General features: G+C 45.1%; 99 protein-coding genes, 1 tRNA gene and 1 pseudogene (2 of these 101 running past the window's edge). 31 read left to right on the top strand and 70 right to left on the bottom strand.

Going from position 1 to position 115,343, the window contains the following annotated elements; all coding sequences use genetic code 11:
* Nucleotides 1–1,469: the 5' portion of a 5-methyltetrahydropteroyltriglutamate--homocysteine S-methyltransferase gene (metE, locus tag CCZ37_RS07915; protein WP_094500244.1), read on the bottom strand. Its footprint begins 826 nt before the window's first position; the window shows 1,469 of its 2,295 coding nt (coding positions 1–1,469); its start codon is at nt 1,467–1,469; its stop codon lies off the left edge, out of view.
* Nucleotides 1,470–1,780: 311 nt separating this feature from the next.
* Between metE and metR the strand changes: the two genes are divergently transcribed.
* Nucleotides 1,781–2,692 carry an HTH-type transcriptional regulator MetR gene (metR, locus tag CCZ37_RS07920; RefSeq protein WP_094500810.1) on the top strand — a complete coding sequence of 304 codons (912 nt, stop codon included), beginning with the start codon at nt 1,781–1,783 and terminating at the stop codon, nt 2,690–2,692.
* A gap of 73 nt (nt 2,693–2,765) precedes the next feature.
* On the opposite strand, the gene CCZ37_RS07925 is transcribed toward metR, so the two are convergent.
* From CCZ37_RS07925 to CCZ37_RS07935, 3 genes are all read right to left on the bottom strand, one after another.
* The gene (locus tag CCZ37_RS07925; RefSeq protein WP_010316942.1) at nt 2,766–2,966 is read right to left on the bottom strand and encodes a DUF4250 domain-containing protein; all 201 of its coding nucleotides are present in this window, start codon (nt 2,964–2,966) and stop codon (nt 2,766–2,768) included.
* Between the two features lie 69 nt (nt 2,967–3,035).
* Nucleotides 3,036–3,716 carry a hypothetical protein gene (locus CCZ37_RS07930; protein ID WP_010316944.1) on the bottom strand — a complete coding sequence of 227 codons (681 nt, stop codon included), beginning with the start codon at nt 3,714–3,716 and terminating at the stop codon, nt 3,036–3,038.
* Between the two features lie 96 nt (nt 3,717–3,812).
* Entirely contained in the window at nt 3,813–6,287 is a 2,475-nt protein-coding gene (locus CCZ37_RS07935; protein ID WP_094500245.1) for a sensor domain-containing phosphodiesterase, read from the bottom strand.
* 525 nt (nt 6,288–6,812) lie between these two features.
* Between CCZ37_RS07935 and CCZ37_RS07940 the strand changes: the two genes are divergently transcribed.
* Both CCZ37_RS07940 and CCZ37_RS07945 read left to right on the top strand, forming a co-directional pair.
* Complete coding sequence (locus tag CCZ37_RS07940; protein WP_094500812.1) at nt 6,813–8,312, top strand: S1 family peptidase; 1,500 nt, start codon at nt 6,813–6,815, stop codon at nt 8,310–8,312.
* 213 nt (nt 8,313–8,525) lie between these two features.
* Complete coding sequence (locus tag CCZ37_RS07945; RefSeq protein WP_094500814.1) at nt 8,526–10,820, top strand: YgiQ family radical SAM protein; 2,295 nt, start codon at nt 8,526–8,528, stop codon at nt 10,818–10,820.
* 43 nt (nt 10,821–10,863) lie between these two features.
* Here CCZ37_RS07945 and CCZ37_RS07950 read toward each other — a convergent pair whose 3' ends face one another.
* The 9 genes from CCZ37_RS07950 to htpX form a co-directional block, all read right to left on the bottom strand.
* Entirely contained in the window at nt 10,864–11,391 is a 528-nt protein-coding gene (locus CCZ37_RS07950) for a DUF3833 domain-containing protein (protein WP_094500246.1), read from the bottom strand.
* Nucleotides 11,388–11,963 carry a chalcone isomerase family protein gene (locus CCZ37_RS07955; RefSeq protein WP_094500247.1) on the bottom strand — a complete coding sequence of 192 codons (576 nt, stop codon included), beginning with the start codon at nt 11,961–11,963 and terminating at the stop codon, nt 11,388–11,390. The genes CCZ37_RS07950 and CCZ37_RS07955 overlap by 4 nt, the downstream gene beginning before the upstream one ends.
* On the bottom strand, nt 11,941–12,438 hold the full coding sequence (locus tag CCZ37_RS07960; protein ID WP_094500248.1) for a DUF2878 domain-containing protein: 498 nt from the start codon (nt 12,436–12,438) through the stop codon (nt 11,941–11,943). The genes CCZ37_RS07955 and CCZ37_RS07960 overlap by 23 nt, the downstream gene beginning before the upstream one ends.
* Nucleotides 12,438–13,685, bottom strand: coding sequence for an SAM-dependent methyltransferase (locus CCZ37_RS07965; RefSeq protein ID WP_088728773.1), 1,248 nt, complete (start codon nt 13,683–13,685; stop codon nt 12,438–12,440). The genes CCZ37_RS07960 and CCZ37_RS07965 overlap by 1 nt, the downstream gene beginning before the upstream one ends.
* A 51-nt stretch (nt 13,686–13,736) precedes the next feature.
* Nucleotides 13,737–14,477 carry a DUF1365 domain-containing protein gene (locus CCZ37_RS07970; RefSeq protein WP_094500249.1) on the bottom strand — a complete coding sequence of 247 codons (741 nt, stop codon included), beginning with the start codon at nt 14,475–14,477 and terminating at the stop codon, nt 13,737–13,739.
* Nucleotides 14,477–15,751 carry an NAD(P)/FAD-dependent oxidoreductase gene (locus CCZ37_RS07975; protein WP_167372398.1) on the bottom strand — a complete coding sequence of 425 codons (1,275 nt, stop codon included), beginning with the start codon at nt 15,749–15,751 and terminating at the stop codon, nt 14,477–14,479. Before CCZ37_RS07975 ends, CCZ37_RS07970 begins: the two co-directional genes overlap by 1 nt.
* 30 nt (nt 15,752–15,781) lie before the next feature.
* Entirely contained in the window at nt 15,782–16,504 is a 723-nt protein-coding gene (locus CCZ37_RS07980) for an SDR family NAD(P)-dependent oxidoreductase (protein ID WP_094500251.1), read from the bottom strand.
* On the bottom strand, nt 16,501–16,920 hold the full coding sequence (locus CCZ37_RS07985) for a nuclear transport factor 2 family protein (RefSeq protein WP_167372399.1): 420 nt from the start codon (nt 16,918–16,920) through the stop codon (nt 16,501–16,503). The genes CCZ37_RS07980 and CCZ37_RS07985 overlap by 4 nt, the downstream gene beginning before the upstream one ends.
* A gap of 222 nt (nt 16,921–17,142) precedes the next feature.
* Complete coding sequence (gene htpX / locus CCZ37_RS07990) at nt 17,143–18,006, bottom strand: protease HtpX (protein ID WP_094500253.1); 864 nt, start codon at nt 18,004–18,006, stop codon at nt 17,143–17,145.
* Between the two features lie 307 nt (nt 18,007–18,313).
* Here htpX and CCZ37_RS19030 point away from each other — a divergent pair, with 307 nt between their 5' ends.
* Complete coding sequence (locus CCZ37_RS19030; protein ID WP_010317436.1) at nt 18,314–18,481, top strand: hypothetical protein; 168 nt, start codon at nt 18,314–18,316, stop codon at nt 18,479–18,481.
* Between the two features lie 105 nt (nt 18,482–18,586).
* Here the strand turns inward: CCZ37_RS19030 and CCZ37_RS08000 are convergent, their stop codons facing one another.
* Both CCZ37_RS08000 and lrp read right to left on the bottom strand, forming a co-directional pair.
* Entirely contained in the window at nt 18,587–21,463 is a 2,877-nt protein-coding gene (locus CCZ37_RS08000) for a DNA translocase FtsK (protein WP_094500254.1), read from the bottom strand.
* 201 nt (nt 21,464–21,664) lie between these two features.
* Complete coding sequence (lrp, locus tag CCZ37_RS08005) at nt 21,665–22,159, bottom strand: leucine-responsive transcriptional regulator Lrp (protein ID WP_010317439.1); 495 nt, start codon at nt 22,157–22,159, stop codon at nt 21,665–21,667.
* A 156-nt stretch (nt 22,160–22,315) separates the two neighbouring features.
* Between lrp and ald the strand changes: the two genes are divergently transcribed.
* On the top strand, nt 22,316–23,440 hold the full coding sequence (ald, locus tag CCZ37_RS08010; RefSeq protein ID WP_010317442.1) for an alanine dehydrogenase: 1,125 nt from the start codon (nt 22,316–22,318) through the stop codon (nt 23,438–23,440).
* Nucleotides 23,441–23,499: 59 nt separating this feature from the next.
* Here the strand turns inward: ald and CCZ37_RS08015 are convergent, their stop codons facing one another.
* Nucleotides 23,500–24,696 (bottom strand): methyltransferase, encoded by a 1,197-nt coding sequence (locus tag CCZ37_RS08015; protein ID WP_094500255.1) that lies wholly within the window; start codon nt 24,694–24,696, stop codon nt 23,500–23,502.
* A gap of 79 nt (nt 24,697–24,775) precedes the next feature.
* Nucleotides 24,776–25,750 (bottom strand): HTH-type transcriptional regulator CysB, encoded by a 975-nt coding sequence (gene cysB / locus CCZ37_RS08020; RefSeq protein WP_010317444.1) that lies wholly within the window; start codon nt 25,748–25,750, stop codon nt 24,776–24,778.
* A 299-nt stretch (nt 25,751–26,049) separates the two neighbouring features.
* Between cysB and CCZ37_RS08025 the strand changes: the two genes are divergently transcribed.
* Nucleotides 26,050–26,814: a DNA repair protein gene (locus tag CCZ37_RS08025; protein WP_094500256.1), complete on the top strand. Its 765-nt coding sequence runs from the start codon at nt 26,050–26,052 to the stop codon at nt 26,812–26,814.
* An 83-nt stretch (nt 26,815–26,897) separates the two neighbouring features.
* On the opposite strand, the gene pyrF is transcribed toward CCZ37_RS08025, so the two are convergent.
* From pyrF to CCZ37_RS08110, 15 genes are all read right to left on the bottom strand, one after another.
* Nucleotides 26,898–27,593, bottom strand: coding sequence for an orotidine-5'-phosphate decarboxylase (pyrF, locus tag CCZ37_RS08030; RefSeq protein ID WP_010317446.1), 696 nt, complete (start codon nt 27,591–27,593; stop codon nt 26,898–26,900).
* An 85-nt stretch (nt 27,594–27,678) separates the two neighbouring features.
* The gene (gene lapB, locus CCZ37_RS08035; RefSeq protein WP_094500257.1) at nt 27,679–28,848 is read right to left on the bottom strand and encodes a lipopolysaccharide assembly protein LapB; all 1,170 of its coding nucleotides are present in this window, start codon (nt 28,846–28,848) and stop codon (nt 27,679–27,681) included.
* A gap of 19 nt (nt 28,849–28,867) precedes the next feature.
* A complete protein-coding gene (locus CCZ37_RS08040) occupies nt 28,868–29,143 on the bottom strand; it encodes a LapA family protein (RefSeq protein WP_010317448.1) in 276 nt (91 codons plus the stop codon).
* A 141-nt stretch (nt 29,144–29,284) separates the two neighbouring features.
* On the bottom strand, nt 29,285–29,569 hold the full coding sequence (gene ihfB, locus CCZ37_RS08045) for an integration host factor subunit beta (RefSeq protein WP_010317449.1): 285 nt from the start codon (nt 29,567–29,569) through the stop codon (nt 29,285–29,287).
* Between the two features lie 76 nt (nt 29,570–29,645).
* Nucleotides 29,646–31,316: a 30S ribosomal protein S1 gene (rpsA, locus tag CCZ37_RS08050; protein WP_010317450.1), complete on the bottom strand. Its 1,671-nt coding sequence runs from the start codon at nt 31,314–31,316 to the stop codon at nt 29,646–29,648.
* Between the two features lie 103 nt (nt 31,317–31,419).
* A complete protein-coding gene (gene cmk, locus CCZ37_RS08055; protein WP_017041991.1) occupies nt 31,420–32,100 on the bottom strand; it encodes a (d)CMP kinase in 681 nt (226 codons plus the stop codon).
* A 164-nt stretch (nt 32,101–32,264) separates the two neighbouring features.
* Nucleotides 32,265–32,564, bottom strand: a complete 300-nt coding sequence (locus tag CCZ37_RS08060) for a ComEA family DNA-binding protein (protein ID WP_094500258.1) — start codon at nt 32,562–32,564, stop codon at nt 32,265–32,267.
* 136 nt (nt 32,565–32,700) lie between these two features.
* Nucleotides 32,701–34,560, bottom strand: a complete 1,860-nt coding sequence (gene ppiD, locus CCZ37_RS08065; RefSeq protein WP_094500259.1) for a peptidylprolyl isomerase — start codon at nt 34,558–34,560, stop codon at nt 32,701–32,703.
* A 157-nt stretch (nt 34,561–34,717) separates the two neighbouring features.
* On the bottom strand, nt 34,718–34,990 hold the full coding sequence (locus CCZ37_RS08070; RefSeq protein WP_005382341.1) for an HU family DNA-binding protein: 273 nt from the start codon (nt 34,988–34,990) through the stop codon (nt 34,718–34,720).
* 194 nt (nt 34,991–35,184) lie between these two features.
* Nucleotides 35,185–37,536, bottom strand: coding sequence for an endopeptidase La (lon, locus tag CCZ37_RS08075; RefSeq protein ID WP_094500260.1), 2,352 nt, complete (start codon nt 37,534–37,536; stop codon nt 35,185–35,187).
* Nucleotides 37,537–37,656: 120 nt separating this feature from the next.
* On the bottom strand, nt 37,657–38,937 hold the full coding sequence (gene clpX, locus CCZ37_RS08080) for an ATP-dependent protease ATP-binding subunit ClpX (RefSeq protein WP_010317459.1): 1,281 nt from the start codon (nt 38,935–38,937) through the stop codon (nt 37,657–37,659).
* A gap of 83 nt (nt 38,938–39,020) precedes the next feature.
* Nucleotides 39,021–39,647: an ATP-dependent Clp endopeptidase proteolytic subunit ClpP gene (gene clpP / locus CCZ37_RS08085; RefSeq protein ID WP_010317461.1), complete on the bottom strand. Its 627-nt coding sequence runs from the start codon at nt 39,645–39,647 to the stop codon at nt 39,021–39,023.
* 105 nt (nt 39,648–39,752) lie between these two features.
* Nucleotides 39,753–41,054, bottom strand: coding sequence for a trigger factor (tig, locus tag CCZ37_RS08090; RefSeq protein WP_010317463.1), 1,302 nt, complete (start codon nt 41,052–41,054; stop codon nt 39,753–39,755).
* A gap of 683 nt (nt 41,055–41,737) precedes the next feature.
* The gene (locus CCZ37_RS08105; protein WP_094500261.1) at nt 41,738–42,991 is read right to left on the bottom strand and encodes an ABC transporter substrate-binding protein; all 1,254 of its coding nucleotides are present in this window, start codon (nt 42,989–42,991) and stop codon (nt 41,738–41,740) included.
* Between the two features lie 347 nt (nt 42,992–43,338).
* Nucleotides 43,339–44,808: a protein adenylyltransferase SelO gene (locus CCZ37_RS08110; protein ID WP_094500262.1), complete on the bottom strand. Its 1,470-nt coding sequence runs from the start codon at nt 44,806–44,808 to the stop codon at nt 43,339–43,341.
* A gap of 123 nt (nt 44,809–44,931) precedes the next feature.
* On the opposite strand from CCZ37_RS08110, the gene CCZ37_RS08115 reads away from it, so the two are divergent.
* Nucleotides 44,932–46,299 (top strand): L-serine ammonia-lyase, encoded by a 1,368-nt coding sequence (locus tag CCZ37_RS08115; RefSeq protein WP_094500263.1) that lies wholly within the window; start codon nt 44,932–44,934, stop codon nt 46,297–46,299.
* A gap of 47 nt (nt 46,300–46,346) precedes the next feature.
* Here CCZ37_RS08115 and CCZ37_RS08120 read toward each other — a convergent pair whose 3' ends face one another.
* On the bottom strand, nt 46,347–47,120 hold the full coding sequence (locus CCZ37_RS08120; RefSeq protein WP_094500264.1) for a hypothetical protein: 774 nt from the start codon (nt 47,118–47,120) through the stop codon (nt 46,347–46,349).
* A 325-nt stretch (nt 47,121–47,445) separates the two neighbouring features.
* Here CCZ37_RS08120 and CCZ37_RS08125 point away from each other — a divergent pair, with 325 nt between their 5' ends.
* Together CCZ37_RS08125 and CCZ37_RS08130 are read left to right on the top strand one after the other, a co-directional pair.
* Nucleotides 47,446–48,684, top strand: coding sequence for a DEAD/DEAH box helicase (locus CCZ37_RS08125; RefSeq protein ID WP_010318100.1), 1,239 nt, complete (start codon nt 47,446–47,448; stop codon nt 48,682–48,684).
* 197 nt (nt 48,685–48,881) lie between these two features.
* Nucleotides 48,882–50,663 carry an alpha-amylase family protein gene (locus tag CCZ37_RS08130; protein ID WP_094500265.1) on the top strand — a complete coding sequence of 594 codons (1,782 nt, stop codon included), beginning with the start codon at nt 48,882–48,884 and terminating at the stop codon, nt 50,661–50,663.
* Between the two features lie 121 nt (nt 50,664–50,784).
* On the opposite strand, the gene CCZ37_RS08135 is transcribed toward CCZ37_RS08130, so the two are convergent.
* From CCZ37_RS08135 to CCZ37_RS08145, 3 genes are all read right to left on the bottom strand, one after another.
* Entirely contained in the window at nt 50,785–52,320 is a 1,536-nt protein-coding gene (locus CCZ37_RS08135; RefSeq protein WP_094500266.1) for a BCCT family transporter, read from the bottom strand.
* Nucleotides 52,307–53,206 (bottom strand): homocysteine S-methyltransferase family protein, encoded by a 900-nt coding sequence (locus CCZ37_RS08140; protein ID WP_094500267.1) that lies wholly within the window; start codon nt 53,204–53,206, stop codon nt 52,307–52,309. Before CCZ37_RS08140 ends, CCZ37_RS08135 begins: the two co-directional genes overlap by 14 nt.
* A 214-nt stretch (nt 53,207–53,420) precedes the next feature.
* Nucleotides 53,421–54,752 (bottom strand): ferredoxin reductase family protein, encoded by a 1,332-nt coding sequence (locus tag CCZ37_RS08145; protein WP_208613909.1) that lies wholly within the window; start codon nt 54,750–54,752, stop codon nt 53,421–53,423.
* 331 nt (nt 54,753–55,083) lie between these two features.
* On the opposite strand from CCZ37_RS08145, the gene CCZ37_RS08150 reads away from it, so the two are divergent.
* The gene (locus tag CCZ37_RS08150) at nt 55,084–55,497 is read left to right on the top strand and encodes a VF530 family protein (RefSeq protein ID WP_013857204.1); all 414 of its coding nucleotides are present in this window, start codon (nt 55,084–55,086) and stop codon (nt 55,495–55,497) included.
* Nucleotides 55,498–56,021: 524 nt separating this feature from the next.
* Here the strand turns inward: CCZ37_RS08150 and CCZ37_RS08155 are convergent.
* The 5 genes from CCZ37_RS08155 to CCZ37_RS08175 form a co-directional block, all read right to left on the bottom strand.
* Nucleotides 56,022–59,267 carry a type I restriction endonuclease subunit R gene (locus CCZ37_RS08155; protein ID WP_094500268.1) on the bottom strand — a complete coding sequence of 1,082 codons (3,246 nt, stop codon included), beginning with the start codon at nt 59,265–59,267 and terminating at the stop codon, nt 56,022–56,024.
* Entirely contained in the window at nt 59,264–60,463 is a 1,200-nt protein-coding gene (locus CCZ37_RS08160) for an SIR2 family protein (protein ID WP_094500269.1), read from the bottom strand. The genes CCZ37_RS08155 and CCZ37_RS08160 overlap by 4 nt, the downstream gene beginning before the upstream one ends.
* A complete protein-coding gene (locus CCZ37_RS08165; protein ID WP_094500270.1) occupies nt 60,456–61,673 on the bottom strand; it encodes a restriction endonuclease subunit S in 1,218 nt (405 codons plus the stop codon). Before CCZ37_RS08165 ends, CCZ37_RS08160 begins: the two co-directional genes overlap by 8 nt.
* Nucleotides 61,663–63,381, bottom strand: coding sequence for a class I SAM-dependent DNA methyltransferase (locus CCZ37_RS08170; RefSeq protein ID WP_094500271.1), 1,719 nt, complete (start codon nt 63,379–63,381; stop codon nt 61,663–61,665). Before CCZ37_RS08170 ends, CCZ37_RS08165 begins: the two co-directional genes overlap by 11 nt.
* A 207-nt stretch (nt 63,382–63,588) precedes the next feature.
* Nucleotides 63,589–63,665, bottom strand: a tRNA-Arg gene (locus CCZ37_RS08175).
* A gap of 201 nt (nt 63,666–63,866) precedes the next feature.
* Here CCZ37_RS08175 and folD point away from each other — a divergent pair.
* A complete protein-coding gene (gene folD / locus CCZ37_RS08180) occupies nt 63,867–64,727 on the top strand; it encodes a bifunctional methylenetetrahydrofolate dehydrogenase/methenyltetrahydrofolate cyclohydrolase FolD (RefSeq protein WP_010317168.1) in 861 nt (286 codons plus the stop codon).
* 161 nt (nt 64,728–64,888) lie between these two features.
* On the opposite strand, the gene CCZ37_RS08185 is transcribed toward folD, so the two are convergent.
* The 4 genes from CCZ37_RS08185 to CCZ37_RS08200 form a co-directional block, all read right to left on the bottom strand.
* On the bottom strand, nt 64,889–66,094 hold the full coding sequence (locus CCZ37_RS08185) for a NupC/NupG family nucleoside CNT transporter (protein ID WP_010317169.1): 1,206 nt from the start codon (nt 66,092–66,094) through the stop codon (nt 64,889–64,891).
* Between the two features lie 218 nt (nt 66,095–66,312).
* A complete protein-coding gene (locus tag CCZ37_RS08190; protein ID WP_010317170.1) occupies nt 66,313–67,260 on the bottom strand; it encodes a LysR family transcriptional regulator in 948 nt (315 codons plus the stop codon).
* A 61-nt stretch (nt 67,261–67,321) separates the two neighbouring features.
* Entirely contained in the window at nt 67,322–68,290 is a 969-nt protein-coding gene (locus tag CCZ37_RS08195) for a lytic murein transglycosylase (protein ID WP_094500272.1), read from the bottom strand.
* A gap of 23 nt (nt 68,291–68,313) precedes the next feature.
* Nucleotides 68,314–68,595 (bottom strand): YcgL domain-containing protein, encoded by a 282-nt coding sequence (locus tag CCZ37_RS08200; protein WP_010317172.1) that lies wholly within the window; start codon nt 68,593–68,595, stop codon nt 68,314–68,316.
* Between the two features lie 199 nt (nt 68,596–68,794).
* Here CCZ37_RS08200 and minC point away from each other — a divergent pair, with 199 nt between their 5' ends.
* From minC to minE, 3 genes are read left to right on the top strand one after another with little or no spacing between them, the layout of a single operon-like run.
* Complete coding sequence (gene minC, locus CCZ37_RS08205; RefSeq protein WP_010317173.1) at nt 68,795–69,457, top strand: septum site-determining protein MinC; 663 nt, start codon at nt 68,795–68,797, stop codon at nt 69,455–69,457.
* 19 nt (nt 69,458–69,476) lie between these two features.
* Nucleotides 69,477–70,289: a septum site-determining protein MinD gene (minD, locus tag CCZ37_RS08210; protein ID WP_094500273.1), complete on the top strand. Its 813-nt coding sequence runs from the start codon at nt 69,477–69,479 to the stop codon at nt 70,287–70,289.
* A 4-nt stretch (nt 70,290–70,293) separates the two neighbouring features.
* A complete protein-coding gene (gene minE / locus CCZ37_RS08215; RefSeq protein ID WP_010317176.1) occupies nt 70,294–70,560 on the top strand; it encodes a cell division topological specificity factor MinE in 267 nt (88 codons plus the stop codon).
* A gap of 60 nt (nt 70,561–70,620) precedes the next feature.
* Here the strand turns inward: minE and rnd are convergent, their stop codons facing one another.
* The 8 genes from rnd to CCZ37_RS08255 form a co-directional block, all read right to left on the bottom strand.
* The gene (rnd, locus tag CCZ37_RS08220) at nt 70,621–71,736 is read right to left on the bottom strand and encodes a ribonuclease D (protein ID WP_094500274.1); all 1,116 of its coding nucleotides are present in this window, start codon (nt 71,734–71,736) and stop codon (nt 70,621–70,623) included.
* 97 nt (nt 71,737–71,833) lie between these two features.
* Nucleotides 71,834–73,528 (bottom strand): long-chain-fatty-acid--CoA ligase FadD, encoded by a 1,695-nt coding sequence (gene fadD / locus CCZ37_RS08225; RefSeq protein WP_094500275.1) that lies wholly within the window; start codon nt 73,526–73,528, stop codon nt 71,834–71,836.
* 102 nt (nt 73,529–73,630) lie between these two features.
* A complete protein-coding gene (locus CCZ37_RS08230) occupies nt 73,631–74,485 on the bottom strand; it encodes an alpha/beta fold hydrolase (protein ID WP_094500276.1) in 855 nt (284 codons plus the stop codon).
* Between the two features lie 2 nt (nt 74,486–74,487).
* Nucleotides 74,488–75,051: a Slp family lipoprotein gene (locus CCZ37_RS08235; protein WP_029626776.1), complete on the bottom strand. Its 564-nt coding sequence runs from the start codon at nt 75,049–75,051 to the stop codon at nt 74,488–74,490.
* 15 nt (nt 75,052–75,066) lie between these two features.
* Nucleotides 75,067–75,372, bottom strand: coding sequence for a hypothetical protein (locus CCZ37_RS08240; RefSeq protein WP_010317186.1), 306 nt, complete (start codon nt 75,370–75,372; stop codon nt 75,067–75,069).
* 53 nt (nt 75,373–75,425) lie between these two features.
* Nucleotides 75,426–76,127: a tRNA (adenosine(37)-N6)-threonylcarbamoyltransferase complex dimerization subunit type 1 TsaB gene (gene tsaB, locus CCZ37_RS08245; RefSeq protein ID WP_017047797.1), complete on the bottom strand. Its 702-nt coding sequence runs from the start codon at nt 76,125–76,127 to the stop codon at nt 75,426–75,428.
* Between the two features lie 8 nt (nt 76,128–76,135).
* The gene (yoaA, locus tag CCZ37_RS08250; RefSeq protein ID WP_010317190.1) at nt 76,136–78,079 is read right to left on the bottom strand and encodes a DNA repair helicase YoaA; all 1,944 of its coding nucleotides are present in this window, start codon (nt 78,077–78,079) and stop codon (nt 76,136–76,138) included.
* Between the two features lie 94 nt (nt 78,080–78,173).
* Nucleotides 78,174–78,374 (bottom strand): hypothetical protein, encoded by a 201-nt coding sequence (locus CCZ37_RS08255; RefSeq protein WP_010317192.1) that lies wholly within the window; start codon nt 78,372–78,374, stop codon nt 78,174–78,176.
* A gap of 187 nt (nt 78,375–78,561) precedes the next feature.
* Here CCZ37_RS08255 and purU point away from each other — a divergent pair, with 187 nt between their 5' ends.
* Complete coding sequence (gene purU, locus CCZ37_RS08260; RefSeq protein WP_064624890.1) at nt 78,562–79,395, top strand: formyltetrahydrofolate deformylase; 834 nt, start codon at nt 78,562–78,564, stop codon at nt 79,393–79,395.
* Nucleotides 79,396–79,520: 125 nt separating this feature from the next.
* Here purU and CCZ37_RS08265 read toward each other — a convergent pair whose 3' ends face one another.
* Nucleotides 79,521–81,524 carry an NADPH-dependent 2,4-dienoyl-CoA reductase gene (locus CCZ37_RS08265; RefSeq protein ID WP_094500278.1) on the bottom strand — a complete coding sequence of 668 codons (2,004 nt, stop codon included), beginning with the start codon at nt 81,522–81,524 and terminating at the stop codon, nt 79,521–79,523.
* A 212-nt stretch (nt 81,525–81,736) separates the two neighbouring features.
* Between CCZ37_RS08265 and sppA the strand changes: the two genes are divergently transcribed.
* Both sppA and ansA read left to right on the top strand, forming a co-directional pair.
* A complete protein-coding gene (gene sppA, locus CCZ37_RS08270) occupies nt 81,737–83,587 on the top strand; it encodes a signal peptide peptidase SppA (RefSeq protein WP_094500279.1) in 1,851 nt (616 codons plus the stop codon).
* Between the two features lie 121 nt (nt 83,588–83,708).
* Nucleotides 83,709–84,722, top strand: a complete 1,014-nt coding sequence (gene ansA, locus CCZ37_RS08275; protein WP_094500280.1) for an asparaginase — start codon at nt 83,709–83,711, stop codon at nt 84,720–84,722.
* Between the two features lie 92 nt (nt 84,723–84,814).
* Here ansA and CCZ37_RS08280 read toward each other — a convergent pair whose 3' ends face one another.
* Nucleotides 84,815–85,099, bottom strand: a complete 285-nt coding sequence (locus tag CCZ37_RS08280) for a YeaC family protein (protein WP_094500281.1) — start codon at nt 85,097–85,099, stop codon at nt 84,815–84,817.
* A gap of 101 nt (nt 85,100–85,200) precedes the next feature.
* On the opposite strand from CCZ37_RS08280, the gene CCZ37_RS08285 reads away from it, so the two are divergent.
* On the top strand, nt 85,201–86,025 hold the full coding sequence (locus CCZ37_RS08285; protein ID WP_010317211.1) for a DUF2989 domain-containing protein: 825 nt from the start codon (nt 85,201–85,203) through the stop codon (nt 86,023–86,025).
* 47 nt (nt 86,026–86,072) lie between these two features.
* Here the strand turns inward: CCZ37_RS08285 and msrB are convergent, their stop codons facing one another.
* Nucleotides 86,073–86,477, bottom strand: a complete 405-nt coding sequence (gene msrB / locus CCZ37_RS08290; RefSeq protein WP_010317214.1) for a peptide-methionine (R)-S-oxide reductase MsrB — start codon at nt 86,475–86,477, stop codon at nt 86,073–86,075.
* 339 nt (nt 86,478–86,816) lie between these two features.
* Here msrB and gap point away from each other — a divergent pair, with 339 nt between their 5' ends.
* The 5 genes from gap (at nt 86,817) to CCZ37_RS08315 (ending at nt 91,289) form a co-directional block, all read left to right on the top strand.
* Nucleotides 86,817–87,812 carry a type I glyceraldehyde-3-phosphate dehydrogenase gene (gene gap, locus CCZ37_RS08295; RefSeq protein ID WP_010317219.1) on the top strand — a complete coding sequence of 332 codons (996 nt, stop codon included), beginning with the start codon at nt 86,817–86,819 and terminating at the stop codon, nt 87,810–87,812.
* Nucleotides 87,813–87,968: 156 nt separating this feature from the next.
* A complete protein-coding gene (locus tag CCZ37_RS08300) occupies nt 87,969–88,853 on the top strand; it encodes a D-hexose-6-phosphate mutarotase (RefSeq protein WP_094500282.1) in 885 nt (294 codons plus the stop codon).
* Between the two features lie 119 nt (nt 88,854–88,972).
* Nucleotides 88,973–89,794, top strand: a complete 822-nt coding sequence (gene rlmA / locus CCZ37_RS08305) for a 23S rRNA (guanine(745)-N(1))-methyltransferase (protein ID WP_010317223.1) — start codon at nt 88,973–88,975, stop codon at nt 89,792–89,794.
* Nucleotides 89,795–89,852: 58 nt separating this feature from the next.
* Nucleotides 89,853–90,788 carry a ChaN family lipoprotein gene (locus tag CCZ37_RS08310; RefSeq protein WP_094500283.1) on the top strand — a complete coding sequence of 312 codons (936 nt, stop codon included), beginning with the start codon at nt 89,853–89,855 and terminating at the stop codon, nt 90,786–90,788.
* Between the two features lie 150 nt (nt 90,789–90,938).
* Complete coding sequence (locus CCZ37_RS08315; RefSeq protein ID WP_094500284.1) at nt 90,939–91,289, top strand: hypothetical protein; 351 nt, start codon at nt 90,939–90,941, stop codon at nt 91,287–91,289.
* Nucleotides 91,290–91,311: 22 nt separating this feature from the next.
* Here CCZ37_RS08315 and CCZ37_RS08320 read toward each other — a convergent pair whose 3' ends face one another.
* Entirely contained in the window at nt 91,312–91,752 is a 441-nt protein-coding gene (locus tag CCZ37_RS08320) for a YcgN family cysteine cluster protein (RefSeq protein WP_010317229.1), read from the bottom strand.
* Between the two features lie 158 nt (nt 91,753–91,910).
* Between CCZ37_RS08320 and CCZ37_RS08325 the strand changes: the two genes are divergently transcribed.
* Nucleotides 91,911–92,162, top strand: a complete 252-nt coding sequence (locus tag CCZ37_RS08325) for a YkgJ family cysteine cluster protein (protein WP_094500285.1) — start codon at nt 91,911–91,913, stop codon at nt 92,160–92,162.
* Between the two features lie 74 nt (nt 92,163–92,236).
* Here the strand turns inward: CCZ37_RS08325 and CCZ37_RS08330 are convergent, their stop codons facing one another.
* From CCZ37_RS08330 to CCZ37_RS08365, 7 genes are all read right to left on the bottom strand, one after another.
* A complete protein-coding gene (locus tag CCZ37_RS08330; RefSeq protein ID WP_244187261.1) occupies nt 92,237–93,607 on the bottom strand; it encodes a transporter substrate-binding domain-containing diguanylate cyclase in 1,371 nt (456 codons plus the stop codon).
* A gap of 142 nt (nt 93,608–93,749) precedes the next feature.
* Nucleotides 93,750–94,361, bottom strand: coding sequence for a recombination mediator RecR (gene recR / locus CCZ37_RS08335; RefSeq protein ID WP_010318663.1), 612 nt, complete (start codon nt 94,359–94,361; stop codon nt 93,750–93,752).
* A 51-nt stretch (nt 94,362–94,412) separates the two neighbouring features.
* Nucleotides 94,413–94,742, bottom strand: coding sequence for a YbaB/EbfC family nucleoid-associated protein (locus CCZ37_RS08340; RefSeq protein ID WP_013857237.1), 330 nt, complete (start codon nt 94,740–94,742; stop codon nt 94,413–94,415).
* An 82-nt stretch (nt 94,743–94,824) separates the two neighbouring features.
* On the bottom strand, nt 94,825–96,969 hold the full coding sequence (dnaX, locus tag CCZ37_RS08345) for a DNA polymerase III subunit gamma/tau (RefSeq protein WP_094500286.1): 2,145 nt from the start codon (nt 96,967–96,969) through the stop codon (nt 94,825–94,827).
* Between the two features lie 21 nt (nt 96,970–96,990).
* A complete protein-coding gene (apt, locus tag CCZ37_RS08350) occupies nt 96,991–97,536 on the bottom strand; it encodes an adenine phosphoribosyltransferase (protein ID WP_010318660.1) in 546 nt (181 codons plus the stop codon).
* 157 nt (nt 97,537–97,693) lie between these two features.
* Nucleotides 97,694–98,086, bottom strand: coding sequence for a YbaN family protein (locus CCZ37_RS08355; protein WP_029626930.1), 393 nt, complete (start codon nt 98,084–98,086; stop codon nt 97,694–97,696).
* Between the two features lie 306 nt (nt 98,087–98,392).
* Nucleotides 98,393–99,511, bottom strand: coding sequence for a response regulator (locus CCZ37_RS08365; protein WP_094500287.1), 1,119 nt, complete (start codon nt 99,509–99,511; stop codon nt 98,393–98,395).
* A gap of 265 nt (nt 99,512–99,776) precedes the next feature.
* Here CCZ37_RS08365 and CCZ37_RS08370 point away from each other — a divergent pair, with 265 nt between their 5' ends.
* A complete protein-coding gene (locus CCZ37_RS08370; protein WP_010318657.1) occupies nt 99,777–100,652 on the top strand; it encodes a LysR family transcriptional regulator in 876 nt (291 codons plus the stop codon).
* A gap of 61 nt (nt 100,653–100,713) precedes the next feature.
* Here the strand turns inward: CCZ37_RS08370 and CCZ37_RS08375 are convergent.
* The 3 genes and pseudogenes from CCZ37_RS08375 to fadI all read right to left on the bottom strand — a co-directional run bounded on the left by CCZ37_RS08375 (nt 100,714) and on the right by fadI (nt 104,845).
* A pseudogene (locus CCZ37_RS08375) lies at nt 100,714–101,263 on the bottom strand (NAD(P)H nitroreductase).
* Nucleotides 101,264–101,414: 151 nt separating this feature from the next.
* Nucleotides 101,415–103,538, bottom strand: a complete 2,124-nt coding sequence (gene fadJ / locus CCZ37_RS08380; RefSeq protein WP_094500288.1) for a fatty acid oxidation complex subunit alpha FadJ — start codon at nt 103,536–103,538, stop codon at nt 101,415–101,417.
* Nucleotides 103,538–104,845: an acetyl-CoA C-acyltransferase FadI gene (gene fadI, locus CCZ37_RS08385; RefSeq protein WP_094500289.1), complete on the bottom strand. Its 1,308-nt coding sequence runs from the start codon at nt 104,843–104,845 to the stop codon at nt 103,538–103,540. The genes fadJ and fadI overlap by 1 nt, the downstream gene beginning before the upstream one ends.
* A gap of 687 nt (nt 104,846–105,532) precedes the next feature.
* Between fadI and CCZ37_RS08400 the strand changes: the two genes are divergently transcribed.
* From CCZ37_RS08400 to cobO, 5 genes are all read left to right on the top strand, one after another.
* Nucleotides 105,533–106,081, top strand: coding sequence for a sigma-70 family RNA polymerase sigma factor (locus CCZ37_RS08400; protein ID WP_010318652.1), 549 nt, complete (start codon nt 105,533–105,535; stop codon nt 106,079–106,081).
* Nucleotides 106,074–106,799, top strand: coding sequence for a DUF3379 domain-containing protein (locus CCZ37_RS08405; RefSeq protein WP_094500291.1), 726 nt, complete (start codon nt 106,074–106,076; stop codon nt 106,797–106,799). The genes CCZ37_RS08400 and CCZ37_RS08405 overlap by 8 nt, the downstream gene beginning before the upstream one ends.
* 247 nt (nt 106,800–107,046) lie before the next feature.
* Nucleotides 107,047–108,297 carry an outer membrane protein transport protein gene (locus CCZ37_RS08410; RefSeq protein WP_019283105.1) on the top strand — a complete coding sequence of 417 codons (1,251 nt, stop codon included), beginning with the start codon at nt 107,047–107,049 and terminating at the stop codon, nt 108,295–108,297.
* 301 nt (nt 108,298–108,598) lie between these two features.
* Nucleotides 108,599–109,870, top strand: coding sequence for an outer membrane protein transport protein (locus CCZ37_RS08415; RefSeq protein ID WP_094132908.1), 1,272 nt, complete (start codon nt 108,599–108,601; stop codon nt 109,868–109,870).
* 129 nt (nt 109,871–109,999) lie between these two features.
* Nucleotides 110,000–110,605 carry a cob(I)yrinic acid a,c-diamide adenosyltransferase gene (gene cobO / locus CCZ37_RS08420; protein ID WP_026028813.1) on the top strand — a complete coding sequence of 202 codons (606 nt, stop codon included), beginning with the start codon at nt 110,000–110,002 and terminating at the stop codon, nt 110,603–110,605.
* An 81-nt stretch (nt 110,606–110,686) separates the two neighbouring features.
* Here cobO and CCZ37_RS08425 read toward each other — a convergent pair whose 3' ends face one another.
* The 3 genes from CCZ37_RS08425 to apbC form a co-directional block, all read right to left on the bottom strand.
* Nucleotides 110,687–112,813: an AsmA family protein gene (locus CCZ37_RS08425; protein ID WP_094500292.1), complete on the bottom strand. Its 2,127-nt coding sequence runs from the start codon at nt 112,811–112,813 to the stop codon at nt 110,687–110,689.
* Nucleotides 112,814–112,894: 81 nt separating this feature from the next.
* Entirely contained in the window at nt 112,895–113,536 is a 642-nt protein-coding gene (gene udk, locus CCZ37_RS08430; protein ID WP_010320672.1) for a uridine kinase, read from the bottom strand.
* A gap of 192 nt (nt 113,537–113,728) precedes the next feature.
* The gene (apbC, locus tag CCZ37_RS08435) at nt 113,729–114,805 is read right to left on the bottom strand and encodes an iron-sulfur cluster carrier protein ApbC (protein WP_094165723.1); all 1,077 of its coding nucleotides are present in this window, start codon (nt 114,803–114,805) and stop codon (nt 113,729–113,731) included.
* Between the two features lie 155 nt (nt 114,806–114,960).
* Here apbC and metG point away from each other — a divergent pair, with 155 nt between their 5' ends.
* On the top strand, nt 114,961–115,343 hold the 5' end (the start) of the coding sequence (gene metG / locus CCZ37_RS08440) for a methionine--tRNA ligase (RefSeq protein ID WP_094500293.1). The gene runs 1,684 nt beyond the window's last position; the window shows 383 of its 2,067 coding nt (coding positions 1–383); the start codon lies at nt 114,961–114,963; the stop codon falls past the right edge of the window.

Consider the following 115,343-nt stretch of genomic DNA (forward strand, 5'->3'; position numbering starts at 1 on the left):
GCTTCACCGTGCACTAACACGTCGAGATCAAGTGCCTCTTGACGTTTTACTGCATCGGCAATATGCCCTTTCAATGCATTGATATAATCAGCGTGCGCCAGTTTACCTTGACGGTAAGCACTGCGCTGATGACGGATCTCACTCGTTTGAGGGAATGAGCCTATGGTTGTCGTTGGCAAAAATGGCAACCCTAACACTTCAGCTTGGTGATGAGCGCGCTCTGAATAAGGTGCACTGCGCTCAGAGAGTGCCGCCGTTATGCTGTTGACTCTCGCCTGTACATGCGGTTTATTAACGTGAGTTGCCGTTTTACGTGCAAGTATCGGTTGGCTATAAGTTTCACAGGCCAGAATCGCCGCGTCATCACCGTCCAGTGCCTTACCAAGTAAAGCAACTTCTGTCACTTTTTGTTTGGCAAATGCAAACCAACTTTGTACTTCATCACTGAGCTGCTGCTCAAGATCTAAATCAACCGGGCTATGCAGCAGTGAACACGAACTCGCAATCCACAGACGATCCCCCAATTGCTGCTTCACTGGCTGTAAACGAGCCAATAACGTCGCAAGATCGGCGCGCCACACATTGCGTCCATTGACCACACCTGCCGAAAGTACCCAATTTTTTGGCAATTTCTCTAGTACCGCGTTCAATTGATCGGCAGAAGCGGAGAGATCGATGTGCAATCCATTCACTGGTAGCTCAATGATTTTATCGAGCGTATCAAGCACCGAATCAAAATAAGTAGTGAGTAACAGTTTTACATCACCAGCGATCACTTGATAAGCCAACTTAAATGCATCTTGCCACTTTGGTTCTAGCTCTAACGCTAAAATAGGCTCATCGATTTGTACCCATTCCACTCCTTGTTTAGCAAGCTTAGCTAAAATTGCTTGATAAGCGGTCAATAAACGAGGCAGTAAGGTCAGGCGATCAAATCCCTCTTCGACCTCTTTACCCAAGTAGAGGTAGCTCAGCGGGCCAAGCAGTACAGGCTTAACTTGGTGGCCTGCTTTCGACGCTTCATTGACTTCCTCAAACAGTTGAGGCCAGCTGACTTCGAACGTATCGTCTTGGCTGAACTCCGGCACAAGGTAGTGATAATTGGTATTAAACCATTTAGTCATATCAGAAGCGGCACTTCCGCTACAGCCGCAACCCGCTTGTGATTGACCGCGTCCAACGCGAAAGAGTGTATCTAAATCAGGAAAGCCGTTGCTATGACGTTTAGGAACGTGTCCAAGGAGCAATGTGGTTGTGAGTACGTGATCGTACCAAGCGAAATCGCCTACGGTTGAAAAACTCAGACCCGCTTGTTGCTGCTCAGCCCAGTTTTTCTGACGAATATCATGCCCCACTTGCAGTAACTGCGCTTGATCGCTTTCGCCACGCCAATATTTTTCTAACGCAAATTTCAGTTCGCGTTTTTCACCAATACGTGGATAACCTAAGATGTGAGTCGTCGTTGTCATGTCCCTAGTCCTTTTGCTGTTGATCGTGTCTGATTCTTTACTGCATGAGATAAAGATGTCTGGATGGCTAGACTATCCATCTAAACTGACCCACAGACAAGGTGCAATTATTCAACTTGTTTATTAAAAAAATTCATGTTGATCGAAGAGAGCTTTAATTAACATCAAGATAAATAGACGTCTAGATGTTTACAGCTCCATATTAAAAGCGTAACTTAGCTCAGAACAGCAGAATGATCACCGTGTTGATGCGACCCACGATATTGGTATCAACCACCGTTCTCTCAAAGGAATGAAGGAAAATAATGGCAATGATTGAACTTAAGCATCTGAAGACTTTAGTTTCTTTAAGGGACAGCGGCTCACTCACCTCAACAGCTACCGCGCTCCATTTGACGCAATCGGCCCTTTCACATCAGATTAAAGATCTCGAAATACGCATTGGCGGGCCACTGTTTCTACGCAAAACTCGCCCAGTAAAATTTACCTCAGAAGGAGAGATCCTACTGAAACTGGCTGACGAGATCCTGCCAAAGCTGGCCAGAGCTGAAAATGACTTGGCCAGCTTGAAAGAAGACGTCAATGGGCGCTTACACATGGCGATTGAATGCCACTCTTGCTTTCAATGGTTGATGCCAGCGCTGCGCGAATATCAGCTTGCTTGGCCAAGTGTGACGTTAGATTTTTCGTCCGGCTTTGGCTTTGAACCTTTACCCGCATTGCTGGCCGGCGAACTTGATTTGGTCATCACTTCCGATATTTTGCCTCGCTCAGAGGTACATTACGAACCACTCTTTGATTTTGAAATGCGCCTTATCACCTCTACAACTCACCTACTTGCGGGAAAATCGGTGATTGAGCCAGAGGATCTCGCCTCACAAACGATGCTCACTTACCCCGTACAAAAGCAGCGTTTGGATGTGGTGAAACACTTTCTACAACCAGCCGGAGTTGAACCCGCCAAATGGAAACAAGCTGATAACACTTTGATGCTAGTACAAATGGTCTCTGCTGGATTAGGTGTGGCAGCACTGCCAAATTGGGCCATCAGCGAGTTCTCTAGGCAGGGGCTTATTACCAGCAAGCCACTAGGGAAAGGTTTATGGCGTCGACTATTTGCCGCAACACGCCACAGCGAAAAAGATCGCCACTATTTACAAGCTTTTTTTGCCACCGCGCGCCAACAATGCAAAAGCCACCTTGACGGGATCAAGATGGCTTAAACTATTCGTCGTGTCGACATGGCTATTTGAATGACAGTGCGGTTGGTTAACTGTCACTGCACGCTGCTTAGCACTAGCGTTGGTTCGCTTTAAATTGGTTGGTCAGTGGGTCGTATTGGTAGCCTAAAACATCCAGCTTACCGACTACATTTTCTCTATCCATTTCATACATACTGGCAAGCTCTTCGAAGCTGTCACACTCTAAGCGTAGCTTCTCATTGACGATGCCAAGTAATATATTGCTATCAAAACGGCTGACGTTACTCAAATCCATGGCTCACTCCTATAGCAAAGAGACCACTAAAGACTAGCGGTAAAATTCGCACTAAAGAGTGACCCAGATCTAGAGATTAAACAAACCTTGAAAACAAATACTGGCTGCCAAGATCAATAACAAGGCTGCCGTTAATTGAATTTTCTCAGCGCTTTTGGCAAACAGGATATGCCAGCACCACACGATAATACCTGCAATCATGAAACCGAATGTCGTTAGCAACGGCAATGTTGCTTGAGCCAACGTTTCGTCATCTAACCCGTACGCGTGCGGCACAACGCATAAAGCGATCCCCATCGAGCAGAGAATGCCCACAACGGGTAGAACTCGATGGAAAGCTTGTAAACGCGAGCGCGCTATCGTTAGTAGAAGGTGCGAGAAACTCGCGCCCAACAAACCGACCAACAGCAACATGGCGATAGAAGCTGGCCAGTGGCCCTGCTCTGATATCTGAATCGCGACATAAGACAAGGCAAGACCATTCGCTAAATACAGTGCCCATAACGGACCTTGATCTCGAGTTTTCTTGGTTTGAACTTGTGAATAGAAATAGAAGATGGAAAATACAACCAAAAAGGCTTCAATTTTCAGTGAAGCCACAGCCAACCAAAGCACACCAATGGCTGGCAAGACGCGATGAATACGGCCACGTTGCCCAGGGCAAATATCTCCTTTGACCAATATTAGTGTCAGTAGCATTTGCGCACCGAGCAGCATGGGTGAAAAAACAGAAAGTAAGGTTTGAATCATAATCGAAACATCATCTGGAAACATCTGGGCGCGATAATAGCAAAGAATAATAGCAAAGAATAATAGCAAAGAGTAAGCGCGAATGCCCAGAGAAGGTTACCGACTTTCGGCCAAGTACCTCAGCACGTCTCCTTGAGTCAATAAGCCTTTGTAACGACTGTTATCGACCAATACCCATGGAAAATCATGTCCTTTTTCGATCAAATTCACCACTTGATTTAGCTCGGTGTACGCGTCAAGCTGAGTGAAATGAAACTTCATGATCTGATTGACGGGCTTACGCCATACGGCCGCTTCACGCGTGGTTTCAAGATCAGTTCCCATATTCGGTGTAAGATGTAAATTGAGTGAAGCAATATCAACGATGCCGACACATGCACCTTGGTTCACCACAGGTAACGAATCAACTTTAGTTGCTTTAAAATATTGATGAACGAGAGAAAGCGGATCGCTAGGATCCAAATGAGGTTTCCCTCCTTTAAACAAGTTGAATAAGCAGTTGGGTTGTTGCTCTGGTTCCGCTTTTGGTCGTGAATACGCAAAACGGCTGTGATACTCCTTTGCATGGATTAACTCTTTCAAAGGCCGGGGTTTTGAAAAAATATAGCCCTGCATGTAATCAATACCTAATGACTTAAGCACCCAAACCTCATGCTCCGTTTCCACCCCTTCAGCAACCACTTTCACGCCGAGTGTGTGCGACAGCTCAGTGATCATTTTAACAATACTGTATTTATTGCTGTTGACCTGAATGTCCGTGACAAACTCGCGATCTATTTTTAAATAATCAAAATTGCAATCGCTGAGGTAGGTAAAAGAGGAATAACCCGTACCAAAATCATCAATTGCAACCGTTACGCCACGCGATCGAAGAGCATTGAGGGCATCAACCTGATGAGATTGGCTATCAAAATAGGCGCTTTCGGTTAGCTCAATGGTGACTGACTGAGGCGTATCCGTGTAGCGATCAATGATCTCCATGGTATTGGCTAAAATCTGCGTCGCATCCATTTTGGTATTGAAAGAGCGGTTGATTGTTACCCCAACACCTTGGCCAAACAAGGTTTTTATCTTGGGTAAATCTTGCAAAGACAAAATACTGACACAACGATCAAGCTCGGCAATCAAATCTAACTCTTCCGCTATATTAATCATTTCTTGCGTGGTAAAAGGTAAATCGGGCACAGGCTTAAAACGGCATAACGCTTCAAATTTTGCAATGTTCCATGTTTTAGTATCAACTATCGGTTGGTAGTGTATCTCTAAATCTTTCTCAGCAATTGCTTTGGTGACTAGCTCTTCCAAATTTTTCCTGCGCTTAACCTGCTGGTGTATTTCACTGTGATAGAAACTGATGTTACGCGCTTCTCCTGCATGCTGCTCAAGCATTGCTTGCATCGCATGCGTCACCATCCGAGCTGGTGTTTTTGCATCGAACCCTAAAACAGACACACCAATTCGGCCATTAATGACAGCAAGGTGTGAGCTGGATTCGTTCTTTAACTCTTTCATAAAGCGGCGAATCGCATGCTGAATAAGGTTAAAATCGGTGTTTTTTTTACACTCAGAACAACTCAAGCTCACTAAATAGATATCTTTGCCCGCATAGCCCACCAACTTTGCTTCTTTACTACGTGCTAAAAAGCTAGAGAGCATCAAGGTTGCGGTGTGATGCCGCTCAGATTCAAAATTAGGCTGAAAAGCGAGTACTATATGTGTTCGATCTTGTGAATGTTCCGTGCAGTAGGTATTAAGTAGGGTTTTAAATTTTTGTTCAGTGAACAGTTGAGTTAAAAGATCGATGTCACCAAGCGCAGTATCAGCGACCCGATGAAGATTATCGGCTAAATCAAGCGTCATCCCAACAAAGAACACTCGGCCATCTTGCAGTGCGATTTTTTGGATAGTTAATTCTTGTGGTGCGACCAGCCCAGATGCCCGCCTATTGAGAATGACACCGCTCCAATGATCTTTAGTGTTGATGTCATGCCACATCGATTGGAAAAACTCTTTGGAATGCTTGCCTGCATTAAATATATTGGCTTGTAACCCAAGTAACTCATTTTGTTTGAAACCTGAATGCTGCTCAAAATAGTGGTTACAGGCCAAAATCCGCGTTTGATCGTCGGTTAGGATCAAACCATGATGTGTATTCTCAAACACTCCTTCAAAAAGCTTGGCCACCTCTTGCAATGATTCCAGTTTGAGCAGCGGTCGAATCGTACCTTGCAACTGCGTGAGAGAGGTACGCTCGATAAAAATCTCCACATAGGTTAACGCTTGGTTCGGAATGACGAGGTTGCAATTTAAGGCATAGCTTTTGCCACTTTCAATCACATACTTGAAGCAGCGCTTCATCTCTGCGGCTTTACTCGGCGTCATATAACGCAATAATTCTTGGATATTGGCTATCGAAACACTGGAATCAAGCAAGGTATTCGGCGCTTTTAAATCGCAAATAAACTCTGAGGTCGTCAGGTTCAACGACCAATCAATCGCATCATATCGAGCCACTGGCGGTTCTCGGAGCACTGTCTTTTCTCGTGGCTCTTGAGACGTTACCTGCGTCATATTCACTCCAACTTATTCAAATTATTTACTATTGACCTTTACAGCATAGAGTAAAACTTAACCGCAAGTCGTGAGTTAGCACTAATGATGTAAGTGCAGTTGCCTATTTATTATTTTAGCCCAGACAAACCATATAACAACGCCGTACATCAATACACCTCAAAAGAAATGACCTTGACTTTTTGTTACAAAAAGAAATGCGAATAAAAAACAACCACAATACTCAATAAACAACCTACTGAGAATTATCATTTTACCCACCTTGATTAATATATCTTGTCGATATGATAGTTATAATTAATTGACGAGATTCATTAGCGGCTATATGGTACCATTCCCAAACCCAAGAGGTGCAAGAGGTGTTGGGAAAACTAATCCGAGGTACTTATGAACAAACCCCTTTTTTCAGTCGCGCTAGGAGCGCTTCTGTTTACATCTTTTCAGTTCAGTGCTTCTGGAACGGAATCCGGAATATCAACTAGAATCATCAATGGCACTCCTGCTGACGCGGGTAACTTTCCCTTTATGGTTGCCTTACACTATTCAACTCTTCAAAGCTCTTTTTGTGGTGGCAGCTACTTGGGTGATAAGTATGTACTTACCGCTGCTCACTGCGTAACAGGAAAAAATCCGCTCAATGCAGAGGATATTGAAGTGACGGTTGGAGCGTATGACTTACGTACTAATGCCGGTCGTCGGGTGAAAGTCAAACAAATCTATTATCATGAAGCTTATGATGATGAAACTCATGCTGACTATAACGAAAGATTCAACGACATCGCGATCCTTGAATTAGAAACGTCATTACCAATACAAGCAGTCACTCGACCTAATACTGGTGCTCTTGATGCACTAGGTGCTGGCACGGTTCTAGAGACCATTGGCTTTGGTACAACGAGTTACAATCAACTGTTGAATAAATCGAGCAATCCTTCTCAAGTATTACGTAAAGCAGAAATATCGTTAATGGATACTGCAACGTGTCAAGCTTTAGGTGGTAGTAACTACCCTCGTATAAGAAATGACGCTTTTTGTGCAACCAGTTACCCGCAAGATACCTGTCAAGGTGATAGCGGTGGCCCCGTTTTTATCAATGACGGCGGTAATTTTATTCAATATGGTGTCGTTAGTTGGGGGCGTGGTTGCGGCTTACAAGACGCGGCTGGCGTTTATGCCAAAGTCGACCATTTTAATAATTGGCTGACTCAAAGAACATCAAAGGTTTCTTTCCGACAATCTCAACACAAAAACGAGATTAAATATGGGCTTCATACCCATCGCTTTCATTTTGTAAACGGCTCTGATGAGGTTATTACCGCAAACAACGTCACACTGTCTCCAGCTTCTGCAAATATCACAGCCGAAAACTGCTCACAAGGCTTGGCTCCGAGTAGCCAATGTTATGTTGATGTTTCTTATGCCATTGATTCAATGACACCTGCTGATGTGCGCTTAGAGATTGACACTAACAGCCCACTAAATTTAGGTACCGTCACCTCATCACTAAAGCTCAATACGGTTCTACAACCTGCTGCAAAATCACTAGAGGGGTTAATTACCATACCCAATAGCAGTATTAGTGTGAATGTAAACCCTTGGCTAGAAGAAGGTGGTTGGCTACGTTCTGCCATTATGAACGATAAAGCGAGATCGGTTTTGTTTCTTGAAAACGTCCCCAGAGGAAAAGTAAGCTTTGATTTCCAAGTCTCCTCTACTTTTCTTTATGATTCCTTAATTGTGAAAGTGAACGGTAGCACTTACATAATCGAAGATGGTGAACGTAGTGGCAACAGAACGTTATATTTGAATGATGAAGTCAACGATATACGCTTTGAATACGTAAAGACATCAAATACAGCAACTGGCAATGATGCGGCTTATATCAAAAATTTGAAATATGAAAAGCCTTACTCCTTTACCTTACCCCCAGTTTCAGGAGGTTCAGGCGGCGGTAGCACTGGTGGAATGACTTTATTGTCAATGCTGTCAGCCTTATTGATTCGACGTCGTTACATGAGCCACTAACTCTTGTCTAAAGGTCAACCCGTTTTATTACTGGTTGACCTTTTTACTATTGCTGCATCCTTCTTATCACATATCACTTAGTATCTCTCCGACACACTTACCACTCACTTTATTAATAATTTTCTTTATAAATAGAACGCAAAGCCAATGTTCCGCTAGATACTACCAGTGCAAGTCGTTATAATGCGCGGCTCATTAATCAGAGGTCAAAATATGCACAGCAACGTCACTCCTATTCATCAATATAAAAAATACTGGGCAGAGTGCTTTGGAACCGCACCTTTCCTGCCAACCAGTAAAAAGGAGATGGATGCCCTAGGATGGGACAGCTGTGACATCGTGATCGTCACGGGTGACGCTTATGTGGATCACCCCAGTTTTGGTATGGCGATCATTGGCCGTTTACTCGAAGCGCAAGGCTTTCGCGTTGGGATCATTGCCCAGCCGCAATGGCAAAATAAAGACGCTTTCATGACGCTGGGAAAACCCAACCTGTTTTTTGGCATCACGGCCGGCAACATGGATTCGATGATCAACCGCTACACCTCTGACAAAAAATTACGTCATGATGATGCTTACACACCCAATAATGAAGGTGGCAAACGTCCAGATCGCGCCACACTTGTCTATTCACAGCGTTGTCGTGAGGCTTATAAAGATGTGCCACTGGTGCTCGGTGGTATCGAAGCCAGTTTACGCCGCGTTGCCCATTATGACTATTGGTCAGACAAAGTGCGCCGTTCTGTGCTGTTTGATGCTAAAGCCGACATACTGCTGTTTGGTAACGCAGAGCGCGCATTGGTTGAAGTAGCGCACCGCTTAGCCAATGGCGATAACATCGCTGATATGACTAATATTCGCGGCACGGCCGTGAACCTAGCCGCTGAGCCTGAGCATTACACCATCATTGACTCATCACGCATTGAGAAACCCGGTAAAGCGTTTGTTCCCGTGAACCCTTACGCGGTGGAAACGCAGTGTGAAACTAATCAAGAAAAAGAAGCCGAAGCAAAGCCAATCACCATTCGTCCTTCTCGCCATGATGCCGCTACAACAGCGGTTCGTTTGCCTGCTTTTGAAAAGCTCAATAATGACCGGATTTTATACGCGCATGCAAGCCGTGTACTGCATTTAGAAACCAACCCCTACTCTGGTCGGGCGCTGATTCAGCGTCATGGCGACCGTGAATTGTGGGTCAACCAAGCTCCGATTCCACTCACCACAGAAGAGATGGATTACGTGTTTGGCCTGAGCTACGCACGCGTGCCTCACCCTATGTATGGCAAAAGTAAAATTCCGGCTTACGACATGATCAAAACCTCGGTTAATATCATGCGCGGCTGCTTTGGTGGTTGTTCATTCTGCTCGATTACCGAACATGAAGGGCGCATTATCCAAAACCGTTCAAAAGAGTCGATTTTGAATGAGATGGAAGAGATCCGCGATAAAGTTCCCGGCTTTACTGGAACCATTTCGGATTTGGGTGGGCCAACGGCGAACATGTACCGTTTAGGTTGTAGTGATCCTAAAGCTGAGATGAACTGCCGCCGCCCATCGTGTGTTTTCCCCGGAATTTGCCATAAGCTCAATACCGACCACAAACATACGATTGATCTCTATCGTGAAGCGCGCAAAGTCAAAGGCATTAAAAAAGTGATGATCGCCTCTGGTGTGCGTTATGACTTGGCGATTGAATCTCCTGAATATGTACGTGAATTGGTCACGCATCACGTAGGAGGCTATCTCAAGATCGCCCCAGAACATACCGAGAAGAATCCGCTTGATCTGATGATGAAACCGGGTATGGGCACCTATAATCGCTTCAAAGAGATGTTTGAGAAGTACAGCGCTGAAGCAGGTAAGAAACAGTACCTCATCCCCTATTTTATTTCCGCGCATCCCGGTACGGAAGATGAAGATATGCTCAATTTGGCACTGTGGCTAAAAGCAAACAATTTTGAGTGTGATCAGGTGCAGAACTTCTATCCATCGCCAATGTGTAATGCAACCGCGATGTATTACTCAGAGACTAACCCGCTCAAACGGGTGAAATACAAAAAACGTGAAGAAGTGACTGTCGCAAAGGGAGAGCGTCAACGCAGGCTGCACAAAGCGCTGCTACGCTATCATGACCCATTAAACTGGCCAATTATCCGTGAAGCCTTGATCAACATGGGTAAAAAGCATTTGATTGGTGATAAACCTAACTGCTTAGTGCCTGCGAATGATGTGGATGCACTCACGCCTGCGCAGCGTCGTAAGTCGGGACGTCACGGAGCGAACCGTTTTGCGACCAAACACACCAAAACTCAGCCGGGTTTTGATGCTCTTAACCCGCGTAAAGAGAACGCTACTTCACCAAGCAAATCACGCGCTAGCAGCGCGACAGACAACAGTAAGAAAAACCAAGGTGGCGCATCTAAACCTGCACACTCTCGCCCGACAAGTAAAGGCAAACCGTTTGCTCAAACCTCTAAACCAAGAGCGCCACGTGCAGAACAGAGATAACATTACATTCATAAGCTAAAACAATAAGGCTCCGTAAGGAGCCTTATTGTTTTTCAAAGAACAGCGTTAGTTTACCGACCTCGATACCAAATTTTTTAATTTTAGTCAGGTTAAACACCCGCTTTTCATCTTGCCGGTAAAGCCAGTCGTCAAAGGTAACGGTTAGCGCAGAATCACCATAAGGTAAGGAAAAATCATATTGCCAACGCAAAGCGTTACCCACTTCTTCACCTTGGGCTTGGCCTAATACATCATCCGCTTGGCCGATATATTTTCCATCGGCAAAGCGTTCAATCACCCATACCCTTTGACTCTTTTCACCATCATCAAAGTTGAAATCTTCGACCAAAGTGAGTTTATTGCCCTCAGCTGTTCCGTCAATGACAACCTCGAAACGACGCGTTTGCATCCCCGTATAATCTTGCACCATGCCCCATGCTAACGTTCGACCAGAGAAGTATTCAAATAGATCAAACTTAGGTTGCGTGGATTGGTATTGAGTGAGATCAGCGCTGCACCCCACTAACCAAAGTAGAAGTAACAGATAACTGCGTCTGGCTATCGCTTTCATGGTTGCATTCCTATCAATTGCTTGCGTAAGTGTGGGTATTGCGTCTGTGGCGACAGCCATATCGCGAGAAAGGCTTCATTTAACGCTTCGTCGACTACTGTACCAACCTGCGCTTGAACACCGTTCTTAGGATGAAAAATAAAAGCGCCCTGCTGTCCATCGGAGGTGTAAATCAAGCGGTCACCCTCAGTAACGCTGGGGAAAATGGACGATAGATGCACCAGCCACGGCGCAACTTGTTGCTCGGTTAATTTGAGTTTTTGCCACTGCTCTGCGGTCGATTCCACCAGCTGTTTACTACTGATGTCACGCTGATATTCAATTTCCAGTGCTAAGGGATGAGGTGATAAATCACTTCCTTGCTCGTACTGCCCTGAAGGAGTACGCAGCTGCGAGGAATAAATATCTAGCCATAACCAGCTTAAATTCGCTTGGCCAATCACTGGCCAAGTTTGCCACTCGGTCAGTTTGTCTTCTACCATTGAGGCAAAAGCGCTATTTGCAAAGCTGTAAAGAACAATCACTACCAGTAAATGCCGTATTTTTAGCCTATTTCTCTTTGCCAACATCATCGCTAAATACCCTAAGTATCAATGCACCGATCATCACCCACTGCAGCCACAAGATGGCCATAGTCAAGCCCAATGGCCAACCAAAATGTACAGCGCCTAAACGTTCTGCCGCCCAATAACTTAAACTGCCTAACACGCCGACCATCAAACAAATGAGTTTGGATGGATAACGTTTTAGCAGTACCACTAAATAGGAGGCATACCAAGAAAAAGCGCCCCATAACACCATTAACCAAATGGGAAAATCATTGGTCGCAAAACGGAATAGTCCGAAATACTGGTTAAGGGCATCGATAATAATACCCACCATGGTTAACGCGATCACTCTTTCCAAAGGATAGGAAAAGTGCCGTAAGGAGAACATAAATGCGGCTAATACCATGCCCAATGCCACCCACTGCAAATGTTCTGTCCCCAACACAGCAACAAACCAGATCGCTTGAAACCAAAGAGAGACAGCAAACAGCATTTTCATTACATCGGCCTTTGCAAGGTCATATGTACGGTGCTGATGGATTTTGCTAAAAAACCACCCTCGCAGTAGCAGAAATAGTAACGCCACATACGCGTGAATCGCTCATCATACCCGAGTTGTGAAACTTGATGTTTTGCGACCTCAAAACGGTGACGCCAATGGGCAAGGGTATGCGCATAGTCAGGACCAAGATCAAACAGGTTGCGAACCACTAAATCGCTGTGCTGTGTCGCCGCTGTGGTCAATGCGGTAATTGAGGGTAAAAAACCGCCGGGGAAAATGTATTTTTGAATGAAATCGACACTATTGCTGTAATAGTCATAACGTTGATCAGCGATGGTAATGGCTTGAATCGCCATCAAACCGTTGGGTTTTAGTAGTGACTGGCACTTTTCAATATAAGAGGAAAGGTACTCTTTACCGACCGCTTCGATCATCTCTATCGAAACTAATTTATCGTACTGACCTTGTAGCAGGCGGTAATCTTGCTTGAGCAAGGTGATTTGACTCCCCAGCCCCTGCCGCTCTATTTGCTGCGCGGTATAGTAATGCTGCTCTTCAGAAATAGTGGTCGTCGTAACCTGACAGCCGTAAGTTTTGGCCATGTAAATCGCCATTGCGCCCCAACCAGTGCCAATCTCAATCACGTGATCGCTTGCTTTGAGTTGCAACTGCTGGCACAAACGTTCCATTTTATTGATTTGCGCCTGCTCTAACGTTTCGTCCGGATGCAGAAACAACGCGCTGGAATAGAGCATATTACTGTCTAAAAAGGTGTGGTAGAGATCATTGCCTAGATCGTAATGGGCGTGAATATTCTCTTTGGCTTTATCAATTGAATTTCGATTGAGCCAGTGGCTGACTTTATAGAAAAGCTTGGTCAACACACTGCTGCGCGCTTCAATGCCATCTAATGCACTGACATTACGAGCCATCAGTTCCATTAGGCTGGTCAAATTTGGGCTATCCCACCAACCATCCATATAGGCCTCACCCGCGGCAATACTCCCCCCTTTTAATAAACGAGCGTAAAAATGAGGGTGATGTATTTCAATAGTTGCATGGGGTTGATGCTCTTTCAGTTCGCCAAAAGTCTCCTGACTGGACGCACCTTCATTGGAAAAGGTTTCAATGATGGTTAAAGTACCGACGTCTAAACGCTGTAGACAGCGAAAAATGAAGCTTCTTGCACTCTTTTGCAACCCTGTCAGTTGCTTGGGCAACGCGAGAGTTTGTGAATTAAGCATTGAGCGTTCTCCTTGTTATTTAGACACTGTCTCTGTGTAGATTTTGCGTATTTATGAATGTGGATTGGAGTAGAAAGGTGCTCCTTTAAGCCACAGTTTTAAAGCATGCCAGTATATACCTATCGTCACTTTTACGGCCATCACGGGTGTTTTGATCAATAACTTAAGCAAATTTTTTGAGTTAAATGGTTGTGCCTTCATCGATAAAGTCGCATCGAAAACTTTACCTTCTTTATGGCATTCCAAATGTACACTCAGTGACGAACCAAGCGGCTTCAACTTCCAATGATATTGCTGATCAAGAGGATTGAATGGAGAAACATGAAACGCCTTTTGGTGACGCCACTGTTGCTGCTCTTCTCCCGCTTGTGCTTTTACCGCGTAGTAGTGCCGTTGATTCCAAGGTGTATTACTTACTTCCGCCAACAAGTATTGCCATTCACCTTGCTGATCATAAAGATAGTAGAAATTAACCGGGCTGAAATAGATTCCTAAATAACGAAGATGACATACCGCCATCACCTTTCCAGAGCAGCGGTCGCCCGTCAGCTCATGAACTTTATCTTGTATGCACTGTTTTAAATCCCCTTCACCAAGATAATCGGCTCGCTGAAAACGCGCCCAGTGCCACCATTTTTCGCCAAACCCCCAAACTGAATCACTCAGTTGCTCCAGTTCATCGAGATCAATACACGGCATAAACAATGGATAATTGAGTGCATGTTCAATCGGTGTAAAGCGTCGATGACGTACCATGCCAACCATCAAACAACTGTTGGACTCAGTCTCCATCACGCCGCGCCTTTTAACTGCTGCGCTTGCGCTTCAAGTTGTGTCACAACATCCAGCGCACTGGTCACGCCATCTTCATGAAAACCATTGCGCCAATAAGCGCCACAGTACCAAGTGTTATTCACACCGTTGACTTCAGGCTTGCGTTGCTGAGCCGCGATAGATTGCGTGGTGAATACCGGGTGGTGATAAGTAAACTGTCGTAACACTTTCTCATCAGCAATGCGGTCACCGCTGTTGAGCGATACACAAAAAGTATGAGCGCCTTTAATATGCTGCAAGATATTCATATTGTAGGTCAGCGCTGGTAAACGCGATTCTTGCTCTGGACTGCCATCAAGCCAATAGTTCCAAGCCGCCCAAGCGGCTTTTCGCTTAGGCAGCAGTGATGTGTCGGTATGTAAAGTGACTTCATTGGCTTGATAGTGCATTACGCCGAGCACTTCTTGCTCAGCCTCTGTCGGTTGCTCTAACATACCTAATGCCTGATCGCTGTGACATGCAAAAATTACATGATCAAAGTGGTGTGATTGCCCATTAACAACGAGCTCGACACCTGCCGAGCCGCGTTTGACTTGTGTAACTGGGCTATCAAGATGAATCTTATCTTTAAAACCTTGCGTCAAGGGTTCGATGTACGCGCGCGATCCGCCTTCAACCACATACCATTGTGGTCGGTTAGTGATCTCTAGCAGGCCATGGTTGAGGAAGAAACGCAAAAAGAAACTTAACGGAAAAACCCGCATATCAGCCAAGGAAGATGACCAGATAGCCGCTCCCATCGGTAAGATATAATTTTCACAAAAATAGTCAGAAAATTGGTGCTCAAGTAAGAAATCACCTAAGGTTTGCATTGATTGATGCACTTGTTCTGCTTGCTGTTTCGCTAGCCGATTGAAGCGAATGATTTCAAAAATAAAGCGGTAAAAGACGGGATTTAGCCAATTCCGTTTTTGTGCAAACAGTGTAGTTGCGGTATGTCCATTATATTCCAACCCATTCGCATCGTTACGCACACTGAAACTCATTTGAGTCGGAATGCCTTTCACGCCAATCTCATTCATCATGGCGATAAAATTTGGGTAGGTCCGGTCGTTGTATACGATAAAACCAGTATCAACCGCGTGATTTTGGCCATCAAGCTCAATGTCCACCGTGGCAGTATGCCCACCGATGTAATGATTAGCTTCAAACACGGTGACATCATGGTGTTTATGCAAATAATAGCCGCATGTTAAACCGGAAATACCACTACCAATAATGGCGATTTTCATACTCAAGTCCTTTAATTACAAAACAGCTCGTTATTTAAGTAATGCCGCAACTAATCTGCCTTGCCATGCATAGGGCAAGCTGCCAATCAAACGTAACAGGCTCGTAAAACGGGCCGGAAAATAGAGGGTGGTTTTGCCTTTTTCCAACCCACGGCGAATCGCCTGTGATGCATAATCGGCACTGACCATCATTGGCATCGCAAAACTATTTTTATCAGTCAAAGGCGTAGCAACAAACCCCGGATAAATCATAGTCACTGCAACGCCTTGCGCTCGCCAATCTTGCATAAGTGAGCGTGCTAGGTAGCTAACCGCCGCTTTAGAAGCGCCGTAGGCTTCGGCTCTTGGCAGCGCTATTTCACTGGCGATGGAACCGACGATCGCCACACGCTGGTTAGCGACAAAGTGATGTTGTATCGCCTCAATGCAATGAGCTAAGCCCAACACATTGACGTCAAACACTCGCTTTAACCGAAGAGAGTCCATTTGGCCATGATCGATGTATTCACAATCGCCAGCGTTAAGAAGCCATAGTGCCGGAACAAAAGGCAGCTCAAATAACGCAGCTTTGGTCTCTTCTAACTGAGTAATATCAAATGCAATACCGTAGATCTGCGGATACTCTTGGTGCATTTGATTAAGCTTGTCTTGGTTACGCCCACAAGCAATCACTTGCCAACCCGTTTTTGCATAATCGACAGCTAACTGATAACCAATACCAGAAGTGGCTCCGGTGATGAGTACACTCTTCATTGCCCTAACCCTTGTTTAATCGAACGGATAACACTTCCCAGCAGCGGTATTTGTTCGTAGAGCATTTCTCCCAAGTCAAAATAATCACGGTGATAAATGACTTGGTTATCTTGAAACTTGAGATGGCTCATCCCTTGTACTTGTATAAGCTTTCCACGAGCTAACCGAGGATGCTGCAGAGACATAGTCCATGTGAGAAAGCCGCCGTCACCGACTTGTTGATGATCATGGATAGTAAAATCGCAACGCTGTACGTTTTGATATAAACGAGCAAAATAGTCTGATAGTGCTATCCAACCTTCAATACGATGTGCTGCATCTTCAAAAAGGACATTGTCGTGATAAACCTGACGTAATAAAGGTAAGTTCTCTTTGTTGAGTTTACGGTAAACCTCAGCAACCGATTCGACATCCATTGTACGTTTCCATAAGTTATACAAAAACTTCACATGTACAAAATAGTACAAGTCACTTAGTTATACAAAATATTTCTTGTATAACTTTATATCTTTTCGGTTCATACGTGGTTAAGAGAAATTAAGATCAAAAAAAGCAAATAAAGACCCAGATTTCAATAGTTACGGTGATCAAAAAGGCCAGCGTAATTCGCTGGCCTTCTCTTTTTTAGTTAGCTTAGATTAACTATTGCGCAAAGCGGCGATGCGTTTATCAAGCGGTGGATGACTCATCAATAATTCCGTCATTGAACGTTTACCGTTGATACCAAAAGCCATCATTGAACCTTCCAATTGAGATTCTTGCCCCACTTTTAAACGCTCTAACGCCGCAATCATCTTGTGTTTACCCACCAGCTTTGCTGCACCAGCATCAGCATGGAATTCGCGATGACGGCTATACCACATCGTAATAAAGCTTGCTAGGAAGCCAAATACCAATTCCAGCACCATAGAGATACCAAAGTAGACCATCATATTGCTGCCGCCACCCTCTTCTGAATCACGAGATGACACAATGTTTGCGATAAAGCGCGATAAGAAAATAACGAAGGTATTAACCACACCCTGCATTAAGGTCATCGTAACCATATCGCCATTGGCAATATGGCTCACTTCATGCGCCAATACCGCTTCCGCCTCGTCTCGTGTCATGCTGTGCAATAACCCTGTTGAAACAGCGACGAGGGAATCATCACGCTTAGCGCCAGTTGCAAAAGCGTTGATGTCCGGTGAATCATAAATTGCCACCGTTGGCATACCAATGCCGGCTTGCTGAGCTTGACGGTTCACAGTTTGCAGTAACCAGTGTTCTGTTTCGTTACGTGGACTTTCAATCACCATTCCACCAACCGAGCGCAGAGCCATACTCTTTGACATCAATAATGAAATAAATGAACCGCCAAAGCCAAACAACGCGGCCATGACTAGCAAGCCAGATAAACTGCCGGGCTGCATCCCCGTCACAGCATAAACAATATTTAATACAAGGCTAAGAACCAGAACCACCGCAAGGTTGGTTGCTAGAAATAACATGACTCGTTTCATTACTTATCTCCGAATGAAAATCTTATTATGAGTGTAGGCTGCGAGCGACGCTAGCATGAACCCACACAATTTTTCATATACATATAGTCTAAGATTTGAAAAACAAGGTTAAGCGATAAATTGAAACATTTAATGTCTGCAGCAGAGCGATATGTAAAATCTTTCGCGAAATAATCAGATTAGAGCTATTCGCTCATCAATCGCATAAGAACAGAGACACATAAGACTTTGGTCGTATTGAGGCACCCGTTTAAAACGACTACATTGCGTTAGAAATAGACATTCTCGAAAGACAAAGGACAACATCATGGCTGAAACGAGCAACTATCAAATGGCGATTGATTTACTGTGTTGCCACTTAGGTCTCTCTGAAGATGAAGCGAAACAGCAATTGGGAATTGGCAGTACACCTGCCGCACAGCAGCAAATATCTGACACGCAACAAGCTCTTATGGGGCTAATGCAAGAAAAATAGCCGTTAGCAAGACTGGTAACAGTTTATGCTAGCTAAATTGAAACAGCGCCGCTCATGGCATCATGGGTGGCGCTGTTTTGTTTGTGTTGCCTACAATGACCGTGATTAATCTCGCGGCGGCGCTGGTGATAATACTTCGCGATTGCCATTATGGCCGGGAGCACTCACGATACCTTGTGCTTCAAGTTGCTCTACAATTCTTGCAGCGCGGTTGTAACCGATTTTAAATCGGCGTTGTACACCTGAAACTGAACCTCGACGCGTTTCCACTACATGTTCAACCACTTGATCAAATAGCGGATCCACTTCTTCATCACTTTCCATCTTCTCACCGGGTAGCAAGGCTTCTGGTCCTTGGTCACCATAAGTGATCTCTTCTATGTAGTTCGGCTTACCACGTGCTTTCCAGTTGTTTACCACCGCATGCACATCTTCATCCGAGGCAAACGCACCGTGAACCCGGATCGTGTGGCTAGAACCCGGTGGTAGATAGAGCATATCGCCCATACCGAGCAGTGATTCTGCACCACTTTGGTCCAAAATAGTTCTTGAGTCGGTTTTAGTCGACACGGTAAACGCAACGCGGGTCGGAATATTCGCTTTGATTAAACCGGTGATCACATCAACCGATGGGCGCTGAGTGGCCAAAATAAGGTGAATACCCGCAGCACGAGCCTTTTGTGCCAAACGCGCGATCAACTCTTCTACTTTTTTACCCACCACCATCATCAGATCAGCAAATTCATCAACAACCACGACAATGTAAGGCAGTTTTTCCAGCAGTGGCGGTTCGCTCTCCATACTGTCCCCTTCTCTCCACAAAGGATCGTGGATGGGGTGACCAGCAGCAGCGGCCATTTTTAGCTTATCATTGAAGCCTTTGATGTTACGCACACCAAGCACAGACATTAATTTATAACGACGTTCCATTTCACCCACACACCAACGTAAAGCATTTGATGCGTCTTTCATGTCAGTCACGACTTCAGCTAACAGGTGAGGAATGCCCTCGTAGATCGATAGCTCTAACATTTTCGGGTCAATCATAATAAAACGAACGTCTTCTGGGCTCGCTTTATAAAGCATGCTGAGGATCATCACGTTGACCCCAACTGACTTACCTGAACCTGTTGTACCAGCCACCAACACGTGCGGCATTTTGGCTAAATCCGCGACCAGTGCTTCACCTGCAATGTCTTGCCCTAAAACGATGGTCGTCGGTGATTTTGCTTCTTGGAATTGACGACTTTTTATAACATCTGACAAATAGACGGTTTGACGACTCATGTTTGGCAGTTCAAGGCCAACATAAGGTTTGCCAGGGATCACTTCAACCACCCTCACCGCCATCGCCGACAAAGAACGCGCCAAATCCATCGATAGGCTAGAAATACGGCTCACTTTTACGCCTGGAGCTAAATCTAGTTCAAAACGAGTGATAACCGGCCCCGGAAAGATATCAACCACTTGCGCTTGGATTTTGTAATCCGCGAGTTTAGATTCAACCAAACGAGCAACCTCCTCTAATGCCTCTCGGTCAATAAAGTGTTCACGCTTTTCTGGGTGATACAGAAGCTCTAACGTCGGTAGTGGCTCCGTCGGTTTTGGCAGGTTAGTTTCTTTTTGCATTAAAAATGGGTTTTGCTTGGCCGCCATATTCGCCTGAGCCGAAGACACCATGTTCTGAAAAGCCGTCACATCACTGTCTTGCTGGCCTAACGGTGGCTCGTCATCTTCTGACATCACATCAAGATCAGCAGCCAACGCTTGATCTGATTCATCTTCATCCAGCACATCCAAGTTGGAAATAACGGGTTCAACACGCGACACATCAAGATCAACTTCTGTCATATTGAGCGACGGAGCACTCACCTCTTCGTCCTCTACCCATGCATATTGCTGAGCCTCTTGACTGGCATCAAGGTCGGCATTGGCTAATGCTTGATGCTCATTAGCTCGCTCATCTACCCAGTTAGCCGATGAAAGTGCAAGGTCATCTTCTTCCAACGCAACAGATTCTAACTCTTCAATCGTTGCGCTAAGCTGCTTGCTGCGATCAAATGGCGCTTCATCCGAGTGAGTTTCACTACATGTAGACGAAGTGTCAGCCTGAGTTTTGACCTTTGGCATATGAATATTAAAACGTCTTGGCGAGTGAGTCTGTTCCTGTTCGACATCTACAGCTGGCGGATGCTCAGCATCAAACGCATCGAGAGTAGGTTTGACATACTCTTGATCTGACGACCTAGACTCAACAACAGCTAAGTCTGGGGATGATGATTCAAGCGGCAACAGTTCCATGGGCGACAAAACGGGCGCAATATCTTCATCTTTCTCACCTCGTAGGCGATTGATCAACGCAATGCCAAGAGAAATACTCATCGTCCCTAACCATTCCACGATGCTTAGCCAAGAGATACCCGTTAGCAGCGTAAAACCAGCGCCCCATAAAAAGAGCAATACTAAGGTTGAACCTAATAAATTAAGCGTTGGCAACGCCAAACTGGTTAAGACATCCCCAATCACACCACCAGATGAAAAATACCAAATATCATCAAAGTTAATATCCGCAAGGCCACAACTAGTCAAAATCAAGATAGTTAAGCCAAGTAAACGCGTTCCCCACAACACAAAATCAAGGGGTTCATTCGCGTCTCTTTTACGCAGAAAGACCCATGCTAATACGGTTATAATGAACGGAATTGGGTAGGCCAAAGATCCAAAAACAAAGAATAAGGTATCGGCAATCCAGGCTCCAATAATACCGCCTGCATTTTCAATATCGCCTCCCCACGCGGTTTGCGACCATGAAGGATCGGCGGGGCTAAATGTCAATAAAGCGATGGAAAGAAGCACAGAGGCAAGAACGGCGACAATAAGCCCACACTCTTTCAGGCGTTGCAATCCATTGAGGCGTGAAGACTGAGGCTCTTCACTGGTCTTAATAATGGTCTCAACTTTATTTTGGTTCTCTTTGAACATAAACCTAGATTCTGATTAACGCCAACACTCAAGGTTTATTGCGCTTGATGCGTTGGTTGGGGTGAAAACAGTTTGGGTGAAAACAGTCCGAGCGGCAAAAGCCGCTCGGTTTGTTGTGCGATTTAACCACATCAAGGTCAAAAACCCAATTGGCGAACGTCAGAATGTGGAAAGAAGTACCACTATTCAGACAATCTAGCATTATCGAGTTTTGATAACCAGTTGGTTACTTTGCTTCACTTCTTCCATCACAACATAAGTACGAGTGTCATTGACTCCAGGCAAACGCAATAGAGTGTCACCCAGCAATTTACGATACGCGCCCATGTCTGAGACTCGAGTTTTGAGAAGATAGTCAAAATCACCCGAGACAAGATGGCATTCTTGAATGTCATCCAGTTTTTGAACCGCGGTATTAAACTGTTCAAACACATCAGGTGCACCACGATTCAGTGTAATTTCCACAAATACCAACAGCGAAGCATCAAGATATTGTGGATTCAACAACGCGGTATAACCGGTAATGAAACCTTGACGCTCTAAACGACGTACACGCTCTAAACAGGGGGTTGGAGATAAACCCACTCGTTTTGATAATTCTACATTCGAAATACGACCATCTTTCTGCAATTCATTCAAAATATTGCGATCGATACGGTCTAAATCCTTGGACGGCCTTTTATAGTTGTCTGCCATTTTTTATTCCACCTTATTACTTCCTTGCAAAAATATATACTACAACTTTTTAATATTCAGTATCAAATTTTACACATTCACATCTATACTAGTCACAAATTCGAAACAACAACCCTACATATAGTTATAACAACCAAAAAAACCTAAGGAGTCAGGATGATCATTGGAGTTCCTAAAGAAATCAAAAACCACGAATATCGTGTGGGCATGATTCCCGCAAGCGTGCGCGAACTTGTCTCACACGGTCACCAAGTTTATGTTGAAACAAATGCCGGTTCCGGCATCGGCTTTTCAGACGATGATTACATCGCTGTAGGCGCATCCATTCTTCCTACTGCTTCTGACATTTTTGCGAAAGCAGAAATGATTGTTAAGGTCAAAGAACCTCAGGCTGCTGAACGAGCAATGCTCCGCGAAGGCCAAATTTTATTTACCTATTTACATCTAGCTCCAGATTTTCCACAAACTGAGGAGCTAATCAAGAGCAAAGCTGTCTGTATAGCCTACGAGACTGTAACAGATAATATGGGTCGCTTGCCACTATTAGCACCAATGTCTGAAGTCGCTGGTCGAATGTCTATTCAATCAGGTGCGCAGTGTTTAGAAAAATCACACGCAGGCTGCGGTTTATTACTAGGTGGTGTACCTGGAGTCGCACCAGCGAAAGTGGTGGTGATTGGTGGCGGTGTAGTCGGTGCCAACGCAGCCAGAATTGCGGTCGGAATGCGTGCTGATGTGACAATTCTCGACCGAAGTGTTGATATGCTGCGTAAACTCGATGAAGAATTCCAAGGCCAGGCTAAAGTGGTATATTCAACAAAGGATGCAATTGAAAAATACGTCCTCGAAGCCGATTTAGTAATAGGCGCAGTACTGATCCCCGGAGCAGCAGCTCCTAAACTCGTTACTAAAGATCTGATTTCTAGAATGAAACCTGGCTCTGCGGTCGTTGATGTGGCAATTGACCAAGGCGGCTGCTTTGAGACCTCACATGCTACCACTCATGATGACCCGACCTATATCGTTGATGACGTCGTTCATTACTGCGTCGCAAACATGCCAGGCGCTGTGGCTCGCACATCAACTTTCGCCTTGAATAACGCAACGTTGCCTTACATTGTTAAACTGGCCAATAAAGGTTATCAACGTGCATTATTAGAGGATAAAGGATTCCTAGAAGGTTTAAACGTGATACACGGTAAAGTCACCTGCAAAGAGGTCGCCGAGAGTTTCAACCTTGAATATCTTGAGCCATCTGAAGCTATCGCTCTGTTTAACTAACGATAACAATTTGCGGTAAGGCTCTCAATTCTTAGCCAAGTGCGTCATGCGCTTGGCTTTCATTTTTTATAAGCGTGAACCAATATATTGCGTGGCGTTACTTTTTTAGCGCAAAACTGTTCAACCTGCACCTCATAACCTTGCTCTTGAAGATAAAGTGCCTTATCCAACACCAACCAAAGTTCAATTATGCGGCGAAATGCCTGCTGCACTAGCCCTATCCTTTCCATCTGCCAAAAACGCTGCTCACCTTTATGTTCATAAGCAGGCCAATCAACTTCTGGTAATGCAATGCTTTTTTGTGCTGCCGCCCAATGACAAAAAGCTAAAAACCCTTCGGCTAGTTGTGATTTTTTGAGACTCGGAATTGGGCAATATTGATGGTGCCCAAGTTCAGATCTTAGCAATAAATCAAAGCCCAAACGAAACGTCATTTCTTGCAAACGATGACGGCGAACCCGCTCTCCCCCCGTAACGGTTTCTTGCAGCGGAATACGCAGCTCTTGTTTGGATAAGGAAAGAGAAGAAGTACGACCGTAGCTGGATATGGGTTGGTAGCTATCGGCTTTGATTAAATGGTAGCAACATGGTGAAAACGTAATCGCAGGCAAGCGATGAGCAACGGAATATTCAAGTAGGCGAACATGGAGATCACCACAGGCATGTAAAGCGACGGCATGCTGATTGGTATTGAAAACGCCAAACGCTTGCGGCTCAAAAGCGTCTCCTTGAATAAATTGCATCGGAAGATCATGTTCATCGGCGCAAGCTTGCCCTGCATGACAGAGCTGCGACTGATATTCAAAACTAGTGACTTTTTGTTTTGACTGGGCTGCGATAATTCGACCTAAAAAACCTTTACCCGCACACCACTCTAGCCATTCCGTTCCAGAATGCCTACAGAGGAGTGATTCGCTCATTAAACGAATTTGTTCTAGCTTTCTGCCAGGGATCCCCTGCACTAAGTAAGGGCTGAGTGCTTGCTGAGTAGTACGAGGGGCATCTTGAAGCCTAATCATGATATCGGCTTCTTTTAACCCCTCGACATACGGATAAAGTTGCTCAATGAGCGTTTGCGGCGATGACTTTAAGCTATCGATACTGTCCAAAGATAGCGTTTGCAACCACTGATCCAGCCTATGATCTGAATGTTTCCAAGGTGAACTTTCTAAGCCACTATGATGAAAGGGCTCAAATCGCCAAAAACGTTGGTTTTCAATTAAAAAAGCATCGATATGTTTGAAAAGCGCGCGCATACATCCCCCCTAGAAAGGCCAATTCTAGGAGGTGATGGTTTAATTAGAAAGTGTTTCGTTTTAAATGATCAAAATTAGCTTAACGAACTGGCAATTCAATGTCTTTAAACATCTCTTCTATTTCGATATTCGATTTTAACGAGGTAGCCCGTTCGACCACAGGGCGAGTAAGATGAGGCGCGAAACGTTCCATAAAGTCAAACATATAAGAACGCAGGAATGTGCCTCGGCGAAAACCAATGCTAGTCGTGCTCGCACCAAAAAGATGGCTGGCATCAATCGCGATAAGATCGGTGTCGCGTGATTTATCTATCGCCATACTTGCGATAACACCCACCCCAATTCCCATCCGGACATAAGTTTTTATCACATCCGCATCGGTGGCGGTAAAGACAACTCGCGGCGTTAACCCTACGCGATTAAATGCAGTGTCTAACTCTGAACGGCCAGTAAAACCAAACACGTAAGTGACCAATGGATACGCGGCTAAATCCTCAATCGTTACCCGTTCTTTTTTTGCAAGAGCATGATCTTTAGGCACGACAATAGAACGGTTCCAATGATAACAAGGTAGCATGATGGCATCTTGGTACAGATGAAGCGCTTCTGTTGCTATCGCAAAATTAGCGGTGCCTTTTGCGACCGCTTCCGACATCTGACTTGGAGTGCCTTGATGCATATGTAACGACACTTTCGGATAACGCGCAGTAAATCCTTTGATTACATCAGGTAACGCGTAGCGAGCTTGTGTGTGAGTCGTTGAAATATTCAGCGTACCCATCTCAGGGTGCGTATGCTCCCCTGCCACGGCCTTAATGCTTTCCACACGTGAAAGGATCTCTTGTGAGATACGAATAATATCTTCACCTGCACCCGTGACTTGTGTCAGGTGTTTACCGCTACGCTCAAAAATTTGAATACCCAATTCATCTTCAAGTAAACGAACCTGTTTACTAATGCCTGGCTGAGAGGTATAAAGGCTTTCCGCAGTTGCTGAGACATTCAGGTTGTGATTAACCACTTCAACAATATATTTTAACTGCTGTAACTTCATTATTGGCCTCGTAATCCATTATCAAAGATCCAGATTTTTCAATCATAGTTTATAATTATTAGTTATAACGCTTAACACTCTCAATTCAAAGCTCGATGATTCAAGAGCGAAGAAAAAAGTAAGTATTTTGCGTAGCTGACTAAATTTTTGCCAACTATCGCCCAATCTAAGCAATAAAAGGCAGTTTTTAGAGGTTAAAACAGAAATAATAAAAATAGTCAATTTGAAGGTGTAGTGATAACTAAGGATCGTGTATTCTTAATTGCGAGCCACTGAATTCTAATAAAGATACGGATTATATGAATATAGGTTTACTCATTGCTCTTGTAGCAGTATTGCTGGTGTTAGTCCTTGGTTATAACATCATGCTCCAATATAAAGTAAAGGTCGAGTCAGCTAAAAAGCAGGAATCGACACGCTATATCGCCATTATTGATGCGACAGAAGATCTTATCGGCAATGCTCATCACATGCCTTTTAGTAAAGAGCTCTTAGTCTGCCTGAATACTCGGATTCTAGACGCGCTCATCAGTATGTATGAGTTAGATCCGAAAAATAAGCAGTTGGCACAGCGTATTGAGCATATGAAGGGGCAAATTAGACATTTACAAGAAAACCATCCCGGCGGTGATAGTACCGCGTTTAAAGTACCTAGCAGCGATAAACAAGCGCTTGTTATGCTTAAGTTAGTAAAACGCCTGAGAGACACGATTCGTAGTGAACATAATAAGGGACGCTTTGAAACACAATCTTACGTCGCTGAAAATGCCCGTTTGGAAATGATACAAATTCGCATCAACATTGAAAATGTCATCAAACGAGCTAATGATTCAATTGTTCGTGGTCAACCAGGAACAGCCGTACAACTGCTGCGCAAAGGAATTGATGTATTAAGCTCTAAAAATGATGCATATTCGAGCCAAGCTCGAGAAAAACTACAGTCAATGTACGATGACTTAGAAAAAAGACGCCAGACAAAAAGTGCAACCGATCTTCAACAAATTGAAGATAGCGAGAGAAATAGTGATATGGATGCACTGTTTGGCGAAAAGAAGAAGTGGTAACTCATTTTCTTTTTCTATGCTTAACAATAACTTTAAGGTCGCATAAGCGACCTTTTTCATAAAGCGATACAAAAAATATTTGCTTACATTAACGTATCGTTTATCGCTTTTAGGACTTCATCCGGTCTTATTGCCTGAGTAATTGGGCGTCCTATGACTAGATAATCTGAACCAGCTTTTATGGCCTCACTTGGAGTCATTATACGTCTTTGGTCTCCTGTTTCAGAACCAATAGGACGAATCCCTGGCGTAACCAATTTGAACTCTTGGCCAAGATAGCTCTTAAGCATGCGCGCTTCTTGAGCTGAGCATACCACTCCATCTAACCCTGCATTTTGAGTTAGGCTAGCCAGACGCATTACATGCTCTTTAGGCGCAACATCGACGCCAATACCACGAAGATCAGAGTGTTCCATACTGGTTAGTACCGTGACAGCAATAAGTAGTGGTCGATCGTTACCATAAGGTTCAAGAATCTGACGAGACGCCGACATCATTCTCTCCCCACCACTGGCATGAACATTCACCATCCACACACCAAGCTCAGCGGCTGCACGTACGGCTTTAGAGCACGTGTTGGGAATATCATGAAACTTTAGGTCTAAGAATACCGAAAAACCTCTGTTGTGTAGCTCACGCACAAAATCGGGACCAAACAGGGTAAACATCTCTTTGCCCACTTTTAATCGACAGCTGTTGGGGTCAATTTTATCAACAAAAGCTAACGCTTCCGCTTGTTGCTCATAATCCAACGCGACAATTACTCTCTGGTCTTTCATTTTCACTCCTAAAATAATTAAGCTAAAAAAATGCAGCTTTCATAAGCTGCAGTTTTCGAGTCGATCAGTAACCAGTACATGAACTCTATTCACCATCCAAACCACGGATAGGTTTAATTGAACCCCAATTCTTACATGATGGGCAGTGCCAGTAGAGAGAATGGGTTGAGAAACCACACTTTCTGCATCGATAGTGAGGTTTTACTTTTAGTTGCTCACCTACCAATTTTTGCAAGGTTGACAAACTCTCTTTCGCTCGACCTTCCTCTGCTTCAATGAGATGGTAGTCAATTAAACGATAGAAGCCCTTCATGGTTGGATTTTTAACCAATTGCCGTGTCAAAAGTTCCTGTGCAGCTCCAGCACCATCATGTTGTGCCACCAACTGTGCGAGCATCAGCTCAGCTGACACACCAGCTTCATTGATAATGCATTCCCGCAAGAACTCAACAAGCTCACTCTCTTTACCAATATGGTGATAGCATTCAGCAAGCGTAGGTAATACCTCACCGATGAAATCAATGTCCTGCTCCAAGACCATCTGCATATACTGGATTGTTTGACGGTAGTCATCATTTTCAAGATACAGCTTACCTAAAGAGATCGTTGCACGCACACACTTAGGATCTTCAGACAGCGCTTTTTTAAGATATTGAATCGCTTTGCTATCGCGTCCTTCAGCCTTCTCTTGCACCGCAAGTTCACACCAAAAATGGGCTATAACACTGTGCACTCTTTTTCTACCTAATTTCACCAGCGCATAAGCGTAATCAATAGCTTTATGCCACTCTCGAGTCTGCTGGTAAATAGAAACCAATTGTTGCAACGCCGCTTCTTTGTGTTCAGGCTCTTCGATCAGTTGTTCAAATATTTTTTCGGCGCGATCGAGAAATCCAGCCACCATATAGTCTTTTGCTAATTGTTGTAAGGCGAGGTTTTTTTGGTCAATAGTAAGGCTTGAACGGGATATAAGATTTTGATGGATGCGGATAGCACGATCGACCTCTCCTCTTGAACGGAATAAGTTACCCAGCGCTAAGTGGGTATCAATCGTTTCATTGTCTACTTGAAGTAGCTCAATAAAATGATCAACGGCCTTATCTGATTGATCAGAAAGCAGTAAGTTAAGGCCCGTCACATACTGACGAGAAATTTGGTGAGAATGTTTCTGCTTATCTTGCTGAGCACTACGATTTCCCATATACCAACCATAGGCGGCGGCAATCGGTAGTAGCAAGAAGAGAATTTCTAACATCAAGTCAGCCTTTATTTCACTACGCTTTACTTGTTACAGCGCTGTTCTCTGCCGTTTGCTTTTTCAGTTGCTTATTCAACTTTCTAACTTGCAACTGAGACTTAAAGTAGAAGCTACTGCCGAGCAAACAAGCGAGTAAAAAACCAGAGACAAAAACAGTACCAAGTAAAGTAGACAAGTGAAATTCGCCTTGAGCGATCAAATAGTTAAACGTCACAACTGCTTGATTTTGAGCCCCTAATGCTAAAGCAATCAAAAAAAGTGCAAGAATTAAAACGATTTTTATAATTTTCATATGCCACTACCTATCCAGTATTGATCTGGTCTGATTATGCAGGAAAATGGCGTTACAAACCACGTCTATTATGGATTCCTTTCTTAAAAAAACGGCATACTTAAACTGTATGCCGTTTTTTAGAATACTCTCTAAATCGCTTTAGATATTCTCATTAACTCGCTCACGTAACTCTTTACCTGGCTTGAAATGAGGGACGAACTTGCCATCCAACACCACTTTATCACCGGTTTTAGGATTACGGCCCACTCTAGGCTCACGATAGTGCAAAGAGAAACTACCAAATCCGCGAATTTCGATTCGCTCTCCGCTTTCTAAAGTTGATGCCATATGTTCAAGAATATCTTTCACAGCGTCTTCAATTTCTTTAGCAGATAGGTGCGTTTTCTCAGCACAGAGTCTTTCTATCAATTCAGACTTAGTCATAGTTTCCCTCATTACTTATCAAAGTAGGCACTAACTGAAAAAAAAGGAGCCTTACGGCCCCTTTTAGCGAGTTAGATTATTCGCCTTTAGCAGCCTTGAATGCATCAGCCATAGCATTACCAAACGCACCTTCATCAGATTTGTTTAGAGTAGCCATTGCTTCTTGCTCATCAGCTTCATCTTTAGCTTTGATAGATAGGTTGATTACGCGGTTTTTACGGTCTACACCAGTAAATTTCGCTTCAACGCTGTCACCAACGCTTAGGACTAGAGACGCATCTTCAATACGGTCACGAGATGCTTCAGAAGCACGGATGTAACCTTCAACGCCGTCTACAAGTTCAATTGTAGCACCTTTCGCGTCAACTGCAGTAACAGTACCGTTAACTAGAGTACCTTTTTTGTTATCAGCAACATATGCGTTGAACGGGTCGTTTTCCATTTGCTTAACGCCAAGAGAAATACGCTCACGCTCTGCATCTACTGCTAGAACAACTGCAGAGATTTCATCGCCTTTCTTGTAATCACGTACCGCTTCTTCTCCAGGAACGTTCCAAGAGATATCAGATAGGTGAACTAGACCGTCGATGCCGCCGTCTAGACCGATGAAGATACCGAAGTCAGTGATAGACTTGATCTTACCAGTAACTTTGTCGCCTTTAGCTTGCGCTTCAGCGAATGACTGCCATGGGTTAGCTTTACACTGTTTAAGACCTAGAGAGATACGACGACGCTCTTCGTCGATATCAAGAACCATAACCTCAACTTCGTCGCCAACATTAACAACTTTAGATGGGTGGATGTTCTTGTTAGTCCAATCCATTTCAGAAACGTGTACTAGACCTTCAACGCCTTCTTCGATTTCAACGAAGCAGCCGTAGTCAGTTAGATTTGTTACACGGCCAGATAGTTTATGACCTTCTGGGTAACGCTTAGCGATAGCTACCCATGGATCTTCGCCAAGTTGCTTAAGACCTAGTGATACGCGAGTACGATCACGATCAAACTTAAGAACTTTAACTAGGATTTCGTCACCAACGTTAACGATTTCTGATGGGTGTTTAACGCGTTTCCAAGCCATATCTGTGATATGTAGAAGACCATCAACACCACCAAGGTCAACGAATGCGCCGTAGTCAGTAAGGTTCTTAACGATACCTTTAACTTCAGTACCTTCTTGTAGAGTTTCAAGAAGTTCGTCACGTTCAACGCTGCTTTCTGATTCAATAACAGCACGACGAGAAACAACAACGTTGTTACGTTTCTGGTCTAGTTTGATAACTTTGAACTCTAGCTCTTTGTTTTCTAGGTGAGTAGTGTCACGGATAGGACGCACGTCAACAAGAGAGCCTGGAAGGAAAGCACGGATACCGTTTAGTTCAACAGTGAAGCCACCTTTAACTTTACCATTGATAATACCAATAACAGTTTCAGCTTCTTCGTAAGCTTTCTCAAGAACGATCCAAGCTTCATGACGCTTAGCTTTCTCACGAGAAAGTTGAGTTTCACCGAAACCATCTTCAACAGCGTCTAGAGCAACGTCTACTTCAGAACCAACTTCAACTTCAAGTTCGCCAGCAGCGTTCTTGAACTGTTCAGCAGGGATAGCAGACTCAGACTTAAGACCAGCGTCAACAAGAACGAAACCATTCTCGATAGCGACTACAGTACCTTTAACGATTGTACCTTGTTGAAATTGTGTTTCGTTTAAAAACTCTTCAAAGAGTTGAGCAAAAGATTCAGTCATTTATTTAATCTTCAATAAGTAAACTTCCATGGGTATCCTACCGCATGGGGTTATTAAATTCGCCAGTCATCATCCTTGCGACCGACGCTCTTACCTAGCAGAACTACTCTGCCAGCTTAGATTCTACATATTGTAATGCTTCTTCTACAACTTCGTCGATAGACATTGAGGTTGAGTCAAGCAATAGCGCATCCTCTGCAGGGCGTAATGGGGCCACTGGGCGGTTACGATCTCGGTCGTCACGCTCTTGGATCTCGCTTAAAAGGGCGTCAAATTTAACATCTAGCCCTTTGAGTTGCAACTGCTTAAAGCGACGTTGGGCTCGCTCTTGCGCGCTGGCATCTAGGAATATTTTCACTTCTGCTTGAGGAAACACAACTGTGCCCATATCACGTCCATCAGCAACCAGTCCCTGCTCTTTCGCAAAGGCCCGTTGGCGACGTAATAATGCCTCGCGCACTCTAGGCAGCGCCGCTACCTTTGATGCTGCCATTCCTGTCTCTTCTTTGCGTAATTCTTTCGATACATCCTCACCTTCAAGAATCACTCTGACCAAGTCACCTTCTGCGATAAATTGGACATCCAAATGTGTCGCTAGAGGAACAAGCGCTTCTTCCGATTCCGTATCCACACCGTGGTGAATCGCCGCCAATGCAAGAACGCGGTAAATAGCTCCAGAATCGAGCAAATGAAAGCCTAATTTCTTAGCCAACAACATACAAAGAGTGCCTTTACCAGCACCACTTGGGCCATCTACGGTAATTACCGGAGTGTGAGAGGACATGATTTACTCCACTTAGTTTTTATGCGGCTTGTTTGCTCGCTTTTGTCGGCGACAAATTATAGTGCTTATCCATTACAGGCGCTAGGAAGGAATGGTGATATGACTGAAATTTCACAGTGATACAAGCGTCGCTTTCAGGGATGCGACGCTTTTGATAGAGACTTTTATAAAATAATACGCTCGGCATTTTGCTTAACAGTGGCGGCACCAATGCCTTTCACCAAGCTCAGATCTTCTTTGGTTTTAAAAGCGCCATTTTGTTGACGATATTCAACAATCGCTTGTGCTTTTTTAAGTCCAATACCTTTCAATAGAGTGGCAATTTCCTCAGCAGAGGCCTGATTGATATTAACTGTAATTTCAATGCCTTGGTGCGTTTCTACCACCTTTTCTTCTGCTAATGCCGGTGAAAGAGGCAATACGATACTTAGAAGTAGCAACCCGAGTTTTGTTTTCAATTTCATATGAACATTTCCTTGTTTATTAGTGGGTATCAATATTAATTGAGCTTGGAAATCAGAGGGAATCAAAAAGGTAGAAATTGAAATGGGCTGCATAAGCAGCCCATTTTGAGTTTCACATCAATTACATTACTAGCCTTTATTGGCTCACAACATAATATTCAATGTCTGTATTTTTACGCAAAGTTGTAAGTATCGCAGCCAAATCACGTTGGCTACCAATGCGATCTAACTGAGCCGTAATTTGATCATTGTACTCAGGTGTGACTTTAGCCTCGACCTTATGTAGTTCAACAAGAACAATATCACCATTCATTGCTTTCGCTTGACCGTAAACCACACTATCTGCTGCTGGTTTAGGGAGAGAAAACACTGAACTCGCCAATGAAGAGCTACGATCAATCATTTCCAACTCAGCAAATTTTAACCCACGCTGTTCCAATAAGGATTGGTCACCTTGCTTTAGGGTATCAATCAATTTTGTGGCTAACTCAATCGCTTGTTGTTCGCCTTTGACTTTAGAAAGCTGGGCAACCACTTGCTCTTTCACTTCAGCCAAAGGAAGAACTATTTGTTCCCGAGCATCATCAACACGAACAACGATAACGTGTTCTGGGGCAACTTCTAATACCTCAGAATTGAGCCTATCTTCTTTTACCTCTGGGCTTAGAATCGCTTGAAGAACCGCTGGATTTTTAAGAATTTCAGGTGCATCTTGCTGAGAAATAAAATCGGTTTTCTGAATCTTAGCTGAGATGGCTTTTGCTGCTTCATCCAGAGAGTCAGGTGATTCAAATGCCACTTTTTCTAGCTTGGTCTGCAACTCATAAAACTGATCAGCGGCTTTTTGGTCTAACATTTCAGCTTTGATTTCAGAGGCAACCTGTGCGTAGGGCTGTGCGATAGGGGCTTTAACATCATCAAGACGGATAATGTGATAGCCAAATTCAGATTTGACCAACCCTGTGATATCCCCTATCTGTTCGATAGCAAAGGCTGCTTGTTCAAAAGCTGGGTCCATCACATCATGTTCAATCCAACCTAGTGACCCCCCCTCTTCTGCGCTTCCTACGTCTTCTGATTTTTCTTTCGCTAAGGTCGCGAAATCAGCGCCAGCATTCAGTTCATCGAGAATCGCCTGCGCTTTAGCTTTATCATCACCTTGAACCAAAATATGGCTTACTTTACGCTGTGCTTGAGTGGAGTATTTGTCTAAATGCTCTTGGTAGTACTGCTCGGCCTGTTCATCAGACACTACCATTTGGTCTTTCAATTGTTGGGCAGAAAGCTCAATATAAGCCACTTTAACCTGCTCTGGACGGGTATAGCGCTCTGCATTTTGTTGATAATATTGAGTAATTTCTTCATCACTCAACTCAACATTTTTAGCAAACTCGCTGAGTGACAATGTGAGCGCACGGATATCGCGGGTTTGAGAGATCAGTTCACTTTGCTGATTAACCTCACCCTGCAACGTAAATTCACTACCTTGAATAGCACTAAGCAACTGGTTACGAATAAGATCACGACGCAGATATTCTGCAAAGCTTTCAGCAGAGAAACCCGCACGGCGAAGAGCCGCTTGATAGATTTCTTGGTCAAACTTACCGCCGGTCTGGAATTGAGGCATGTCTAAAATCATTTTACGAACCTGATCATCGCTCACTCGTAAACCTAGTGATTGTGCATGCTGCTCCAACAATAAATCGTTAACCATACGATCAAGAACTGACTTACGAAATGACTCGACATACTGAGGATCAGCGAGCAAGTTAGCAAAATAATCCCCTAATTGGGATTGCATGCGATTGCGCTCGTTCTGGTACGCTTGTTCAAATTCACCACGGCCAATCTCACTATTGCCAACTTTAGCCGCAGCATTACTGCCACCGCTGACCAAGTAGCTACCGACACCTGCGAATACGAATGATAAGATAATCATTCCTAGAATAATTTTCACCGCGATGCTGTTCACGCCTTCGCGTAATCGATCCATCATAATCTAACTGCTCTCCGGATAAGAAGCTTCACACTTCAGCCTAAAAATTGAATAGCGCGATAATATCAGAAAAAGAAATGCGCATCAGTAGGATGCGCATAATTTCAAAAGGTTCGAATTAATTTTGCGCTTAAGCAGCAAAAAATAACGATTTTGATTAGTTGCAAGCGTCTTTAAGCGCTTTGCCTGCTTTGAAAGCAGGTACTTTTGCTTCTGCGATTTGGATCTCTTCACCCGTTTTAGGGTTACGACCCGTGCGCGCTGCACGAGTGCGAACGCTAAATGTACCAAAGCCAACAAGCGCCACTTGATCGCCAGATTGAAGAGTGCCACTCACCGCTTCGATAAATGCATCCAAAGCACGGCCTGCCGATGCTTTAGAGATGTCAGCGTTTTCTGCGATTTGTTCTACTAATTGTGTTTTATTCACTGTGATTCCCCTTTGCGTCACCCATTATTATTTTTAACGGTGACTTTTCGTTCCATTAAGTTCCCAAACTAGCTTGAAGCCTTATTACATCTGGGCTGCAAGCTATAGGGGCTTACGTTAGCGTCCAAAAAAAACGCTGACAAGCCTTTTTAAGCCTATCAGCGTAATCTTTTACTTATTTTTGCTGCACATCACTATTTTTTAGCTTCAAATTCAACCCCAGAAGGGTCTCGTTCAAGTGCGATCTTCAAAACTTCATCAATCCATTGAACGGGGATGACTTTTAGGTCAGCAATCACATTTGCAGGGATCTCTTCCAAATCACGCTCATTCTCTTTGGGGATCAATACAGTGGTGATACCACCACGATGTGCTGCGAGCAGTTTTTCTTTCAAACCGCCGATAGGTAATACTTCACCACGCAAGGTTATCTCACCCGTCATCGCGACTTCCGCTTTCACAGGATTACCCGTCAAGCTAGAGACAAGCGCCGTACACATAGCAATACCCGCGCTTGGACCATCTTTTGGTGTTGCGCCTTCTGGCACGTGAACGTGAATGTCACGCTTTTCATAGAAATCAGCGTTAATCCCTAATTTCTCGGCGCGTGCGCGAACCACCGTCATCGCAGCTTGAATGGATTCTTGCATCACCTCGCCCAGAGAACCAGTTTGCGTCAACTTGCCTTTGCCAGGCATTGATTCGGTTTCAATAGTCAGCAAATCACCGCCTACTTCTGTCCATGCTAAACCCGTAACTTGGCCAATTTGGTTACTGTCGTCGGCTTTGCCAAAATCGCAACGTTGCACACCTAGAAACTCTTTTAAATTCTCTTGGTTGGCTACCACGGTTTTTACATCTTTATTCAACAAGATTTTCTTAACCGCTTTACGGCAAATTTTTGAAATCTCTCGCTCTAAGCTTCGTACACCCGCCTCACGCGTGTAATAACGGATAATACCTATGATGGCTGAATCTTCGATAACAATTTCATGAGGCTTCAAACCGTTCCGCTCAACTTGCTTAGTCACTAGATGGCGTTTCGCAATATTCAGCTTTTCGTCTTCTGTGTATCCAGAAAGGCGGATAACTTCCATACGGTCAAGCAGCGGGCCTGGGATGTTCATTGAGTTTGATGTCGCAACAAACATGACATCAGACAAGTCATAATCCACCTCTAAATAGTGATCGTTAAAGGTGCTATTTTGTTCAGGATCAAGAACTTCCAACAATGCGGAAGATGGGTCACCACGCATATCTGAAGACATTTTGTCGATTTCATCAAGCAGGAAAAGTGGGTTTTTCACGCCAACCTTTGCCATTTTTTGAATCAATTTACCCGGCAGAGAACCGATGTAAGTACGGCGGTGACCACGAATTTCTGCTTCATCACGCACTCCACCTAACGCCATACGGGTATACTGTCTGCCTGTTGCCGCCGCTATCGAGCGGCCAAGCGACGTTTTACCCACGCCCGGGGGACCAACAAGACACAAAATGGGCCCTTTCAGCTTGTTGATACGACTTTGTACCGCAAGATATTCTAAAATACGCTCTTTGACACGATCTAAACCGTAGTGATCGGCATTTAAAATCTCTTCAGCTTTTGCCAAATCTTTCTTAACTTTTGAACGTTTTGCCCAAGGAACATTGACCATCCAATCAATATAGCTACGCACAACGGTTGCTTCTGCAGACATTGGAGACATCATCTTCAATTTCTGCAGCTCTTGTTCCGTTTTTTTGCGCGCTTCCTGCGGCATTTTGGAATCGTCAATTTTCTTTTTCAGGATTTCAAATTCATCAGGTGCGTCATCCATCTCACCTAATTCTTTCTGAATCGCTTTCATCTGCTCGTTGAGGTAATACTCACGCTGAGATTTTTCCATCTGCTTTTTAACGCGACCACGAATTCGTTTTTCAACCTGTAATAGGTCGATCTCCGCTTCCATTTGTCCCATTAAAAATTCCAAACGTTCACTGACATCAACAATTTCGAGAACTTTTTGTTTTTCAATCAATTTCAATGGCATGTGAGCGGCGATGGTATCAGCCAAACGCGCGGCTTCATCAATCCCATTTAACGACGTTAATACTTCAGGCGGGATTTTCTTGTTGAGTTTGATAAAACCATCAAATTGGTTGATTGCACTGCGAACGACGACTTCCTGCTCTTTATCATCCAGCTCAGGAGTGACAAGATACTGCGCTTCTGCAGAGAAAAATTCACGCTCGATGAAGCGATCAATTTTCGCTCGCTGTTGGCCTTCAACCAGCACTTTCACGGTGCCGTCAGGTAATTTCAGAAGTTGTAAAATCGTTGCGACCGTGCCGACTTCAAAAAGATCTTCAATTTTCGGCTCGTCGGTTTCCGCTTGCTTTTGTGCCACAAGTAACACTTGCTTGTTGTTATCCATTGCCGCTTCGAGGCATTGGATTGATTTTTCTCTGCCAACAAACAAAGGAATGACCATGTGAGGATAAACCACCACGTCACGTAGAGGTAGTACGGGGATCTCGATACGCTCGGAACGTTCCAAGTTCATATTATTCTCTCTTCCGCTTCAACTGATTACCGAGTATATGGGGGCTAACTGACTGGATTCAATAACAGAATAAAAAAAAGGAGGTATTTGCTACCTCCTTTAAATATTTCTGATTGAGATTTACTCTGCACCAGCCGCTTGGCTCTCATTTCCGCTATAAATTAGTAGCGGTTGTGATTCACCGTTAATGACTGATTCATCGATAACCACTTTGCTAACATCGTTTACCGACGGCAGTTCATACATGGTTTCGAGTAGTACGCCTTCCAATATAGAGCGTAAACCACGTGCGCCCGTTTTGCGGTTCATTGCTTTTTTTGCAATGGCGCGCAATGCGTCTTCACGAAACTCTAGGTCAACGTCCTCTAACTCAAACAAGGCTGCGTACTGTTTCGTCAGCGCGTTTTTCGGCTCACACAAGATTTGAATCAGTGCTTCTTCATCCAGCTCTGTCAAGGTAGCCGTTACGGGAAGACGACCGATAAATTCAGGGATCAACCCATATTTTACCAAATCTTCAGGCTCTACTTGATTGAACAGCTCACCGATAGTTTTGGTTTCATCTTTAGAGCGAACTTCTGCACCAAAGCCAATACCTGAGCCTGTCGCAACACGTTGTTCAATCACTTTATCTAGGCCCGCAAATGCACCACCACAGATAAAGAGGATTTTGGATGTGTCTACCTGTAAAAACTCTTGTTGTGGATGCTTACGGCCGCCTTGGGGCGGAACTGAAGCGATAGTGCCTTCCACTAATTTCAACAGCGCTTGCTGAACCCCTTCACCTGAGACATCTCGGGTAATTGAAGGATTTTCTGCTTTACGAGAAATCTTATCAATTTCATCGATGTAGACGATACCACGTTCCGCTTTTGCAACGTCATAATCACATTTTTGCAGCAGCTTTTGGATGATGTTTTCAACATCTTCGCCGACATAGCCTGCTTCAGTTAATGTGGTGGCGTCTGCCATTGTGAAAGGTACGTCTAGGAAACGAGCTAATGTTTCTGCAAGCAGTGTTTTACCACTACCTGTTGGGCCAATAAGAAGAATATTACTCTTACCTAACTCAACCCCATCGCTCGTTTTATCACCGTTTCGTAAACGCTTGTAGTGATTATATACGGCCACTGCGAGCACTTTTTTTGCATGTTCCTGGCCAATCACATAGTCATCAAGATGTTCACGGATCTTATGCGGCGTAGGTAACGCCTCAGATTCCTTTTTTGGCAGAACATCCTTAATCTCTTCACGAATGATGTCGTTACATAAATCAACGCATTCATCACAGATGTAAACAGAAGGACCGGCGATCAGCTTGCGAACTTCGTGCTGGCTTTTGCCACAGAAAGAGCAATACAACAGTTTACTACTACCGCTCTCTTTGCTTTTGTCTGTCATTCGCTAACCTCTTAGCCTTTACTTTTAATCGTCTGAGTGTAACTCAAATTACGCCAAAATGCGTCAAACAATTCTGAGAACTGTTATTCGCCGCGGTGACGCAAGACTGCATCGACTAAACCGTATTCCACAGCTTGGTCAGCAGACATAAAGTTATCACGGTCGGTATCACGCTCAATGACTTCAAGCGGTTGGCCTGTATGCTCAGCAAGCAATTTGTTGAGTTTTTGCTTGATGGTAAGGATCTCTTGAGCATGGATCTGGATATCCGAAGCTTGGCCTTGGAAACCACCTAACGGCTGATGAATCATCACGCGTGAGTTAGGCAACACATAACGTTTCCCCGGAGCGCCACCAGCCAATAGGAATGCTCCCATTGAACAAGCTTGGCCCATACAAACAGTGCTAACATTCGGCTTGATGAACTGCATGGTGTCATAAATTGACATACCAGCAGTCACGCTACCTCCTGGCGAGTTGATGTAGAGGAAAATATCTTTATCAGGGTTTTCCGATTCTAAAAACAACAGCTGCGCTACAACAAGGTTAGCCATGTGATCTTCAACTTGACCCGTTAAGAAAATCACTCGTTCTTTGAGTAGGCGAGAATAAATATCGTATGAGCGCTCACCGCGGGAAGTCTGCTCAACCACCATGGGTACTAGCGCGTCAAAAATTGGCGACATTGCGTTTTTTTCTTGGTAGCTCATATTGTTATGTCCCTAAAATAAATGGCCCGAATGATGGGTATCACACGGACCATTGTTAGCAGAATAGTTAACCTGTAGTCAACCACCTACGCTACATATTGCTTATTAAGCAGGTTGCTGGTTCATTAGCTCATTGAAGCTAACAGCCTTTTCAGAAACCTGTGCTTTAGCAATGATCGCGTCGATTGCTTGCTCTTCTAGAGCAAGGTTACGCATGTTGTTCATCATTTGCTGATTTTGAGCATAGTATGCCATTACTTCAGCTGGATCTTCGTACGCTGTTGCCATCTCTTCGATCAATGCTTTCACTTTATCTTCGTCAGCTTTTAGCTCTTCAGACTTGATCACTTCACCAAGAAGTAGGCCAACCACTACGCGACGTTTTGCTTGTTCTTCGAACAATTCACGTGGTAGTTGAGCGGCCGCTTCTGGGTTACCGCCAAAGCGTTGCGCAGCTTGTTGACGCAGTACGTCGATCTCTTGATCAATCAGTGCAGAAGGAACATTGATATCGTTCTCTTTTACTAGACCTTCAATCGCTTGCTCTTTAATGCGGTTTTTTACTGCTTGCTTAAGTTCACGTTCCATATTCTTGCGAACTTCAGCTTTCAGCGCTTCAACGCCACCTTCAGCGACACCAAATTTGGCAACGAACTCGTCGTTTAACTCTGGTAATTCACGCACTTCAACTTTGTTGATTTTAATTGCGAATTTCGCCGCTTTACCTTTTAGATTTTCCGCGTGGTAATCTTCAGGGAAGTTAACGTCGATTTCAAATTCCATACCTTTGGTTTTGCCAACGATACCGTCTTCAAAACCAGGGATCATGCGACCTGCACCCATTTCTAGAGGGAAGTTGTCAGCTTTACCGCCTTCAAACTCAACGCCATCAATAGAACCAACGAAATCGATCGTCGCACGCGAACCGGCTTCCGCAGCTGCATCTACGTCTTTCCAAGTGGCTTGTTGCTTGCGTAATGTTTCTAGCATTTCAGCAACGTCTTCTTCTTTCACTTCAACCGCTGGTTTTTCAACAGTGATGTTTGTTAGACCTTTTAACTCAACTTCTGGATATACTTCAAAAGTTGCATTGAAAACAAGGTCTTGGCCTTCTTCGATAGAAACTGGTGCGAATGTTGGTGCACCTGCTGGGTTGATTTTCTCTTTTACGATAGCTTCAATGAAGTGGCGTTGCATCACTTCGCCCATGACGTCTTGACGTACCGCTTTACCGTACATTTGCGCAACCATTTTCAAAGGCACTTTACCTTTGCGGAAACCATCGAAACGACGATTCTTAGCGATATTGCGTAGTTCTTTTGTAACTGCATCTTCGATGTTAGCAGCAGGAACAGTAATATTCAGACGGCGCTCTAGGCCTTCTAGCGTTTCAACAGTAACTTGCATTATTTATAAACCTCAAAACTGGCCCAGTATTTCTGAGCAATATGAGCCGCAACTTAGGCGATGCCTTGTGCTTGGCTGCATCCTTGTGTTGTGCTCTATCCGAACACTTCTTTTAAAACCAGCATCAATATTGGTGAAAAAACCCAACATTGGACTAATAAGCGACATCTTTAGTGACTCGAATCTGTCTTAAAGGTGTCTCTGATTAGTCTCAGGACAGAAAATTTAGACGCGACATTCTACCGACCTGAATCCGTGCTGTCGAGCCAATCACCGCAGAGAGATGATTCCATGCCCTAAATTGCTTTCTAAGTGCTAAAAATTCCACCAACGTGAAAAAGCACAGTTTTGAAATGGGGACAATAAAGGCTTTTTCAAGGGAATCGAGGCTTTTTTTACTCCAAAAGCGTAAAAAGAGATCTTGCTCCTGTTTTGCCCCCCACAATTGCGCTCTTTTTAAACATCACCCAAAGGAAAACCAGTAGAATTATGAGCTCCGGAAGGAAGCGCACCCTCCGCCCAAACAGCAAGCCTAGTTTGGGCACTCCCCCCGAGCTCTTTATCAGAGAGTGCGCTAATTGGTTAGAACCGACAGATTATGTTAGTAACACACAGAAAGTGATGTGCTACAAGAAGAGGGTGAGCAGGCAGGCTAAAAAACCTACCCACTCTGGGGGTTAGGGCTACATCGCAGCTTTCACCGCTTTCGCTAGTTTCTGTGCCGCTTGTTTAGGATCCGCTTTCGGATCATTGAAGAAGCTCGTCACGACATCGAAAATCGCGCCTTGGGCATAGCTGGTTGTCGACATACCATGGGCAATACTAGGCACAAGGTTGTTGGACTTAGCCGTCGCTTTAAAGGCCGCCATTGAGTCCAACGCGCACTGGTCAAATTTTGACATGTTCATATCTGTGCGTACTGGGATCGAACCTTTGTTGAGGTTAAATACCTCTTGGAATTTAGGATCTATAATCGTGGCGGCTAACGCTTTTTGCGCCTGTTTATTGTCTGCATCGGTTAGCTCAAAAAAGACAAAGCTATCGACATTATGGATAAATTGATCGGCCGTGCCCGGCGTGGCCACACACAGGTAATCTTTACCCGCAACTTTGCCCGCTGCGGTAAACTCCCCTTTTGCCCAATCGCCCATGATCTGCATTGCCGCTTCACCATTTATCACCATTGAAGTCGCAACGTTCCAATCACGGCCTGGAGAGTTAACATCAATGTAGTCATGAACTTTTTTAAACTGGCTAAACACGTCAACCATTTTGTCACCCGCGAGCACAGCCATATCAAGCTCAACAAACGCTTTAACGTAATCTTGTGAGCCAAGAACGCTCAACGCCACCGTTTCAAAAACCGTCGCGTCTTGCCAAGGTTGACCACCGTGCGCCAGTGGCACATAACCCGCGGCTTTGATCTTATCGCCCGCAACAAAAAACTCATCTAACGTGGTTGGTACTTTAGCATCCACTTTAGCCAATATTGCAGGATTAACCCACAGCCAGTTGACGCGATGCACGTTCACTGGCACGGCCACATATTGACCATTCCACTTCATGACATTAGTGACCATCGGTGGTACGACTTCATCCCAACCGCCCTGTTTAGCTACGTCGTTAAGACTCGTGAGAAAACCAAGCCCTGCCCATTCTTGAATATCGTGTCCTTTAATTTGAGCCGCCGATGGTGGGTTACCCGACACCGCGCGCGTTTTCAATACCGTCATGGCACTTTCACCACCCCCACCCGCGACAGCAAAATCTTTCCAACTATGGCCTTGCTGCTCCAACATTTCGGTGAGCACAGCTATCGACTTGGCTTCACCGCCGGAAGTCCACCAATGGAGTACTTCCACTTCACCAGCGCGTGTCGAAGGGATGAAAGAGATAGAGAGGAAAGATAAAGCAAGCAGAGTGTTATGGAATTTCATCATCATCTTCCTTGTTTTTGATTCGGCCAACCTGATTCGCAAACTTTTATTAACCATAAAGTGCTGATCGTTCACCTAATAGTCTAATCAAAGAAAATTTTTTCGTTGAAACAAACCGTAATTTTAACGTAACGAAAGCGTTACATTGCACCGCCAACCTACGTCAAATAAAGACTTGCGCTTTCAGAATAAAATAAACCGGATTGCATAAAATGGGATCTTCGCCGTAACATTAATCATCACCCGAGCGAGTAACAATCTGAAAAACCAGGCTTCGTCAGGCGGGCATTGTTGATATTTTCGCAAAGTTTGAATTCAATCTAGATAAAGCGCACACAATGCCTCATTTATGAGGAACAACTGATTTCCATTTTTTTCCCCCATTCAGGAGGAAGCTGGGCAAAATGACTCTTTTCCGGCTGCTCGGCATAAGGGTTGGCTAATAATTGTGCTAATTGGTGCACTTGTTGGTAATCACCCTGTTCTGCTTTATCGATCGCTTGTTGAGCCAAATAATTACGCAAAATATATTTCGGATTCACTTTTCTCATCTCTGCGCAGCGCTGCTCAATCGAAATAGCGTTCCCCGAACTGTCGATTTCTCGCTCACAACGAGCCAGATACTGTTCAAGCCAAACTTGCGCAGTGCCTCGGTCAATGAAGAGATCCAATACCAGTTGCTCCCCTTCTCGATCCAAGTTGGATAGTTGCCGGAAAAAGCGAGTGTAGTCGGTGTGATTTTTGGTTAATAACTCAAACATTTGCTCAAACAACACAGAATCACCGGGCAGAGAGGTCAACAACCCCAATTTACGACGCATTTGCTGGCTAAAATAACGGCCGAGCTGTGCTTCAAACTGGGCGAGTGCCGCTTCCAAATCGCTTCTTTCAACTAACGGTGACAATGCATGCGCTAAAGCGGACAGGTTCCACAACGCCACGCGCGGCTGCTGATCAAACGCGTAGCGGCCTTGATAATCGGAGTGATTGCCAATATAAGTCGGTTCATAATCGTCGAGAAAAGCAAAAGGACCGTAGTCAAAGGTTTGACCGAGGATAGACATGTTGTCGGTATTCATTACGCCATGAGCAAATCCAACCGCTTGCCAATCGGCAATCATCTTAGCGGTGCGATCAACCATGTGGCTAAACATGGCGGCATAAGGTTTTTCTTGTGTAAGGCAATCAGGGTAATGCCACTCAATCACTTTATCAGCCAGTTGCTTTTGCTCTGCTAATTGGTTGCTATAGAAAAAATGTTCAAAATGACCAAAACGAATGTGACTCTGTGCAACGCGTACCAGCAGCGCACCTCGCTCTTGTTTTTCTCGATAAACAGGCGTGTCACTGCTCATCATCGCTAATGCTCTTGTGGTCGCAATCCCAAGACCCGCCATCGCCTCACTACACAAGTATTCGCGAATAGTGGAGCGCAGTACGGCGCGGCCATCCCCCATACGCGAATAAGGCGTAAGCCCTGCACCTTTCAAATGCAGATCATACACTTCGCCTGTTTTGCTCTCGATTTCGGCCAGTAGTAAGCCACGGCCATCACCCAAATCAGGGTTATAAATACCAAATTGATGGCCCGCGTATTTCATCGCTAATGGCTTAAATTGCGCGGGAATAACTTGGCCAGACAGGCCGTGCAGTAGCTCATCATTAGGTTGTGCTGGTAAAGACAAATCGCCAGCCAGTGAGGCATTCCAAGCAACCCAACGCACATTGTCTAAAGGCGCTGGGTTCACTGGAGAATAAAAAGCCGAGGGTAATTCACCATAGCGAGTGTGCAGTGTTACTTCATTCCAAATCGACATGCGAAGTCCTCATAATATGGTTTTTGGTTAGACTTTTGCACGTTAGCAAATACTTGAGCTCTAGACTAGGGTATTATTAGGCAAAGTTGTCACCTATTACAGGTCACATTCAAGGTGAAGTCGATGTTATCCATTTTTGATATTTTTAAAATTGGCGTGGGCCCTTCTAGCTCACACACTAATGGGCCAATGATTGCGGGCTATCAATTTAGCCAAATCATTGCTGATTTAACGCAAGTGACAAGAGTGCAGATTGACCTTTACGGTTCATTATCACTTACAGGACGTGGCCACCACACTGATCGCGCCGTGATATTAGGCCTGCTGGGCAATAAGCCTGACACCATCAAAATCACCAGCGCCAATCAAGCGCTAGCGCATGCTATTGAACACGGCGAGCTTAATTTAGCGGGAAAACAGCTCATTCCATTCCAGCTAAAAACAGACCTCCTCTTCCAAAATACTAATCTTCCCTTGCATGAAAATGGCATGACGATTACCGCTTTGGGAACGCAAGGAGAAACGTTAGCCTTTGAAACTTACTACTCAGTGGGAGGCGGCTTTGTTGCTACTGCCAAAGAGTTAGAACACGGTAGTGCAAATGCACACGTGGAGGTCGAATTTCCTTTTACTTCAGCTGATGAATTACTCTTTAAAGCCGAAAAACATGGCTTAAGTTTAGGCAGTCTCGTTTTGCGCAATGAAATAGCGTTTCATGATCTTGAAACGATTAACCACAAAGCCGATCAAATTTGGAAAGTGATGTCGCTCTGTATGCAGCGCGGCTTTGAAACGGAAGGCATTCTCGAAGGTGGGTTGCATGTCACGCGCCGCGCACCAGCACTGCTCAAAAAGCTGGAAGCTAACGCGGCGATTGAAAGTGACCCAATGGAGATCATGGACTGGATTAACCTGTTTGCTTTCGCGGTCAGTGAAGAAAATGCAGCGGGAGGGCAAGTGGTCACCTCACCAACCAATGGCGCGGCAGGAGTGATACCCGCCGTATTAATGTATTACCACCGCTTTATCCGAGAGCTTGACACTAAGCAGTTGAAAGATTTCCTCGCCGTGGCTGGCGCTATTGGTATTTTATACAAAACCAATGCTTCTATTTCGGGGGCCGAAGTAGGCTGTCAAGGGGAGATTGGAGTCTCTTCCTCAATGGCGGCGGCAGGGTTGACAGCGCTAAGAGGTGGCAGCAACGAACAAATTTGCATGGCGGCTGAAATTGCCATGGAGCATTCATTGGGTATGACATGCGACCCAATGGGTGGCTTAGTGCAAGTCCCTTGCATCGAACGCAATGCAATGGGAGCCGTGAAAGCGATTAACGCTTCACGCATGGCCCTAAAACGGACCAGCAAATGTTTAATTTCTCTAGATAAAGTGATTGAGACAATGTACCAGACGGGGAAAGATATGAATCGGAAATATCGTGAAACCTCGTTAGGCGGCTTAGCGTTAATCCACCTATCACCACCTTGTGAATAGTAATACCGTTCCATCCTCATCAAGCCCTGTGTGAATACAGGGCTTGTTTAAGCGGTAAATTCAGGAATGTGTAACTCTTGATTTTGAGTAATCGCTTCTCGCTGCACAATCCACTGAAAGCTGAGCGACAACACACAAATCTCGATGGCGCAAACCGCTAACCAGACAAATGACAGTACCAAGGTCAATGGCAGAAAATGCAGATTAAACAAGGGCTGTAGTAGTGCATTGATGAGCATGGGGATCACACCTATCAACACAAATAGTGCTTTGGCGTGGGGCTTTGACATTTGCCACGCGACACTCAAACCTCTAGGTTGATGATCTAGTGCTGTGGCTGGTAAAACCAATGACCAGCGAGAGATAAGCCAGCCAATAGGCAGTATTACGACATAGATACAAAGCTGAATTAACCACATTGGCATCGTCACTATATTTGCCAGCGAGCCAATGATAAACATGGGCATGATTAGAATGGCAAACAGCATAGTGCCTAACGCAGCCCACCATCCAATAAAGCGTAATTCACGCGAACTTAAGTAGAAAATTGTGCTCAAACGGCAAGATTTTTCAGCCAGCAGCACCAAACGATGCAAGCGCACTGTCGCCATCGCCGCCGTTACCGTATAAAGCATATAAATAATCGCATTCGTTAATGTGAACAACCGTTGTGGGTCATCAAGGTCAATAACGCTAATCGTGAAATAGAGATTCACCACCAAAAAAGGTGAAGATTGCAGCATGAGAGTCAGCCAATTTTTTTGGACTAATTTTAACGCGCTGACCACAATGTATTGGATCGGTAGCTGCTTAGATTTCATGAATCCATTCCCTGGAAAATAAGTAGGGTTAATATATCGAAAATAGACCTCACTTACCCTAAAAGCTCCGTGATGCCAATTCAACTAACCGCACTCATTGATAACAATATTATCGGTATCTCATATTGGTGACTCGGCAACGAGCGCTATTCTGAATAAGTAGAGACAAGCGCTGACACTGAGGTATCTCACCGCATTTGAAGAGTTCATGCTAGAATGCGCCGAATTTGCGATGAGTTGCACTCAAAGTATTAGGGCGTAGCGCCTTACGATGAGAAAGCCATCGCTTGCTAACTGTTTTGACTTTTTAATTCTGAGAGCCCGCATGCCATTTTCCAACCTAGGATTGAGCGATCCAATCTTAAAAGCCGTTCACGAACTCGGCTATTCTGCCCCAACACCAATTCAAGAACAGGCAATCCCTGCCATTTTGACGGGTAAAAATGTCATTGCGGCAGCGCAAACCGGCACGGGTAAAACCGCTAGCTTTGTACTGCCCATTTTGCAGATGCTTAGTCAAGGAACAACTCAGCGCGCCAAACGTGTTCGCGCATTAATTTTAGCGCCCACGCGCGAATTGGCTCTGCAAGTAGAAGAGAACATCACGCAATACGCAAAATATTTGCCCTTAACCTCGCTTGCAATGTATGGCGGTGTCGATTCACAAAAGCAAAAACAACGCTTGATTGAAGGGGTGGATATTTTGATCGCCACGCCGGGGCGCTTGCTTGATATGTATGGCCAACGCGCCGTTCATTTTGATGAGCTTGAAGTGTTGGTGATGGATGAAGCTGACCGCATGCTCGACATGGGTTTCATTGAAGACATCAACAAAATTGTTGATCGCCTGCCACTAAATCGTCAGAACTTGCTGTTTTCGGCGACCCTTTCTCGTCCAGTGCGCGAGTTGGCCAAATCAGCCATTAATGATCCGATTGAAATTGATGTCGCTGGTTACAACCGCACGCCAAATCAAATTGAGCAGTGGATTATCACTGTCGATAAAGATCAAAAATCTGCACTACTGAGCCATTTGATTACTGAAAACCAATGGCAACAAGCGATGATTTTCATCGAAACCAAACACGGTGCGGCAAAGCTAGCAAGCCAACTGGAAAAGCGTGGCATTGCGGCAGAGGCATTTCACAGTGGTCGTAGCCAAGAAGTTCGTGAAAAATTATTAGCTGATTTCAAAGCAGGTAAACTGCAATTTTTGATTGCAACGGGCGTTGCTGCGCGCGGTATTGATATTGATAACTTAGAAAGAGTGGTGAATTACGACTTGCCTTATCCTGCGGAGAACTACATTCACCGTATTGGACGAACCGGTCGTGCTGGTGCAACCGGCGAAGCAATTTCTCTCGTATCACGCGATGATTTTAAAAACTTGTGCATGATTGAAAGCCGCTTAGGACATTTGCTTGTGCGTAAAGAGATTGAAGGTTTCACACCGAAAAAAGACGTGCCTATTTCCATTTTAAATTACCACTTGAAAAAGCGTGATAACGAGCACTCAAGTGCACCGCGTCGTAGCCCTCGTCCTAAACAAGAAAAACGCTCATAAGCATAATGCTGCTTTACAAATCCCACCGCACGGTGGGATTTTGTTGACTAAACCATCCCCGCATCACACTTTTACGCCCTCTTTCTCTCTACGCCCCAAAATCACTACTCAAGGATGATTCTGTCTTCATCAACTTCTATTAGCCTGCAACTCATCTCTTATTTATCGCACCCCATCATCGCTTAGGTTGACACGTTATGGCTTACAACAAATACACTATCTATCAAGTTTTCACGTGCTTATTCGGTAATACAAACCGCTGCAACACTCCTTGGGCAACGAAAGAACAAAATGGCGTCGGTAAATTGAGTGACTTCACTGACGATGCACTCAATGCCATTCATCAACTTGGGATCACTCATATTTGGTATACCGGTGTTTTACATCACGCACTGGTGGGTGATTACCATGCATGGGGAATAGAGAATGATCACCCAAGTGTTGTCAAAGGTAGAGCGGGCTCGCCTTACGCCATTAAAGACTACTATTCGATAAACCCTGATTTAGCCGACGACCCAGCTCAGCGTAATTACGAATTTGAAGCCTTGATTAAGCGTACACAGCAAGCGGGCATGAAAGTCATCATCGACATTGTCCCTAACCACGTGGCGCGCCAATATCAAGGGCTCAATAACCCTGTCGGGGTCAATGATTTTGGTGCAAATGATGATACCAGTGTGCAATACGCCAGGGACAATAACTTCTATTACCTACCCGACACCTGCTTTGAACTGCCAGATATTCCCACCTCATTACTACCGCTGGGCGGCGAATGCCACCCAGATTTAGCCACCCCGTTTTACGAACACCCCGCAAAATGGACAGGCAATGGATCTCGTTTAGCCAAGCCGAACATCGATGATTGGTATGAAACCGTCAAAATAAACTACGGCATCAAGCCTGACGGAAGCAAAGATTTTACCGAACTTCCGCAGCAATACCGTTTCCTATCTCTCTTGGAGCACGCCGTTTTCTGGCAAGACAAAAGCGTTCCAGATTCATGGCGTAAGTTTCGGGATATCGCTCTTTATTGGCTCGATAAAGGCGTCGATGGCTTTCGTTATGATATGGCCGAAATGGTACCGATTGAATTTTGGAGCTATCTCAACTCGGCGATTAAACTACACAACCCCGATGCTTTTTTAATGGCAGAGGTGTATCAGCCAGATTTATACCGCGATTATATCCAGCTCGGCAAAATGGACTATCTGTACGACAAAGTTGACCTTTACGATTGTCTCAAAGCCATCATACAAGGACACGGTTCAACTAAAGAGATTGGGCGTATTGAACATCAACTGCGCGACATTGAGCATCACATGCTGCATTTCTTGGAAAACCATGACGAGCAAAGAATTGCCTCGCCTGAATTTGCAGGGGAAGCACATAAAGCACGCCCAGCCATGTTGATTTCAGCCTGTTTATCCAGCTCACCAACCTTGCTTTATTTTGGGCAAGAAGTGGGCGAACCGGGTGCGGAACATGCCGGCTTTGGCCAGCCTTCGCGCACCTCTATTTTTGACTATATCGGTGTTCCACAACACCAAAAATGGATGAATAACGGTGCATTTGATGGTGGCCAATTAAGTGAGAGCGAGAAGCAGCTGCGCCATTTCTACTCAACATTACTGAATTTAGTCCAACAGAGCCCCGCACTGACCGGTGAATATCATGATCTGTACGCCGCCAATGTTGAACACTTCTCCGACCAACAAGATGGCTTATTTGCCTTTGCTCGCTCTAACCCGTCACAAAAGCTGATCATCGCCGCGAACTTCAGTGCCACAAGTGGCAAAACCGTAAAACTGCATTTACCTAAAGCATTGACCACTTATTGGCAGTTAACCTGTGGTGAGCACACTCTATTCGACCCGCTAAATCAACAAACGCTGACACTCTTCGTCAACGAACAAGAGAGCTATGTGATGATCGACTTCACCCCACTTTCGACCCATTTCATGGTTCTCAATAATATTTAAACCTCAAAGAGAGTCATTGGTCTTCTTTCAATACAACAAGCCAGCATCTTCATCGTGCTGGCTTGTTTTGCTAAACGCTATAGAGCTAAGCGCTCTAAACGCTATAAGGTTAAGGCTTGCTTTAAGTGACTTTCATTAACACGGGTTCTTGATCAGATTCCCGCTCATGCTGATTGGGCAAAATACCTAAAGTATGTAAAAAGGTTTTGAGCATGATGGCGTAAATGAACATCATAGGAAGGCCTGCGACCACACAAAGCGACTTAATGGTTTCAATCCCTCCCCCAGCCAAAAATACACTTAAACTGATCAGCCCAATCGCACAGGCCCAAAGTAATTTTACTCGGTTATCGGGATCACCATTCAAAGCCAATTCATTGGTGGTGAGCATCGCCGTCGCAACACTCGCACTGGACATCGTGGTCAGCATCAATAAAAACTGAATGAGCAGAAATAGCCCAAGCACCCCATTTCCCCCAGGCAAGGTTTTTATCAATGAAACCACTGCGTAGGTTAAGCCACCTTCCGCCATCCAGCCCTGAACGGGTAAACCGCCCAACATTTGAGCCCATACCGCATAGCCACCAAAAATGGAGATAAAAAATGCACAGCCCAAAGCGCCCATCGAGATGGTGTACAAAACCACTTCACGAATCGTTCGTCCACGAGAAATTCGCGTGATGAATAGGCCCATCATAATCAAGTACGCGTAATACCAAAACCAATAGTACTGAGTCCAGCCTTGTGCAAAACCACTTTGCTGAACAGGGTCTGTCCACAATGACATTCTAAAGAAATTATCCAACATCACGCCCAATGAGTCAGTGAAACTATTAAGAATGAAAGAAGGTTGAGTCGCCAATAATACAAACAGGGCAAACAACACCGCCATGCTGACTGTCCAGTTAGAAATCGCGTTGATGCCTTGGTTAAAACCAACCCCCATCACAGCCACTAACGCAGCCACAAAAAGCACAATGATTGCGCCTTGTAAGCCAAGGCTATTCTCAATCTGTAACAGCTCTGCCACACCGGCGCTGACCAAGGTCACAGTTAAGGCCAGCGAGCTAGCAAACGCGGCCAACGTACCAAAAATCGACAATAGATCGATACTTTTTGCCACCAAAGGATGGTCACCCACTACCGAAGAACACAAACTGGAAACTTTTAACGTGCGTTTTTTTTGTACATAAAATGCGTAAGCAAACGGAATCGCTGGAAAGCAGTAAATCGCCCAGCCTGTAATGCCCCAATGAAAAATAGAGTAGGTAACGGCCCATGCCGCAGCAGGATAACTATTGGGCTCAGCAAATAACGGCGGCGATTGTAAGTAATACATCGGTTCACCTATCGCCCAGTAAATGAGTGACGCTCCAACGCCAGCGGTAAAAATCATCCCACCGTAAGAAAAATTACTGTATTCGGTCTTTTCTTCACCTAAACGAATGCGGCCGTATTTCGAACACGCCAGCCACAGTAAAAAAACCACTAACGCCAAACTTGCCATCTGTACTAACCAGCCAAACCAGTGACTCACCCAGCCCATAGCTTGCGCCGCCATCGCTTGAGAGATGGCTGGATAAAGCGCAGACACCGTTAACAAAACAAGCACTAACGCAATCGCAGGAAAAGCCAATCCATAATTAAGATTTTTCAAAACTGCGCCTCCATTCATAAAGTGCTTGAATATGGCGAGGGGTGATGCCGCAACATCCGCCGATCACGGTTGCACCGAGGGCATACCACTGCTTGGCAAATGCGAGATAATCTTCTGCACTAAACTCACGCATGGCTTGTACGGTTTCGTTGGCAGCGTGATCCGATTTAATCGGCGTAAAACTGTTTGCATAAACGCCGATTTCAATCTTTTGCGCTCGGCCTTCCAACACGCTTTTCGCCTGTTGAATGGCATCAGCCATCACCTCGGGTATTGAGCAGTTAAAGAAAATGCCAGCCCCACCCGCAGAGCAGATTTGTTCTGCCGCTTCAGAGACCGACTGCCCAGAACGCAATTGTGCGATATTAGTGTCATCTTTCAGAGTCAGTGCGTAATAGCAAGGCTTGGTTGATGAGGCAAACACCGATTGAATCATGCTCAACTCTTCTAAACTGGCAATCGTCTCCGCCAACCAGACGTCGACATAAGGATCTTGTGCTTGATACAAAGTGAGTGAAATCGCTCGCGCGACTTCGGCTTGAAAGAGATCAGGCCGATAGCTTCCCATCGCCGGTGGCATAGAACCCGCCACTAAAATCGGACGTTCTGACTGTTGTGCTACTTCCGCAGCAATCTGCGCGGCTAAGCTCGCTAACCTTGCACCATCGGTTTGATATAGTGACTCGCCCAAGTGAAAAGGGACACACGCATAGCTATTCACCGTGATGATGTCGGCACCGCTATCAATAAATCCTTGGTGAGCTAAACGAACATGTTGTGGAGATTCAATCAGCGCTTGCGCGCTCCAAAGTGGCTGAGAAAAAGGGGCGCCAATTCTTTTTAATTCACGCCCCATACCACCATCAAGAAGGGTTAATTTGCTCATAATATCGTATCCATAATGCTTTATTGGTCAGTGCCATTGAAACATTCTGTGAGCAAAATCATAGTGAATAACATTGAAGTGCAATATGAATTTTATTCAAGTAAGTAACTTGATTTATCTATTCTTTTTCGCAAGGCTACTATCTGTTATTCATGCTGTTATTCATGCTGTCATTCGTAAAAAACATTGGGCTTGGTCATTTCACAACAAATACTCAACGCATCATAAACAACTCTTCATGGAACTGAGTTTCAACGTCTACATGGTAAGGCTTCAACGCCTGTTTTAAAGTCCGTGAAAAGGCAACAGGGCCACAAAAGAAAAACTCAAAACCGCTTAAATCACCACACTGGCGAGCAATAGTCTCGGCAGACAAATGCGGGTCAATGCTTGAATCAATCACGGTGAGGGAGACACCCGCACGCAATGCTTTCTGCTTAAGCTCATCACACAGGGCTTGCTCTGCATGGTGGCAGCAGAAAAACAGATAAGTAGCCGGATGCACTTTTACCGTGTGTAAATAATCTAACCCAGCCATAAATGGAGCGATGCCGACACCGCCACCAATCCAGACTTGTGGCCTATCACTATAAAACTCAAATCGTCCATATGGGCCTTCGACCTCAATCGGCTCACCCACGGTAATTCTCTTGTGAAGGCCAGTGGTAAAATCGCCGAGCTCTTTGATCAAAAATCGCAGCTCATTAGCCTCATTGTACGAAGCAATAGTAAACGGATGCGGCTCTTCGCCAACAAAACTCAAATAGGCAAACTGCCCTGCTTTGTGTCCGGGCCAAGGTTTCTCCATCTTAATTCTTAAATCTAACGTTTGGCTCGCTGCGCAGTAGTGGCATGCGCTAATCTTCGCTGAATAACGTGCATTTCGGCCCACAAATCCAAGCAAACTGTAGACTGCTGCCGCCGAGCCAAGCGCAATAAACATCAACACTAACCAATAAATCGGCCAGCCCCAATACGCCTTTTTCAACAATAATACCGAATGCCCAGCCAGCAAAAGGTACACCACCGTCATCAAACGGTGCGATAAGCGAAACGGTTTGTATTTAATGGTTAGCCACAGTGATACACCCACCAGCAGCAATAATGAGTAGAACCCCCATTCGCCAATGGCTAACCCAATCGGGCGCATCTCTTTTACCCAAAGCGCAAAACCCGACAAGTTCCCCTGTGGGCCAGAGCCATTGAGCCGATTAGGTTTGGTCAGGAGCTCAAGTGCGATCATCCATTTCGGTATCTGGTAACAAAGCCAGTGAAATAAACCAAGCAACATGGCCGAAATGCCCAGCCATTTGTGTATCCGATAGCCTTTATCGATTCCTTGTGTCCACTGTTCAACAAGGGGCAAACGAAGCGCCAGTACCATAGCCAATGACATCGCCACAATGGCCAAAATGCCTGACCACTGGATAAAAGCCGATCGCCATTGAAACAGGTTTTGAGATACAAAAAACGTTGGCTCGGCCTGTATCCAGAGTACCGAAACCACGGCCATAATCATTAAAACCATTTTGCTTGCTCTGTTCATCACAATAACCACTAAAATAGAAAGGTTATATAAGAGTAACAAGCACAACGTAAAGTAGATGAAGTAACAAGTAAATCTGTGTAAAGACGGCAATCCAAGCTCTTTAAGCGCTTATCCTTTTTATTGAACGAAGAGAGACCGGGCCGAACAAACAGTGTTGATCTTCCGCACGATAATCTTAGGGAGGGTCACTGAATTCTGTTAGAATGCGGCCCCTTCAACTAGCGTGTCGAGAAATGTTGATCCGTAAAAGCACGCGGTTTGAAGATAAAATCAGCGCAAAACATACACCTCAACTGGCCTCAGTGAGCGAACTACTTAGGAACTCGTTATGATGACTGAAGAAGAAAGAATTGAATTACAAAGAAATAACCCATTACACGGTCTTAAGTTGGAAACTTTATTGCAAGAGCTCGTGGATTTTTACGGTTGGGATATTCTCGATACGGCAATGCGTTTTAACTGCTTCCATACCAACCCATCGGTTGCCAGCAGCGTGAAATATCTCAATAAAACCGATTGGGCGAGAGAGAAAGTAGAAAACTTCTACCTCTATCGCTTCAAACGTATGCCACGCGCTTCAGCTGAAGAGTATGATCTGCCACCGCGCGCGCGCACTTTCCCACACGGCCTAAAACCTAAAGAGCCCATGGAGCTGACGGTTGATTCCATTTTAAACTCACAGGCTAAAGCGGCTTCTGCCCATAAAGAGCGTTCCGCACGTAACCGTTCGTTTCGTCGTTAAAAAGCGATATACCCAAACAACTTGGAGTTGTAGGTAGGCGGCAAGTGAGTGAGTCCCCATGAGCATAGGCAAACTATGTGATTGGGGTGAACGAACGTAGCCAACACCACTGCAGCTTCGAGTAGGAAGGGGATAAGTGCAAGGCCACCGAATCTAAGCCCGTGCGCCATAAACGCAAAACCCAACCTTGAACTTAACACTTCAAGCGTTGGGAATTCGTTTTACAGACGGATTAAACGTCAAAATATCAGCATCTTAGAACCAATCTTTACGTCCAGTCACATAGGTTTTCTCAAAGTCTTCATCTGATTTAGGCAGTGCCCCTGCCTTCCATTCATTCATGTTGAGTGGATAGCGAACCCCGTCTTCGCCGGAGATTAACCCAGTTCGATCCAACTCGTTGAAATCGATTATGGTGCCTTTTATTTACTTATACCTCAAATAGTTAAGAGTAGAGTATTGTTGTCAAACAACTAAAATATGCGCAGCATCTGCCACGCGTTGAGTGCTGGACTGGACATTGATTACTGATACCACCCATCTGCCAACACTTCGGCTTGCTCTAGCACCAGCTTAATCGCTTCTTCTGCGGCATCGGGTGGGTACTTCCAGCGGCGTAATAAGCGACGCACTAAGTTACGCATCCGCGCCCGCACGCTTTCACGTTTCTGCCAGTCTACCGTAGCAGAATTACGCAGTTGGTGAGTCAGTTCAATCGCCAGTTTGCGTAAGTTATCATCGCCTAAGGTGCGTACTGAAGCTTCATTAGCGATCAGCGCGCGGTAAAAGGCGATTTCATCCGGAGTGAGATTAAGCTTATCCATCATCTCTGAATCGGCTTGCATCTCTTTCGCCCACTGGATTAGCTCTTCAATCACCTGCGCGGTTTCAATACTGCGGTTATGGTACTTTTGCAGAGTCGACATGATGCGTTCTGAGTATTTCTTCTCTTGCACCACATCGTTTTTCATCCGCGCTTTCACTTCATCACGCAGCAATTTTTCCAGTAACTCCACCGCAAGGTTGCGCTCTTTCATGTGCTTCACATCTTCAAGAAACTCTTCGGAGAGCAAACCTATGTTTGGCTTATCCAGCCCCACGGTTTTAAAAATGTCATCCACGCCATCGGCCACAATCGCGTTATTGAGGATTTGGCGCAGGGCAGAGTTTCGCAGCTCATCACTGCGCTTTTTATCGACCGTCGAGTGCTTCAAAAAAGCGGTTTTGATTGCACCATAGAAGGCGATTTCATGGCGATAGCCATTCACTTCATCCAACGTACTGCACAGCGAGAAGGCTTTCATCATCGCCGCCATCACATCAAGAAAACGGCGTTTACCATCGCGAACTTGCTCACCTTTGCTGTTCCGGTGGCAAAGCCCTGAGATGTGGTTGACTGCCCCCGGCAGCAATTGCAGCGGCCGAGTTTCAAAATCAGGGCGATAGTTAAACACCTCACCATCCACTGGCGTGGCAAACATGCCGCGGATAATATCGATTTTTTCCATGAAGACGGCGAAAGCTTCAGCGGTATCAACGGTCGGTTTGCCTTTGCCTTGGCTATTGGTGTAAGTCTTGAGGGCGTTTTTAAGCTCATTTGCAATGCCAATATAGTCGACCACCAAACCGCCGGGTTTATCCTTAAATACTCGGTTCACCCGGGCAATTGCCTGCATCAGGTTATGACCTTTCATCGGTTTGTCGATATACATGGTATGACAACATGGCGCATCAAAGCCCGTTAGCCACATATCTCGCACAATCACCAATTGCAGTTCGTCATCGGTATTTTTATACCGTTTCTCAAAGAGCTTCTTGGTTTTCTTATCATGAATATGCGGCTGCATTTTGGCCTTATCAGCGGCGCTGCCGGTCATGACAATTTTGATTGCGCCTTTGGCGGGGTCATCGTTATGCCACTCAGGTTTAATTGCCACAATCGCATGGTATAAATCGACGCAAATCTCTCGGCTCATGGCGACAATCATCGCTTTGCCCGGAAAGGTTTCACAGCGAGTGGTAAAGTGCTCAACGAGATCTTTCGCTACCTGTTTGATTCGTGGCTCGGCACCCACCAGTTTTTCCAGTGCTGACCATTGTGATTTTATTTTCTCGCGACTTTCCGTTTCTTCGTCTTCGCCAATTTCTTCCTCAACTTGATCGTTAAGCGCTTCGATTTCATCTTGATTAATATCGAGCTTGGCGAGGCGCGATTCGTAGTAGATAGGCACGGTGGCACCATCATCGACCGCATCTTGAATATCGTAAATGGAAACATAGTCACCAAACACACCGCGAGTATCTTTATCGTCTAGCGATATGGGTGTGCCGGTAAAACCAATAAAGGCCGCATTGGGCAGTGCATCACGCAAGTATTTGGAGTAGCCGTAAACGTAACGCTGGCCTACAACATGGCCATCCTCGTCTTTGACATCGACCAAACGTGCTTTATTGCCATACTGACTGCGGTGCGCCTCATCGGACACCACCACGATATTCGAGCGCTCTGAAAGGATAGGATGCGCCGTTTCGTCATCGAGCAATGCAAACTTTTGTACCGTAGTGAAGATGATGCCACCAGACTGACGGTTGAGCAGTAACTCGCGCAATGCATCACGGTCGGTGGCTTGTTGCGGGATTTGCTTTAAGGTTTCTTGCGCCATAGTAAAGGTGTTAAATAGCTGACCATCTAGGTCGTTACGGTCCGTCACCACCACTAAGGTTGGGTTATTCATCTCCGGCTGTTGCAGTAACTTACTGGCGTAGCAGACCATCGAAATGCTTTTGCCGCTGCCTTGGGTATGCCACACTACGCCCGCTTTTTTGCTTCCGGGTACCACAATATTGGCGTAATTTGCCCGTGGCTCAGTGATTTGGTCAGAAGTTGTAGCCGCAATGACCGTCGCTTTCACCGCAGCACGCACGGCATGGAATTGGTGATAACCGGCGATTTTTTTGATGATAGCGCCTGCGGCCGGGTCGGCATGTCCGCCATCATTTTCGAACAGTACAAAGTAGCGAATGTAATCGAGCAACAATTCTGGCTTAAAGAAGCCACGCACCATGGTCTCTAATTGAAATTCGAGTAACGGCTTATCGTCTTCGTCCTCGATGGTTTTCCATGGTAAAAAGCGCTCTTTGTTCGCGGTCAGCGAACCGACTCGCGCCGTCCAGCCATCAGAAATCACCAGCGCTTCATTGAATGCAAACAGATCGGCGATTTCTTGTTTGTACGTTTGGATTTGGTTATACGCATTCCAAATGTCAGCGTGGTCATCGGCGGGGTTTTTCAGCTCAATCACCGCCATCGGCAAGCCATTGATAAACACCACCACATCGGGGCGACGATTGCCTTTGCTGCCCGTGATGGTGAACTGATTAACCACTAAAAATTCGTTATTCTCGCAGTTGTCAAAATCCATTAATCGAACATGAGTATGCTTGGTCACCCATTGTTCTTGCTCCATCACTGAGTATTCAACCGGCACACCTTCGATTAAATAGTGGTGAAAAGCCTGGTTATTTTTGATCAGGATGGGCGTTGGCGGCGTGGCAACGGTTTTCGCCACTTCGATTAAGGTGTCACTCGGTATATTGGGGTTTAAGGTTTCCAATGCCGACACTAACCGCGCTTGCAGTGTAACTTGCTGATAGTTTTCACGCTCTGGCGTGTCGCCATCCGGCGCGATGTCATAGCCATTTTGGTATTGGTAGCCTTGATCAACAAACCAATTTATACATTGTGCTTCTAATTGCCCTTCAGTGATCACTTGATACCTCCCAAGCTGTATCTTTTACAAGCAACATCCGTTGCCAGTAACAATAGCTTCTCGAGCATCGAATGATCTCCATCTTTTGCTCCGTACCATATGGGCTTTATACTCATACTAAGTAATCTTCCCATTTTTTCAGCTTTGTCTTCTGGTTCAGGCTCTGGAAGAAATGCAAAATGATTCGGAATTTCAAAATGCCCCTCATCTTTCACAGATTTGAACAACTCTAGCGTTCTATCTTGTTCCAATGAACATCCTAAAAACAGTAGAGAATGGCTCACATATATTTGACGTAGTGACCTAGGCAGTTGCTTTGTAAAATCTATGCTGCCAGAACCATATGCTTCTAAATACTGTGATTCAGTAAAAACATATGATTGGGGTTGTTCAGCATCTCCATGCAACTTCATTAAACAATGTTCACCTTTCAATAGCTGGCCTACAAAACCATTCTGTTCTTGTTTACCATACATATAACCTTGAAGAGGCTTTCCTTTTAATAGTTCGAACCGTTTTTCAATCAATCTATCAAAATTTGTTGTAATAATGCATGAGCTTGATATTTGCGGTAATAGATCAATGATAGGAGGAAATATAGGTCTATCATCCTCATGAGCAGGTTTTAATCTAAATTCAGTTTGAACAAAGTTAAGAAAAACATGTTCGTTATGTCTGAATAATTGCTCTGCTAACAATAAGTAATCATAGCTTTCCAGTAGATGCTTAGTCTCTTCAACAACATTTGTCCCCATTGTTCTAGCAAGCGTACTTAGCGCATTCCCCCAATTAGGGTACCCCGCAGGGTGTGATGCTCCTGCGCCAACGAAAGGAGCGACTCTCTGTTTTCGAATAGCATCGACCAGATCCAAGAACAAAGAATACTGATGTGTTTCTTTTAGAAAATTGACCGCATCACTATGCTTTTCTTGCAATTTGACACCGTTCCACTTCGCCAATTCATCAAAATAGGTATCTCGTTCAACCCAATATAGTATGTCACTAACATCGTAACTAAACTCAGTATCAACATCGGTCAAACTCTTCACCCGCACTTTCGGCCCCTGCTCAGATATAACAATAGAAGCGCTATTGTTGATTTCATCGTTGAAATCAGTATTTTCCTCTAACTTACTTTGTAGGTATTGTTCAACACGCTCAATGATGTGATAGCTGTCATGGAATGGCTTATTCACCTTTAGCCTCCTGTGTCTCTAACTCGATTTCGCCGGAAAGCAATTTAGGAAGCAAAGTGTCACGCAGCGTGACTAACTGGTTGCTCTGGAGTCGCAAGTTAAGACCTTGATTGATTAATGGCAGTAAAACTTCATCCATCTTGTCTCTTAATGCTTTTGGAGGGATAGCACACAAAGACTCACTTAAATGGCCTCGTTTTATGTGTCCCATAGTTACCGCTTTATCTTTGGCGATTTGCTGGAATTTCGCGAGATGATGCTTTGTCCAGTATAGGTATAACGGTAGGTTGTATTCCTCACTCGTAACCTTGAAAAGGTGTTGATTTAACGCAGCATTACCACCAGTCCATAGATCAATCATCAAAGTGCCCGACCATGAGAAGATCATGTCACCATCATACACTCTGCAAGATTCTTTAATATCTGAACGAGCCTTCTCCTTTCCGTCACAGTAGCCTTGACGTAACTGAGCAATTTTTAGAACAGGTAGAAAATCATCCTCCTCAGACTCTGATCGGAATTTTTGCAATGCTAACCCATTTTGAAAATGAGCAACCTTGTCTAGAGGTTTTACTTCCCAACCCTCAGGAATCAAACCCAACTCAGACTCAACAAGCTTTTCGGGGAATAGCGAGGCGGTAGCCGCATCCATTCCCTCTGGTTGCTCGCCATTCATCTTGGCTTTGACCGGATCAAAATCGACAAACCATGACTTGAAGATAGATTGAGCCATTTGTTCTAGGGTTTGGTTTGTTTGAATATTAAGTGAGATCTTATCATCGAGAATACCAACAATTCTGACAATATCATCTTGTACATCCCGAATAGGCCATAACACTTCCATTGGATGAACATGGTTTCTGTTTAAAGCTGGATTTGCAGCTCCAACATCCATGCCTTTCAGCTTTTCAGCAATACTCGTAAAGAAGTAGTATACAAAGTGAGGGTTATTACCCTTAAAGTCTTTGACCCAAAGACTAGTATCATGTGGCCAGAAAGGACAATCCAAATAAAAAACAGTACCCAGACTTCCTTTTCGTCCCAAAACAACTCCAGGCCCATCCACCTTGGCTTCATTGTGGTAACTCGCAATGCCTCCAGATGATACCACTGGTATATCTCCCGGAATTTGCTGCTTCTTAGTGATATCAAAACCACGCTGTAGCGTTACTTGGGCGCCTATAGTTGTTTGGAAATAGTTAGATGACATAACCCAACCCCGCCAAGTTCTTCTTAATTTGCGCTTCTAACTTGGCTGATTCAGCAAATTGCCCACTCAGTTTTTCGGTTAAGGTTGCCATCTTTTCTGCAAATGGAACACCATCATCTAGCTCTTCAGTTGCGCCAACATAACGCCCCGGCGTCAATACAAAATCGTGTTTCTTAATCTCTTCCAACGTTGCTGATTTACAAAAACCGGCTTGGTCTTGATACGTCACGCCATTAACCGCTTCACCGGTTTTCCATGCGTGGAAAATATCTGCCACTTTCTGGATATCATCAAAACTGAAATCACGCAGCACGCGGTCTTTCATATAGCCAAGGTTACGCGCATCAATAAACAGCACTTCGCCTTTACGATCACGCAGCTTACGACCCGCTTTATCGGTGCGAGCTTTCTTGTTTTTGGTTAAGAACCAGATACAGGCCGGAATTTGCGTGTTGGTGAACAGTTGCCCGGGCAGCGCGACCATACATTCGATCAAATCGTTCTCAACCAAGGCGGCGCGAATTTCCCCTTCGTTATTGGTGGATGAACTCATCGAACCATTAGCCAGCAGTAAAGCTTGAGAACCATCAGGGGCAAGGTGGTAAAGCATATGCTGCATCCACGCGAAGTTGGCATTACCTGAAGGCGGTGTGCCGTATACCCAGCGCGGATCGTTATCATCAACACCAATGTTCCACTCTTTCATATTGAACGGCGGGTTAGCCATGATGAAGTCCGCACGTAAATCAGGGTGTTGGTCGTTGGTATAGGTACTGGCGGGCTCTTTGCCAAAATCGTAATCCAGCCCACGAATCGCCATGTTCATCGCCGCCAATTGCCAGGTGGTGTAGTTGTATTCTTGCCCGTAAATCGAGATTTTCTGCTTTTGCGTCAGCGGGTCGATCTCTTTTTGGTTAGCATAGCGCTCAATAAATTTATCCGATTGGACAAAGAAGCCGCCGCTGCCCATCGCTGGGTCATAGACACGGCCTTCAAATGGCTCAATCATCTCTACAATTAGGGTTACGATGGAGGCAGGCGTATAAAACTGACCGCCTTTTTTGCCTTCAGCCAGCGCAAACTGACCTAAAAAGTATTCATAGATATGGCCAAGAATGTCTTTGCTGCTGAGCGACTGGTGATTAAACGGAATGGTCGCAATCAGGTTGATCAGTTCATTGAGCTTGGCTTGGTCGATTTTAAGGCCTGAATAGTGTTTGTTGAGTACGCCCTTGAGTTTGGGGTTATCGCGCTCAATCCCTTCCAGTGCGTTATCAATTAAATGGCCGACTGAGGTGATTTTCTTGGTGATTTTTTGTTGGTTTGCGCCCTCAATCACCAGCTCTGCACCGCCAATCACACGCGGTGCGTTATCTTGCAGGAACGACCAACGGGATTCCGGCGGTAGCCAGAACACATTTTGCTCTTGGTAGAAATCGCGCTGCTCTAGCTCTATCGCGATCTCTTCGGCCAGTTCTTCTGGGGTGAAATCTTGCGGGTCTAAATAGTATTCGTGCTCTGGGTTGGTCAATTCAGCTTTGATTTCCTGCTGGCGCAAGGTAAACGCATCCGAAACGTATTTGACGAAAATCAGCCCCAGCACCGCATGTTTGTATTGTGACGCATCCAACGCGGCGCGCAGTTTATCGGCCGCCGTCCAGAGTTTGCTTTCTAGCGCTTTGAGGTATTGTTGTTCTTGTTGGTTCATTGCAGATTTCTTAAGACACGAAAAATTGCCGATATGATACCAGTGGAAGCGCAAAAATCCTCGCTTTATGACTGAGTTAAGTGTGGTTTTATGAGATAGAGAGCGCCTTGTGAGTAATCAAGAACGAATAATCCGTTTGCTTTGCGGCTAGCTATCGCGCAACAAAAAGGGCGCAGCAAGTATTAGCTTGCTGCGCCCTGAAATAGATGGCGCGCCCTGTAGGATTCGAACCTACGACCACATCCTTAGAAGGGACGTGCTCTATCCAGCTGAGCTAAGGGCGCGCTACAGGGACAGGATTATACGAGTTGAACTCCGTAAATCAATCGCTTTCTCTAAGATTCGGTTTCAAATGCCTAAAAAACTGCCATTCGGTAGCCGAGTGTCGAAAAACAGAACAAGGCAAACGTTTGCTTATAGATGTTACTTTAAATATCTGCGACAATGCGCCCAAAAATATTTGCGACCAATGTGTAAGGAAAGCCATGACTGCTCAAAATATTGATGGGACACTCATCTCCCAGACGGTTCGCTCTGAAGTAGCGGCGCGGGTAAAAGCTCGCACTCAAGTGGGCCTTCGCGCTCCGGGGCTGGCGGTGGTGCTGGTGGGAGAAGATCCTGCGTCACAAGTGTATGTCGGCAGCAAACGTCGTGCTTGTGAAGAGGTGGGTTTTGTTTCTAAATCCTATGATCTTCCAGCCACTGCTGGCGAAGAGGAGCTACTGGCGTTAATCGATAAGCTCAATGCCGACCCTGAAATTGACGGCATTTTAGTGCAACTGCCCTTACCTGCCGGGATTGATACAACCCATGTGCTTGAACGCATTGTTCCTGAAAAAGATGTCGATGGTTTTCACCCTTACAATGTGGGCCGTTTAGCCCAGCGCATTCCTAAACTGCGCTCTTGTACGCCCAAAGGGATCATCACTTTGCTTGAGCGCTATAACGTTCAACTGCGTGGTAAACATGCGGTGATTGTGGGCGCATCCAATATTGTCGGCCGACCAATGACATTAGAGCTGCTACTAGCAGGTTGCACCACAACCACATGCCACCGCTTCACGAAAGATTTAGAACACCATGTTCGCCAAGCTGATTTGTTGGTGGTGGCCGTTGGTAAACCCAATTTTATTCCCGGCGCATGGATTAAAGAAGGTGCAGTGGTGATTGATGTGGGCATCAACCGCTTGGAGTCAGGCAAGCTGATTGGCGATGTCGAGTACGATGTAGCGCGCACCAAAGCAAGCTTGATCACCCCGGTTCCGGGTGGTGTCGGGCCAATGACGGTGGCCAGTTTGATTGAAAACACCCTGTTGGCATGCGAGCAATTTCACCCCAACAACTGATCTTGCTCATTACTGCTTACTGCTATTGATTATTGCTATTGGCTATTGGCTATTGATAGCCATGAGCGGCGAGCGAAAAAGAACCCCAGCATTGCGCTGGGGTTTTTTAACGAGCTGATGTTTAACGGGCCAGTTTTTAACGATGAATAGAAACGCTACGTTTATAGCGACAAAATAACCCCAGCAAGCGCAGCACTCATCAAATTAGCCAACACGCCAGCGCTGATCGCTCGAAAACCATATTGAGAGATGAAGCTGCGACGCTCTGGCACCAAACTGCCCAAACCACCGATCAATACTGCCATGGTCGAAATATTGGCAAAGCCGCACAGAGCAAAAGTTACAATCGCTTGAGAATGTTCACTGAGCGAATCTTTTACGTCCATCAATTGGATGAAAGCGACAAACTCGTTCACGACAATTTTATTACCAATCAGTGAGCCTGCCGTCATCGCTTCGCTCCATGGAATGCCCACCAGCCACGCAACTGGAGCAAATAGGTAGCCTAAAATCAACTCAAAACTAAGGGTTAAGCCAAACAGACCGCCCACCCAGCCCAATAGGCCGTTGAGTAGCGCAATCACACTGATAAAGGCCAGTAACGTTGCCCCAACCGCAACCGCGATACGAAGCCCAGACATTGCACCATCAGCCACGGCTTCAACCACATTGGTTGCTTTTGGTATCTCAACCTCTTCATTGGCCACCTGCTGACTTTGCGCTTCGGTTTCCGGCAGCAAAATTTTCGCCATCAACAAACCGGCTGGAGCTGACATAAATGCCGCCGCAATAAGATAGTTAAGGTTAACGCCCAGTGAGGCATAGCCGACTAACGTACCGCCCGCAACCGAGGCTAAGCCACACGTCATCACCGCAAAAAATTGCGAATCACTCATGTGCTTTAAATAGGGCTTAACCACTAACGGCGCTTCAATCATGCCGACAAAAATGTTCGCCGTGGCTGACAGTGACTCTGCGCGCCCCGTACCCAATAATTTTTGCAAACCACCGCCAATCAAGTTAATCACTTTAGGCATCAAACCAATGTGATACAAACCGGAGATCAAAGCAGAGAAGAAAATGATGATGCCAAGCACATTAATCGCAAACACAAAACCAACGCTGCCATTGGCTAAACCGCCAAAGAGAAAGCCAATTCCCTCTTGCCCATAATTGATCAAATTCGATACCGCACCCGTGACACTGTTGAGCACTTCTTTCCCCATGGGGACATACAGAACCAATAGTGCAAAGCCTACTTGCAATAAAAAAGCGAGCGACACGGTTCTAAATTGGATGTTTTTTCTATTGGTAGAAAGTAGCCAAGCCGTAAATAAGATGGCGACGACGCCAAGTAATGAGTTCATTTGCTGTCAATCCAGATAACGGGGATAGGAAAGGCGCGCATTCTATCGTGCGAAAACGAATGCGCAAGTCGCAAATGTTACAGAGGTGTGCTTAACAGTAGCAGCCTTAATCTTCCATTTTCAAGCTGTTGATTTGTAACAAGCTAAACGATTGCCTAGGCTTATATTTTCCATATAGAAAAGATGTTTCTGAGTTGGGAAATAATAAACCGTGCTCATTACGCTTTTGTAAAACGGATGTAAGGCTCTAATTGAGTATCCCAATAGCAAGGTGTACCGATTAAAGCCTTGATAAATTCAATCACGGCTGAGGTTTTCTTCGGCATGTGTTGCCGGCTCGGGTAAACCGCATAAAAAGGCATGCTTTGATTTGCGTGCCAATCTGGCAGCAATTGGATCAGTTTACCGGTTCGAAATTCATCTCGAATTAAATAAGTCGCCAAGTAAGCAACACCCCACCCTGCCACGGCGGCGTCACGCACGGCTTCGGCTAAATCTACCGAATAGTTACCCGACACATTGATGTTGATTTTTTGCTCTGGATTGGCAAACGACCAACGGGTGTAATCTCGCTCCCAACTACGGTAGATAAGACAGTTGTGACCTAACAGATCACCGGGTGTCTGAGGGGTTGAATGGTTTAATAAGTATTCCGGTGACGCGGCAACCACAAACTGGCAATCGGCGAGACGTTGCGCCACGTAACCTTCGGGTAGATGCTCGTTGTTGGTCACCCACAAATCAAGCCCTTCTTCGAGCATATCGACTCGATAATCGAACAAATGCACTTCCACTTGCAGTTTGGGATAGCGCTGACGAAGCGCCTCCAGTGCTGGCAAAATGTGCAAAGAACCAAACGACTGTGAAAGACCAAGCTTAATCAGCCCAGACACCTCATCACGCTGGCTTTCCACTTCAGACTGCGCAGTATCCATCAATCCAACGACCGCAGTACAATGGCGATAAAAAGCCTCTCCAGCCTCAGTTGTGGTGAAGCTGCGCGTGGTTCGCTGAACGAGCTTCACCCCGAGCGAGGCCTCCAGTAAGGCCAACTGCTTACTGACATGCGATACCGATACGCTTAAGCTTTTGGCCGCAGCGGTAAAGCCTTGATGTTTGATTAACGCGGCAAATATCACCATTTGCCCTGCACGTTCAACTAGCACACGTTCTCCAGAAATAGCAAAGGGCTCATGATGAGCCCTTTGCGTTCAATTAAGGTTCAAATCAATAGGTAATTCTATCCGCCAAATGGCTCACCGCGAGCGCAAAATAGTATGAGCGATTCCACTTCATCAACACATTATAGTTGTTGTATACCAAGTAAACGCGGCCATTTTCATCATCTGGCATGATAAGCCAAGCTTGAACCTTGTCTAAATTAGGCAGTGGTTTACCTTCGTAACGGGTAATACCGAGCTTGTTCCACTCTCTCAGTGATTTCCCTTTTTCTGGTTGTCGCCCTTCTAAAGTGCGGTCAAACCCAGGCGGAACTTTAACTTGACGTCCCCAAGTGTATTTGTCATCCCACCCCGATTGGCTGAGATAGTTGGCTGTCGATGCAAATACATCTTCCTTTGTGTGCCAAATGTCTTTTTTGCCATCGCCGTTACCATCGGAAGCGAACGCCAAAAACGAACTCGGCATAAACTGGCATTGGCCCATCGCGCCAGCCCAAGACCCTTTCATCTCATCGGCTTGGATATGACCCTGCTGCAGAATTTGCAACGCGGCCATGGTCTCTTTGCGGAAAAATGCTTCTCGACGACCGTCATAAGCCATGGTCGTCAAAGCATCTATCACACTAAAATTACCGGTAAAAGCACCAAAGTTACTTTCAACACCCCATAACGCAACGATAAAGCGCGGCTGCACGCCATACTGCTCGCCAATGCGGCTAAGCTCGGCATAGTGCTTTTCATACAGCGCCTTTGCTTGCTTGACTTTCCATTCAGGAACCGCACGCGGGATATACTCATCCAGCGTCAGTTTCTTTTCTGGTTGATTGCGATCGGCCGTCACGGCGCGTGGTTTATGTGCCACATTTTTAAACGCATCGGTTAAAATTTGCTCTGAAATGCCTTCACTGCGCGCTTGTTGCTTCAAACCTTCCACATACTGCTCAAAACTAACCTCATTTGCCATCAATGGCGTGGAGAGGCTTAATCCCAATACCACTGACAAGAACTTTTTCAAATCACCCTCCTTGAGCTGAAAACTTAGCTTTCTTTTTGCTGAGCCTTTTGCTGCTTATATTGCTCTAGTAAATTTTGTGGCGGTGGCGGTAACTGCAGGAAAAAACCCTCATTTTTCAGAGATTCTTTCACTTTATCAATGTTAACTTGGGCTAATGTACGCCCTTCCAGTTTCACGACCATGACTAAAGTAGGTTTACCGAACATCGCCATTAGTGTGTCAGGAACCTGTGAAAAGTCATCCTTTTTAGTAACATAGAGATAGGCACCTTCTTTTTTAGCACTTTTATAGATAGAGCAAAGCATGACAAACCTTTTATTGTAATAAACTGGCTTTTCGAGCCAATTAAGTTAGAAACGTTAAACTTTTACCAAATTTGAGATTAAAACAAACATTTGACCGCAAGATAACTTGCTGAGCTAAGTCAGGGAATATAACATGACAACCCTAGTTTCAGGCAACGCCCTTTCTAGTGAAGCCATTAGTTATTGAGGTCAAAATAAGATGTCGAATACTCCTGACCTAAAAGGTAGCAGTTTTACTTTGTCAGTGTTACACCTTTGCGACAGTGAAGTTGCCAATACCGTTGAGTTTCTCAAAGAAAAAGTCGCCCAAGCTCCTGCTTTTTTTGCCTCTGCACCTGTGGTGATCAATATTGCTAAAGTGATTGGCGATATTGATTTTTCGATACTGAAACAGGGCATCACTGAAGCGGGAATGATCCCGGTCGGTGTGACAGGTTGCCGTGATAAACGCAGCCAAAACTTAGCCTCAGAAGCTGGCTTTGCCGTGATGGCGGCAAGCAAATCGCCCTCTCAAGCACCGGCTCAAATAGCGCCTACCAAGGTGATTAGCACGCCCATTCGCTCTGGCCAGCAAGTGTATGCCAAAGATAGTGATTTAGTGATCCTCAATCACGTCAGTGCGGGGGCCGAAGTGATCGCCGATGGCTCGATTCACATTCATGGTTCACTGCGCGGAAGAGCCATTGCCGGTGCCAGCGGCCAAACGGAAGCAAAAATTATTTGCCACGATTTACAAGCAGAGCTGGTCTCCATTGCTGGAAATTATTGGCTTAGCGATCAAATTGAAAGTGAGTTTTGGCAGAAGAAAGTGATGCTGAGCATGGTTGATGATTCACTGCATTTTGAAACGCTTACGATTTAAAATTAACAAGGAAAACATAATGGCACGCATTATTGTTGTAACGTCAGGAAAAGGCGGCGTTGGTAAAACGACCTCAAGCGCAGCAATTGCTTCTGGCTTGGCTTTAAAAGGTAAAAAGACAGCGGTGATCGATTTTGATATCGGTCTGCGTAACCTTGACTTAATCATGGGTTGTGAGCGCCGCGTAGTGTACGACTTTGTTAACGTCATCAACGGTGAGGCAACACTTAACCAAGCGATGATCAAAGACAAACGCACCGAGAACCTATTTATTCTACCCGCTTCACAAACTCGTGATAAAGATGCACTCACTAAAGAGGGCGTAAAACGCGTTTTGGATGAGCTTGATACAATGGGCTTTGATTTCGTCATTTGCGACTCACCAGCAGGTATTGAACAAGGCGCGTTGATGGCTTTGTACTTTGCTGATGAAGCGGTTGTAACGACTAACCCTGAAGTCTCTTCTGTGCGCGACTCGGACCGCATTTTAGGGATTTTGGATTCCAAATCAATGCGCTCAGAGCAAGGGTTAGAACCTGTTAAACAGCACCTTTTATTGACCCGATATAACCCTACTCGTGTGACACAAGGTGAAATGTTGAGCGTGGAAGATGTCGAAGAAATTTTGCATATTTCCTTACTTGGCGTGATCCCAGAAAGCCAAGCTGTGCTTAACGCTTCCAACAAAGGTGTTCCGGTTATTTTTGACGATCAGTCAGATGCAGGCCAAGCTTATTCTGATGCCGTCGAACGATTATTAGGGCAAGAAGTCGAGTTTCGTTTTCTAACGGAGCAGAAAAAGGGCATCTTTAAACGACTTTTTGGGGGTTAATATTATGTCTTTACTTGAGTTTTTCCGACCACAAAAGAAAACGACCTCAGCAAGCCTTGCCAAAGAGCGTTTGCAAATTATCGTCGCCGAACGTCGTAGCGAAAATGACCCTGCGCCGACTTATTTGCCTCAATTGAAAGAAGACATTCTCAAGGTGATCGCTAAGTACGTCGCGGTTGACCCTTCGATGGTTGAAGTCTCTTTTGAGCACAAAGATGATGATATCTCTGTACTGGAATTGAACGTGAAACTGCCAGACGAAGAAAAGTAATCCTTATCATAAAAGAGCCTGCAAAATTGCAGGCTCTTTCTCTTTACTAAACCAACTTTACTAAACCAATTTGTTGAGCCGTTCACCGAGAATAGGTAAACGCCAGCTCTGCATCACATCCGGCAATTGCGCGGGATCCCGCTCTTTCTTCCATACCCAACTCAATAGCTGATTGAGCTGTTTTTTAGAGGCTAAAAATTCAGTCGCTAAACCCGTGGTTTGAGACACTGATTTGACTTCATCTTTCAACCGTTTAAACAGCTGTTTATAGCCGGGATAGTCCATCAAAGGGTCGATTTTAGGTGGGTATTGATCAGCCGGAGTCTGCTGGCCCGCTTTCACCAATGCAATGATTTTGGCACTGTGACGTTGAATCGATCTCGGATCGGCCCCTTCATCAATCATACGGCTTGCACTCGTCAATCCCAAACGAGCGATAGTCAGCAAATCTGTCTCTTTGACCACAAAATTGAGCGCCAAATCACGGCGTACCGCCTCTTCGTAGCGCCAAGTAGCTAAGGGTTTGAGAATCGCTAATTCTTGCGGTGTTAGTTGCCATGCCCCTTTAATATCCAAATAGGCCAAATCCGGATGAGTCTGTTTAATGCGTTTGACGCTCAATAGTTCAGATTCTTGCTGCGCCGCTTGCCACCAGCCCGCCTGCGTCACTTTATCGAGTAACTGCTCGTAAATCGGCAGCAAATAAAACACATCGGCGGCAGCGTAATCCAACTGCTTTTGCGATAAAGGCCTTGCTAACCAATCGGTGCGCGATTCACTTTTATCAATTTCAATCCCTAAGAATTCATTGACCAAGGCGGCAAACCCGGTAGACAGTCCATGGCCGAGAAAAGCCGCCATCACTTGTGTATCAACCATTGGAAACGGTACGCAACCAAATGCGTTATGAAACACTTCGAGATCCTCACCACACGCATGCAGCACTTTGAGCACGGAGGTGTCTTGCAGTAGCTCAACAAAAGGCGCCATGTCATCAAAAGCAAGTGGGTCGATTAAAGAGAGGTTTTCACCATCATAAAGCTGGATCAATCCGAGCTGTGGGTAAAAGGTACGCACTCGGACAAACTCGGTATCGAGCATCACCACATCAGCATCTCGCGCGGCAAGACACGCACGTTGTAGGTCGTTAGGTTGGGTAATTATTTGATAGTTCACTAATGGCTCACTTTGGGCAGCCCTACGAGAGGGGACATAAAAATGCCGACGGTTCGAGTCGGCATTCTAACACTATTTTTTCATACTGACTTGATGCTTAGGCACGTTTTGCTTGCTCAATGGCGGCATCATTTTCTTCACGAAGTACGCGGCGTAAAATTTTACCCACGTTACTCTTTGGTAAATCTTCCCTAAACTCAATCAACTTAGGCACTTTATAGCCAGTCAAATGTTTGCGGCAATGGGTAATGATCTCATCTTTGGTTAAGCTTGGGTCGCGTTTAACCACATAAATTTTGACCATTTCACCAGACACGTCATGAGGCTGGCCGATAGCGGCCACTTCTAATACTTTGCCATGCAGTGCAACCACATCTTCAATCTCATTAGGATAGACGTTGAATCCAGAGACTAAAATCATATCTTTCTTGCGATCGACAATATAAACCATGCCTTGCTCATCAAACTTGACGATATCGCCTGTAGAGAGCCAACCATCGGCATCAATCACTTCTTTCGTCGCTTCCGGTCTTTGCCAATAACCTTGCATCACCTGTGGGCCACGCACTTGCAACTCACCGACTTGATCATACGCCAGCACTTTGCCTTCATCATCAATAATTCGCACTTCGGTTGAAGGAACGGGTAAACCAATGGCTCCCGAATAATCACTTAAATCATAAGGATTACCTGTCACCAATGGCGCACATTCAGTCAAACCGTAACCTTCAAGCAGGTGGATACCCGTCACTTTTTTCCACTGTTCAGCCACCGCGCGCTGCACCGCCATACCACCACCAACAGAAAGCTTAAGATTTTTGAAATCAAGCTCATGGAAATCTTCGTTGTTGACCAAGGCATTAAACAGCGTGTTCACCCCCGTAATGGCGGTAAATGGGTACTTTTGCAGCTCTTTGACAAAGCCCGGAATATCGCGTGGATTGGTGATAAGTAAGTTACGCCCGCCCATTTCAATAAATAGTAAGCAGTTTACGGTCAGCGCAAAGACGTGATAAAGCGGCAATGCCGTGACGACCAATTCACGTCCTTCGGCCAATACTGGGCCATATGCCCCTTTCGCTTGGAGCACATTCGCAATCATGTTGCGGTGGGTCAGAATTGCCCCTTTTGCCACACCGGTTGTACCTCCGGTATATTGCAAAAAGGCAATGTCGTCGCCAGACATAAAAGGCTTCACATACTGTAAACGGCGACCTTTGTGCAATGCCTTACGCATCGAAATGGCACCAGGTAAGTCATATTTTGGCACCATCCCTTTGACATATTTCACAACGAAATCAACCAACGTCCCTTTTGCTCTAGGTAACATCTGTCCAAGGCTGGTCAATACCACATGTTTGACTGACGTATTTTCAACAATTTGCTCTAAGGTATTGGCAAAATTCGAGACGATGACGATCGCCTTTGCATCGGCGTCATTGAGTTGATGTTCCAGCTCTCGCGGGGTGTACAACGGGTTAACATTCACGGCGATCAACCCTGCTCGTAATACGCCAAATAACGCGACTGGATACTGCAGCAGGTTAGGCATCATTAAGGCAACACGATCACCTTTTTTCAGCTTCAGCTCATTTTGCAAATAGGCGGCAAATGCTCGGCTGCGCTCTTCCAGTTTGCGAAATGTCATGACCGAACCCATATTCATAAAGGCTGGCTGATCGGCGTATTTATGAACCGATTGCTCAAACATTTCGACTAAAGAGAGGTACTGATCAGGGTTGATGAGTTCAGGTACGTCAGTTGGATAGCGTGAAAGCCAAGGTTTATCCACGGTAATACTCCTCGTTATTGGCGGCTGCTCTACGGCGATATTTTAATGCTCGCTATTACAGCACAGCCAAAGCGCTTGAGCACGAAACACTCAAACACTTGTTTAAATTTTGTTAACTAAGCCAAAAATTAGTTCGGCGACTTGTGAAGGTTGCTCAAGATGGCAATGATGACCACCAGCAAGAGTGAATATCTCTTGCCGATCATCGGCTAAATCACCTTGAGCAGTTCGTAACTCAGAAAAACCGTGTGTACCGAGAATCACACGTTGTGGGCACTGGATGTGCGCCATGATGTGCTGAGCATGTTCATAGGACATGCGATACAAGGAATCGCTGTTTAACTGTGGGTCATGACGCCAATACCACTCATCATTGCGCAGCTCAACCCCTCGAATAACGATGGGTTGGATCAAGGCTGCTTCTAACTGGTTGACTTCGGCTCGGCGAGCAACAGCGTATTCTAAGTTCGGTAACCTACGACGAGGCTTACGCCGGATCCGCTGTCGGCTGAGCACCCCATTACGCAGCCTGGCAACGCTTTTGAGTGGCGATTCAGCCAATGGAGCAACCCCTTCAATTTGAACTAATCCTGCGACTTGCTCAGGAAAGGCGGCACTATAGCAACTTGCGATTAAAGCACCAAGCGAATGCCCTACGATCACTAACCTGTTTGGCGATAAGTTGAGCAAAAATGAGTAAATATCATCAATATAGTCATGAAATGGGTAAAAATGACCGTCGGCTTTATGGCTTGAAAGGCCATGTCCCGGCAAATCGATTGCGCAAAGGTGTAACTGTGGATTAAGGTGACTTAACGCTTTGATAACGGTAAGAAAACTGGATGAATTATCTAACCAACCATGTAAAAAAACGACCGATAAGTCGGCCGTTTGCGCGTTTCCCACCTCTTGAGTCGCAATCATTCCTTGCGCAAGAGAGTACTGTTTTTGTTGCATCGCTATTTCACTTCTTGTACCACGCGCCCTTCACGAGCACCAATGTACATTTGACGGCAATATAAGCTGTGGCAAGGGTACATATAGGTACCGAGATCATTCACGACCACTCTTTCTTCAACTCGCCACAAATGTAGCCCTTTTACGGCCATGGTTGGGAAAGTGTATTCAAACTCACCTACTTTGGCTTTTTCTGGAGCGAGGCTGGTTCCCACTAGCGTCACCAAACGATCTTTCGCATAAGCCACTGGGTCAACAAACCCGTCAACATAGCCAACAAAACGCCCTTGCGGCTCGCGGTCGATATCCGGTCGGCCTGATGAGCTAATCGGCAAATTGACTATTTCAATCCGTGTTTTATCCGCCAAATTAGTCACACTGGCGATGACGCCGCCCAGCCGGACTTCATCTTGCTCATTGGTTGGCGTATTGACCCAAGTGGCGTAATCGGTGATCACGGCCTCACTACTGGCACGAAGATCATCCGGTAAGCTTGAGCACGCACCAAGCAACAATGTGGACGATAGAAGCAGTAGCGTTTTAGAAGTGGAAAAAGATCGCATCATAATGACCTTGTTGGATTAGATGTAGATATCGACCCCAAGCAGTTGAGCAAGTTCCTCTTTTTTTGCTTGGTTCATCACGTCCATGTACTCTTCCATCGCCTTTCTTGCTCGGCCTTCTGGAAGATCGTATTCCAGATTAGCCCGATGAATCTCTGATGGATCGACATGACGAATTGAATGAGAAACAGCATTCGCCACCTTAGTAGGTTGGCCTACTCCGGTTTTGGCATCGCTTTTCTTTACCCCATTGTTCTTATTTGCGCGATTAGCCCTATTGCTACCGGGCACTATCGCAGGAGGTAAACCGTTAATTGAAACCATACTGTTCCTATTCAATTAGAGCAAGACGAATGCAACGCCTTGCCTTTCACTGATTATTCTCGGCCCGGTAACTTCTTCCAAGCCACGTTATCACGCAGGTAAACAGGGCTCGACTCTTCCACTGTTAGCGTGTTTCCTTTGGCAAACTCATACTGAGCAAGAAACACCATATCCTGTGCATCTGGGTACAATACTTCACCCATTTGACATGAGATAGGCAACGTATCTAACTCTTCTTTATAAGCCGCCCAACCGGTTCCAGCGCAGCCCCAAGTGATGCTGTCAGCTTTGATTTGCTCAGCAAGAGTATTAGGAGCAATGACGCACTCTGCATCTATCTCTTGCCAAGAGCCATCTTCTTGACGTGTATAACGACCCCAGTAAATCTCACTCATTCTGGCGTCAATTGCACACGCCACCTGCTGGTAACCCTGTAAACGATAGCTGCCTTGCGCCATCGCTGCCAGTGTCGAAATACCTATCATAGGTAAATCAGCGCCGAACGCTAAACCTTGTGCAATTCCAATGCCAATCCGTACTCCGGTAAAACTGCCCGGACCACGGCCAAAGGCTAGCGCGTCTAGTTCCTGTAAGGTGATGCCCGCTTCTTTGAGGACGGAATCCACCATGGGTAGAATTTTCTTGGTGTGATCGCGAGGGGCAACTTCACTGCGAACGTACAGTTTGCCGTTCATCATTAAAGCAACAGAACAGTTCTCTGTTGCTGTGTCTAAGGCAAGGATCTTTGCGCTCATTACTGTCTCTAATTGTTGTTAATAGTTACGGGTGTCGTGACTGAAATTTGACTTAAGAAATCTTTTACTTTGTCCAAATCCCGCGTACGTGGAATGGGCGGTAAACTGGCAAGAAATAGCCCACCGTAGTCACGGGTGACTAAACGGTTATCACAAATGATCAGTACACCTTTGTCATGTTTATCGCGGATCAAACGCCCGACCCCTTGTTTCAAGGTGATGACGGCATCGGGTAGTTGTACTTGCGCAAATGGATCGCCACCGCGCATTCGGCAATCTTCAATTCGCGCTTTCAACAGCGGATCATCCGGCGCGGTAAATGGAAGTTTGTCGATAATAACACAGCTTAATGCGTCACCTCTAACATCTATCCCTTCCCAAAACGCCCCTGTCGCGACCAATAAGGCATTACCTAATTCCATAAATTCGGCCAACGTTTTTTGTTTACTCGTCTCCCCTTGCATCAGCACTGGCACGGTTAACACTTCTCGAAAACGTTCACCTAACTCGCGCATCATGCTGTGGGAAGTACATAAAAAGAAGCAGCGGCCTTGGTTTTGCTCAATCACTGGCGACAAAATACGCACCAATTTATCGGCAAGGCCAGGGCTATTGGGTTCGGGTAAATAGCGTGGCACACACAGCCGCGCCTGCTGCTGATAGTCAAACGGGCTTGGTAATGAAAACTGAGCTTGGGGCTTTAGCCCTAAACGCTGAGTGAAATGGCTAAAATCGTCGTTTACAGCCAAAGTTGCGGAGGTGAAAATCCATGCGCCCTGCTTTTGTTGCACCTGTTCGTGAAATTTATCGGCCACCGAAAGTGGGGTGATGTGTAAACTAAAATGGCGCGGCGTGGTGTCATACCAGTAGGAATAACCGGTAATGGAGACATCACACACTCGATCAATTCGTCCTTTAATTAAGTTAGCGCGCTCAAATGCGGTATCCAATAACTGACTGCGACCTAACGCAAGCTTTAACACATCGATAGCAAAATCTAAGCTGTCTCGCAAACGCGCTAATTCTCGCGAAATCGATGGTGAAGCTAACGCCTCACGCCAGTTGCCTCGAAAACTGGGTTCACCCAACACAATGCGTAAATCCATCGCTGACTGCACCAGTTTATCGCCCACTTTCTGCAATTGGCGCATGTCTTTTGCTTCAGTGCGATAGCCGATTTCAATATCTTTCGCCAGCTCTTGAACTTGGCGACTGGAGACTGATTGACCAAAATATTGGCTGGCGATATCCGGCAACTGATGCGCTTCGTCGAAGATAAAGACCTCGGCTTCGGGGATCAACTCACCAAACCCGGTTTCTTTGATCGCCAGATCGGCCAGAAAAAGGTGATGGTTGACCACCACCACATCAGCGTCCATCGCCTTTTTGCGCGCTTTCGAGACAAAACAATCGACGTAACTTGGGCACTCTTTGCCAAGGCAATTGTCGTTGGTCGAGGTAATCGTTGGAATAATGGCACTGTCTTCAGGCAGTTCTTCACATTCGCCTAAATCACCGCTTTTGGTTTCCGATGACCAACGACGCACTTTCACTAATTGAGTCAGCAGCTGTGGATCAGATTGGTTGGTGTGGCTTTCTACCATCTGGCGGCTCAGCCTATCAAGGCACAGATAGTTTGCTCGACCTTTTAATAGCGCGACATTGCCATAGAAACCGAGCGCATCAATCATCAAGGGTAAATCACGATGAAAAAGCTGCTCTTGCAGGTTTTTAGAACCCGTGCTGATAATGACTTTTTTACCACTGAGCAGCGCCGGTACCAGATACGCAAAGGTTTTGCCTGTACCAGTTCCTGCTTCAACCACTAATTGCGATTGCTGGGCAATCGCTTTAGCGACCGCTTCAGCCATGTCAATTTGCGCCTGCCGCGCTTGAAAACCAGCAATGGCTTTACCTAATGCGCCTTGTGAAGAGAAGGTTTTTGCAATCATCAAAAAGTGGGTATCAGTATTCGTTGCGGGGCATTATGTCAGGTTTGATGAGCTGGCGCGAATCCAAGTGCAACCCGCGCCAGTTAGGTGTGTTCTATTTGCGATTGAGGTAACGAGATAACCAAGCTGGCCCTTCGTACCCACTCTCCGTTTGGGTCATTGCTTTTGCCGCCTCGGCGGGTGATGCTCGGCTCTCCCACATGTCTTCCAAAATGATTTCGTCAATTTGATGGTCTCCCATCAATGCACTCACTCTTTCCATATACAGCTTTCGTGCGAGGAGTTCTCTATCCATAAATACCGCCTTAAGACACTCTGTGAGGAAGAAAATTAGCAAAAGCCTAACGGTGAACCCGTTTATATATTGAAACCAACTTAATAATAGATTAATTATAGCCCCTATATTGCGGGGTGCCTCACCGTTTACTCGCTCACGAATTAGTTTTTAGAACGAAAAAAATCATGCACGGAAGTAATTAATAATGGAAAGAAAAACACTGCTCACTCATTGTAGTGATGCGCCCGGACTTATCTCGAAAATCACGAACATCTGTTATAAACATCAACTCAATATTATTCATAACAATGAGTATGTTGATAACATCAGTGGTCACTTTTTTATGCGAACTGAATTGGAAGGCTACTTTAACGACACCACCCTTCTAGCCGACCTTGACCAAGCCTTGCCTGTACACGCAAAGCGTAAACTGATTGATTCTTCGCGCAAACGCATCGTTATTTTGGTGACTAAAGAAGCACATTGCTTGGGCGATATTTTGATTAAGAATTATGATGGCAGCTTGGATGTCGATATTGCTGCAGTGATTGGCAATTACGATACGCTGCAAAATCTGACCGAAAAGTTTGATATCCCCTATCACCATGTTTCGCACGAAGGACTAAACCGCGAGGAACATGAGCAGAAATTGTTGGCAGTACTAGACCAATACCAAGCCGACTATTTGGTCCTCGCCAAATACATGCGGGTACTCACGCCCGGCTTTGTCGATAAGTACCATCACAAAATTATTAATATTCATCACAGTTTTTTACCGGCCTTCATTGGTGCAAAGCCTTACCAGCAAGCGTACGAGCGCGGGGTGAAAATCATTGGTGCGACGGCGCACTTTGTCACCAATGATTTAGATGAAGGCCCGATTATTAAACAAGATGTGATCCCAGTTGATCACACATTCAGCGCGCAAAACATGGCGCAAGCTGGACGGGATGTTGAGAAAAATGTGCTGAGTAAAGCCTTGAACAAAGTCATCAACGATCACGTTTTTGTTTATGGCAACAAAACGGTCATTTTATAGCAAAGCGAAGACTGTTCTTCACGAACGTAGCAAAGACAAAAGGCGCGATTTGCGCCTTTTGTTGTTTTACGATTGCTGGCTGATCACTGCAAGTGATAACACCACCACCTAGCTTGGACCACAGATTATAACTTGATCGCCAGCTCTACCCCCTGACGAATCGCACGCACAGCATCAAGCTCACCAGCATAATCGGCACCACCAATCACATGCATCTTCTCACCCAATGATGCCCATTTATCTTCAAAAGGACGCACTGATTCTTGCCCGGCACAAATCACTATTTTATCGGCGTCTAACAGCAAAGGATTACCATCAAGCGTGATATGTAAACCGTCAGCGGCAATTTTTTCATAACCGACACCACCGAGGAGATTTACTCCACGCTTTTCTAAGGTGCGTTTATGGATCCAACCTGTGGTCTTACCGGGGCCTTTACCTACACGCCCTTTTCTACGCTGTAATAGCCACACCGTTTTCTCACTCATACCATCAGGGAATGGGTATAAACCACCGGGATAAGTAATCTCTTTATCAATGCCCCAATCATGCAGCCAATCATCAAGTGTATGCTCTGTCGGCTCAGTCAGCATAGTGGCGACGTCAACACCAATGCCACCAGCACCAACAATCGCAACTTTTTCGCCAACGGGCGTTTTTTCACGGATCAGCGTTTGGTAATCCAGCACCTTTTCTAGGTTATCAATACCCTCAATTTTGACTTTTCTCGGCTCGACACCCGACGCCATCACCACTTCATCGTACGGTTCGAGCATCTCAAAATTGACGTCAGTATCTAAATGCAGATGTACACCGGTTTGATCAATACGATTTGCAAAGTAGCGAATGGTTTCTCGAAACTCTTCTTTGCCGGGAATTTGCATCGCCAAACGGAACTGACCACCAATGCGATCATTTTTTTCAAACAGATCAACATGATGCCCACGCTCAGCCAAGGTAGTCGCACAAGCAAGCCCCGCCGGACCTGCGCCAATCACCGCCATTTTTTTCGGCTGAGCCGCTGGGCGAATAACCATTTCCGTTTCATAACAGGCCCGCGGATTGACGAGACAACTGGCTCGTTTGCCTTTAAATACGTTATCTAAACAAGCTTGGTTACAGCCGATACATGTATTGATCAGCGCGGCTTTTCCTTGCTCCGCTTTGGCAACAAATTCTGGATCGGCAAGAAACGGACGCGCCATCGACACCATATCCGCTTGACCCGTTGCTAATATTCTTTCTGCTTCTTCTGGAGTGTTGATACGATTACAGGTCACAACGGGTACAGAGAGATGCGGGCGGATTTTTTCCGTTACCCAAGTAAAAGCAGCACGTGGTACTTGAGTCGCTATCGTTGGAACGCGCGCTTCATGCCAACCGATGCCCGTATTGATAATGGTCACGCCAGCTTGTTCAAGTGCCTTCGCGAGTATTAAAACCTCTTCAAAAGTGCTGCCCTCTTCGACTAAATCCAGCATTGAAAGACGGAAAATGATGATGAACTCTTTACCAACCACTGCACGAATCGCTTTCACTATCTCAATGGGTAAACGGATACGATTTTCGTAACTACCGCCCCAATCGTCGTAACGCATGTTGGTACGTTTACAGATGAATTGGTTGATCAAATACCCTTCCGAGCCCATCACTTCCACACCATCGTATCCTGCAAGGTGAGCTAATTCAGCACTACTGGCAAAGGCATCAATGGTTTTTTTTATCTGACGAGCACTCATTTCACTCGGCGCAAAACGCGCAATAGGTGCTTTAATCGCCGAAGCACTTTGGGCAAAAGGGTGCATTGCGTATCGGCCTGCGTGCAGCAGTTGCAAGGCAATCTTTCCACCTTGGCGATGCACAGCTTCAGTCACGACTTGGTGTGCACGCGCATGTTTTGCTTTGCTAAATTCGGCACTGAAAGGGTGAAGTCGACCGCGCAAATTAGGTGAAAACCCGCCCGTCACAATCAGCCCAACCCCACCTTTTGCACGCTCTTCATAAAAAGCGGCCAGCTTATGGAGCCCTTCCTTATGCTCTTCTAATCCCGTATGCATTGATCCCATCAATACACGGTTGCGTAACTGAGTAAATCCTAAATCCAAAGGCTCTAACAGATGTGGGTACATGGCGACTTCACTTTTATAATTATGCGTTATGGTCTGACCAGAATATTATTGCCAACAAAAAAAATCAAACAAGTGTTTACATTTTTGTAACACCGATCAATCTTGCGGTTGTTTGGGTATACTAGATCACGTAGGATGTAAGCCATTAATATCTCAAGGGTAATCCCCTTTATTCATTTAACACGCTTGCGAATAGCCGCAGTGGAGAAACAATGAGATCACTATTTCGATTTATCGGCTTGATATTTAAAGGTTTTTGGAAAATCATTACTTTTATTCGTTTAGCCTTAACCAACCTTTTCTTTTTGCTTAGTATTGCACTGATTTATTTCTTATATGTGCATGCTGATTCTCCTCTACCTACGGTAGAAAAAGAGTCCGCTTTAGTGATGAACTTATCGGGACCGATTGTTGAACAAAGTTCTTACATCAATCCGATGGATTCAGTGACTGGCTCATTTTTTGGCAAAGACTTACCCAAAGAAAATGTATTATTTGATGTAGTAGAGACCATTCGCCACGCGAAAGACGATGCGAAAATCACAGGCCTTGTGCTTGCTCTCGGAGAAATGCCAGAAACCAACCTCACCAAGCTGCGTTATATTGCTAAAGCGCTCAATGAATTTAAAGCCACGGGCAAACCCATCTACGCGGTGGGAGATTTCTATAATCAAAGCCAATACTACTTAGCAAGCTACGCCGATAAAATCTATTTGGCACCGGATGGCGCGGTGATGCTGAAAGGCTACAGTGCCTATTCAATGTACTACAAAACTTTGCTGGAAAAGCTGGATGTCAACACGCACGTTTTCCGGGTCGGTACTTATAAATCAGCCATTGAGCCATTTATTCGTGACGATATGTCCGACGCGGCGAAAGAGTCCGCCTCTCGCTGGTTAACACAGTTGTGGGGGGCATACGTCGATGACGTAGCGACCAACCGTAAGATTGACGAGAAAACGTTAAACCCATCAATGGATGAATTTCTGACCCAATTAAAAGCGACCGAGGGAGATCTCGCCGCTTTATCATTAAAATTAGGGCTAGTGGATGAATTGGCCACTCGCCAACAAATGCGCCGATCGCTCGCCGAAACATTTGGCAGCAATGGAGAAGATAGCTACAACGCTGTAGGTTACTACGAATATCAAGCCACCATTAAGCCACCATTTAACGCTGAAATGGACGATGTGGCGGTGATCATCGCCAGCGGTACCATAATGGATGGATCGCAACCACGCGGTACAGTGGGTGGTGATACCACCGCTGCATTACTTCGCCAAGCGCGTAACGATGATAAAGTCAAAGCCGTCGTATTGCGTGTGGACAGCCCTGGGGGCAGCGCGTTTGCCTCTGAAGTTATCCGTAATGAAATTCAAGCGTTAAAAGACGCAGGCAAACCGGTTGTCGTCTCAATGTCGAGCCTTGCAGCGTCTGGCGGTTATTGGATTTCCATGAGTGCAGATAAAATTGTCGCGCAGCCAACCACGTTAACGGGTTCAATCGGTATTTTTAGTGTCCTCACCACCTTTGAAAAAGGGCTCAACAAACTAGGGGTTTATACCGATGGCGTAGGAACCTCACCTTTTTCAGGTATCGGTGTCACCACGGGGCTAACAAAAGGCGTGGCCGACGCTCTGCAACTGGGCATTAACCATGGTTACCAGCGTTTCATCAGTTTGGTGGGAGAGAACCGTGGCCTTTCATTGGCACAAGTCGATCAGGTCGCGCAAGGCCGCGTATGGACAGGGCAAGATGCGATGGATCATGGCTTAGTCGACCAAATGGGTGACTTTGATGATGCCATTAAGCTCGCCGCTCAACTGGCACAATTAGAGACCTACAATATTTATTGGGTAGAAGAGCCCCTTTCTACCGCAGAGCAGTTCTTGCAAGACATCATGAATCAAGTACAGGCTCGTTTTGGTTTTGATGTCTCAACGCTGGTACCAGCATCGCTACAACCTGTAGCAAAACAATGGGTGCAAGATGCCAGCTTACTCAACCATTTTAATGATCCAAAAGGGCAATATGCGTTCTGCCTAAACTGCCAAGTTCAGTAATAATATCAATCTATAAAAGATAAAAAACCATTGGGGCGCTTTGTGTTGAGCGCCCCTTTTTATATTAAGTGAATACGCTATAATCCCCCGCTCTGTTCCCCTACACGAGTGATTTCTAGCTATGGCAAGAAAACATATCTACATCGCCTACACTGGCGGTACTATCGGCATGCTAAAATCCGACCATGGTTATGTCCCTATTGCGGGCTTCATGGAGAAACAACTCGCAGGCATGCCTGAGTTTCACCGCCCTGAAATGCCTGAGTTCACCATTCATGAATATGACCCTCTGATTGACTCCTCGGATATGACGCCTGAAGATTGGCAACAAATCGCCAACGATATTCGAGATAATTATGATAAATACGATGGCTTTGTGATTTTACATGGTACGGATACCATGGCTTACACCGCATCGGCACTCTCTTTCATGTTGGAAAACTTAGGTAAACCCGTCATCGTGACAGGCTCACAAATTCCGTTGGCCGAATTGCGCTCTGACGGACAAGCGAATTTACTTAATGCATTACACATCGCCGCTAATTACCCCATCAATGAAGTGACGTTATTCTTCAATAACCAGTTGATGCGGGGTAACCGCAGTGTCAAGTCACACGCCGATGGTTTTAATGCGTTTACCTCGCCGAACCTTCCTCCGCTGTTAGAAGCTGGGATCAATATTCAAATCAGCAGTAACGTTAAAGTTGGTGAACAGCCGCAAGGAGCCTTCCGAGTCCATAGCATTACACCACAACCGATTGGTGTGATTACTATGTACCCTGGCATCTCTCACGAAGTGATCCGCAATACCTTATTACAGCCAGTCAACGCGATGATTTTGCTAACTTTTGGTGTAGGCAATGCACCTCAAAATGCACAACTATTAGCGCATTTAAAAGAAGCTTCAGAACGTGGCGTAATCGTCATGAACTTAACTCAGTGCTTAGCAGGTAAGGTTAACATGGGCGGTTACGCGACCGGTTGTGCACTTGCAGAAGCAGGCGTGATCAGCGGCTACGACATGACACCAGAAGCCGCTTTAGCCAAGCTTCACTATTTACTGAGCCAGAATCTTTCTTATGAAGAAGTGAAGCAGAAAATGCAGGAAGTGTTACGTGGTGAAATGAGCTTATAGCTTTAAGCACCCACAATGTGTTTCCCCTCATTAACAAAATCCCCAACTCAATGAATTGGGGATTTTCGTATTCTGTATAAGTCAAAATAGACTCATTCGTGGTTTGGATTAACTCGAACAATATCGTCTTGTCCGTTTTGAAAGCGCTTTTTCAGCTCACTTTTTGACTTAAAACTGATTTCTCCACCAGCGGCAACTGTCATATGGTCCGCTTCTACATTATGCTTAGATTGATACAACATCACAGCTTGCATGCATGAATCTCGCTGTGTTTGTGAAAGTGGTGTACCTTCAGGCCACTTACCCGTTTCAACAGCGTGCATTAATCGCTTGTAAGCTTCGGGGGTGATGGCGTTAATGAGTTGATCGGCATCCATGGTCTATCCTTAATTAACGAATTCGTCACAAACATAACTTGCCATGATATTGAGTCAAGGCAAGCCCAATAAATAAGTGTATTTGATCACAAGCTAATATTATGAATTTGATAAAAGTGCCCATGATTCTCAGCCTATCACTTCTTATAAGTGGCTGCTTTGAGAATAACAGAGATACCGACAAGCTATGTGCTGATAATCCTAATTTGCGCTGTGAAAGGCTCAATATAAATGATGGGCAATGTAGAGTTCCACGCACGGACCTTATCTGGCATCGATTTGAAGTGCTTAAAAATCCAAGCGATAGCAACAAGATTAAAGAATACGGATTAGTTCAAGCTTATCGAAAATGTCTTGAGCTCGCTTCACAAATTCAAGCGATTGATCAAACAGAACTGAAACAACGTCGATTTTCAGCACTCATCAATACAGGGAAAGATTTAGAGCAGATTGAACAAGAGCTTCAGTCATCCAGCTCCGCGGAAACCTTATACTTTCTCTGGAGTCAGATTGGTGATAAAAGAGCACAAAGGGAATTCTTACAACGTGAAGGTAAACCCGAGCTAGATACAGCAGAAATGCAATACGCTCTCGCTACTTTTTATGTTCAACGGGATCGAGAAAAAGCAATCTATTTGCTCCATCGAACCTTAGAACTCAGCCCAAAAGGCAGTATCAACCTTGATGCTATCAAATCTCTTGCCAGTACCAACCAAATACTTAAGCAAAGTGAAAAAGCTTATATCTGGGCAATGGTAGGGAAAACATTCAATATACCGGTCGCTTCAGAAACTGAACTCAAATTATTATATGGTTTTGATCAAAATAAATTTGATGCACTGGACGACATCGCAGAAAAAATCGTCACTGCACTCAAAAAGGGGCAATTTACACCGGCCCTCATTCCCATCGAATTTACAGACTAACAAAGTGTAACCATAAAACGAAGAGCGGTGATAAGTTCACCGCTTTTTCACTTTTTGTTGAAAATTAACGACACTGAATTGACACAAAATCGTTCGCCTGTTGTTTGAGGCCCATCAGGAAAGACATGCCCTAGATGGCTATCACATACCGCACAACGGATCTCAGTTCGAATCATTCCATGCGTTAAATCTTCAAGATAGCGGATCGCAGTATCCTTGATCGGTGCATCAAAGCTTGGCCAGCCACACCCTGAATCATACTTATTGTTGGAGACAAATAACGGGCTACTGCAACAGGTACACGCGTATACGCCTGTGTCACGATTGTGTAATAACTTGCCACTAAACGGGGCTTCTGTACCGCGTTGACGACAAACATAAAACTCATCATCTGTTAGCCTTTCACGCCAGTATTCATCAGGCTTAACGCTATTTTCAACCTTTGATTTCACTTACAAAACTTCCCTTCTTCTCAATGTTGCTATGGTACTTTTTATGCCAAAGACTTGCGCACCCTAGCCTTTGTAGCACATACTTTCTCACCATGAAATGGGCAGTATGTAATTTCTGAACGGCTTTAGGAAGGCCAAAGTATTTTACGCAAACTGAGAGTAAACAGAAACGGTATTAAGTTTAAAATTTAATCACTTGCGACTAATTGTGAAAAAAAGCGTCGCTTTTTTTTGACTTTAAACAAGTTAAGTCCGATTATCTGTTGCAGACATTTACTGGGTTCTGTAATTTTACTACCAGTTATCTTTAATCAGAAATTAAGTTGTGGAGCAACTATAATGACTATCAAAGTAGGTATTAACGGTTTTGGCCGTATCGGTCGTTTCGTATTCCGTGCAGCGCAAGAGCGCAACGACATCGAAGTTGTAGGTATTAACGACCTTATCGACGTAGATTATATGGCATACATGTTAAAGTATGACTCAACTCACGGTCGTTTCAACGGCACTGTTGAAGTTGAAGCTGGCAACCTAGTTGTAAACGGCAAAACTGTACGTGTAACAGCTGAGCGTAACCCAGAAGATCTAAAATGGGATGCAATCGGTGTTGACGTGGTTGCTGAAGCAACAGGTCTATTCCTAGACGACGCAACCGCTCGTAAGCACATCACTGCTGGCGCGAAAAAAGTTGTTCTAACTGGTCCTTCAAAAGACGCGACTCCAATGTTCGTAATGGGTGTTAACCACGCTTCTTACGCTGGTCAAGACATCGTTTCTAACGCTTCTTGTACTACAAACTGCCTAGCACCTATCGCTAAAGTTCTTAATGACAAGTGGGGCATCGAGTCTGGTCTTATGACTACTGTTCACGCAACGACAGCGACTCAAAAAACTGTAGATGGTCCTTCTGCGAAAGACTGGCGTGGTGGTCGTGGTGCTTCTCAAAACATCATCCCATCTTCAACTGGCGCAGCTAAAGCAGTTGGCGTTGTAATCCCAGAACTAAACGGCAAACTGACTGGTATGGCTTTCCGCGTACCTACAGCGAACGTTTCTGTAGTTGACCTAACTGTTAACCTACAAAACCCAGCATCTTACGCAGAAATTTGTGCTGAAATGAAGCGCGCTTCTGAAAACGAATTCGCTGGCGTTCTAGGCTACACTGAAGATGCCGTTGTTTCTCAAGACTTCATCGGCGAAATCAACACATCTGTATTCGATGCTAAAGCTGGTATCGCACTGACTGACAAATTCGTTAAAGTTGTATCTTGGTACGACAACGAAATCGGTTACTCAAACAAAGTTCTAGACCTAATCGCTCACGTTTCTAAATAATCGTAGTGTTTAGCGAAGAAATTCGTTGAGAACAAAAAGGCGGCCATTGTGTCGCCTTTTTAGTATCTGTCCCTTTCCTTATGTGGGACTGCGTTAGACAATCCGAGCCGTTCCTCACTTATTTATCCGGTAGGAATGGCATGAGGTATCGAATTTATGGATCTGCAATCTCTCCCTACCCTGACTTATCTTTCTGACAACGTCACTATCGTTGAGAAAGAGGGCGTTAAAATTGTTCGCGTTATTCATGACAAAGCGACCGCAGGAATTACACTGCATGGCGGCCATGTCATCTCATTCACTCCTAAAGGACAAGATGAGCTCATTTGGATGAGTGACACGGCCATTTTTGACGGTAAAACCGCTCTAAGAGGCGGGATCCCTGTTTGTTGGCCGTGGTTTGGCCGTATTGCTGCACCAGCCCATGGTTTCGCACGCACCAGTGAATGGGCATTGATTGAACATAGAGAAAACGATCAGGGCGTCATTATCGTGTTAGGGCTCAACCATTCGCCCCAAACACTGGCTATTTGGCCATTTCAATTCCAAACTCGTCTTTATGTTGAAATCGGTGACAAGTTAAAAGTCACTTTAGAAACGACCAATACGGATGAGAAAGCATGGACGTTTTCTGCAGCGCTGCACAGCTACCTCAAGGTTGGTAATATTACCCAGACCACTACTACAGGTATGGGCGTTGAATATATAGACAGCTTACAAGATGCAAAAATGTGTCAAGGTGGTTCAACACTCATCCTCACCGATACGATTGATCGCGTCTATACCGCGCCTGAAGCACAAATTCAGGTCCAAGATCCTGTTTTGAATCGCACGTTAGTGGTTGAAAACTCTGGACACAACTCTGCCGTCTTGTGGAATCCATGGGCTCAAGGCGCTCAATCAATGGCAGATATGCCTGACGATGGTTATCAAACGATGCTTTGTGTTGAATCTACACTGCATGCCCCTTGCTTATCCGCTGGAAAAACCTTGCAACCAGGTGGAAGCCATCAGCTCGTCACGACGGTTTTTTCCAACTAAGCTTTTTTGGCGAATTTTCCATCATCGTACTCATCCTGAGGGCAGTGAAATCACGCTGTCCTTTTTATTTCTAGCCGCAGACGCTAAACTGGCGCCTTTGTTTTTCAAGCGAGATCTTCATGGCGTATCTGTGCCCCCTTTGCCTGCAACCTCTGTTGCAACAGCAGCAAATATTGAAATGTGAAAATAATCATCAATTTGATATAGCCAAAGAGGGCTACGTCAATTTGATGCCTGCTCATCATAAACGCTCAAAAGATCCGGGTGATAATAAAGAGATGATGCAGGCTCGTCGCCGTTTTCTTGAAGGTGGACATTACGATCTGATGCGTCAGACGGTCGCTCAGTTGTGCAGTAAGTATCTGCAAGATTCTTCTTATCAGTTTTTAGACATCGGCTGCGGCGAAGGTTACTACACCCAATTTGTCGCTCAAACGCTTGCACAACACTCGATACAATCGGTCACCTATGGGTTAGATATCTCTAAAATCGCCGTCCGTTATGCAGCAAAGCGCTACCCTATGGTCAACTTTGTCGTTGCCTCCAGCCACCGCTTGCCCTTTGACGATGCTTCCCTAGCCGGTATATTACGAATTTATGCGCCCTGTAAAGCGCAAGAGCTTTACCGCTGCATTCAAAACCAAGGAGTGGTGATTACCGTTACACCAGCGGCAAGGCACCTCTATCAGTTAAAAGAAGGGATCTATCCTAATGTTCAACTGCACGATGAAACCGCAGAAGAGATAGCTGGGTTTACATTAGTAGAGCAACAAAAACTGCACTACACCATGGCATTAAGCGGTAACGATGCTTTTGATTTATTACAGATGACGCCGTTTGCATGGCGGGCCAGTGATGAGCTACGAGCGCAATTAAAGCAAGCTGAGCAATTTAATTGTGAGGCCGATTTTATGATCAGCGTTTACCGTAAAGTTATTTGATAATAATTCTCATTATATTGCAAATCGACCGTGTCTCCATTATTATGCCAAATTCACAATGGAGACCCTCATGCGCTTAGTTACTTCTCTGGCTCTACTATTACCACTTTTTGGCTGTGCTTCGCACCAGCCGAAGCCCATTGCTCACTTTTATGACTACCAATTATCCACCCCTAGCGGCAAACCATTGAATCTCAATTCGCTGCCGAATGAGATAAAAAATGCCGATATCATTTTAGTCGGTGAGTGGCATACACACCCAGCCATTCATCGCTTCCAAACCGAGCTATTGGCACAACTCAGCCGAGAAAACACCCATGTAGCCTTGTCTATGGAACAATTTTCACGCGATGAACAAGAGATACTGAACCGCTATCTAGCAGGAGAAATCGGCGAACAATACCTTATTTCTCAGACCAGAGCGTGGCCAAACTACCAAAGTGACTACCGCCCACTGGTTGAATTTGCAAAATCACAGCAGTTGGATGTCATTGCCGCTAATGCGCCTAAACCTTTCGTACGTTGTATCGGCAAAGTAGGGATCAAATACCTTGATAAATTAACGCCAGTAGAGCGGGCTCAGGTTGCAAACCAAATTGACACCTCAGCCTCTCCCTACAAAGCGAAGTTCATGGCATCAATGCATCACGGCTCAAAAGATCAAACAGAAAAACAGTACGCAGCTCAGGTCACTTGGGATGAAACGATGGCAGAAAGCATGGTGGATTATTTACAAAACCACCCGACAGCTCAGGTGATGCACATCGCAGGCAAGTTCCACACCGAGCACGGTTTAGGCACGGCGCATTCTATCCTTCGTCGAAATCCTGATTTAAAGGTTGCCATCATCACGCCCGTAGAGGATACCCAGACGTCGTATCCTGATTTCCAACTCACTGTACTGCCAATTCCCACTGCCTATGTTCAAGCAGAGCATCGCATGCAAGCCTATCAACAGATAAAGAATCGCAACACAGATCTCACTTGCGACTGATAAACCACAACCAATGCGCCTTTTTATTCTTTTTAGACAAAATCGGCGTGTTTTTTGCTTGCATACATTTCATACAAAATGCGAATATTTTGCACAAGTTTTCCATCAATCTGCCGATAAATTAACTGATGGCATTTATAGGAGAGAAGTATGACACCAGTAGGAACAAGCTCAGCGCAACTGCATTCACTCCAACAAGTTAAAGCTCAAGCTAATTCTACAGCGGCATCCACCCCCTCTGCCCCGCTCAAAGTGGAGCAGAATAGCGTCACTTTGTCTGATGAAGGCAAAGCCTTGCTCGCAGCGCTGCAACAACTCGACAAAGAGAGTAAGTTAGAAAACAAAGAGAAAACCGTGACAGGTAAAGTGGAGTCGTTTGCTCATGGTGCTTTGGGGTTAGATCATCCAGATAAAAAACCAGAAGAAGACGACAGCTCCTATTCTGCAGGGAAATATTTTTCCGCCGCGGCAACAATAGGTGGTTTGTTACTGCTTCTCTAGTCTTTTAGATTTCTATTAGATACTAATTACGGTTTGGATGATTGATAATATGGTCCTCCCAGTCGATAACATCAATCTCATAAACGACTTTGTTGCGAACACTTTCTTGCGCGGCGTGCATCGCCTCTTTGGAGCCGGTAATCAAAGGATGCCATTGCGGCAATGTTTTGCCTTCTGACAGTACACGATAGGCGCACGTATCCGGCAACCAGTTAAATTCATCAATTTTATCACGCGTCAGTTTTAAGCACTCCTCACCAGAATTGAAACGGTTTGGATAATCCTTACATGAGCAGGTATCGCTGTTTAACCAACTGCAAGCGACATTGGTGTAATAGACCTCATCACTATCTTCATCCATTAACTTGTGTAAGCAACACTTACCGCATCCATCACAAAGCGACTCCCACTCCGATTCCGTCATTTGTTCTAATTTCTTATTTTGCCAGAATGGTGTGCTCATGAGTCTTTATCTTACTTAACGAATGGGGTGCGTGTTATACCTCCACACCATCCAAAGTTCAAGGATAAAAACGGCTTGTTAATTTAGGAAGCTATTGCTGTACACTTCGGTCACATCTGCTAGGATCGTCACCCTTTTATTTTTACTGGTACTCAATTATGGAATGCAGACTTGGTTGTGGTGCGTGTTGTATCGCTCCTAGTATTTCTTCCTCCATCCCGGGTATGGAGCAAGGAAAGCCAGCTGGTGTACGTTGCATTCAACTTAATGACGCTAATTTGTGCAAGTTATTTGGTAAGCCTGAACGTCCAAAAGTATGCCACGAGTTTAAACCTTGCCCGATGGTCTGTGGCAACACGAACCAAGAAGCTTTGACCAACATTACCGAACTTGAGCAAACGACTGGCTAACCTCTGTTTATCCGTTTATTAAGGCTCTATATCTAAACTATAGATGATGTGTAACGAATCATTATTGTGACTCTTTAGATTACTGTCATTTCAACACGATCTTTTCCCGCAGTTTTGGCTTTATATAAAGCATCATCAGCAAGAGTTAATTCATCCGTTTTACGATAATACGAGTAATAAGCAACTCCCATACTAACCGTAATTCCCTTTATGGTAGGAAAAGCCATTAAACTATGGTTTTTTATGGTACTAATGATTTGTTCAGCGAAATTCAACGCTTCTTCCGATGTATTAAAATAAGCTACAATCGCAAACTCCTCACCACCAATACGAGCCAATGTTTGGCCTTTTTTCATCAAATAATTAGCCTGATTTGCAACGTACTTTATTACTTCATCACCGACGCCATGGCCAAATGAATCATTCACAGATTTAAAATTATCAATATCAAAGATCATCAAGGCAATATCATTCATTCCTTCAGGCGAAGCCTCCAGCTTTTGCATAAAATGGCGGCGATTATAAATACCCGTCAGGCTATCTGTCTCAGACAATAACAATAATTTGGAGTTCATACTTTGCAATTCATCAGTCTTGTGGGCAACACTGCGTTTAAGCAGTTTTATGTATAAAATCAAAAAAATGAAGACAAAGGTAACAATGGCGTGAATTAAATACTTAGGATAAACCGTTTCAACACTATGATGAATCCAACGGTAAACAATGCGTGATTTATCATCTTCACTTATCTTCGAAAAGCCCTGTGATACATCAGTATAAATTGAGTTACCTTTAGCAACCGCTGGATATAACACCCCTGTGTATAAATGTTGTACAGGAAGTAATTTACCAGGCTTATTGCCAACATGCAGGAAATAATTAGAGACTTGAGTATCTGCAACAAACGCTTTTAGTCGGGCAGACAATGCCTCTTCCATCATTAATTTATTACTAGTGAAAGTCTTTAACTTAACATTGGGATAATGAGTTTGCATATACTCTTGTTGGTAACCACCGAATAAAACACCGACTTCATAGTCATAGCCACCCAACAAAAATTCTTTAACAGAAAATTCGCTCAGTAAAGTTCGATTAAAGTAGAGTTTGGTATCAATAGAGAAAAGAGGCTCAATAAAATCAAATTTTTCCTCACGTTTATCGGACCGGACCATACCTATATGGGCATCAGCATTACCACTTAGCACATTATCTAAAGATTGTTGCCAATTTGTAACTTTAAATTCAACAGGGGTGCCTGTACGCTGTGAATACTCCTGCCAGAAATTGACAAGTATTCCCATCGCTTCTCCCTGCTCATTCGTGTAAGAATAAGGGTGCCAACTATCGGTCGTAGCGATAACCAATGTCTGCTTTGCAGCAGCAGGAAGAGTTGAGCCAACTATAAAAAAGAGCATCCCAACTGCAAATAACTTATATCCCCACATTGCATCCCTCGGATCACTAGCTAAAGTCAAGTCATGCTAGGGAAATCCCTCCCCAGCATGAGGACAGTATAGCCCAGATATATGAATAAAAAAAACTCATGAAAGCAATTGATTAAGTTGATTTTTAAGAAAATAGTATTGTTTAAGGGAGTGGTTTAATAATTTGTCTGCCAAGCAAAGAGTGCGATAGCGTCGTGCCATCAACAAGCTCAAGCTCACCGCCAACAGGCACACCATGAGCAATACGGCTCGCAGAGACTTGATGGGCGCGACATAATTCCGCAATGTAGTGCGCGGTCGCTTCCCCTTCAACGGTTGGGTTAGTGGCAAGAATGACTTCGGCAATGCCACCACGTTGCAAACGGTAATCCAGCGTATCTAAACCAATATCACTCGGGCCGATACCATCTAAAGGTGATAAGTGTCCCATCAGAACAAAATAACGTCCAGAATATTGGCCTGTAGCTTCAATTGCCGCAATATCAGCAGGGCTTTCGACTACACAGAGTTGGCCGTTATCCTGCCGCTTAGGGTTGCTACAAATATGACAAGTTTCTTCTTCAGTGAAAGTTCGACATTCACTGCAATGTCCAATTTCTGTCATGGCTTGGCTTAAAGCATCGGCGAGCTGTAAGCCGCCTTTTCTATCGCGCTGTAACAAATGAAAGGCCATACGCTGCGCTGACTTGGGACCCACCCCAGGCAGACAACGTAAGGCCTCCATCAAATGCTCCAGCATATGACTGGTACGCATTAGTAACCTATTTTGTTTGTTAAAAAGGTTGTTTGTTAAAAAGGTCGTTCGTTAAAACGGCATTTTCATACCTGGTGGTAATTGCATGCCACCAGTGACAGAAGCCATTTTTTCTTTTTGAGTCTCTTCCACGCGGCGCGCAGCATCATTGAAAGCGGCGGCAATCAGATCTTCTAGCATCTCTTTGTCGTCTTCCATTAAGCTTTCATCAATCTCTACACGGCGTACGCTGTGGCTACCAGTAATGGTCACTTTTACCAGACCAGCACCAGACTCACCAACCACTTCCATATTCGCAATTTCTTCTTGTAGCTTTTGCATGCGCTCTTGCATTTGTTGGGCTTGCTTCATTAGGTTGCCCATACCGCCTTTACCAAACATGTTTATCTCTCTGGTTGAATTGAGTGTTTCACATAAGGTGGGGTCATAACATATAGATTCAACCCCACACTCGCTTAATTGATTAAATCGGCCGCACACTGTCGCGATCAAGTTCCGCATCAAAACGTCGCTTGAAGAACATTACGTGAGGGTCAGCCTCCAAGCTGTTCAATGCTTGCTCTAATTTGAGTTGGTAAAGACGCTCTCTAAGCTCCAATGGCGTCTCACCTTGCTCACCAATTGTCACGCTAAGGTGGCACTCTTCAGCTAATGTCTCATTGAGCGCTTCTAACAACTCGCTTTGTGCTTTATCGGTATTAAGATGGGCCTGACTTGGCCGCAGCACTAGCTCAATTGATGAGCCCGATTTGTGGTAGACAGAATTAAGTGCTAATTGTTCCACTAACTTGGCAATATCGAGCTGGTGGATCAGAGCTGCCCACTCATCTTGTTCTATCGATTCTGCAAGTAACTTTTCTGCCATCTCTGGCGTTTTAATATGTTCTAGCGCTTGCTTAATTTGTGTCGGTGTCAGCTCTGTTTTTTGTTGTTCAACCACCACAGGTTGCAGCGTTGGACGCCACTGATAAGGCTCGTTGTCCAAGGTTGGGGCGGCTTCAGGAGCGGATGTTGACAAAGGCGACACTCGAGCTGATTTTCCATGCGAGGCAACACGCTCAAGCACAGATTCAGATTTAGTCGATGCCGCATTAGGCTTTTTTGTCCCGTTGCTCTTTGTTTCATTCACTCCTTTTGCTGGCTGAGCAACTCCTTGGCGCTGTGAACGCAACTGGTGTCGCAGCCCTGCAATCGGTGAGGGACGTGGAGCTGAAGAAGGTGCTGGTGGTTGAGGAACTGGTGCTGGCTGATACGATTCTGGGGCATATTCCATTGCACTGGACATGTCATCATTCATATCCGCATAGCGGTTATCGTAATCTTGAACGATGCCATAATCAGGCTGAGTATCCTCATGCCTTTGTGGCTCATTAACCTGACTGTACGATACGGGAGCCACCGACGTTTGCTTAGGTTCAGTTAGAGGCGTTACCACTGATACAGGTTTTTGTGAAGGAGTGCCGTGGCTTGGCACTGCGACATCTGAACTCACTTCAGTGCTGAACGTATTCACCAACGATACAGAAGCAGGACGAAACGCCATCATACGTAGCACAATCATTTCCAGCCCCGTTCGAGCGGTTGGCGAGAGTGCTAAATCTTCACGCCCTTTTAAAGCAATTTGATAATAGAGCTGCACATCTTGTGGGCTCAGTGCTTTGCTAAGCAGTTGCACTTTCTCTGAGTCAGGTTGGGTTTTGTCCAGTGTTGCTGGCAACGCTTGATACATCGCAATACGGTGTAACTGCGCCGCGAGTTGTTGTAGTAATCCATCCCAATCCACACCATTTTGTGCTAAGTGTGCAACGCTATCCATCGCCGTTTGAGGCTGTTTACTGCTAATGGCTTGCAGTAAATGGAGTGCTTGATCTGTGTCTAGCGTGCCAAGCATTGGCGCGACTACATCGGCCATCACCTGGTTATTACCCAATGCAATCGCTTGATCAGTTAAGCTAAGTGCATCACGCATACTGCCATCGGCAGCATGAGCGATCATTCTTAATGCTCTCGCTTCACAAGGGATCTGCTCTGCCGCTAAAACATGCTCAAGCTGATCGTGGATATTTTCAACACTGATCGGCTTAAGATGAAACTGTAAGCAGCGCGATAAAATCGTAACCGGCAGCTTTTGCGGATCTGTCGTAGCGAGCAAGAATTTCACATACTCAGGCGGCTCTTCCAACGTTTTAAGCAAAGCGTTAAAACTGTGGCGCGACAGCATGTGTACTTCATCGATTAAGTACACCTTGAAGCGACCGCGAGCAGGCTTGTACTGCACGTTATCAAGTAATTCGCGCGTATCTTCGACTTTGGTTCGTGATGCCGCATCTATTTCTAAAAGGTCAACAAAACGGCCTTGGTCAATCTCTCGGCAAGTATCACATTGGCCACAAGGTGTGGCCGTAATACCGGTTTCACAATTTAACCCTTTAGCAAACAAGCGACCAATCGTCGTCTTGCCGACACCACGTGTACCGCTGAATAAATACGCATGGTGCAATCTATTTTGGGCCAACGCATTTTCTAGTGCAGTTAAGACATGTGCTTGCCCCACTACCTCATTAAATTTTGTTGGTCGCCATTTTCGCGCTAAGGCAAGATAACTCATGAGTACGTCCAGTTGATTAGCTTAGTGACCTTCAAATTCACAAATACTATAAACGTTCAGGCCCAAACCTTGTAAACGTTTGTCTCCACCGATTTCAGGCAGGTTGATGACAAAAGCAGCGTGCTCGACTTCACCTCCAAGCTGGCGGATCAATTTAGTCGTCGCTTCAATCGTGCCACCCGTTGCCAGTAAATCATCCACCACCAGCACCTTATCACCTTGTTTGATTGCATCAACGTGAATTTCTAATGTGTCAGTACCGTATTCCAATTCGTAAGATTGGGCCAACGTTTCGCGCGGTAACTTACCCGGTTTACGCACAGGTACAAACCCTACCCCAAGCTCTAATGCTAATGGCGCACCAAATAGAAAACCACGCGCTTCAGTACCAACAACTTTGGTAAAGCCCATGTCTTTATATTTTTCGACTAATAAAGCAATGGTTGCTTGATAGGCTTTTGCATCCTCTAGCAGGCTGGTCACATCACGAAACAAAATGCCAGGTTTTGGGTAATTAGGAATGCTTTGAATGCTCGATTTGATCAAAGAGATAGTTTCGGTTGTCATAACTTACATTTACTTAGATTGGCTCTTCATTTTCCACAATACATTTACGCATGAGAATGATAGAGCGTGAGCTCTCAGCACCATAGATAAGCCACAATATCTTAGCCGCTGAAAAAACAAACGCCCATTCGAAGAATGGGCACACTTCCCCATAATGCTAGTGATTTTCTTGTTGGTTAGCAACCTGCTCATGAGTGGGAAGTCGAATAAACCAAGTGATCAGGACCACAAGCATAGTAAACAACATAATTTTGAGCCAAAAGTGCGGAACAACCCAGATGGAAAAAGTAAAGCTTAGGATAATCCACAAACATCCCCGTTGTTTCACTTGTCGCGAAACAGCGCCATGTTGCTGCCAATTATCCAGTATTGGGCCTAACGTCTGATGTTGATGTAACCAAGCATGAAAACGCGGGCTACTTCGTAAAAAACAAGCACTAGCAAGGAGTATGAAAGGTGTTGTGGGGAGTAGCGGTAAGAATATGCCTATCGCGCCTAACAGAAGGCAGAGCCCGCCAACAACCGTAAGAAAAAAATGCCGAATATTGATGACGAACTCCCCAACGTACGAATCAACTCAGAAAGTTGAATAACCATTAAACACACGGATCCAAGTCAATATTGCTGGCAATGTAGGGATCGAAAGTACGGCAATAAAGCCTAAGAAATAAAAAATGTTGTAAGGTTCTTTAAAATTCTGCTCTTCCATCATAACTTCTCTAGTGTTGGATGACTCCGTTCGTTTTTGGCACCATAAACAAAGTTAATGCAACGTAAACGAATTAGGTGATAGTTGTTCTAGGCGCGCACTATACCTCAAACAAATCACTGCAAACACTGAGTAAATATAAGGTTATTAGCTAATGCCACCTTGGTAAATATTAAGCTTGAAACTGCTCGAACCTAAGCGGTTAGTTGATAGCTGACAAGCTGAGTTGATCGGTAAATCTTTAGTGATAAAGTTTTTTAAACAGTTCTGCCCAAGGCTAACACCCGCGGCAATATGTTGAGTTAAGTAGCCATTTGACCATTGGCTGTCGAGTCCAGCAGGCAGGATAGAGAGTGTACCTTCGCTTAAATCCGCAATACCGAATACCGCGTTAATTGGATTAGCACACTCTGAGCATTCAATACCTTTTTCCAGTATGTCAGCAAGGTCTTTCAGATCGGCACTGAAGCTTTTTAAGTTGCGAAGATAATCGTGAAACAGTGCACGAACGAGCAATGTTGAAGCCACACTGTTTTCATAGTGGGCATCTGAATCAACCAAGTAAAAGGCAAACTGCCCGTTCATCAACCACGCATAGTCAAATACCAGCGGCATTACATCCGCCGATTGTAAAAGACGGTAACTACACTTCCAACTGCCTTGTGAAGTATCATTTTCTGGCAGTAATGCATGTAATAAATCTTTTGCGGTGCTTGGATTTTCACGCAAATATTCAAGATGCCAATGCAACTCTTGCTCTTCTGGAATATCACCACCATCATCAACACGAAACCATTGTGTGGAAAAATCGCGCTGATCAGATAAACGACTAAACGTATCTTCGAGCGTACTTTTTATTGCACTACTTAAGTACTGGTGGTTACCAATCGGTTTAGGAAGGAAATCCTTAACACCAAATCGCAGCACTTTTGCAACATCAGCCATTTCATCGGTTGCAGAGACCACAATCAGTGGCAGCGACGGATACTCAAGGCTCACCTCTTCAACAAACTCAATGCCGTTCAGTACTGGCATTGCTAAGTCACACACAACAAGGTCAGGCTCCGCATCTTTTAACTTGCGCAACCCCTCTAAGCCATTTTCAGCTTCAAGCACTTTATAGCCTTGAGCAGACAAATAACCACTGGTTATTCGCCTAAAAATTGGGTCATCATCAACGAGCATGATCAATTTTTGCTCGACATGCTGATTATCTGAAGGTTTTTTCGCCATGAACTCACTAGCCTGAATGTGAGATTTATACATAATCTTGCCTCACAATGCTTTTAAAAAGCAGTCATTTTATTGTTATAGAATAAATTGGTAGGTTACTTTATAAAGTAGTCGCAAAATGAGATTTATACAAATGTTCCACTTTGTAACTCGGTTGCATACTATATATGTGGGCTATGTATGAATTGTACCAAATGTACGGAATGTTACTTTCGTCAAACAAGTTGATATGACTCAAGATTTGACAAATGATATACATATAGATTACTCAAATTCAAAAAATAATGTGTTAGGAACAATGAAATTAGATGACCTAAACCTCTTTCGACTGGTTGTCGAAAATGGAAGCTATACCGCAACTTCTCGTAAAACAATGATCCCAGTTGCGACCATTACCCGACGCATTCAAGCATTGGAAGATTCTCTGAATCTTAGGCTGTTGAATCGCCATGCTCGAAAACTTTCACTCACTGAAGCGGGAGAGCGTTTTTTTCAAGAGTGCTCACCGTTGCTGCATCGCTTAGCGGCAACAGCAGAAGAGCTCACCGATGAATGCCGTGGCGCTTCAGGAAAACTCAGAATATCGTCACCATCCAATGTCACGAAACGTATGATGATGCCTATCTTCAATGCCTTCATGATACGGTACCCAGATATCAACATAGAACTCACCACTAGCAATCAGGCCGATCAGCTCGACCCAACCGAATGGGATGTCATTTTTAGAGTTGGCCCTCAACGAGACTCCAGTTTGATTGCGCGAAAAATTAATGAAGTGAAAGATGTGTTAGTCGCAAGCCCAGGGTATTTAGCGAAACACCCTGCACCAACTCATGCCGAAGAGCTCAGTAATCACTCATTACTAAAAGGATACCCCCTAGTAAAGTGGCAGTTGACCAACAATAAAGGGGAATGCGTGGTCAATTGTGATACTGGTCGTTTTCAGGCCAACGCTTTAAACGTAGTGCGCAGCGCTTGCTCTGAGGGGCTGGGTATCACCTTAATGCCAGATGTGATGATTAAAGAATTTATCGAAGAAGGCAGCTTAGTCAGAGTACTGGAAGACTGGGTTTCCAACCCTCGTGATATTTATATGCTGTACAACCACAAGGATCATCTACCTGAAAAAGTCAGGCTATTTATTGATTTTGTGATTGCCTATCACATCGACTAGATTTTAGGCCCAGCATTGCTGGGCCATGAGTTATCGTAGCGGTAGATAGTCAATAAACTCGCTATAGAAACTCAATAAATTGGCTCAAATCACGTTCAGGCACTTTCATTGGCGTGCACCCTGCTGTCCCTAGGTATAAGAAACCAACGATTTGATCATCGCCCTTAGCACCTAATGCTTGCCGAACGTGAGAGTGGAACATCCAGCTTCCCGAACGCCAGAAACCTTGAAAACCTTGTGCTACCGCGGCCATTTGCATCGCTTGTACTGCGCATCCCGCAGAGAGATGTTGTTCAATCGCTGGCACTTTTTCATGATCCGTTACTTTCGCGATCACTGTGATTACCATAGGTGCTCGAAACGGTGCATTCTTCGCTTTTTCTATCTCAGCATCACTGCCGTTATCCGCTCGCACAGCAGACGCCAAAATACTCGACAACTTTTGCAAACCCGCTCCCTGAGCAATCACGAAACGCCAAGGGGTTAAACCGCCATGATCGGGCGCTCGCAAGCCTGCTCTAAATAATATTTTCCAAGACCAGACCTTCAGGTGCAGGCGATGTGAGATTGGCGATTGAACGACGGTTAAGCAGCAACTCTAGTGCATCCATTTCGATTCCTTATTGATGATTTTCCATAATCTTATACCAAACTGAGAATAACTCGCATAAAGAGATGACCTCATTGGCTATAAATGAAAAAAAGCGAGGATATTCCCTCGCCTAATTTAAGCAAACATATGAATGAAAACAGCCGAGATGACTACGGATAAAAACGTGCTTCAACCCCAGCACGAGTCAGTAGCCCATCACAAGGAGCGAATTTATCGCCATACTTCTCAGCATGTTGATTCATCATTTCCACTAATTTCTTGATACCAATTTGGTCTATGTAACGGAATGGGCCGCCAAAAAACGGCGGGAAACCGATACCGAAAATCGCACCAATATCGCCATCTCGCGCACAACGAATTACGCCCTCATCCAAACAACGTACGGCTTCATTCAGCATAAGTAACACGCAACGCAGCGCGATCTCCTTATCACTCTGCTTGGCATCTGGCGTGATTTTCAGCAATTTGTAGATAGATTTGTCGATTTCTTTTTTCTTACCTTTATAGGTATAGAATCCCTTACCACTTTTACGCCCTTTGCGATTGTCATTGAGCAGCAAATCAAATACGTCTGGTCCTTGAAAACGTGGGCCGAGTTCTTGCACTAGAATTGGCATGATTTTCGAGCCAACATCAATGCCCACTTCGTCCAATAACGTGATAGGGCCGACTGGGAAACCGAAATCGAGTAAAGCCGTATCTATCTTTTCAATCGACTCACCCGCCATCAGGATCTGCGCCGCTTCATTCATGTAAGGCGCAAGGATACGGTTAACATAAAAACCAGCGCAATCTTTGACCACAATCGGCGTTTTGCCCTGTTTTTTCGCCAAGGCCACTACTGTGGCTATCGTCTCTTGCGATGTGGTTTGATGAGGGATCACTTCCACCAGAGGCATTTTTTCAACAGGACTGAAATAGTGCAACCCAATCACATTCTCTGGACGCGCCGCCTTCGCTGCAATTTTCTGGATTGGAAGCGAAGAAGTATTCGTCGCAAAAATGGTGCTGGTTTTGGCATTCGCTTCAATATCAGCCACCATTTGCTGCTTAAGCGTGAGATCTTCAAATACCGCTTCAATGACAACATCGATATGCTGATAACTGGTAAAATCAATCCCGCCAGACAATTGCGCCATTTTTGTCTGCATCTGCGCTTTGGATAAAATGCGACGCTTGCGCTGTTTATCGAATAATTTGTAGTTGTAATTGAGCGCGTTTAATACCCCATCATTCGAAACATCTTTGATTCGTACGGGAACCTTGGCTTTTGCAACGCAAACATGGCCGATCCCTGCCCCCATTAAACCACCGCCCAATACGCCGATACGTTTCACGGTTTGAGGTTTTGCGTCGCTGCCCGTCTCTTTTTTCATTTCTGTGGTGGCAAAGAAAATCGAGCGCAATGCTTTGGATTCCGAGCTCATCACCAAATCACCAAATCGCTTCGCTTCAAGCTCTAACCCGGCTTTAAAACCACGATCTAAACCGTGACGGATCACCTCTAAAATCGCGTCTGCGGCTGGGTAATTACCTCGTGTTTTTTGCTTAGTCTTTTTAGCAGCCTGATCAAAAATTAATTTGCGACCAAGCTGCGTATGAGAGATTAATTTCTCTTTGGCCGAGGTATTGGCCTGATGACGTTTTTTCCCAGAATTATCGAGCACATACTTCTTAGCCACATCCAGCAAGATAGTCTCTGCTACGCAAGCATCAATAACACCCAGCTGTTTTGCTTTTTTTGCGCGCAGCTGCTTACCCGTCAAAATCAAATCGAGAGAAGGTAACAAACCAATCAAACGCGGCAACCGCTGCGTTCCACCAGAGCCTGGCAGCAAGCCTAATTGCACTTCGGGCAAACCCAAACGCGTGATGTCCGCGTCGCTGCCCACCCGGTAGTGACAAGCCAGCGCCAGCTCTAAACCACCGCCTAAGCATGGGCCATGAATCGCGGCAACCACTGGGAATGGCAAATCCGATAAGGTTTGAAACATCTCCTGACCTTGCTTGGCCAATGCTTGTGCTTCGCTGGCCGATTGGCAAGCGTTCAGCATACGGACATCCGCTCCTGCAATGAAATTATCTGGCTTAAGCGAGTGAATCACCATCCCCTTTAGGCTGGTTTTTTGTGCCTCCAAGGTCGCAAAAACCTCTTGCATCTCTTGGGCAAACGCCGCTTGTAGCGTATTCATTTTTTCGCCGGGAACATCAATCGCCAGCCACGCAATATTTTGTTCATCAATCGTTAAATGAAAAGCTCTCTCTGTGCTCATTATTCAACCTCCAAAATCATTGCCGCGCCCAAACCACCCGCTGCGCAAGCGGTATTCAGCCCTAAACCACCACCACGTCGTTTTAGTTCACGCAGTGTTTGTGTGATCATGCGCGCACCCGTCGCCGCGAAGGGGTGACCATACGCAATCGAACCACCTAGCACATTAAATTTGTCCATATCAATTTCGCCAATCGCTTTTGCTCGACCAAGATGTTCCTGTGCAAACTTATCACTGGCGAACATTTTCATATTAGAGAGGGTTTGCGCGGCAAACGCTTCATGCATGTCAATCAATGTGAGATCGGAAAGCTCAATACCGGCACGTTGTAAGGCTAACGGTGTCGCATAAGACGGCCCCATTAACATATCGTGTTCAACACCAATCGCTGAAAAAGCGTAAGAACGGATATAACCCATAATCTCCAAACCAAGCTCTTTAGCACGGCCTTCACGCATTAATAGAATAGCGGCAGCGCCATCGGTTAGTGGTGTGCTGTTGGCGGCCGTTACGCTACCATATTGCCTATCAAACGCTGGACGTAACTTGGCATAACCTTCCAAAGTCGAGTCATGACGAATATTGTTATCTTCAGCGATCCACTTTTTATAAGGCTCTGGGAATGCCGTCATGACTTCGCCTTGGATTTTGCCCTCTTTCCAAGCTTGTGAAGCTAAAGAGTGAGAACGATGTGCCAACGCATCTTGATCCAGTCGGCTTATGTGATGAGATTTTGCCATCTGCTCAGCCGTTTGCCCCATCGAAAGGCCCGTTGAATATTCAGCGACCGCGGGCGGTACTGGCATTAAGTCTTTAAAAGATAAGGATTTTAAGATGCTGAGTTTCTGAGCAACGGTTTTGGTTTTACTTAAAGCAAGTAAGCTAGCGGCTAATTTTTTAGACACTCCAATTGGCAAAACGGAAGAAGAATCGGCACCACCAGCCACACCAATATCAATCGTGCCAGCCATGATGCTTTCAGCCACATTCACCGCCGCCTGAAAACTGGTAGCGCACGCTCGTGTGACGCTGTACGCATCGGTATGGATGCTCATTCCCGTCCCTAAAACGATTTCACGTGCGATATTTGGTGCCTCTGGCATTTGCACGACTTGCCCAAAGACGAGTTGTTCGATTAATTTAGGATCGAGTTCCGTTCGCGCAAGCAGTTCACTCACCACCATCTTGCCTAAATCGACTGCAGGAACTTGACTAAATTCGGTACTTTGACGCGCAAAAGGGGTACGCAACCCCGCAACGATAGCCACACGCTCACCAGAGCGCGTTTTGACTTCCTGTTTGCCCATTGTTTCTCCTTAAAATAGAGGTCTGACCTGACGCATTGTAACGAGGTTGTTAAAACAATCAAACAAGTGTTTAAATAAACGTGATATTCGCATCGAATCGAAGCAAGTAATGTAGGGAAAGGAGATGGATAATCACTTAATCTTTAAATGAATAATGGAATGATACCCAAACAACTTGGAGTTGCAGGTAGGCGGTAAGTGAGTGAGTCCCCATGAGCATAGGCAAACTATGTGATTGGGGTGAACGAACGTAGCCAACACCGCTGCGGCTTCAAGTAGGAAGGGGATATAAGCAAAAAAAAACCACACAATAATGTGTGGTCGGAATATATAAAGCAATTAACTTACGCCAATTGAAATAATCAGTTTCCTGATTAGGAGAAAGTAAAGTCAGCCTTCAAAAGGAAGTGTCATCTTGCTCAACATGTTAGTCGCAATGACTAACGAGATGACAAGGTGTACTATAGCCACTTCGTGCTATGAGATTTTGAAGTAGATCAATTTTATATGGATTTATTCCATACTATGAACTTAAAAAGCCGTCGACGCTTAAGTTGATGTCGCCGAACAACTGAACGAATCCAAAGTGAATAAATACGCGCACAGTTCAGCGCGAGCCGACAACAAACTGGCCTAAACAAAGAAGAAATCACAGAGCAAACGGAGACTCATGTGTCGATAATAACCATGTTTGGAAAGAAAAAGTCCAGCAGCCCGGTCAATAGTAATATTGACAGACAGAGAAAATATGAAACGCTCGTGCGTGCTTATCACCGAGATCTTTTTCGTTATGCCTATTGGCTATGTAAAGATAAAAGCATTGCTGAAGATTTAGTCCAAGAAACCTGCTTGAGGGCTTGGAAATCTCTCGATAGTTTGCTCGACGAGAAAGCGGCCAAATCGTGGCTTATAACTATTCTTCGTCGCGAGAACGCGCGCCGCTTTGAGCGCAAGCAGTTTGAGTTGGTCGATATTGATGACTACAGCGGTGATGTAAAAGTCAACGATGATCCTCATCACCAACAAGAGTGGTTGCAGGCACAGATAATGAAGCTGGATATTGAATACCGAGAACCTCTTTTCCTACAAGTCATTGGTGGTTTTAGTGGTGATGAAATTGGCGAGATCCTCGAACTCAATAAAAACACGGTCATGACTCGTCTGTTTCGAGCTCGTAATCAATTAAAAGAACAATTAGATTCATCAAAAGCGTATAAGGGGCAGCAAAATGGATAAATTAGAATTTCGCCGCCGAGTTATGTCCGATCCAAAGCAGCATGACCAAGACGTTATCCAAGCGGCATCTATCAGTGATGCCAATCGTCAATTTATAGAAGACATCTTGAGCTTAGATACTAAGATTGCCAATGCAATGAATGTAGATGTACCTGACGATCTCGCCGACCGGATTCTGTTTAATCAAGCCACAATGACAAGTAATGTCTCTCGCCCTACTTTTGCCAAGCAAGTAATGGCATTAGCGGCATCGATTGCTTTTGTGTTTGGTTTATTCGTCGGTCAAATCAATTGGCGAAATGTGCTTATTCCACCGGCGCAGGCAAGCCTAATGGACACCGCCATCAAACACGTCATTGATGAAGAAGGTTTTGTCAGCCAACTGGATGAACAAGTGAGCTCAACACAGATCAACGCCAAAATGCTGCCATTTGCTTATCAGTTAAGCAATAGCTTCCCTTACCACGTTTATTACCTAAACCACTGTGGTTTTGGCAAGGCAAACGCTCTACATATGGTTTTTCAAGGTGAGAGCGGGAAAGTGACACTATTTTTAACGAGCATTGCCAGCGAACAAGCGGTGCAATTTAATGAGCAAGGGATGGCAGGAATCATTGAACCCGTCGGTGATGCTAGCCTGATCCTTGTCGGTGAAAATGGTGAAGATATCGCCAACATTGCAAAACAACTAATGCCTATGCTGAAAGCTTCGCATTAAAATCATTCCTGACCTGTATATAATGCAGGTCAGGTTCTCCAAATCAAAATAGAGCATGAACTCTATAAACAAGCATTTTTCGCCTTTTTCCTGCCAAATAGACATCATTTCTGTAATTTTATCATTCAATTAGACAATGGTCGGATTTCTATCTTATATACTAGGCTCTAGTATCAGCCACCAATTGAGCATTTGCTCAAAAAACAACGTCCATTAGAGGCGATGAAATCAAAAAGGAAAAAGCACCATGAACAAGACGCGTCTGTTTAAAAAATCGTTACTTGCCGTAACGGTAGCTCTCGCTTCACAACAAGCACTGGCAGCGGGCTTTCAGCTCAATGCACAATCTGCGACTGGCCTAGGCCGTGCGTTTGCTGGTGATGCTGTTATTGCCGATAACGCATCGGTGATGGCTCGTAACCCTGCCGCAATGGCGTTGTTTGATGAAACCTCACTCTCTTTGGGCTTTGTATCGATCACATCGAAAATAAAAGTTAAAGATGCAAAATATTCAGCGATTACAGCACCTGGCTCATCTTTTGATTCAAATTATGATGATGCGGGTGACACGTCTATTGCACCGAATATTCACTTAATTGTGCCAGTCAATGATCAATTTGCATGGGGTATTAATGCCTATTCAAACTTCGGTACAAAAACTGAGTTTGATAGCTCCTTTGTTGGCGCTGAATACGGCGGCTTAACTGATGTGAAAAGTGCAAACTTTGGTTTATCAGGTTCTTACCGTTTAAATGAACAATGGAGTCTAGGTTTAGGTTTAGATTTGATTTATGGTCAAGGAAAACTCGAACGAAAAACAAGTCAATACCTAGGTAGCTCTACAGCGTTAGAAGCTGATGCCGATGGTTGGGCATTAGGCTTTAACTTAGGCACTGTTTATGAGCTGGATGAACATAACCGCTTTGGTTTTTCTTACCGTTATAGCCCAGACTTAGAAGCTGATGGAGATGTCAATTATTCTCGTTCAGGAAAAGGTAAAGTTGATGACACTCTCATTATGCCACTTCCTGATATGGCTGAATTCTCAGGCTTCCACCGCTTAAATGAACAATTTGCCGTACATTATAGTGTTCAATGGATTGGCTGGGCTGAATTTGACAAGCTAGAAGCTAAAACAAGCGGGGTATTGAACGAGTATAAATGGCAAAATGGTATGCATTACTCGATTGGTGGTACTTACTACTTAAACCAAGATTGGACACTGCGTGCTGGCTACATGTATGACACCAGTGCTCAAGATCAAAAAACATCCGTTTCAGTTCCTGATTCTGATCGTAACTGGCTGTCGGCTGGCTTTACTTACCATTTAGATCAACAATCAAACATTGATTTTGGTTTCACGTATCTAATGGGCAAAGACGTTCAGGTTAACGAATCAACACCTCACCCAACATTACCAGTAGAACTGTCTTCTATTTCAGCAACGACCCACGCAGATGCAATCCTAGTCGGCTTACAATATAGCCGCAGCTTCTAAGCGCAACGTTTATCAGCATAGCATCAATAAAGGGCTGGTTTTCCAGCCCTTTTTCATACTTGTAGCCGCATCGCTTTATCGAATCGAGCTAACAACTGTACCTTTTTTACCTTAAACCACACTACAAACGTTCGCTGAAAGTTAGAAACACTTCCATAACAAGCAGAGTATTACGCTTAGAATTAAACTATAAGTAGATTTAAATTTCAAAAACAATAAATTCACTGCTTTATATTTTTAAAGTATTCGCTCTAACCTTAAAATTCCCACACCGAATTCAAATATTTCAGCGAACATTATAATGAAATCAAATAAAACTCTTCTTTCACTCGCAGTGGCATGTGGACTGTTCAGCGTATCGAATGCATCTCAAGCGGCCGGTTTCCAATTGGCAGAATACTCTGCAACGGGCCTTGGGCGTGCTTACGCCGGTGAAGCGGCTATGGCTGATAACGCCAGTGCACAATGGCGTAACCCTGCCATGCTGACTTATTTGAAAGGTACGCAAATTTCTGTTGGTGCAATTTACGTTAATCCGAATGTTGATGTGAATGGCACCGTGAGCCACTCATTACTTGGCACAACGCAAGCAAGCGCAAAAGACTTCGCTCATGATGCGGTTATTCCTAATTTTTACTTATCTCATCAGTTGAATGAACAACTAGTGCTGGGCTTTGCGCTAGGGACAAACTATGGGATGGAAACCGAACTGGGTAATGATTTTGCTGCCTCACACTTTGGCAATCAAGCAAGCGTTATTACTAAAGAAGCGAATCTCAATGTCGCTTATCAAGTAACCACTGAATTTAGTATTGGTGGTGGCGTACGCTATGTGATCGGAGAAGGCCATTTTGGTGCCACCGCTCCAGCAAAAAATGCACTGACTCTTCCGCAAGGTACAACCCTAAAATATATGGAAGGCGAAGATAACTCTTGGGGATGGCAAGTCGGTACAGCTTGGCAGATCAATGAAACAAACCGTATTGGCGCAAGCTATAAATCCGAAGTGATGATGGATTTTGATGGGCACGCTAAAGGCATTACTTACGGTGCTTACAAACCTGGGATGATGTCTGTTGCCTTGCCCGCCACAGCAGAGCTTGCTAGTTACCATCAATTAAATGAGAAACTGGCACTGCATGCCAGCGTGAACTGGACAGATTGGAGCTCATTCAAGGAACTGACTGCCGTATTCCCAGAGAAGTCAGATCTGATCAAATCAGAAAACTGGGAAGATAACTACCGCTTTGCCTTAGGTGCGACTTACCAATACGACGCTAAGATCGCTCTGCGTACAGGTATTGCGTACGACACATCAGCAGTGGACGATAAAAACCGCACAGCAACAATCCCAGAGACTGACCGAACTTGGCTTAGTATCGGTGCAAGTTACGTTGCCACACCACAGCTAACACTTGACGCTGGCTTTACCTATATTTTTGCAAAAGATGCCACGATCAACGAACCAAGAGATGCCTCTGATGCTACTTCAGCACAAATTGGTGGTGCATTTAATGGTGAAGTAACGGGCAATGTTTGGCTTATCGGCGTACAAGCTAATTACCGCTTCTAAACTCATTAGAAACACTCCAGAAGGCCAGAGCACTGCTCTGGCTTTTTTATTCCTTGTAATTTCGATGGTTTTTGCTGCCGAGTAGTTGAGCTATGATAGCGGCAACGCTATTAATGAACAGGATTGAGCATGTCGACTGAAGAAATTAAAAATGAACGCCATAAGGCGAGGCAGCAGAAAGTAAAAGAGCAAGTCGATGCACGAATTGCCGCGGCTCAGCAAGAGAAAGGGTTGTTATTGATCATTACCGGCAATGGTAAAGGGAAATCTACCTCAGGTTTTGGCACCATTGCGCGCGCTGTCGGCCACGGTTTGAAATGTTCGGTAGCCCAGTTCATTAAAGGCACCTGGGAAAACGGTGAACGTAATCTGCTTGAAAAACTGGGCGTCGAATTTCAAGTCATGGCGACGGGCTTTACTTGGGAAACACAAAACAAAGAAGCCGATACCGCAGCGGCGCAAGGGGTTTGGCAAGAGTGCAAACGCATGCTTAAAGATGAGTCGATTGATGTGGTGTTGTTTGATGAGCTGACCTACATGGTGAGCTATGGCTATATCGAATTAGACGAAGTGATTGAAGCCTTAACAACACGGCCAACAATGCAGTCGGTGGTGATCACGGGCCGAGGAGCACACCGCAGCTTGATTGAAATCGCCGATACGGTGTCGGAAGTCAAAAATGTGAAACACGCCTTTGAGTCGGGCATCAAAGCACGAAAAGGCATCGACTGGTGATAAAAAAGCCTCCTCTAAATTGAGGAGGCTTGATCAATCATAATCAAATCAAATCAAATCAAATCAAATCAACCCAGTAAATTACTTAAAAAGACTTTTTAATAAGCCATCAACCGCTTTCTTAGTTTTCTCATCTTTTATCTCAACGCCGAGCTTCTCCAAGCCACGGTCAATCTCTTTTTCCGCTTTTTGTCTTAACACATCATCAAAAACCAATTTGAATTTAGGATCGCTCCATTGCCCTGAGATGTTGATAGGAATCGTGACGTCTCGCAACTCATCAATGTCTTTGCCACCTTGCCCCTCTAGCGTTCCCACCACAGAAGTGCTCACCAAGAAATCAACCGTTTGTTGCAGATAATTCGCTTTACCCTCACCACGAATACGCAACAGTGGTGATTGCATGGCGAGGTTATTGGTGGTGACTTCCCCTTTATTCAATTTCAGCGTAGCGGTCATGGCGCTAAAATCGGTTTTCTTCACTGGGTCGTCATCCACTTTCTTACCTTTAATTTTGGCGTAATTGCTACGGATAAGGTGAGCGACGTTAATACCGTTGACTGCACCATCGGCAAAGTTGATGTTCACGGTTCCGACAAGGTTTTGTTGAATGCCCGTTGGCGTCAAACTGCGACCTTTTACATCCACATCGATGTTACCCGTGCCTTGTAACATCTCATTATTGAGTACATCTTTTAATAGCGGCAGCACCTGTACTCCCTTAACGCTTTTTTTAGCGCTATAAGTGGCAGGTACTTTTGTTGCATCCAGTTGAGCGGTCGCCTGAATAGTACCTTGGTAAAGGTTGGCACTGAATGAGGTTAAATTCACGATGCCACGATCGACGCTAAAGCTGGTTTGCACATTCTGTAATCGAGCATTATTGGCTTTGAACTTGTCGATTATCACCTTGCCTTGCACATCCAACGTTTTTAATGCACTGAGATCCGGTTCCACTTCAGCACTCACCGCCGCAGGCGCCGCTGAAGTTGAACCTGACGATGCCTTACTTTCACTAACGGCACTGCTTGCAGCTGCTGGATTCGCAAGCCCTAAAAATTCATCCAAATCGATATTTGGGCTATGCATATTGAAACGGATTTTAGGGATCTCAGCCAACGTCACTTTGACATCACCATCAAATTCTAATGCATTTGCGGTTAATTTACTGAGTAGGACATCCAGTTGGTTTTTAGAGAGATCAAAACGAATGTTCGAAGTTAAACCGATCTGCATGGGGCTTTGTGGCAAACTGGTTCCTTCTAGATTAGTATCCAGCACCAACGTATCAATCTTCACCAAGCTCATGGCTTTATCGAGAGTCAGTTGCGCACTCCCCTTCGCATCAAGTTTTAAATCCGCTACCTTTCCTTTCACGCTGAATGACAGCGCATTCTTCTTATCAAACTCGAACGTGGCTAATTCAATCTTCGCAGAATCAATCTGGTTTGATGGGTCACTAAGGCTCGCATCAAGCACAACGTTCTTCAGCGCATAATCCTTGAAACCAGCGGCTAATTTGAATTCAGCTCGCCCTTCTGCGGCAAAGTTTTGTTGGTTATTTTTACCTTTGGCGGCAAAAGTTGCTGACGTCCATTTGTCCACCGCAAACTCTGAAAGATTGACCGCCACGTCATACAGCTTGGTATGTGTACCGGCTTTGCGGTCTTGTATTTCCAGTAATGCGTTTTCGACGCTAACGCCCGCTAAGTTAATCGTCCACTCTTGAACAGGGTTGCTCGCATTGACGCTGCTTGTCTCTTCTTGTGCTGGTTTTGTTTCGTTTACGGCGGAAGAGGCGGCTGGTTGAGGCGCGGCTTGAGTTAAGCTATCTAAGTTTGAACGGCCATCTTTAAGGGTTTCAAGATGGAACTCAGCACCATTTAGGCGGATATTGCCAATTTCCAGTTGCTTATCCAGCAATGGCATCACCGAAATTTCAATGCCAACTTGATCGACTTTAAACAGGTTTGGAGCGCTGAAACCTTGTGGGTTTCTGAGTTCAGTTTGGCCCAGCTCAAAGCCAAGCGAAGGGAAGAAACTCCAACTGATATCTCCTTCAATGACTAAGTCCAACCCCGTTTTCTGTTTGGCTTGTTCTACAATCAAGGGCTTAAATTGGTTAGGATTGACCAACAGGACAAGTGCGAGCGCGGCAGCGATTAACGCACCGATAATAATGGCAATGAAAAGAAACAGTTTTTTCATCAGCTTTTTCCTTGCTTAATTAGAAAAAGAAAGTGGCACCTAAAGTGCCACTTGTCTGCTTAAAAATAAAGACCACAAAAGTTAAGATTTCAACAATTTCGCGATGTGGGCTTTTAATACATCAATGGCGATACGGTTTTTACCGCCACGAGGAACGATAATGTCCGCGTACTGTTTTGACGGTTCGATAAACTGCATAAACATAGGGCGAACCGTTTTTTGGTATTGCTTCAATACCGAATCCATGGTGCGGCCACGCTCTTCTACATCACGCTTCACTCGGCGTAATAAACAGATATCCAGCGGAGTGTCCATAAATACGGTCGCATGCATTAAGTCACGTAAACGTGGGTCTGTCAGCAATAAAATACCTTCTAAAATAATCACTTTCTTGGGTGTTAATAGCGTTGTATTCGCGGTGCGAGTATGCTCAGTGTAGCTGTACTCTGGCACTTCAACCGCTTCGCCACGGGTTAATTGTTCTAAATGTTGGCAAAGTAGATCATGGTCAAGTGCATTCGGGTGGTCGTAGTTTGTCTTAACGCGCTCTTCCATACTGAGATGGCTTTGGTCGTTGTAATAGCAATCTTCCGTAATCACACCAATTTGGTGGTCGCCTACTTTGGCACGAAGTTCGTTATAAATCGTGCTTGCAATCAGGCTTTTTCCAGAAGCTGAAGCGCCAGCAATACCTACGATGACGCATTGATTATTCTCAGACATTATTTTTGCACCCGGTGATGGTTTGGTGATGAAAATAGATAAACTGGCCGATTATAGGGACTTCAACCCCCTGATACCAGTCTCGATTTGGACTTTGGAAGAGGTTTGAATAACAAACTACCAAGCAAACGTTTCCGTCGTATTTCAGAAAAGATCACTACAGTGCTACTTTCATAGCACTGCGAATCAACACTAGTCTACTAATGTAAAACTGATTGCATCCGGCTTAGGCTTTCCTTGCCAATATAGGCTTGAACAGACTCGTTCCGCCAATTGAAGATAACGCTGTGTATGCTCACTTTCTGGTTGAGCAACCACGGTAGGACGACCTTGGTCGATGTCTTCACGCAGGGCAATGTGCAGAGGAATTTGTGCAAGCAGCGCCAACCCATATTCACTGGCCAGTTTCTGCGCGCCACCGACACCAAAGATATGCTCTTTCTCTCCACAATGACTGCAGATGTGATAGCTCATATTTTCAATAAGCCCGATAACCGGAACGTCGACTTTTTCGAACATGGCCGCCCCTTTGCGCGCATCCGCTAGTGCCAGATCTTGCGGAGTGGTGACGATCACCGCGCCCGTTACCGGAATTTGTTGTGACAAGGTGAGTTGAATATCACCTGTCCCCGGTGGCATGTCGATGACCAGATAATCCACATCTGGCCACTCGGTTTCATTGAGCAGTTGCGCCAGTGCTTTCGATGCCATCGGCCCACGCCAAATCGCCGCTTCAGATTTATCAACCAGATAGCCAATCGAATGACTGAAAATGCCAAATGCCTCAACTGGCTGCATCCACTTATTATCACGCACATCTGGCTTTGCTTCTTGCTTGCCAAGCATCATCGGCACTGAAGGGCCATAAATATCCGCATCCAACAAGCCAACTTTCGCCCCAGATTGAGCAATGGCTAGAGCAAGATTGACGGCTGTGGTTGATTTGCCGACGCCCCCTTTGGCTGAAGTCACCGCAATAATATTTTTAACACCATTAACACTATGAGCGACCGTCGTCGCTAGCGCTTTCGGCGCAATGATTATCTCAACACTGAATGGAGCAAGCGCATCGGTTTGCTGCTTGGAGACGACCCATTCGGAAAGCTCATCCAGCAGATTTTTAGCGGCAAATGGAATATGAACCGTCAAACGTCCCGCTGTTGTAACCGAAACCCAATGCGGTTGGTTTGCCCACCCCGCAATAAGATGAGGGTGTTCAAATTGGTTTAACCAATCGCAAAAATCTTGTTTAGATGTGAACGGCTGCATAGCTTCTCCTTTTTGCTCATGCTATCACTCTCTATTGTCAGACTGAACCCCAAAAAAGTTGCGGGATTCCTTAGGCTCACGCCTTGGAGTCGCTCGCTGCATAAGGTAGTATTGGTCTCTATTTTTCATACCTATCAAAAAAGCGAATATTAAGTATGGCGACTGACCCAAGAAACGTTTCTTCAAGGAAACTGCTGGTAACTTGTGCCCTTCCGTACGCTAACGGTTCGATCCACCTTGGTCATATGCTTGAGCATATCCAAGCTGACATTTGGGTTCGTTACCAACGCCTACGCGGCAACACTGTAAACTTCATCTGTGCAGACGATGCTCACGGCACGCCAATTATGCTTAAAGCACAACAGATGGGTATTACACCTGAAGAGATGATCGCCGCAGTAAGTGAAGAGCACCAAAAAGATTTTGCAGGTTTTGATATCAGCTTTGACAATTATCACAGCACTCACAGCGAAGAGAACCGCGAGCTGGCTTCTCACATTTATCTTGAGCTGAAAAAAAATGGCTTCATTTCAAGCCG

Origin of the sequence: Vibrio qinghaiensis (genome assembly GCF_002257545.1) — a bacterium.
GTDB lineage: Bacteria > Pseudomonadota > Gammaproteobacteria > Enterobacterales > Vibrionaceae > Vibrio > Vibrio ordalii.

Excerpts from the sequence above, each read along its gene's own strand:
- metR (WP_094500810.1), top strand. The coding sequence starts at position 1,781 with ATGATTGAACTTAAGCATCTGAAGACTTTAGTTTCTTTAAGGGACAGC.
- CCZ37_RS07925 (WP_010316942.1), bottom strand. The coding sequence starts at position 2,966 with ATGGATTTGAGTAACGTCAGCCGTTTTGATAGCAATATATTACTTGGC.
- CCZ37_RS07930 (WP_010316944.1), bottom strand. The coding sequence starts at position 3,716 with ATGATTCAAACCTTACTTTCTGTTTTTTCACCCATGCTGCTCGGTGCG.
- CCZ37_RS07935 (WP_094500245.1), bottom strand. The coding sequence starts at position 6,287 with ATGACGCAGGTAACGTCTCAAGAGCCACGAGAAAAGACAGTGCTCCGA.
- CCZ37_RS07940 (WP_094500812.1), top strand. The coding sequence starts at position 6,813 with ATGGTTGCCTTACACTATTCAACTCTTCAAAGCTCTTTTTGTGGTGGC.
- CCZ37_RS07945 (WP_094500814.1), top strand. The coding sequence starts at position 8,526 with ATGCACAGCAACGTCACTCCTATTCATCAATATAAAAAATACTGGGCA.
- CCZ37_RS07950 (WP_094500246.1), bottom strand. The coding sequence starts at position 11,391 with ATGAAAGCGATAGCCAGACGCAGTTATCTGTTACTTCTACTTTGGTTA.
- CCZ37_RS07955 (WP_094500247.1), bottom strand. The coding sequence starts at position 11,963 with ATGATGTTGGCAAAGAGAAATAGGCTAAAAATACGGCATTTACTGGTA.
- CCZ37_RS07960 (WP_094500248.1), bottom strand. The coding sequence starts at position 12,438 with ATGAAAATGCTGTTTGCTGTCTCTCTTTGGTTTCAAGCGATCTGGTTT.
- CCZ37_RS07965 (WP_088728773.1), bottom strand. The coding sequence starts at position 13,685 with ATGCTTAATTCACAAACTCTCGCGTTGCCCAAGCAACTGACAGGGTTG.
- CCZ37_RS07970 (WP_094500249.1), bottom strand. The coding sequence starts at position 14,477 with ATGGAGACTGAGTCCAACAGTTGTTTGATGGTTGGCATGGTACGTCAT.
- CCZ37_RS07975 (WP_167372398.1), bottom strand. The coding sequence starts at position 15,751 with ATGAAAATCGCCATTATTGGTAGTGGTATTTCCGGTTTAACATGCGGC.
- CCZ37_RS07980 (WP_094500251.1), bottom strand. The coding sequence starts at position 16,504 with ATGAAGAGTGTACTCATCACCGGAGCCACTTCTGGTATTGGTTATCAG.
- CCZ37_RS07985 (WP_167372399.1), bottom strand. The coding sequence starts at position 16,920 with ATGGATGTCGAATCGGTTGCTGAGGTTTACCGTAAACTCAACAAAGAG.
- htpX (WP_094500253.1), bottom strand. The coding sequence starts at position 18,006 with ATGAAACGAGTCATGTTATTTCTAGCAACCAACCTTGCGGTGGTTCTG.
- CCZ37_RS19030 (WP_010317436.1), top strand. The coding sequence starts at position 18,314 with ATGGCTGAAACGAGCAACTATCAAATGGCGATTGATTTACTGTGTTGC.
- CCZ37_RS08000 (WP_094500254.1), bottom strand. The coding sequence starts at position 21,463 with ATGTTCAAAGAGAACCAAAATAAAGTTGAGACCATTATTAAGACCAGT.
- lrp (WP_010317439.1), bottom strand. The coding sequence starts at position 22,159 with ATGGCAGACAACTATAAAAGGCCGTCCAAGGATTTAGACCGTATCGAT.
- ald (WP_010317442.1), top strand. The coding sequence starts at position 22,316 with ATGATCATTGGAGTTCCTAAAGAAATCAAAAACCACGAATATCGTGTG.
- CCZ37_RS08015 (WP_094500255.1), bottom strand. The coding sequence starts at position 24,696 with ATGCGCGCGCTTTTCAAACATATCGATGCTTTTTTAATTGAAAACCAA.
- cysB (WP_010317444.1), bottom strand. The coding sequence starts at position 25,750 with ATGAAGTTACAGCAGTTAAAATATATTGTTGAAGTGGTTAATCACAAC.
- CCZ37_RS08025 (WP_094500256.1), top strand. The coding sequence starts at position 26,050 with ATGAATATAGGTTTACTCATTGCTCTTGTAGCAGTATTGCTGGTGTTA.
- pyrF (WP_010317446.1), bottom strand. The coding sequence starts at position 27,593 with ATGAAAGACCAGAGAGTAATTGTCGCGTTGGATTATGAGCAACAAGCG.
- lapB (WP_094500257.1), bottom strand. The coding sequence starts at position 28,848 with ATGTTAGAAATTCTCTTCTTGCTACTACCGATTGCCGCCGCCTATGGT.
- CCZ37_RS08040 (WP_010317448.1), bottom strand. The coding sequence starts at position 29,143 with ATGAAAATTATAAAAATCGTTTTAATTCTTGCACTTTTTTTGATTGCT.
- ihfB (WP_010317449.1), bottom strand. The coding sequence starts at position 29,569 with ATGACTAAGTCTGAATTGATAGAAAGACTCTGTGCTGAGAAAACGCAC.
- rpsA (WP_010317450.1), bottom strand. The coding sequence starts at position 31,316 with ATGACTGAATCTTTTGCTCAACTCTTTGAAGAGTTTTTAAACGAAACA.
- cmk (WP_017041991.1), bottom strand. The coding sequence starts at position 32,100 with ATGTCCTCTCACACTCCGGTAATTACCGTAGATGGCCCAAGTGGTGCT.
- CCZ37_RS08060 (WP_094500258.1), bottom strand. The coding sequence starts at position 32,564 with ATGAAATTGAAAACAAAACTCGGGTTGCTACTTCTAAGTATCGTATTG.
- ppiD (WP_094500259.1), bottom strand. The coding sequence starts at position 34,560 with ATGATGGATCGATTACGCGAAGGCGTGAACAGCATCGCGGTGAAAATT.
- lon (WP_094500260.1), bottom strand. The coding sequence starts at position 37,536 with ATGAACTTGGAACGTTCCGAGCGTATCGAGATCCCCGTACTACCTCTA.
- clpX (WP_010317459.1), bottom strand. The coding sequence starts at position 38,937 with ATGACAGACAAAAGCAAAGAGAGCGGTAGTAGTAAACTGTTGTATTGC.
- clpP (WP_010317461.1), bottom strand. The coding sequence starts at position 39,647 with ATGAGCTACCAAGAAAAAAACGCAATGTCGCCAATTTTTGACGCGCTA.
- tig (WP_010317463.1), bottom strand. The coding sequence starts at position 41,054 with ATGCAAGTTACTGTTGAAACGCTAGAAGGCCTAGAGCGCCGTCTGAAT.
- CCZ37_RS08105 (WP_094500261.1), bottom strand. The coding sequence starts at position 42,991 with ATGAAATTCCATAACACTCTGCTTGCTTTATCTTTCCTCTCTATCTCT.
- CCZ37_RS08110 (WP_094500262.1), bottom strand. The coding sequence starts at position 44,808 with ATGTCGATTTGGAATGAAGTAACACTGCACACTCGCTATGGTGAATTA.
- CCZ37_RS08115 (WP_094500263.1), top strand. The coding sequence starts at position 44,932 with ATGTTATCCATTTTTGATATTTTTAAAATTGGCGTGGGCCCTTCTAGC.
- CCZ37_RS08120 (WP_094500264.1), bottom strand. The coding sequence starts at position 47,120 with ATGAAATCTAAGCAGCTACCGATCCAATACATTGTGGTCAGCGCGTTA.
- CCZ37_RS08125 (WP_010318100.1), top strand. The coding sequence starts at position 47,446 with ATGCCATTTTCCAACCTAGGATTGAGCGATCCAATCTTAAAAGCCGTT.
- CCZ37_RS08130 (WP_094500265.1), top strand. The coding sequence starts at position 48,882 with ATGGCTTACAACAAATACACTATCTATCAAGTTTTCACGTGCTTATTC.
- CCZ37_RS08140 (WP_094500267.1), bottom strand. The coding sequence starts at position 53,206 with ATGAGCAAATTAACCCTTCTTGATGGTGGTATGGGGCGTGAATTAAAA.
- CCZ37_RS08145 (WP_208613909.1), bottom strand. The coding sequence starts at position 54,752 with ATGAACAGAGCAAGCAAAATGGTTTTAATGATTATGGCCGTGGTTTCG.
- CCZ37_RS08150 (WP_013857204.1), top strand. The coding sequence starts at position 55,084 with ATGATGACTGAAGAAGAAAGAATTGAATTACAAAGAAATAACCCATTA.
- CCZ37_RS08165 (WP_094500270.1), bottom strand. The coding sequence starts at position 61,673 with ATGTCATCTAACTATTTCCAAACAACTATAGGCGCCCAAGTAACGCTA.
- CCZ37_RS08170 (WP_094500271.1), bottom strand. The coding sequence starts at position 63,381 with ATGAACCAACAAGAACAACAATACCTCAAAGCGCTAGAAAGCAAACTC.
- folD (WP_010317168.1), top strand. The coding sequence starts at position 63,867 with ATGACTGCTCAAAATATTGATGGGACACTCATCTCCCAGACGGTTCGC.
- CCZ37_RS08185 (WP_010317169.1), bottom strand. The coding sequence starts at position 66,094 with ATGAACTCATTACTTGGCGTCGTCGCCATCTTATTTACGGCTTGGCTA.
- CCZ37_RS08200 (WP_010317172.1), bottom strand. The coding sequence starts at position 68,595 with ATGCTTTGCTCTATCTATAAAAGTGCTAAAAAAGAAGGTGCCTATCTC.
- minC (WP_010317173.1), top strand. The coding sequence starts at position 68,795 with ATGTCGAATACTCCTGACCTAAAAGGTAGCAGTTTTACTTTGTCAGTG.
- minD (WP_094500273.1), top strand. The coding sequence starts at position 69,477 with ATGGCACGCATTATTGTTGTAACGTCAGGAAAAGGCGGCGTTGGTAAA.
- minE (WP_010317176.1), top strand. The coding sequence starts at position 70,294 with ATGTCTTTACTTGAGTTTTTCCGACCACAAAAGAAAACGACCTCAGCA.
- CCZ37_RS08230 (WP_094500276.1), bottom strand. The coding sequence starts at position 74,485 with ATGCAACAAAAACAGTACTCTCTTGCGCAAGGAATGATTGCGACTCAA.
- CCZ37_RS08235 (WP_029626776.1), bottom strand. The coding sequence starts at position 75,051 with ATGATGCGATCTTTTTCCACTTCTAAAACGCTACTGCTTCTATCGTCC.
- CCZ37_RS08240 (WP_010317186.1), bottom strand. The coding sequence starts at position 75,372 with ATGGTTTCAATTAACGGTTTACCTCCTGCGATAGTGCCCGGTAGCAAT.
- tsaB (WP_017047797.1), bottom strand. The coding sequence starts at position 76,127 with ATGAGCGCAAAGATCCTTGCCTTAGACACAGCAACAGAGAACTGTTCT.
- yoaA (WP_010317190.1), bottom strand. The coding sequence starts at position 78,079 with ATGATTGCAAAAACCTTCTCTTCACAAGGCGCATTAGGTAAAGCCATT.
- CCZ37_RS08255 (WP_010317192.1), bottom strand. The coding sequence starts at position 78,374 with ATGGATAGAGAACTCCTCGCACGAAAGCTGTATATGGAAAGAGTGAGT.
- purU (WP_064624890.1), top strand. The coding sequence starts at position 78,562 with ATGGAAAGAAAAACACTGCTCACTCATTGTAGTGATGCGCCCGGACTT.
- CCZ37_RS08265 (WP_094500278.1), bottom strand. The coding sequence starts at position 81,524 with ATGTACCCACATCTGTTAGAGCCTTTGGATTTAGGATTTACTCAGTTA.
- sppA (WP_094500279.1), top strand. The coding sequence starts at position 81,737 with ATGAGATCACTATTTCGATTTATCGGCTTGATATTTAAAGGTTTTTGG.
- ansA (WP_094500280.1), top strand. The coding sequence starts at position 83,709 with ATGGCAAGAAAACATATCTACATCGCCTACACTGGCGGTACTATCGGC.
- CCZ37_RS08280 (WP_094500281.1), bottom strand. The coding sequence starts at position 85,099 with ATGGATGCCGATCAACTCATTAACGCCATCACCCCCGAAGCTTACAAG.
- CCZ37_RS08285 (WP_010317211.1), top strand. The coding sequence starts at position 85,201 with ATGAATTTGATAAAAGTGCCCATGATTCTCAGCCTATCACTTCTTATA.
- gap (WP_010317219.1), top strand. The coding sequence starts at position 86,817 with ATGACTATCAAAGTAGGTATTAACGGTTTTGGCCGTATCGGTCGTTTC.
- CCZ37_RS08300 (WP_094500282.1), top strand. The coding sequence starts at position 87,969 with ATGGATCTGCAATCTCTCCCTACCCTGACTTATCTTTCTGACAACGTC.
- rlmA (WP_010317223.1), top strand. The coding sequence starts at position 88,973 with ATGGCGTATCTGTGCCCCCTTTGCCTGCAACCTCTGTTGCAACAGCAG.
- CCZ37_RS08310 (WP_094500283.1), top strand. The coding sequence starts at position 89,853 with ATGGAGACCCTCATGCGCTTAGTTACTTCTCTGGCTCTACTATTACCA.
- CCZ37_RS08315 (WP_094500284.1), top strand. The coding sequence starts at position 90,939 with ATGACACCAGTAGGAACAAGCTCAGCGCAACTGCATTCACTCCAACAA.
- CCZ37_RS08320 (WP_010317229.1), bottom strand. The coding sequence starts at position 91,752 with ATGAGCACACCATTCTGGCAAAATAAGAAATTAGAACAAATGACGGAA.
- CCZ37_RS08325 (WP_094500285.1), top strand. The coding sequence starts at position 91,911 with ATGGAATGCAGACTTGGTTGTGGTGCGTGTTGTATCGCTCCTAGTATT.
- CCZ37_RS08330 (WP_244187261.1), bottom strand. The coding sequence starts at position 93,607 with ATGTGGGGATATAAGTTATTTGCAGTTGGGATGCTCTTTTTTATAGTT.
- recR (WP_010318663.1), bottom strand. The coding sequence starts at position 94,361 with ATGCGTACCAGTCATATGCTGGAGCATTTGATGGAGGCCTTACGTTGT.
- CCZ37_RS08340 (WP_013857237.1), bottom strand. The coding sequence starts at position 94,742 with ATGTTTGGTAAAGGCGGTATGGGCAACCTAATGAAGCAAGCCCAACAA.
- dnaX (WP_094500286.1), bottom strand. The coding sequence starts at position 96,969 with ATGAGTTATCTTGCCTTAGCGCGAAAATGGCGACCAACAAAATTTAAT.
- apt (WP_010318660.1), bottom strand. The coding sequence starts at position 97,536 with ATGACAACCGAAACTATCTCTTTGATCAAATCGAGCATTCAAAGCATT.
- CCZ37_RS08365 (WP_094500287.1), bottom strand. The coding sequence starts at position 99,511 with ATGTATAAATCTCACATTCAGGCTAGTGAGTTCATGGCGAAAAAACCT.
- CCZ37_RS08370 (WP_010318657.1), top strand. The coding sequence starts at position 99,777 with ATGAAATTAGATGACCTAAACCTCTTTCGACTGGTTGTCGAAAATGGA.
- fadJ (WP_094500288.1), bottom strand. The coding sequence starts at position 103,538 with ATGAGCACAGAGAGAGCTTTTCATTTAACGATTGATGAACAAAATATT.
- fadI (WP_094500289.1), bottom strand. The coding sequence starts at position 104,845 with ATGGGCAAACAGGAAGTCAAAACGCGCTCTGGTGAGCGTGTGGCTATC.
- CCZ37_RS08400 (WP_010318652.1), top strand. The coding sequence starts at position 105,533 with ATGTTTGGAAAGAAAAAGTCCAGCAGCCCGGTCAATAGTAATATTGAC.
- CCZ37_RS08405 (WP_094500291.1), top strand. The coding sequence starts at position 106,074 with ATGGATAAATTAGAATTTCGCCGCCGAGTTATGTCCGATCCAAAGCAG.
- CCZ37_RS08410 (WP_019283105.1), top strand. The coding sequence starts at position 107,047 with ATGAACAAGACGCGTCTGTTTAAAAAATCGTTACTTGCCGTAACGGTA.
- CCZ37_RS08415 (WP_094132908.1), top strand. The coding sequence starts at position 108,599 with ATGAAATCAAATAAAACTCTTCTTTCACTCGCAGTGGCATGTGGACTG.
- cobO (WP_026028813.1), top strand. The coding sequence starts at position 110,000 with ATGTCGACTGAAGAAATTAAAAATGAACGCCATAAGGCGAGGCAGCAG.
- CCZ37_RS08425 (WP_094500292.1), bottom strand. The coding sequence starts at position 112,813 with ATGAAAAAACTGTTTCTTTTCATTGCCATTATTATCGGTGCGTTAATC.
- udk (WP_010320672.1), bottom strand. The coding sequence starts at position 113,536 with ATGTCTGAGAATAATCAATGCGTCATCGTAGGTATTGCTGGCGCTTCA.
- apbC (WP_094165723.1), bottom strand. The coding sequence starts at position 114,805 with ATGCAGCCGTTCACATCTAAACAAGATTTTTGCGATTGGTTAAACCAA.